This window comes from Thermogemmatispora carboxidivorans (genome assembly GCF_000702505.1).
Lineage (GTDB): Bacteria > Chloroflexota > Ktedonobacteria > Ktedonobacterales > Ktedonobacteraceae > Thermogemmatispora > Thermogemmatispora carboxidivorans.
Map to the genome: position 1 here is coordinate 1728330 of NZ_JNIM01000001.1, position 115343 is coordinate 1843672.

The following is a 115343-nucleotide window of genomic DNA, read 5'->3' on the forward strand; positions in this document are numbered from 1 at the left end:
AGCAGACGGCCTCGCTTGAGCAGGAGAGGAGTGTTGCTCAGGCTAGACACTGGCCTCCCGGACGGACTCTACGCCATCGAAGGCCGTCCCGCAGCCAGGTTCTGGAGTGGGTGGCGTATGGGGTGGTGTTGGTGGTGGCGGCTGTGCTGCGCTTCTGGGACCTGGGAGTCCGTCCGTTGCACCACGATGAGAGTCTCCACGCCTACTTCTCCCTTCAGCTGTCGCTCAATATTTTGAGCTACCATTACGATCCGCTGTTGCATGGGCCATTTCAGTTTCATGCGATGGCGTTGGTCTACAAGCTGGCGCAGCTGGTGGGAGTGCCCGATCATGGGGTGAATACGACGACGGTCCGCTTGCTGGCGGCGACGCTGGGAACGGTGCTGGTAGGGCTGCCGTATCTGCTGAGGCGCTCGCTAGGGCGGGTGGCGGCCTGGCTGGCGACGGTACTGCTGGCGGTGTCGCCGAGCCTGGTGTACTACTCGCGGTTTGCGCGCGAGGATATCTACATGGCCTGCTTCACGCTGCTGCTGGTGGTGGGACTGGTGAGGTATGTGCAGGAGAGAAAGCTGGGCTGGCTGTTAGTAGGGGTGCTGGGTCTGGCGTTGTCGTATGCGACGAAGGAGGCGACGTTTTTGACCATCGCGGTGATGGGCAGTTATGGAGTGGGAGTGCTGATGTGGGAGCTGGGGAGTCGCTGGAAGCTGAGGGAGAGGGTCAAGGGAGAGCCGGGCTGGCTGCCGAGGACGTGGGCGCCGTTCCTGCTGCTCGCCTACGCCCTTGTCGGGGCTGTTCTGGCCAGATGGCTTCTGGGCTGGCTGCATAATCTTTCGCTCTATATTACTGCTCACCAGCAGGCTTCAGATGAATTTGTAGCTGTGCTGAAGGATGATACGGCGCTGGTGGTCCCCTGGCTGGGGGTGGCTTTGGGCCTGGTGGTGCTGGGGATCTTGCTGCGGGAGATCTTCCAGGGAGAGGCAGCAGTGAAGGCAGTCCGAGGGGGATGGCGTTTGCGGCTGGCGCAGTGGGTGGATGAGGAGAGGCAGCCGGTGCTGGCGACGCTGGTGAAGATGCCCTGGACGCACTGGTTTTTTGCGCTCCTGCTCTTCTGGGCCATCTTCCTGGTCCTCTTTACGGTCCTCTTCACCAATGTGCGGGCCGGCATTGGCGATGGCATCTGGGGAGGACTGTACTATTGGATCGAGCAGATTGCTGTCGCGCGAGGAGGGCAGCCGTGGTACTACTATCTGCTGCTGATCCCGCTCTATGAGCAGGTGGGGGTGATCTTTGGGATAGTGGGGCTGGTGCGTTGTGTGTTGAGGCCGACGCGGCTGCGGTTGTGGCTGGTGTACTGGTGTGTGGGGAACCTGGTATTGTATTCGTGGGCGGCGGAGAAGATGCCGTGGCTGACGATCCATATCACCTTGCCGTTGATGGTGCTGGCGGGGCTCGGTCTGGAGCCGGGGGTGAGCGTGGTGCTGAGCTGGCTGCAGGAGGGCTGGAGGCGCTGGCAGGTGGGGAGGGAGGCAGGAGGAGCACCCGAAGAGAGAGAGAGGGAGTGGAAGCCGAGGGAGGAGCTGGGGGGAAGGAAGCTGGGTTGGGGGCTGCTGACGGTGCTGGTGGGGTTCGTGTTGCTGGTGCCGACGGTGCACAATATGTACGAGGTGACATATGTTCACGAGGCGGATGCGCCGCATGAGATGCTGATTTATGTGCAGACGACGACGGATGTGGACAGGGTGATGGCCAAGATTGACGAGCTGGATCGCAAGCTGGATGGGGGGCGCCATCAGCTCGCCATCGGCGTCATGAACGATGCAATCTGGCCTTTTATCTGGTACCTGCGCGACTATCCCCATGCCTGCTATAATTACCCTGCAGATTGCCCTAATCCCAGTAGCTACCCGGTCATTATTGCCGGCGGTGATAATCTCTATCTGGCTGAGACCCAGTATGCTGATACGGCCACGCATACGGGTGACTATCTTTTCCATCAGTACCACATGCGCTCGTGGTGGGATGAAGGCTATAAACCGCCCCCATGTCTGCCGAGCAAGGCTAACAATAACTGTGCAGGACAGCAAACCTGGGGAGGAGTAGGGCCGCTACTGTGGCTCAGCTATGGAGACAATCCGCCGCCGGGGGCGCAATTCAATCCAGTACTGGCCGCTGAACGCATCTGGGCCTGGTGGTGGCAGCGTCAGCCCTTTGGGGCGACCGATGGTGCTTACGATATGGGCCTCTTTATTAAGAAGGGTTTGGGGGTTACTCCATAAGTGGCTATCACCCAGCAAGGGCCTTGAGTAGCGGGAGACAACGAGGCCTGACGCGGGAAAGGCTGAAATAGGCAGTACTAACTTTGACTCTACGCTGGAAGGAGACCTCACTTGGACTTGAAAGGAGAGCATGCGCGATCTCCTGCAGAGGAATACGCTGAGGCAACGTTATCTGAGCCTCAGCAGGTGCCCGTTGAGACTCAAGAGCAGGAGAATACGCCTGTGAGCACGCAAGAAGCTGTGCAGCCTGTCGAAGCAGGTCAGGATGACCAGCCTCTCTCTCAGGCTCATGGTGGTGCTGGCCGGGCAAAAGCCGTTAGCCGTGGGCAGATCCTGGAATGGGTAGCCTATGGGGTGGTGTTGGTGGTGGCGGCTGTGCTGCGCTTCTGGGACCTGGGAGTCCGTCCGTTGCACCACGATGAGAGTCTCCACGCCTACTTCTCCCTTCAGCTGATGAATCAGCTCGCGAACTGGGAGCATTGTTTCGCCTTCGGTGATTGCTACCACTACGATCCGCTGTTGCATGGGCCATTTCAGTTTCATGCGATGGCGTTGGTCTACAAGCTGGCGCAGCTGGTGGGAGTGCCCGATCATGGGGTGAATACGACGACGGTCCGCTTGCTGGCGGCGACGCTGGGAACGGTGCTGGTAGGGCTGCCGTATCTGCTGAGGCGCTCGCTAGGGCGGGTGGCGGCCTGGCTGGCGACGGTGCTGCTGGCGGTGTCGCCGAGCCTGGTGTACTACTCGCGGTTTGCGCGCGAGGATATCTACATGGCCTGCTTCACGCTGCTGCTGGTGGTGGGACTGGTGAGGTATGTGCAGGAGAGAAAGCTGGGCTGGCTGTTAGTAGGGGTGCTGGGTCTGGCGTTGTCGTATGCGACGAAGGAGGCGACGTTTTTGACCATCGCGGTGATGGGCAGTTATGGAGTGGGGATGCTGATGTGGGAGCTGGGGAGTCGCTGGAAGCTGAGGGAGAGGGTCAAGGGAGAGCCGGGCTGGCTGCCGAGGACGTGGGCGCCGTTCCTGCTGCTCGCCTACGCCCTTGTCGGTGGAGGGATGGCGCTCCTGCTCTTCCGCTGGCTGCATAATCTCTCGATCTACATTACAGCCCATCAACAGGTATCCGACGCCTTCGTGGCAGCGTTGAAGGATCGCACCGTGCAGGCGATTCCCTGGCTGGGCATCGCTTTGGGCCTGGTGGTGCTGGGGATCTTGCTGCGGGAGATCTTCCAGGGAGAGGCGGCAGTGGAGGCAGCTCGTCAACGGCAGCGGCGTGGTCTCGCGCGCTGGGTAGATGAGGAGAGGCAGCCGGTGCTGGCGACGCTGGTGAAGATGCCCTGGACGCACTGGTTTTTTGCGCTCCTGCTCTTCTGGGCCATCTTCCTGGTCCTCTTTACGGTCCTCTTCACCAATATCAGGGGCGGCATTGGCGATGGCATCTGGGCTGGTATCTACTACTGGCTTGAGCAACAGCAGGTCGCGCGAGGAGGGCAGCCGTGGTACTACTATCTGCTGCTGATCCCGCTCTATGAGCAGGTGGGGGTGATCTTTGGGATAGTGGGGCTGGTGCGTTGTGTGTTGAGGCCGACGCGGCTGCGGTTGTGGCTGGTGTACTGGTGTGTGGGGAACCTGGTATTGTATTCGTGGGCGGCGGAGAAGATGCCGTGGCTGACGATCCATATCACCTTGCCGTTGATGGTGCTGGCGGGGCTCGGTCTGGAGCCGGGGGTGAGCGTGGTGCTGAGCTGGCTGCAGGAGGGCTGGAGGCGCTGGCAGGTGGGGAGGGAGGCAGGAGGAGCACCCGAAGAGAGAGAGAGGGAGTGGAAGCCGAGGGAGGAGCTGGGGGGAAGGAAGCTGGGTTGGGGGCTGCTGACGGTGCTGGTGGGGTTCGTGTTGCTGGTGCCGACGGTGCACAATATGTACGAGGTGACATATGTTCACGAGGCGGATGCGCCGCATGAGATGCTGATTTATGTGCAGACGACGACGGATGTGGACAGGGTGATGGCCAAGATTGACGAGCTGGATCGCAAGCTGGATGGGGGGCGCCATCAGCTCGCCATCGGACTCACCGATGATGCGACCTGGCCGCTGATCTGGTACCTGCGTGACTATCCCAACGTCTGCCTGGAGTATCCCAATGGCTGCCCGGCCACAGCTAAAAACATTCCCGTGATCATTGCGGGGGGCGATAGTATCGCCAACGGCTTCCCACAGCAATACGCTGGTCCCAGTGGCGATTATCTCTATCATCAGTACCAGATGCGCTCGTGGTGGGATCAAGGTTACATGCCGCCCCCCTGCATTCCCAGCGCGAAGCAGCAATGTGGGCCGCCAGCTCCCTATGTTGGAGTAGGGCCGCTACTGTGGCTCAGCTATGGAGACAATCCGCCGCCGGGGGCGCAATTCAATCCAGTACTGGCCGCTGAACGCATCTGGGCCTGGTGGTGGCAGCGTCAGCCCATAGGGGAGGGCGCTGGCTCTTATCCGATGGCGCTTCTCATTCGTAAAGACCTGGGGGTCGCACCCTGAGCTGGCCCAAGTCCTGAGAATGAAGACAGACAACCCTCACTCCTGGCGGAGCACGTGCTCCGCCAGAACAGGGGGGTGATTCTGGTCACAGCTTGCTCGCTCTCTGCTCTAGATGAACAGGCAGTAGACAGCTTCTTCAGACAAAGCCTCGTTCCTTCAGAAAGCGCACCAATTCATGGGCCAGCTCTTCTGGCGGCCCCTCGAGCAGACGAGTCTGCCGTCGGGACGTGCCACCCGAGACAATCTCGCCAATGCGCTCAAAAGGACTTAACTGACTATCGGGAATAGCCAGGCGATGTGGACGCGGACGCGGTATACGCACCTCAATGATCGTTGCCTCCTCGGCCTCTACATCAGGGGCAAACTGAGGCAGACTCAGCGGGTCGCACACAGCGATCGTAGCCTGCAATGCCGCCAGATGCGCAGGCAACGAGGGATAGCGTGGCTCGTTAAGCGTCTCATGAACCGTCAGCAACAGGGGGGGCCTGGTCAGCAGCCGCTCGCGATAGCCACGTTCGAGACGGCGAGTGACTCGTAGAAGGAGCTGGCCTGAAGGGTCTGGCAGTGCTTCCAGCCCGATCACACCTGTAATTTGGGGCAAACCCAGGTAGGCGGCCAGCGCTGGCCCCACTGTTCCAGAGGCCCAGTCGCTGCTCTGTTCCCCGCAGAAGATCAGGTCAGGCAAGGAAGAAGAGTCAGCGTGCAAGCGGGCTGCCAGGGCGGCTGCAATCGTCAACGGGCCCCAATCGACGGCGCTCGGGTGCCAGAGGCGTTCGACGGTATCGGCCCCCATCGCTAAAGCGACGCGCAGCACCTCATCGCTCTCGTCTGGTCCCAGCGTGAGCGCGAAAAGCGAGCCGCCTCGTTGCTCTTTCAAACGCAGAGCTGCCTCCAGCGCACAAGCATCAGCGGCATTCAACGTCTGAACGAAGCGCTCCCTATCCACCTCGCCGCTGACGGGATCAACATAGACAGAACTACAGTCAGGAGCCTGCTTCAAGCAGACAGCGATGCGCATGGCCTCTCCTTTATTTGTGACCCTTTCCGCCGAAAAAGCCTGAACCAGAGAGCCTCTTATGAGGCGCGAAAACTCACGCCCCAGCCTCCGCGGGGATAATCCCACTCGATAGCTTTACGTTCGCAGGCCACATAGCATGTCCCACACTCCAGGCAATGCTCGTAGGAAAAATGCATCTCACCCCCAAGAATCTCGAACAGCCCAGCCGGACAGACATAAACACAGGGAGTCAGATCACAGCCCCGGCAGGCCTCCGTATGAACGCGAATGTGTGGCCGCTTATCGACCTTGAAACGCACCAGTTCCAGCCGCTCTTCGATAGGCTGTGTCGCCACTGGCTCAGATGCTAGCTCTTGCATAGTTGCATCTACTCCATGCACTCCTCAAGCGCACTCGCAAAAAAAGCAGGACGGGCAAAGCGCACCTGACTGCTCGCTCAAAAGAAGAGCGCGCGGCCTGCCTGCCACCCATCGCGCAGGAGCGTCCACAGAGAGACCTTGCTGCGCAGCGTTGTCAGAATCGTGGACCCCAGCTTCTTGCGCGGCCTGCCCTCCGAGCGAAAGACCTGTTCAGCTGCCTGACATAGTAATTCAGGATAAATATTCTGCAAGCGTTCGTTATTGACAAAGGCGGGAGTCAGGCGAAAGCGTTGCAGATCCTGCAACACAAAAGACTGCTCCAGGCGTTTCCGATAGCCTGCAAGAGTCGCTGCAGAAAAGTCGCCCTTCTGGTGAGCCTCCAGGGCCGTTTCTGCGGCGGCCAGGCCGGAAGCCACAGCGAAATTCATACCTTCCAGAAAGATGCCGGCGGCAAAGACCAAAGCTGCGGCATCGCCAGCCACCAGCAGGCCGGCACGTGCCAGGCGAGGGACAAGCTGCCAGCCTCCTTCGGGAATCATATGGGCCGAGTACTCCAGTGTTAAGCCATCGCGCACCAGAGGGGCGACTGCTGGATGCTGCTTGAAGCGATCGAGCAGCTCATAGGGTCTGATCCGCTGTTGGGCCAGAGAGGCGATCTGGACGATGATCCCGAGCGAGAGCGTTTCACGATTGGTATAGAGAAAGGCCCCGCCTTTGATGGGGCCTGTGGCCTCGCCCACGTACTCGCTGGCCATTCCCTCATCGCCCGTCAGATGAAAACGCTCCTCGATGGTCCGTGTTCCCAGACGGAGCACCTCCTTAACGCCCAGGCTCATCTCTTCAGCGGAGAACTCCCGTTGCAAGCCAGCTTTTTTGGCCAGGAAGGAATTGGCGCCGTCAGCTGCAATGACCACAGGAGCATAGAGGGCACCGTTGTCGCGTCGGCATTGAACCCCGATGACGCGCGCTCCCTCGTAGAGCAAATCATCGACCACTGTCGAAGTAATGAGCAGCGCGCCAGCCTCGACAGCCTTGCCGGCCAACCAGCGGTCAAACTTGGGGCGCAGGACTGTCACCCCATTGTAAGGGGGAAGCGCGAAATGACGAGTGTGGAAGTCGAGCGAAAAGGCGGATTCCTTCCCCAGGAAAGTCAAGACTCGGCGCGTGATATAGCGCTCGAAAGGAGCCTCATCCCAGAAAGAGGGGAGTAGTTCGGCCAGCAGGCCAGGCGCATAGAAGACTGCCCCAGAGACATTCTTAGCGCCGGGATACTCGCCACGCTCGATCAGGGCCACGCGCAAACCGGCGCGTGCCAGCACCAGCGCTGCACTGCTGCCCGCCGGCCCGGCCCCTACAACAATCGCATCAAACTGCTGCTGCGCATGCATCGCTTCGTCTCAGCTTTCGTTGTCACACTGTACTGCTGTACTGCCTGTACCGCTGCTTCGCGATCAGCGTGTGCCAGCCTGGCCGGGCGGGTCTGGCATCAGAGCGTGCTCCTCTGCCGCCTTCGCTGCCGATAGCCACAATGCTAGCCGCTGTCCCAAAGGCTCTGAGCTGAGATCCTGGAGGGAGGGCCGATCTGGTCCAGACCGGCTTCCCTCCGCGCCTTTTTCCCGGCTACGGATAACAGCTCAGGCATGCAGAAGGACAATCTTGCCTGTGACCTCGCCTGTTGCCAACAACCGATGGGCTTCGGCCACCTCGGTGATCGGCATGACACGCGCTATGATCGGTGAGACTGCCTTCTCTGCAATCAGTTGCAGAATGCGCTGCTCATTGGCAGGAGAGGTGCGCAAAGTGCCGCCGCCAATGACCTTCACTCGCTTGAGGCGCCAGGACTGCGTGTCAACGGTCGAGTGCTGGCCGCCCAGGTTACCGATGAGCACGACACGCCCATCGTTCACACAGGCATCGATGCTGTCCTGTAGAGTAGTACCGACTAATTCAATGACCAGGTTGACGCCGTGGGCGTTGCGCACAACTTGACCGACCTTTTCCTCACGATAGTTGACAATCATGTCGGCCCCAAGGCGGCGCAGCGTCTCAGACTTCTCCGTGTTACTGGCTGTCGTGGTGACCCAGGCGCCAACGTGCCTGGCAAACTGGATGGCCCAGGTTCCAACTCCACTGGCGCCCGCCCAGACGAGCACGCGCTCACCTGCCTTGAGATTGCCCAGATCAAACAGCGCAGCCCAGGCCGTCGAAGCTGCCAGACCAGCCGCTGCCGCCTGCTCGAAAGAAACATTATCGGGAATACGTACCAGGTGAGAGGCAGGCACCGCGATCCGGCTGGCATAACCGCCCCCACCACGTGCCTCCGGCGCCCGCGTGGTGAGCACGCGCTCGCCTGCCTTGAAGCCATTGCTCTCCTCAACCACGACACCCGCCGCCTCTAGACCTGGCGTGTAAGGCAAGCCAGGCACCGGCCTGCTGCCAGCCCGCTGAAAGAGATCCAGACGATTGACGGTCGTCACTTTTACGTCAACGAGCACTTCGTCTGCTGCGGGAACAGGCTCCGGGACCTCGCGCAGTTCCAAAACTTCGGGCCCGCCGTAACGAGCAAACTGCACAGCTTTCATGGCGATGTCTTTTGCTCCTCGCTTCTCATGAATTGTCAGGATGTGTTGCTCCTGGCTTGATATATTGTATCCATTCCGTCTGGCGGCTGGCAAAGCCAGGAAGAAGACTATTGCCATCGATCAAGCAGCCAGCCCAATCGCCATAGATCCAAGTAGCAGGACGGAGGAAGCGCTTAGACCCCTACCGACTCTTCCTGCAGGAGCTGCATGGCGTGGCGCAAAATCTCTCTGGCATCGCCCAAAAGCCCGAGATCGGCCAGGGCAAAGATCGGCGCATTGCGATCGGGATTGATGGCCACAACGGTCTGAGCCTCCCGAATGCCGCTGGTGTGTTGGGCTGCACCCGAAATACCGCAGGCGATGTACAGCCTTGGACTGACACTTTTGCCGGTCGCGCCGATCTGGCGCTCTGGCTCAACCCAACCACGATCGGTGGCCACGCGACTGGCCCCCACGGCGGCACCTAGCAGACGGGCAAAGGCGGCCAGCTCGGCAAAGCCCTCGCGACCAACACCCCGACCGCCAGCGACAATCTTCTCGGCAGCTTCTAGCTCTACTTCCTCCGCTGAGGGGGCCTCGATCCCAAGGTGCTGCAGAGACGGGTTCCGCTCCTCGAAGGCAAGCGAAGGCTGGTAGGTGATCACCTCTGGCATGGGCAGCCCTACTGCTGGAGAGCCGGTCATCGGCGGTGTCCCTCGCGTGCCTGGCGCGAAGGTCACCAGAGCCGGCTGTCTCCCCAGCCGAGTACGCGTCTGGACGTACGCCCGCCCTCCATACAGGGCTCGCAGTGCCAGCAAGGCCTCCTGCTCCAGAGCAAAACGCAGGCAGCGCGCCACAAAAGGCAGCCCAAGCTGCGCTGCCAGGCGCGGGGCCCAGTCCTGGCCATTGACAGTGGCGCTGGTCACGATCAACGCCGGCGTGCGCTCCCGGATCAGCCAGCTCAGCGCTGCAACATAGCCCTCGGTTGTGTAACGTCCCAGTGCTGGATGCTCCAGCACATACAAGCGTTCGGGCACAACAGCCTTGAAAAATGGCACTGTGCTCTTCTCTACAGGGGAAGAAAGAGGAGCGCGTAGCTGCACCGCACAAAGCTGCAGTTGGCCAGGATATTGCGCGGCAACCTCCTTTGCCTCTGCCAGCACCTCCTGATTGTACTCAGGAGGCAGGCCCTCTTGTTCCTGTAGCACGACCCAAAGTTCGGCCACACTCTCACCTCGCATGAACACCGCATCGTCTGCAGCGTTGTTGATGAGACTCACTCGTTCTCTCAAGCCTCTCCAGGCGCAGGAGCCTGGAGCCGGCCCCTGGCTCTCAGCACCTGAGTGACCAGCACAAACATAGCATGGGACCAACCAAGGGGCATAATCCAGCAAGGCTGGCCATCCTGGCGACTGACTTGCTCGGCGAGCAGATCGAGGGGCGTGCGATGTTCAACGGCCCAACGATAGAGCTGCTCGGCTTCGGCAAGGTTTCCCGTCAGAGCCTCATACCAGGCCAGCCAGAGGGTGCAAAGTATCCAGGGGTTGCCCCCGCGATAGCTATCTCCCTGGTAACGTAGGATGCCACCGACAGGACTGCGCAGCCGCTCGGCAATAGCTCTGGCTGTGGCCTGCAGCCGGGGGTCAGTCGGACCAAAGACACCGCAGGGAACCGCCAGCCCCAGGATCGAGATATCGAGCGTTGGATCGCTACGGCGTGCGCGCCAGCGTCGACCCCGGATCGTAATCGCGACCTCATCGGCTGTCAGGGCTGTTGTTTCGTGGCCTTCCAGCGGAGCCACTTTCAAGCGCCCGCCGCGTAGGAAGTGTCCTGCGGCTTCGCTCCACAGATGCTGCTCAATGGCCTGCTTTAAGCGCGCAGCAGCTTCCTGCCACTGCTGCGCCTCGGCCTCTGTGCCTAAGAGCCTGGCAAGACGGGCCAGGGCGGCAAAACCGGCCCAGGTCGTGGCACAGGCATAGGTGCTGATACCGTCGAACTCCTCCCAGAGATCCTTCGTGATCGGCGCCAGACCCGTCTCCGGGTCCAGCTCGCGCAGCATATAGCTGCCGGCCTGTTTCAGTGCCGGCCAGACTGAGCGAGCGTACTCTACATCCCCAGTCAGATCTACATGCTGGCCCAGGGCCCAGACAAAGATACCGATCTCATCAAACTGAATCAGGCCCCAGGTTGGTGCCAGGTTCCCCTGGGTATCATAGCGCTGGTACCAGCAGCCAGAGGCCTCCTGCGTCCGTAAGGCCCAGTCAAAGAAGGCCCGGGCGCGCTCGTGCTCACCGGCCACATCGAGGGCATGGGCATTATAGGCCCCATCGCGTAGCCAGCACATCCCGTAGCCTCCACTAGAACGAAAAGTTGGGTCCATCTCTGGAGCTGCAAGAATAGCTCCCGTATCCCGATCGCTCAGCAAGTGCAGCACCATCAGCGAACGCTCGTAGAGTCGACTAATCTCATCGTTCACACTACTGAGCGTAAACCGCGCGCAGCGCTGTTGCCAATAGGTGAGCGTCTCCTCAAGCAACTGGCTGCTGTGGCCTCGCTGCTGGATCAGAGTGGTGCGCACTGCCTCCAAGGTACGACCGAAAGAGAGGAGCAGGGCACCGCTGCGGCTGGCCCCGGGAGGCAGCTCACCGAGATGATGCTGCAGAGCCGCTGCCACCTGACCGACGGCAAACTCCTGGCGGCTGTAGCGCTGCTCAGCGGCCATCTGGAAGGCCACATCGACGACTCCGGGGCGGCTCTGCTCGCAGGCAAAACCTGTCACGGGCCAATCGCTGCCCAGGGCCAGATAGCGATCAGCATGGAAGAACGTGAGCAGCTCCGTCTCAGGATCGTACCAGGCGCAGTTACCTGCCGGGCGCAGGTCGATGTCAATAGCAGCGTAGGTGACCAGGCCGCAGCGAAGCGTCTCCTGACCCTGATTAACCAGGCGCAGCTCAATTACCAGGAGATCGCGCTCAGGATGGACGGCGAGGCGTCGCTCAAGGGCCAGCCCAAGGTGGGGCTGCATCGAGCGAACGCTCACCACTGCGCTGGCTGGCAGATACCGCAGCTCGTGCGACCAACCTTCTTCAGCGAACCAGCTCACCTGCGGCGCTTGGCCTTCGCGCTCGACCTGTACTCCCTGGAGCAGAGAACGCACATGAGGGCCACCATCGATATGCGGATAAAAACATTGCACGGGGGTCGCGCTCTCATCCAGACAAACGAGCAAGTGGCCATTGCCAAGGAGCGCGCTATAGAGCCAGGCCAGGCTCAAGGCCCATTCTGGGGGAAGAGGAGGAACGCTTGCACGCCGGGTGGGCGGCTCCATCAGGTAGCTAGCATTGATGCCAGCGCTCAACTGAGCGGCCAGATCAGACGGAGATGACCCGGCAGCCTGGGTCTGCCTTCCCTGTTCTTCTAATGAAAAGGAAGAGCGCTCAACAGACATACCTACTCCACAAACAGCGTTTGGCCTTGGACCCACCGCTGGCTGAAGGCCAGGCTACTCGCCAGCAGGAGCCAGGAGGACGCTGAGTTCCTGGCGCCGCGCCCTCGCTTCAGCACGGCGGGTTTCCTTGTATTGTAGCATCTAAGGCGAAATCGGCAAGCCTCTGAACCTACTCCGAGCCAAGAGAAACCAACGCCGTCCTCACTCACCATCGACAGGAGCCAGACCCTCCAGCCTCAATGCCCGCCCAAGGCGCTCCCCATCGAGGATAGCGTGCTCCACACGCCGTGGTGCTAGACAGTCTCCCACACGGTACAGATGAGCAACGCGCCCCTTGAGGTCCTGATAGAGGGCCTCATCGGCGACCTGGGGAGCAACCACGACCACCAGCGCCAGCTCATCAATGGTGCGAGCCTGACCAGTATAGTTATTGACAATGGTCGCTCCTCCGGGGTGCAGGGACGCCAGATAGTGATGTGGGGTGAAGAGCGCCCCGTGGGCCAGCATACGCCGATACCATAGCTCGATATCCAGGGTCACGCTCAGATCGCCGCCTACATAGAACTGCGGCGTCACCACCTCAACCTGACAACCGCGCTCTGCTAACAGCTCTGCCACGCTGGTCGCCTGATGGAAGCCGACCTGATCGTAGACCAGAACGCGCTGGCCGGCAGCCGCCGTCTTCTCTCCCAGAAGCACCTGCCAGGGATTGGCCACGTGAGGCAGATCGCCGCCCGGCACTGGAACTGGCCCCGGGCGCGAGCCGGTGGCAATGATCACCGCGTCCGCCTGCTCTCTCAGAACAGAGTCGACGTCAACCTCGGTGCCTGTGATCACCTCAACACCCACCTCGGCCAGCTCGCGCTGGAGATTCCGAGCCGCATCGCCGAACTCAACGCGGCCCGGCACTCGCACGATAAGATTGATCTGGCCCCCCGTCTCTGGCTGGCGCTCATACAAACGTACCTGGCCTCCGCGTTGCGCAATCACTTTGGCCGCCTGCATGCCTGCTGGTCCACCGCCCACGACAAGCACTCGCGGGCGACGAACCCTGCTCCGCAGAGGGGGCCGTGAGGGTAGGGGCCGGAAACGTAGCTCGTTCCCAGTGGCTGGCGTCTGGATACAGCCCAGGCTGAGATTCAGCCCCATCCGTCCGATGCAATACTGGTTACAAGAGATGCAAAGGCGGATACTCTCACTATGTCCCTCGCGCGCCTTGCGGGCAAAAGCGGGATCGCAAATCTGACCACGCACCACATCGACCATGTCGGCCAGCCCTTCACGCAGAATGCGCTCCGCCTGGACGGGGTCCTTGATGCGTCCGGTACAAAAGACAGGGAGCTGCACGACCTCGCGCAGGCCCGCCGAGACGAAGAGCTGGTAGCCGGGCGGCGTATGCATCGACCCCTCAACCATATAGAGGTTATGGAATTCGCCGATGCTCGTATTAATGAAGTCGAGCTGTCCGGTAGCCTCCAGGCGCAGGGCGATCTCGCGCACATCGGTGAAAGTCAGACCGCTGGGAATCAGCTCGTCGCCGCAGAGGCGAATCCCCAGGGGAAAATCGCGACCGACCTCGGCGCGGATGGCCTCAATGACCTCCAGTACGAAGCGCAGGCGATTCTCCAGCGAGCCACCGTAAGCATCCTGGCGGCGATTGTAGTAAGGAGAGAGAAATTGGCGGATGAGGGAGCTATGCGAGGCTTGCAATTCGGCCCCATCGAAGCCGCCCTCCCGCACATGGCGAGCCACCAGAGCGTAGCCACGCACGATCTCGGCGATCTCCTCGGCCTCGATCTCCTTACACATCTCGCGGTGGATCGGATCGACCAGCGGCGACGGGCCGAGCACGGGGCGGCGCGAGTAGATACTGCTCGCCTGCATTCCATTGTGATTCAATTGGGCAAAGATGCGTGTCCCATAGTCGTGAACGGCGCGCGTTAGACGGCGATAGGCGGGAACGACCTGCGGATCGAAGCCGTGGATCAATTTCTGATAGGCCCAGTCGCTGGGATGGACCGATTGCTCCTCGGTAATGATCAAGCCGCAGCCGCCGCGGGCGCGCTCAACGTAATAAGCGGTCAAGCGCGGGCCGGGCTGATTCTCCTCGGCCAGATTCGTCAAATGGGCAGCGAAGACGATGCGGTTGGGGATCACCACTGTGCCAATGCGCAGCGGCGTAAATAAATACTGAAACTGGCCAGCCATCGGCGGAGCCTCCTGTGCTGCTCAGGCGCATGCTTGCCTGCTCTCTGCTACACTTGTGCGCGAGTGGGCTGCTGACGCTCAGGCCCAGAAGCCGGCCTGGCGCCCCTCAGCGATTGCCTGCTCGATGCGGCGGGGCGCAACGCAGTCGCCGGCGCGGCGCAGGCGGGCGAGGCGCCCTTTCAAGGCAAAGTAGAGATCCTGGTCGGGCTGCTCATAGACCCCCAGCACGACCATATCGGCGGGCAGGGCGCGCTCTGCCAGAGCGAAGCGCTCGCGCACGACCACCTGTCCGGGCTCAATGCGCACTGCGCTGGTATGGGGGGTCATGACCACCCCATGAGGAAGCACCCGTCCCAGCCAGGCTGGCAGATCGTGGGTAGCGACCAGATCGCGCCCGACGTACCAGTCTTCGGTCACGATCTCAATCTGCCATCCCTCATTGGCCAGCAGCTCCACCGTTGAGAGCACGCCATGTGAGGCCGTCTCATCGATCACGACGGCTCGCTGGCCAGGCCCAGGCACTCGTTCACCCTGCAGGATACGGCGCACATCCAGCACGTGGGGGAGATCATGGCCAGGAATCGGCAGCAGCCCCTGGCCCGCTTTCGCACCTGTGGCCACGAGCACTGCGCCAGGGCGCTGCTCCAGGAGCCAGTTGGCGTTTACGGTGATGCCGGTGCGCAGCTCGACCCCTAGACGCTCGCATTCGCTCACCAGATAATCGATGATGCGGCGCAGTGAGGTGCGTCCTGGCGCTCGTGCAGCCAGAGCGACCGCCCCGCCTGGCTCCGGCTCGCGCTCAAAGATTACAACCCGTCGCCCGCGTAGGGCGGCGGTGCGCGCCGCTTCCAAGCCTGCCGGACCAGCCCCCACGACAACAAAGGCTTCGCTTAGCGAGGGCGTCTTGCTTGGAGAAAGTTGGCTCTGGCTCTGGCGGCCTGCTGCAGGCGGCTCGCTGCCCGGGGAGAGAGAAGCAGGCCAGGGATGCAGAACATCGGGGTTAACATTGCAGCTGAGAGCCGCATTGAGCAGGCCACGTACCTGGCAGCCCTGGTTACAGGCCAGGCAAGGTCGCACACGCTCCGCCTGGCCCTCTTGAGCCAGACGCGGCAAGGTGGGATCGGCGATCAGGGGCCGAATCATCTCGACTCCATCAGCCTGGCCTGCCGCAATAATTGCCTCCGCCTGCTCGGCGTCCATAATGCGGCCAGCGGCAAACACAGGAATAGCGACCGCCTCCTTCACGGCTGCCGCTAGCGCGACTGTATAACCGGGGGCGACATGCATTGAAGCGTGGAAAGGAAACAGGTGGGTGCTCAAGATGCTACCCATCGTCACCGTCAGATAGTGCACCCGACCTGTCTCAGCTAAACGGCGCGCAATCTCGACCCCCTGCTCCGGGGTAAGCCCGGCCCACGGTGCCAGCTCATCGACACAGAGACGCACCCCAAGAACAAAGCGTCCCTGCAGGACGGCGGCCACGGCTTCGATGGTCTCCTGCAGGAAGCGCAGACGGTTTTCCAGCGATCCCCCATAAGCGTCACTGCGCTGATTAGTCAGTGGCGACAGGAACTGACGCAGCAGCGAGCGATCGGCGACTTGCAGCTCTATCCCGTCGGCCTCGCCGCGCGCAGCGTGCTGGGCAACCAGAGCGAAGCCGGCGATCACTGCGCGAATATCCTCCAGCTCCATTGCCTTGGGCACCTCGCGCGTAGCCACATCGGGCACGGCAGAGGGGGCCCACAGCTCGCGCTGATGATGATCACTTACTCCCTGCTGACCATTATGGTTCAGCTGCACCAGAGTCAACGCTCCAGCGGCGCGCACACGAGCACTCACCCTGGCCAGAGCCGCTGGCGTTTCGGGCAAGTAACCAAGGAGGGCAGCCTCGTAGGGCTGATCGGAGGGATGCACGATGTGCTCCTCCAGCACGATGCTACCAACACCTCCTTCGGCCCGACTGGCGTAGTAGTCGCTGTGCTGCTCACTCAGCAAATGCTGGCGGGCGAAGTTGGTCGTGTGGCTCCCAAAAATCAGGCGATTGCGCGCCTCGCGCGGCCCAATGCTAAGGGGTTGAAACAGTTGAGCGTACATGCTTCTCATGGCGTAGGGCGGATTCTCCTCTAGCGGCACTGCCAGCGCCGCCCGTTTTCATTGACCAAAGAGACCAGGCAGATTGACGACTCAGGCCCCAAGCCTCAAGCCCAACGCACCAGACCCATATCGTGCTTGTCCGCCAGCAGCGGATGGTTGGGTAGCACGCGCACCCCGTAGACCAGACTACCGCTCTCCTCCGGCTGGAAACGAGCTTCGTAACGATACGAGCCATCTTGTTCCTGATGCTGATACTGCATAGGGATGGCCCGCTGATTAGAGACCTGCTCGCCGTCACCGCTCTCACCGTAGACCAGCTCGACCAGCAGATCATCCGGCGTAATCTCTTGCGCGCGTACCCAGGCTCGCACCTCGATGTATTCGCCCAGGCTCAGCTGACCCTCGCGTCGGCCCTCGACGTAGAGAGCCAGACTCTCCCAGCGCTGTTGAATGCGCTCTTTCCACTGGGCCAGGGCGCGGGCCAACTCGTAGGCGTTCTGCTCGACTCGCTGGCCCTGCTGAATCTGGGGCACATAAAAGCGCGTCGTATATTCCTTGACCATCCGTCGCGTGCTGAAGTGGGGAGCGCAGGATCGAATAGCTTCTTTCATATAGCTGATCCAGCGATGAGGCAGACCGCTATTGGTCAGGTCGCGTTCGTAGTAGGTAGGGATGATCTCCCCTTCCAGGAGAGCGTAGAGCGACAGGCTATCGGCCTCATCCTGAATCTCGGGATTATGATACTCGCGCTCCTCGCCGATGGCCCAGCCGTTGCGCCCGTTATAAGCTTCGGCCCACCAGCCATCGAGGACGCTACAGTTAGGTTGCCCGTTCAAAGCTGCCTTCTGGCCGCTGGTACCGCTGGCCTCATGAGGACGAATCGGATTATTCAGCCAGAGATCTGTTCCTGCCACCAGATAGCGTGCCATATCGATATCATAGTTTTCCAGAAAGATGACCTTGCCGCGGAAGTCATCGCTACGGGAGATGCGATAGACCTGCTCGATCAGCGCCTTGCCGGGTTCATCGGCTGGATGGGCCTTGCCCGCAAAGATAATTTGCACCGGACGCTCGGGATTATTCATAATGCGTTTCAGACGCTCCAGATTGCGGAAGAGCAACGTGGCCCGCTTATAGGTGGCAAAGCGGCGGGCAAAACCAATCAGCAGGGCCTCGGGATCAAGCATACGCTCGAACTCGGCCATCTGCAGCGGTCCCTCGCCCAGGCGCAGGTGCTGCTGTTTTAAGTGGCGGCGCACGTAGTCGACCAGCAGGCGTTTACGCTGCAGATGGACCTGCCATAGCTCCTCGTCGGGGATCTCCAGCACGCGATTCCACAGATCCGGCTCATCGACGTGCTCCGCCCAATCCGGTCCCAGGTAGCGCTGGAAAAGGGCATTCATCTCGGGAGCCACCCAGGAAAGGGTATGGATACCGTTGGTAATCGAATCGATGGGCACCTCATCGGGGTCGACGCCTGGCCAGAGAAACTGCCACATCCGGCGCGAGACCGCGCCATGCAGCTTGCTCACTCCATTGTGCTGTCCAGTCAGGCGCATCGCCAGCACCGTCATCCCGTAGGTTGGCCCCCAGCCATGATCTTCGCGGGCTACCTCCAGAAACTGCTCGCGCGAAAGGCCGAGCTGACCCCAGTAGGTATTGAAATACTTGTCGATCAGATCGTAGCTAAACGTATCATTGCCCGCTGGTACCGGTGTGTGGGTAGTGAAGAGCGAGCTGGAGGCCACGACCTCGCGCGCCTCGCGGAAAGTCAGCCCGCAGGCGACTAGCTCGCGGCAGCGCTCCAAATTAAGGAAAGCGGCATGTCCCTCGTTGATATGCCAGACAGCCGGAGCAATGCCCAAAGCTCGCAGAGCGCGTACACCTCCAATGCCCAGGACAATCTCTTGAGAAATGCGCATCTCGCGGTCGCCCCCGTAGAGGCGGGCCGCCAGCTCACGATCGGCGGGAGCGTTTGGTTCAACATCGGTATCCAACAGATAGAGCGGAATACGACCCACCTGGACGCGCCAGACCTTGGCATGGATGCGGCGTCCTGGCAGATCAACGCTGACCAGCACCTCATTGCCATCGGGGCCGCAGGCTGGAGTTGCTGGAACCTGGGAGAAGATCAACTTATCGTAGAAGGCTTCCTGGATACCCTCGCGCGTGATGCTCTGCCGGAAATAGCCCTGGGGGTAGAGGAAGCCCACGCCCACCAGCGGCAGGCCCAGGTCACTAGCCTCCTTACAATGGTCCCCAGCCAGAATGCCCAGGCCGCCGGAATAGATAGGCAGAGCCTCATGCAGGCCAAACTCAGCTGAGAAGTAAGCGATCACGCGCTGCTCCAGCTCTGGATATGTGCGGGCGAACCAGGTGCTGCCCGGGGCCGGATGCATATAGCGATCGAATTCCTCCAGCACACGATCATAGACCTGCAAATACTGAGGATTATGTGCGGCCTTCTCTAAATACTGTGGTCGCACCTCGCTCAGAAAGTGGACAGGATTGTGACCAACCGCCTCCCATAGCTCGGGGTCGAGCGAGCCATAGAGCGCGCTGGCTTCGGGGTGCCAGCTCCACCACAGATTGTAAGCAAGCTCATAGAGGCGGCTAATCCGGGCGGGCATGATGGGGAAAACGGTCATGCGTCCGAATACTTTCACGGAAATCAAGCTCCCTTTCTTCGCTTACTGGACTGGCCTTTGGGCTGTGTCGTTGTCTTATTCCCTGTGGCCGGTGGCCCGGCGAGTGATCAAAGGCCACCGGGACTGATCTCTCGCCGCCAGGCGAGACTTGTTTCAGGGTACCACAGCCGGCAAGAGGAGATTCCCCAGCTTGCTCCTTGGGTTCCCGCTCTGCTCGTCAGCTCCTGCACATACAGGTCCGGAGACGCAGGCAGGGCCTGTCAGCCCGAGACAGGCTCAACCTGGCTTCTTGCTCCTCTTCTTCTCATTCTCATTATGGCATATTGCGTGAGGGGTACGCTCCCTTCTGCTATGAAAGGCTTGTTTTTGCCAGGCTTCTTCGACTATACTTGGCAATGCGAGGCAGACTGAAAGCCTGAGCCTGGCGGCGACGGCACGGGCGAGCGCCAGACCCATCAGTCCCTCTGCGAACCTGCTTGTCAGCGAGCGAGTCGTAGCCGACCAGCTCGCCAGTGCTCTCCAGGCAGGGCAGAGCTGCCCAGATACACCTCTTGAGAGGAAGGAGAAAAGATGTCGGCATGAAGCGACGACAGCGCATCCGATCGGGTACCTGGAAGATCAGCGGCCTCGTTGGAGCGCTGCTGCTGGTGATCGGTCTGGGCGGCTTTATTCTCCTGCTCAGGCACCCCCAGGGAGGGCTGAGGCTGCTCGTTCCTCACCTGGCTCAGACAAATCAAGCTTCGGCTGTTCAGCTACCCGCCCTCTACACCGCGGGCGTCATTCTGGGCACACCCTCCCAGCCAGCCAGCCTGAGTCAAGAGGAGGCCCTCTTGCTGGCAAGCCAGTGGGAGCCCGAGGTGGCCAGCAAAGCCAAGAAGGTGCTTGCCCGCTATGTCCTCCTTACCTACATTCCTCGCGCGAGCAACCGGGCCCAGATTGAAAATGTCCCCGCCTGGATGATCCTCTATGAGCAGGTACCGCTGCAGCCCGCCGATGCCTCCGTTGATCCCACGCCCTTCCCACGCTCAAGTTATGACTTTTACCTGTTTCTTGACGCCAAGAGCGGGAAAGTGCTTCTGAGCCTATGGACCTGACTGGCCTGGCTCAAAGCTGCCTGCAGCCTTTTCTCCTCTCACCTGGCCTTACGTATCCTGGATCTTGATCCAGCCGTGGCGGAGAGCATGCACCACAGCGGCGGTGCGATCGTTAACCGCGAGCTTCTTAAGAATCGATGTAATATGGTTTTTCACTGTCTGATCGCTAATCTTCAAAGATTTAGCGATCTCCTTATTACTATTCCCACGGGCGATGTAGTCCAGAATCTCGATTTCTCGGCTAGAGAGCGGGGAATAGCTCTCTTGTCCGTCGCTCTCCTCGGCGCCATTATGAGGAGCCACTGGCAGCTCGCGCAGCGACTGCAAAACACGGCTGGCGATCTGAGGGCGAGCCAACACCTCATCGTTGATCAGATACTCACCACGATTCACACGTTGCACAGCCTCGATCAGCTCCTCGGGCGAAATATTGCGGGTATAGTAGGCTGCGGCGCCCACCTTAATCGATTGAAAGAGGCGCTCCTCGTCCTCGGAAGGAGTAAGGATCATGATAGCCAGCTGGGGAGCCAGCTGGCGGAGTTGGCGAGCGAGCTCGAGGGCGTCAGTGCTCTTAAGGCCGGCATCCAGCAGAATTACCTCGGCTCCTGGATCGCGTGCCAGTGCCAGAATTTCGGCGGGCTGAGTCGACTCGCCCACGACAGTGCACTGGCCCAGGCGCTCAAGCGTATAGCGAATTCCTTCGCGGAACAGCGGCTGCTCATCAACGATGATGACACGGATAGTCTCCATAAGAACCTCGCAGCGGGACAATCGATCGATCGAGCGAGCGGGCAGCCCGACGTTTTTATCCGGGCTGCCACGCAGTGAAGGCCTTTCATCCACAAAGGGAAGAGAAGACCAAATTCCCCTTCGTAGGGAAGGGGAAAGCGACCAAACCAGGTTTTGCCGTATTATACACAGAGAACTGTCGATGAACAACGAGTAAGACAGGAACAAAGTTGCTCTACATAGGCGGTGGAAGAGGCACAGGGAGAAAGAGTTGCTGAAAAAAGGTCGGGCCATCCTGCCAGCCAGAAGAGGAGCAGCGACTCTTTACCACAAGAGGAGGGCGAAGCGAGCGAGCGCGTGGCCTAGAGAAGCGCCGTTGGCAGGCTGGGCTAGATACGTTCGAGGCGGCGAAGGGTCGCGTTGATGGCGACGCGCAGGCATTCGATCACGCCGTAGCCGGTGACAGCGACGGCCTCGAAGCTAGGGACGCGGTACGGGTTCAGGTACTGTTCCAGCACCGACACTGGCAGAATATCCTGCAAGTCGCGCTTATTCCACTGCATCACCAGCGGGAACTCGGTGATATTCTTATTCATGCGGCGGAGCTGTTCCTGAAGCTCGTTCCAGCTTTCGATATTTTCCTGCAATTTACTGGCCTGAGAATCGGCCACAAAGATTACGCAGTCGGCCCCTTTCAGCACCGAGATCCGCGTCTGCTGGTAGAGCACCTGACCGGGCACGGTGTAAAGCTGAAAACGGATTGAGAAGCCATTGACCTTGCCCAGCTCCAATGGCAGCAGATCGAAGTAGAGGGTACGCTCTGTCTCAGTATCGATTGAGACCATCTCACCTACATCGCGGGGATCGACTGCCTGATAGATATAGTGCAGGTTGGTTGTCTTGCCAGACAGACCAATGCCATAGTAGACGAGCTTACAAATGATCTCGCGTTTGGCCATATTAATCAGGGACATAGGTGGTCATTCTCCTCATCCGCTCGCTGGTGTGCCTTGTCGTGGTAGCGCATCGTCTCCTCTTCTCTGCCAGAGGAGGGCACCGTGCCTTTGAATCTCAGCAACAGTTCTCTCGTGCGAAGCAATACAAAAGGTATTTCCTGGATTTCTCAAGGGAAGCTTGCGTTTCGGCGCAAGACGTCCCACGATGTTGGTGCCTTCAGTATACCAGAGTCATCCGTATCTGGCAAGGACTCCGGCGTCTCTTTCCGGCCTGTTTATCCCAAAGCAACGGCCTGACGGCCTGTCCGGGCGGTGTCGCGTTGTGACTGGGCCTGTCACGGCTACCCAGTTGACGAATTCAGGGGAAAGGGCTAGACTAACGGGTGACAGTGACGCTGAAGAAGCTTTCAGGAAGGTTGGGAAAGATGGCTGTACCTGCTCATACCGAGGTTACCACCGAATTCGAGGTTGTCATCGGTCTCGAGGTTCACGCTCAGCTCACCACGCGGAGCAAGATGTTCTGCTCCTGCAGCACTGACTACGCCAACGCCGCTCCCAACACCCATGTCTGTCCCATCTGCATGGGGATGCCGGGGGTGTTGCCGGTCATCAATCGGCAGGCTGTGGCCTATACCATTATGACGGCGCTGGCCCTCAACTGCAGTATTCCCGAGTATTCCAAATTCGACCGCAAGAACTATCCCTACCCCGATCTGATGAAGGGGTACCAGATTTCCCAGTACGATCTTCCGCTCAGTCGCAATGGCTATCTTCTGATTGAGCACGATGGGCAGGTGCGGCGCATCGGTATTACGCGCGTTCATCTGGAGGAAGATACTGCCAAGCTGCTGCATCGGGACGGCTACAGCCTCGTCGATATCAACCGTGCCGGTACCCCGCTCATCGAAATCGTCAGCGAGCCGGACATGCGCAGCCCCGAAGAAGCGCGGCTCTATATGCAGAAGCTGCGCGAGATTCTTGTTTACCTGGGAGTCTCTTCGGGGCGCATGGAAGAGGGGAGCCTGCGCTGCGATGCCAATATCTCGGTTCGTCCCCGCGGACAGCAGGCGCTCGGGGTTAAGACCGAGATCAAGAATATGAATAGCTTCAAGGCCCTGCAGCAGGCCCTTGAATATGAGGCTCGTCGTCAGATCGAGGTGCTGCGGGCCGGCGGAGCGATTCAGCAGGAGACTCGTGGCTGGGACGACAGCCGGGGGATGACAGTGCCGCAGCGCAGCAAAGAATATGCTCATGACTATCGTTACTTCCCTGAGCCAGACCTGCCGCCGCTGGTGATCAGCCGTGAATGGGTTGAGGAATTGCATGCCCGCCTGCCTGAGCTACCCGATGCTCGCCGGCTGCGCTACCAGCGCGACTATGGCCTCTCGGCTCAGGATGCCGATATTCTCACGGAAGAGAAAGCCCTCGGCGACTACTTCGATCAGGTCATGATCCTTTCCCCTCATGTCCAGGATCGCCAGGCCCGAGCGCGCGCAGCCAGCAACTGGCTCCTGAGCGAGGTGGTTCGCCTGCTCCATGCGCATGATATCGCCCCGGCGGCTTGTCCGCTGAAGCCGGAGGCGCTGGTGAATCTATTAGATCTGCTTGATCGCCAGCGTATCACCGGCAAGCAGGCGAAGGAGGTCCTCGATGAGGCCTTTGCCAGTGGTGAGCTGCCGGAAACCATCGTGGTGCGCAGGGGCATCCAGCCGCCGATTACCGACCCGCAGGCACTGGAGCGCATCATCGTTGAGGTCATTGAGGCCAACCCCAAGATCGTGGCCGATTACCGCTCGGGTAAGACCAACGCCGCTCAGTATCTGGTCGGCCAGATCATGAAGCGCACTCGTGGTCAAGCCAAAGCCGATCTTGTCCAGCAACTCTTGCGCGCCAAGCTTGACGAGACGCCCACGGCCTGAGCGAGCTTGACCGGCCCTGGCAGTCAGGCCAGACTGTCGGGTTGCAAAAGACGGGTGGGGTGAATCCAGCGATCTTGGCTGCATCAGCTGCTCTCAGCTGCAACATACGGAAAAAGGAGCAAGAACGTGGACCTACACAACGACGTGAAGTCCTCTCGCGAGACCCGTATTAACCCCTATGAAATGGCTGTGCAGCAATTTGAGGAGGCTGCCGATCGGCTCAATCTCTCGGAGGATATGCGAGAGATTCTGCGCAAGCCCAAGCGCGAGCTGACAGTCAACTTTCCTGTACGCCTGGATGATGGCCGGATCAAGACCTTTACCGGCTATCGCGTGCAGCACAACGTGAATCGCGGGCCCGCCAAAGGTGGCATTCGCTACAGTCCTGATGTGACCCTGGACGAGGTCAAAGCGCTGGCCATGTGGATGACCTGGAAGTGTGCGGTGGTTGGCATTCCCTATGGTGGAGCCAAAGGCGGAGTCATCTGCGATCCCAAGACCATGAGTCCGGGCGAGCTGGAGCGGCTGACGCGCCGCTATGCGACCGAGATCTCGATCATCATTGGCCCTCACAGCGACATCCCGGCCCCCGATGTCAACACCAATCCCCAGGTCATGGCCTGGATTATGGATACCTACTCGATGCACGAGGGCTTTTCTATTCCTGCCGTTGTCACAGGCAAGCCGCTCTCCATTGGAGGCAGTGAGGGGCGCAACGATGCTACGGCGATGGGCGTGCTCTTTGTCACCCGCCAGGCAGCGCACCGCATTGGCATGCCCTTACGCGGAGCGCGGGTCAGCATTCAGGGATTCGGCAATGCTGGCTCCATTGCGGCCCGTCTCTTCCACCACGAGGGCTGCAAAATCGTGGCCGTCAGCGATACCCGGGGCGGCATCTACAACGAGGCCGGGCTCGACCCCGCTGCCGTGCTCCGACACAAGCAGGAGAGGGGCAGCGTCGTTGGATTCCCGATGGCTCAGCCGATCAGCCCCCAGCAGGTTTTGGAAGTGCCTTGTGATATCCTCATCCCGGCGGCAACCGAAGGCGTCATCACCGAAGCCAATGCCAGTCGTATCCAGGCGCGCATCATTGCTGAGGCCGCCAACGGCCCGACAACCCCTCAGGCGGACAGGATTCTCGGACGCAAGGGCGTCATTGTCATTCCGGATATTCTGGCCAATGCCGGCGGCGTCACGGTCAGCTACTTCGAGTGGGTGCAAGACCTCCAGAGCTTTTTCTGGGGTGTTGAAGAAATCACTCAGAAGCTGGAGATCATTATGAAGCGGGCCTTTGCGGCAGTGGTCGAGAAAGCTGAACAATATCATTGCGATCTGCGGCTGGCGGCCAACATGCTGGCCATTTCACGGGTGGCTGAGGCCACCCAGATTCGCGGCATTTACCCCTGATCTGACGTGGCGATCAGCCGAAGAACGGGTAGGTGACAGCCCGAGAGGCCCGCAGCGAGTATGCATCAACAAAAGGGCCAGGGGCCGAAAGAAAAACTGGCCCCTGACCCTTCCTGGCTGGGATCGGACTGAGATGGCAAGAGCAAGTTCACCCACATGCGAGGAGCCTTAAGGGGAGCCTCTCCTCTTACTTGCTATTCCAGTCCGGCCAGCATCCAGTTCAGCGCAACGTATCGTAGCAATTTGGTCTAATAGCCGCGGCGTGTCTCGCGTTTTGGACGTTTGGCGGGTTTAGACTGACGACCGGGTTTGGGCTGCTTCTTCTTACCTTTACCGCCGGGCCAGAGGTCCTCGTCCTCCTCCTCCTCTTCCTCGTCGAAAAACTCCTCGTCCTCCTCCTCTTCCTCTTCCTCGAAGTCCGGCTCTAGCTCCTCCTCTTCCGCGTATTCCTCCTCCTCTGGAGGAGTATCCAGAGGCTCTTCCTCTAGCAGCTCCTCGTCCTCTTCATCGGCCTCCACGCTCTCCTCATCCTCTTCGACGGTTGGAAGCTCCTCTTCGGGGGCGATGGTTTCCTCGGAGGAGGCTGCCGCAGAAGAAGCTGCGGGTGCTGTGACCTCGGACTGATGGGCCTGAGCTGTTAGCGTTTCCGCCTGAGAAGCGCGAGGCTCCTCACGCTCGCGGCTTTCGCTACTGGGTATGTGGCTGCCGCGAGCCGGCTTTCGTGCTGCCCCTGACTCCTGGGAGTCGCGTTCACCCCGCTCACCCGTCTCGCTCTCCTCGGTGGTCTTGGAGCTGCCGATCACCCGGCGTCCGGCGGCGACATCGAGCCAGAACTGAGAATAGTAGTGCGGACGTTCGGTGTCCTTTTCGCTCTCTTTCCTCGTCATTGGACCTGCGGCGCAGCAACCCCCGCCAGGAATCTGGGGAGAAGCGCCGCCTCCTTTCCCTCAAACAGTATCAGAAGATGACGACAAAAGCGCCGTAATGTCCGTGCTTTCAGACGGCAAGCCGTCTGGGCGCTGCTGCCGGTGCCTCTCTCCCCGGACCGGGTGTGCTGATCGTCTCCCTCCCTCCCTTTCTCCCTCGGTCCTGTTGGCGTGTTGGGCTGCGGGGTTACTTCAGCCCTGATGCTTGCCGGCCTCATGACTGCTTAGCTGGTTTGACTCTGGTCGACTGGCTTTCTCACGAGCTGAAGGGGGACATTCCCACGCACGGACAGGGTTGATGGGAGACGAAGAGCTGAAGGGAAGCAGGAGAGCCGCCTCCACCCCAATGCGATCAGTATACCGGCAGGAAAAGGCAACGTCAAGCGGTCCATCGGGTCACGCCTGCCATCATTTCAGCGCGTAAACGGACCTCCCCTTGCGGGGGAGCGTTGATCTCTCGGGAACGCTCCAACCCACCCGGATGTCCCAAATGTTTTCCGAAAGGCCATGATAAGAAGAAAGTGGAACCCTGTCAAGAGTCTTCCGGCTCCATCCTGGCCGATCGGTACCATGAGCGACTCTGGCATACAAGCAACCGCCAGGAAGCTTCCCGGCCTCTCTGCCTTCCCCTCCTTTCGCATGAGCAGCTGTCCTGTCAAGGCTTCAGGTGCATTCGTCTGTCGCATCGCGACCTTTCTTTCACTGTTGGCGGCGTCCTATAATACGAGGTAAGCTTTCCTGTGGGAGGACTGCCTTGGCAAGGATACTGGATCGCATTGATAGCCCGACTCAGCTCCGCTCGCTCAGCGTGGCGGAGATGCAGGCGCTGGCCGACGAGATTCGGCAGGAAATCATCGAGACGGTCGCAACGAGAGGAGGACACCTTGCTCCCAACCTGGGTGTTGTCGAGCTGACGCTCGCCTTGCATACCGTCTTCAATACCCCCCGTGATCTCCTTGTCTGGGATATCGGCCATCAGGCCTATGTGCATAAATTGCTGACTGGACGCCGCGATCGTTTCCGCACAATCCGCCAGTTTGGAGGCCTGTCGGGCTATCTTCGCCGCGAAGAGAGTCCTTATGATGTCTTCGGCGCTAGCCATGCCAGCACCTCCATCTCTGCCGCCCTCGGTCTGGCAGTGGCACGTGACCTGCAGGGCCAGGACTTCAAGGTCGTGGCCGTCATCGGTGATGGCGCCCTGACTGGTGGTATGGCGTTGGAAGCGCTCAACAACGCTGGCAGCCTGAAGAAGAATCTGATTATTATTCTCAACGACAACGAGAAATCCATCTCGGATAATGTAGGCGCCATAGCCGCCGTCCTGGCCAAAGCGCGACGGGTGCAGACCTCGCCGGGCTACCAGCGCTTACGGGAGATGACCAAAGGCTCGATTGAACGCCTGCCTGTAGTGGGTGATGTTGCCCTGGAGGCTGCCGCACGTGCTGAAACCAGCTTTAAGCAGTTTGTCTTGCATAGCAAAAGCGGGACCATCTTCGAAGAGCTGGGTTTTAAATTCTTTGGACCATTCGATGGCCATGATCTCGCCCTTCTCATCGATGTCCTGGAAAATATCAAGCGTATTGAAGGGCCGATCGTCGTCCAGGTTGTGACCAAGAAGGGCAAAGGTTGGTCCTTTGCCGAAGAAGATGCCACCAAGTGGCATGGACCTGGGGCCTTCGACTATCGCACCGGCGTCATTAAAAAGAATCCTAATGATCCCCCGACCTATACCGAGGTCTTTGCGAACACGCTGGTCGAGCTGGCCGAGCGCGACCAGGCCATCGTTGGCATCACGGCGGCGATGGCCGAAGGCACAGGCTTGAAGAAGTTGCACCAGCGTTTCCCCGAGCGCTACTTCGACGTTGGCATTGCCGAGCAGCATGCCGTAACTTTTGCCGGCGGGCTGGCCGTCGGCGGACTGCGTCCGGTAGTTGCCATTTATTCCACCTTTATGCAGCGGGCCTTTGACCAGGTCATCCACGATATCTGCGTGCAGAACCTGCATGTTGTCTTTGCGATGGACCGCGCTGGGATTGTCGGCGAGGACGGTCCCACACAGCACGGCCTCTTTGATATCGCCTTTATGCGGATGATCCCCAATATGAGGGTCATGGCTCCTCGCGATGAAAACGAGCTGCGCCACATGCTCTATACGGCCCTGTACATGGAGGGACCAGTCTGCCTGCGTTATCCACGTGGTAAGGCACGTGGGGTAGCCCTGGACAAAGAGCTACGCCTCCTGGAGGTTGGCAAGGCTGAGCTGCTCAGGCCAGCGACCCTGGCAGAGGCCCAGCGCTGCCAGTGCACCTTGCTTGCCTATGGCACCACCGTCGAGCTTGCCGAGCAGGCGGCCACCGAGCTGCGAGAAGAAGGACTGAGCGTAGCAGTTGTCAATGCACGCTGGGCCAAGCCGCTAGACGAGGACCTCATTCTGTCCCTGGCCCGCGCAACGCGGCACCTGGTCACCATTGAAGACCACATGGTAGCGGGCGGCTTCGGCAGCGCTGTCCTTGAACTCCTGGCCCGTGAGGGTTGCCACGACGTCCGCGTCAAGCTCATCGGCTTCCCTGACCGCCTGGTCGAGCACGGAGCGCCCTCCATCCTCAAAGAACTGTATGGCCTCTCCAGCGCTCATATTAAAGAAGTCGTTCGCGAACTGCTCGGCGTCCCGGCACACAGCAGCCCAGCCTCGGCCTGAGTGAGCGGTGGTGAGCCGTGCCTCTGGGCTGAGGGCAGTACGAGTCTTCCCTGCCGGTCAGGTTGAACCCTGCCCTCAGCCACAGCATCATCCCTCAGTTGCGCGAACTGAGGAGATAAATGGCCTCAGTGCGGCTACGAGCGTGAAGCTTCTCAAAAATATTCTGAATGTGCTTATGTACCGTTGATTCCGCTATATTGAGTTCCTGAGCAATTTCTCGGTTCTTGCGGCCTTTACGGATCAGATCTAGGACCTCGATTTCGCGCTCCGTCAGGGGGCGCGAGAGGTTAGGCTGGTTCAGCGCTGAGCCGTGGAGCCGCTCCTGAAGCTTATAATAGAAAGTGCGACTGGCCGCGCCCTGAGAGAAATCAGCCGGAGGAACTTCGCGGATCTTGCCGCTGAGAGTCAGTGTGCGCAAGTGTGCCAGCACGCGCGTGGCCAGGGGACCAGGGATCGAGATCTCATTACGCGCGGCGGAGCGGATGGCAGCCACCAGCATCTCTGGCTCGATATCCTTGGTCAAGTAGCCGATGGCTCCGCGCTGGATGGCGAGCAGGGCCAGCTGTTCCTGCTGGGAGGCCGTCAGAATAACCACACGTGTCTCCGGAGAGCAGGTGAGCACCCGCTCCGTTGCCTCGAAACCATCGCATTCTGGCATGTCCAGGTCCATCAATGCAACATCCGGGTGAGTTTCACCGGCCTGGGCCTCGGCCTCGCGACCAGTGCAGGCCTCGGCCACCACTTCGATATCACCGGCTCGCTCCAGAATCTCACGCACGACACGTCGAATCAAAGTATGATCATCTGCCAGTAGGACTCTAATCATCGTGTAACCCTTTCTGCCTCCTGTACAGTCTTAAGTCCTATCAGTATATAAGCAGATATGCACGTGTGCCAGATAGGAAAGCACACATAAGCGAATATGTGTACACATTACACTGTACTGTGGCCTCCAAGAAGCAGGGGCTAAAAGCGTGGTTGGGTGGGAAGGTCCTGGGAAGGGAGGGAGGAGATAAGCCGGGAAATCTTGCTTGCGTCCATCTGCAACCTATGCTATACTTGCAAGTTAGCAGGAACGAGGGTTCCTGCGGGTCGAGGCACGTGTAGCGTTCTCTTATTCATCAAGTACACACGCTCTCTGATCGGCGTTTCCCTGGTGCCCCGATACCCTCGTACCTCGAACCCTGAACAGCCCTGGCACCAGCGTGGCGAGGGGAGGGGCGCGAGCGAACGAGCGAACCAGCAGACCAAGCAACCAGGAAGCTGTGCGGCGCAAGGAGCGAGCAAGGGGAACCCTATCGCCGATAGGAGGAGAGCGGAGGTAAAAAGGGAGGATCTGTTTTTTGGCCAACATTATCTCGATGAAACAGCTTCTGGAAGCTGGCGTTCATTTTGGGCACCAGACGCGGCGCTGGAATCCCAAGATGAAGCCCTTCATCTTCATGGAGCGCAATGGCATCCATATCATTGACCTTCAGCAAACGGTGGCGCGTCTCAACGAGGCCTACAAGTTTGTGAAGGAACTGGCTGCCAGCGGTGAAACTCTGTTGTTCGTCGGGACGAAAAAGCAGGCTCAGGAGGCGGTGGCGGAAGAAGCCAAGCGCTGTGGGATGTTCTATGTCAACCAGCGCTGGCTGGGTGGAATGCTCACCAATTTCCAGACCATTCAAGGGCGCATCCGTTATCTCCGCGAGCTGGAGGCACGGCGCGAGCGGGGTGAACTCGAGCGGCTGCCCAAAAAAGAGGCCCAGCGCCTGCAGGATGATTTAGAGCGTCTGGAGCGTATCCTGGGAGGCATCAAGGACATGCGGCGTCTGCCTGGGGCGGTCTTCATCATCGATACCCGCAAAGAGCATACCGCTGTGCTGGAGGCCCGCCGTCTGGAGATCCCCATTGTGGCCCTGGCCGATACGAACTGTGATCCCGACGAGATCGACTATCCAATTCCGGCTAACGATGATGCCATTCGCGCTGTCCGCCTCCTCTGCTCCAAGATCGCTGATGCGGTGATTGAAGGACGCCGCGAGCTGGAGGCGCAGCAGAAGGATAGCGAGGCGCCTGTCGAGGGCGCGGCAGCTTCAGGGGAAGAAGGAGCTGTCCAGATAGAGGCGGCGGAGAGCTCGGCCTCTGGTGCTGGCTCGTCTCAGCGTGAGCGTGAAGCCACGGCCCCTGCCAGTGAGGCCGAGAGTTCATCGAACGCCTCTGAGCCTGAGCTAGTGGCCAGAGAATCCTAGTGCCATCTCGCTCCCCTACGAGTTTATCCCATCCTGCCGCTTGTCGTTCGTTCGTGATCTGGTTGCACTGCTGTGCTGCTTATCCTGCTCTCGCCCAGCAGCTGATCTCCAGCTGGCGAGAGTGGCTATCTGCGCTTGTCCCTGCAAGGCCTTTGCTGACCTCCTTTCTCGGTCCAGGCTCTCCGAGAAGGAGCATGTGAGGGCCTGGATGGCCTGAAGAACTGCAACGCTGGACCAGGCCAGGCAGAACAGCCTCCCCAGCTGCTTCGCCGATGGGGACTGGCTGGCTGGTTAGCCGGCTGGCCGAGTGAGGCGTGACAATGCCCTAGGCAGGTTGTCGGGAGTGGGCAGCAGGCAGTTCCCAACAGCCAGGAAGAAAGGCGGGTGGCAAGGCAAGTGGCCCGGCGGGCTGGATTCATTATTAACGAACCTGTTCTTCTCTTCTCTCTGTTATCCCGCGTGCTCCAGGTCTATCGGGACCTGGCACGGACAGCCTGCGTGCGCCAGATGTCGATTGTCGGCTGCGCCCTGTGAGCTGCCATGAGACTTGGTTGGGATATGGACCTGGTGACCACACGTGTGCCAGACCGGAAAAACTGCAAGGTTTCTCGCCTCCTGGAGCTGGCCGTGGTGGATGCCAGGTCCTCTCTATGCCGTCTGGCCTGGCGGTGTGGGCTGGTGGGGGACACTTCAAGGGGGATTCTTGGGGCGGAGGAGGCTGACAGGCTGTACACGGGCCGCACAAGGCCCAGAATCCTACTGTACCGCAGCTGTCAAGCACTCGAAACCGTCTACGAGTGACCGAGAGTCATTGTCAGTCAGACTGAAACCTGAGTATGCTATCAGAGTACGCTGAAGGAGAAGCACCCTTATGAATTATGCTGCTGCCGATGTGAAGAGGTTGCGTGAGGAGACTGGGGCGACCTTTGCCGATTGCAAGAGCGCGCTGGAAGAGGCGCAGTCGTGGGAGGAGGCCATCAAGATCCTCAATGCGAAGGCCAGCCGCAAGGCGGAGAAGATGATTGCCGCCGGTCGCGAGACCAAGCAGGGCGGCGTCTTCTCCTATGTCCACCACAACAACAGCGTGGGGGTTCTGCTGGAGCTGAACTGCAGCACGGACTTCGTTGCGCGCAGCGAGAGCTTTCGCCAGTTGGCCAATGAGCTGGCTCTGCAGATTGCTGGCACCAATCCAAAGTATGTGAGTTACGAGGATGTGCCCGCCGAGGTGATCGACCAGGCCCGTCAGCAACTGCTTGAGGACCCCTCGATGGCTCGTGTGCCAGAACAAAAGCGCGAGGAGGTCATTCAGGGCAAGCTCAAGAAGCTCTTCGGCGAGCAGGTGCTGATGATGCAGCCCTGGATTCGAGATGAGAGCCAGGTGGTGGGCGACCTGGTACGCAAAGCCATCGCGGAAACTGGGGAGAACATCGTGATTCGCCGCTTCTGTCGCTTTGCCTTGGGCGAATAGGCTAGGGAAGGAAGCGGCTCTTCCTGGCTAGTCTTGTGGCGTGCTATGCTATGTGTGGAATTGGAGGCGAGCGGGATGCGCTCCGGGCAACCACCTGGCCTGGGTGGCCGGCGTGGCATCCGCTCCCACTCCGGCCTTGCCTGCCGGGGGGCGGCCTCTCTTCTCCCCCTGTCTGCCTGCTCTGGTCGCTGGCCGAAAGCGTCACGCGCCAGCCTCGGGCAGTACAGGGCCGGGGCTGTTCCCCCACGAAAAGCGCATGGGAGTAGAAGAGAAGATGGCTGAATCTCAGATGGCTGCGTCCTTGCGATATCGGCGTATCCTGCTCAAGCTGGGTGGTGAAGCGCTGGGCCCCCGCCATACCTCGGAAGCCGGCGAGCCGCGCATTGGAATCGATCCGGTGGCGGTCCGCCGAATCGCGGCTGAGGTCAAGCGCGTCCACGATCTGGGGGTCGAAGTTGCGATGGTCATCGGTGGCGGCAACATTTGGCGTGGGGCAGATGCCGCTGCCGCGGGCATGGATCGCGCGACCGCCGACTATGTTGGTATGCTGGCCACAGTGATGAATTCTCTGGCCATGCAGGATGCTATGGAGAAGCTCGGCCTGGTCACGCGCGTGCAAACTGCGATAGAGATGCCTCCGGTAGCGGAGCCATTTATCCGTCGCCGCGCTGTGCGTCACCTCGAAAAGGGCCGCGTGGTCATTCTGGCGGCGGGAAGTGGCAATCCCTTCTTCACGACCGATACGGCGGCGGCCCTGCGCGCCATTGAGCTGAATGCCCAGGTGCTGCTGAAGGCCACGAAGGTCGACGGCGTCTACGACGATGATCCCATGCGCAATGCGAACGCTCGTAAGTTCGAGGAATTAAGCTATATGCGCGCCCTCAATATGGGCCTCAAGGTGATGGATAGTACTGCGATCTCTCTCTGCAAGGATAATCGCTTGCCGATCGTGGTCTTCAACCTCGATCAGCCTGGTGCGCTGGAGGCGATTATGCGTGGCGAGAAGCGTGGGACACTCGTTCATGACCTTGAAGAGAGCGCTATTGGTGAGCGCGCCTGAACACGGGCTGGCTGCTTGCCTGCCTGCCTCTCAGCCGACCAGTCAGCCAAGGCCCAGGCTCCTGGCTTCCTGGCTGCTGTCTGGCTTGCTCGCCAGTGGCTCTACCCTGCTTTGTCGCTGGCTCTGCGTGCGTATCCAAGGTACCTTACGATGGGAGCATTGCTATGGTAGATGATATTTTCGGAGATGCCGAGCGCCGGATGCAGAAAGCTGTGGAGGCGCTCCGCCATGATTTGGGGAGCATCCGCACTGGCCGCGCCAGTTCTGCCCTCGTGGAACGGATTCAGGTCGATTACTACGGCGTCCCCACGCCGATTAACCAGCTCGCTTCGATCTCTGCGCCAGAACCACGCTTGCTGGTGATCCAGCCCTGGGACCGCAGGCTGCTCCCTGATATTGAGCGGGCGATTCAGAAGTCCGATCTGGGGATCAATCCCAGTAGCGATGGCCAGGTGATCCGTCTGGCAATCCCCCCTCTCAATGAGGAGCGGCGCCGTGAGATGGTGAAACTCCTTCATAAGAAGTTGGATGAGCACAAGGTCGCGGTCCGCAATATCCGTCGCGATGTCCAGGACAAGTTGCGTGACCGCGAGAAGAAGAAGGAGATCTCCGAAGATGAGCTGAAGCGCGGTCAGGACCGCCTGCAGAAGCTGACCGACCGCTACATCGAGGAGATGGATAAGATCGGCAAGCTCAAGGAACACGAGATTTTGGAGGTCTGACGTTGACCAGGATACGTGATCTTTTTCCCTCTTCCGTAGGGAAAAAGAGTGAGCAGTCGCAACCAGCGGTAGAGGTGCGCTCTCGGGGGCAGGAGCCAGGACTGCGGGCAGCAGGCCCGCAGACTCGGGGGCAGGAGCAGGCACAGAAGCAGGAGCAGAGCTGTCCGCTGCGTCACCTGGCCATCATCATGGATGGCAATGGACGCTGGGCCGCTCAGCGCCATTTGCCACGCCTGGCCGGCCATAAGGCCGGCGTGGCTGCGCTCCGCCGCGTGGTGGAGGCTGCCGTCGATGAGCATATCGAGTATTTGAGCGTTTATGCTTTCTCGACCGAGAACTGGGGACGCCCCAGGGAAGAGGTCGAGGGCCTCATGCGCCTTTTCTGGGAAACCATCCGCTCTGACCTGGAGAAGTTGCATCGTGACGGGGTGCGGCTGCGCCATCTTGGTCGCTTACAAGATCTCCCCCCTGCGATTCAGCGCGCCGTCCAGGAGTCGGTGGAGCTGACGCGCTATAATAATCGTATCCATCTCAGTGTGTGCTTTAACTACGGCGGTCGCGCTGAGCTGGTCGACGCCGTCCGGCGTATTATTGCCGATGGCTTGCCACCCGAAGCGATCACCGAGGAGGTGCTGAGCTCCTATCTTTATACTCACGATCTACCCGATCCCGATCTCGTCGTCCGCACTGCTGGCGAGATGCGCGTCAGTAATTTTTTGATCTGGCAGTCGGCCTATAGCGAGTATTATTCCACACCAACACTCTGGCCCGATTTCGGGCGCGAAGATCTACGCGCGGCCCTGGAGAGCTATCGACAGCGCCAGCGACGTTTTGGGCGGCTGACGGCTTCTCCCAGTGGCCGCTAAGCAGGTGGAAGGATCGCGTGGAGCGCGCAACTGAGAAACAGGTACAATCAGGGAAGAAAGCTGCTGACAGCGGCGGGCCGTGGATGAATACTTTGGCCCTGCGAGTGCTGACCGCTGTTGTAGCCATCCCTATTGTCTTGCTCGTCGTCTGGCTGGGTGGTTGGGTGGCTTTTGGGGCGGCGCTCTTTGTACTGGCCTGGGGCAGCTACGAGTTGCATCAAATGATGGCGCACTCGGGTAGCCGCCCCTTGCTCTGGGTGAGCTTCGGCCTGGGGACGCTCCTGCTGCTTTCTGCCATGTTCCCCCAGTGGCGCCTGCTCTTGCTGGAGATCAGCCTGAGCGCCGCTTTGCTGGTGGCCTTCCCGCTCCTCTTTTGGCGGGAGCGTCTCGATGGCTCGCTTGTCGATTGGGCGCTGACGGTCGTCTTTGCTCTCTATCTTGGCTGGCCGCTCAGCCTCTTGCTGTTGTTGCGCGGCTCTCAGTTCGGCTGGCCTCCTCCTCGTGGTCTCTGGTGGCTGCTCTTGCTCTTTGCCGCTGTCTGGACGTTCGATTCGGCAGCCTTTTTCACTGGCCATTTTCTGGGACGCCATAAGCTGGCGCCCCAGATCAGCCCTGGCAAGACCTGGGAGGGGGTCTTCGGCGGCCTGCTCTGCACGCTGATCCTCTGCCTGCTCCTGGCTAACTCGCTGCTCCAGGTCCCCTGGTACCTGGCTCTGATCCTCGGCCTGGCTCTCTCGCTGGCTGCTACCCTGGGCGACCTGGCGGAGTCGCTCATGAAGCGCCAGGCTCAGGTGAAGGATAGCGGTCAGCTCATGCCCGGTCATGGCGGCTTGCTCGATCGCATCGACAGCTTGCTTTTTGCCGCCGTTGTTCTCTATTTTTTCGCTCAGCTGGCCCTGGTAGTCCCTCGCTGATCTGCTGCAGCTGGCCGGCTCGCTTCCGGGCTGGCTCTCCTGGCGCTGGCGCGAGGTCGGTGGCAGCCAATCAGGGAGATCGGCCCGGGGTATCATGCAGAGTTTCCCTTAAGGAATGCAATCCTGACTATAGCTAGGAAAAGAGCAGAAACGTCTCCTGCTGCATGCGCTCTGCCGTGCTACAATATTCCCTGGGTAGAGCCAGCAAGGGAACAGCAAGAAAACAATGGAACCGAATGAGGAGAAAGACGCTGGCCGGCAGGCTGCGGGCCAGATGACTGCGAGGCTGCCTTTTCCCAGGCGTATTGCCTTGCTGGGAAGCACTGGCTCGATTGGACAGCAGACGCTGGACGTGGTGCGTTGCTTCCCTGAGTACTTCGAGGTCGTGGCCCTGGCCGCCCATAGCAATCTATCCCTGCTGGCCCAGCAGGTTGAAGAGTTTGCTCCGGATCTCGTGGCCTGCTTCGCGGAGACCCCGGCGCTGCGGGAGGAGGCCCAGCGCTCGCTGGTCGAGGCCCGTCGGCGTGAGCGAAAATCTGCGCCCCGGCTGGCCTTTGGTCTCGCGGGCTTGCTGGAGGCGGCCTCGCTGCCACAGGTGGATCTGGTGGTTGTGGCTACTTCCGGCCTGGTAGCCTTGGAGCCGGTGATGGCGGCGATCCAGACTGGCAAGACCATCGCTCTGGCTAATAAGGAGACGCTGGTGATGGCCGGTCACCTGGTGATGGAGGCAGCGCAGCGGGCCGGGGTGGCTATTCTGCCGATCGATAGTGAGCACAGTGCGCTGTGGCAGTGCCTACGAGGTGAGGAGGGGGCCGAGGTGCGTCGCCTGATCTTGACGGCTTCGGGCGGACCGTTCCGTCGCACTCCCCTCTCAGAGTTGCCGTCGGTGACGGTGGCTCAGGCGCTGGCTCACCCAACCTGGCGCATGGGGCCGAAGGTTACTGTGGATTCGGCTACCTTGATGAATAAGGGTCTCGAGGTCATTGAAGCTCACTGGCTCTTCGCGGCCCCGTATGAGCGCATCGAGGTGGTAATCCATCCTGAAAGCGTTATCCATTCGATGGTTGAGTTCGTTGACGGTTCGACCAAGTTGCAGGCGAGTCTGCCCAGTATGCATCTGCCGATCCTCGATGCGCTGAGTTATCCCCTGCGCCTGGAGGCGCAGGCTCGCGGTCTGATCCGCCCCCTGGACTGGGCACAGGTGGCGCAGCTGCATTTTGAGACCCTCGATGTGGCACGCTTCCCTTGCTACCGTCTGGCCCGTGAGGCTGCCGAGCGCGGTGGTACCTACCCTTGCGCTCTAGTGGGAGCCGATGAGGAGGCGGTCGCACTCTTTCTGGCGGGACAGATTAGTCTAACCGATATCGCTCGCCTGATTGAGGAGGTGCTGGAACGCCACGCCGCGGTAGCTCAGGAGCAGCCGGATATCCCGGTCATTCTCCAGACGCGCGATTGGGCGCGGCAGACGACTCGGGAGCTGGCCACCTCGCTGGGGGTTGTGCGCCAGGCCACAGGTTAGTCTTTGCTTGCAAAGCTGTCTGAGGGAAGTGGGAATGAATTACTGGTACTTGTTAGCTGCCATACCGGTCTTTGGTCTGCTCGTCTTTGTCCATGAGTTGGGCCACTTTCTGACTGCCAAGTGGGCAGGAATTCGCGTTGAGGAGTTTGGTCTCGGTCTGCCTCCGCGGATTGTGGGCATTCGTCGCCGCCCTGGAGGGGGATGGGAGGTGATCTGGTTTAATGGGGGTACTCAACTCTACCAGCCGGCTGCTGCCCGTCCTGCCGACGAGACCTGGACTCCAAACGCTCCCGGTTCTGGTACCGCGGTCGAGGAGCGTGAGGGCAGCGTTACGGCGGTGGCTCCTCCTTCCTCGACGATCTACTCGCTCAACCTGCTTCCTATCGGTGGCTTTGTGCGGATGCCCGGCGAGAACGGGGAGATGTACGATGAGTACGGGCGCTACGACCCGCAGAGCTTTGCCTCGAAGTCTGCTGGCAAGCGCCTCATCGTGCTGGTGGCCGGTGTGACGATGAATTTCTTGCTGGCGATCGTGCTCTTCTCGATCGCTTACAGTGTTGGGGAGCCGGTGATCCCGCCGGTTATTGCCAAAGTGGCAGCGGGTTCTCCGGCGGCAGCGGCGGGCCTGCGCCCGGGCGATACCTTTCTCTCTGTCAATGGTCAGTCAGTCCAGCAGTTCTCTGATGTCCAAAATATTGTCCAACAGGCCATTGCCCAGGCGCATGGTCAGGCTACGGTGCCAGTGCGCGTTGTGGTCAGGCATGTCGATGATCCGCAACCGGTGGCGCTGACCATTAATGTGCGGGTGAACCCGCCCCCTGGTCAGGGACCGATGGGGATCGAGCGCGGCAATGAGGTCCGCTATGTGACCTATCCGCTCTGGCAGGCTCCACTCAAGGGCATCTCTCAGACCTTTTCTGTGACTGGCCAGTTTATCTCTAGCATTGTGCAGATGGTGACGGGGGCCGTGAAACCGGAGATTGCTGGTCCGGTGGGTATTGTGCAGATGACGGGCGAGGTCGCTCAGACGGTGCCCACCATTGGCTGGTGGCCCATTTTGACCCTGACGGGTATTCTGAGCTTGAATCTGGCCATTATCAATATCTTGCCGTTCCCGGCGCTCGATGGCGGGCGAGTACTCTTGATTCTCATCGAACTGCTGCGCGGTGGCAAGCGTTTGCGCCCTGAGCGCGAGGGCCTGATTAATCTGGTGGGCATGGCCATTCTCTTGATGCTGATCGTGGTCGTTACCATCAGCGATGTCATGAATTGGAGTGCCCGCTGAGCGCCAGGGCCGCGTTGCCTGGTGAGACCGTTTGCTCTGCTCGTCTTGCCAGGCACGTACCTGCCCGCCTGCCGGCAGGCGGGTCTGGGTTGATCTACCATCAGGCCCTGTGGCTGGCAGCTAGGATTCGGCCCCGCTCATTGAGTCGTGGACTCCTGCTCAGCAGCGCCCTTGCCGGCAAGACGCTGCTGTTACGATAGATGGATCGGGTTTATGGAGTGCTTATGCGAAGAAAGACACGACAGATTCATGTCGGAGATGTGCTTATTGGTGGTGATGCGCCCATTGCGGTGCAGTCGATGTGCACCACCTACACCCGCGATGTTGAGAGCACCGTGGCCCAGATCATGCGCCTCGAAGAGGTAGGCTGCGAGTTGGTGCGCGTGGCCGTGCCAGAGATGGAAGATGCTCTTGCTCTGGGCGAAATCAAGAAGCGTATCCACATCCCGCTGATCGCCGATATTCATTATAATCATCAGCTTGCCCTGGAGGCTATTCGCCAGGGGGTCGATTGTGTGCGCATTAATCCTGGCAACTTGATTCATGGGCGCAAGGCGCTGGAGGAGATCGTCAAGGCTTGCAAGGAGCGCGGTGTGGCGATGCGCATCGGGGTCAATTCCGGCTCCATTGATGCATTGGACAAGCAGGCCCAGATGCAGCGCATCCAGATTCGTCGCCGCGCCGATGGCGTGGTGGAGCGCAGCGATCCGGCTGAAGAGCGGCGTCGTGAGCGTGAGCAGCTGGCCGAGCGCATGGTAAATAAGGCCCTGGAGTACATTGGCTGGTGCGAGGAGCTGGACTTCCACGAAATCAAGGTCTCGCTGAAGTCCTCTGCGCCATTGACGGCTATTGAAGCCTATCGACGCTTCTCGCAGCGCTCCGACTATCCGCTTCATTTAGGGATCACCGAAGCTGGGACCTTGGTGCCAGGAGCGGTGAAGTCGGCGGTTGGTCTGGGCATCTTGCTGGCTGAGGGGATCGGCGATACTATTCGCGTCAGCTTGAGCGCTGAACCAGAGCAAGAGATTCCTGTGGCGTATGAGATCCTGCGCTCACTGGAGCTGCGCAACCGGGGCGTGACCTTTGTTTCCTGTCCTTCTTGTGGGCGCGTCGAGATCGATGTTATCGAAGTCGCCAATGAAGTGGAGCGCCGCCTGGCCAAGGTACAGACTCCCATTCATGTGGCGGTGATGGGCTGTGTCGTGAATGGGCCGGGTGAAGCGCGGGATGCCGATGTCGGCCTGGCCGGCGGACGCGGCAAAGGGGTCATTTTCCGCAAAGGGCAGGTTGTACGCACGGTGCCCGAAGAGGAGTTCCTCGACGCCGTCTTAAAAGAAGTGGCCTCGCTTCTCCCCGAACATGAGGCGCGCCTGGTCTATCCCGAAGGAGGAATTAAGGAAAGCGCCGGGCGTCATCGCACACGCGATGAGGGCATCACTGAGATCCCTGTGCTGAAGAAGTAGAGAGGGTACGGAGTGAAAAGCGAGGGCCATCATGTTTCCCCCTTTCCCCCGGCCTCCTCGCTAGGATCTTTTCCCTGTTCTTCTCGTTCAAGAGGAAAGAGAGAGGCAACCCTGCTTGTGCAGGGTTGCCTCGCAGAGTGGGCAATACAGGACTCGAACCTGTGACCTCTGCCATGTCAAGGCAGCGCTCTAACCGGACTGAGCTAATTGCCCATGCCTTACTCTTCTTTCGGGACGCTCCTATGATAGCATTGCTTCCACACCCTGTCAAGCCCTTTTTTGGCCGGAGCGGGAAAAGGAGAGAGCGCTAGCTTGCTATCTGCCCTGCTGGTTAGCTGAGTTACCAACCGCATGCTCGGGGCAAGCCCTGTCCATCGAGGGGAAAGGGTACAATAGAACTGGAAAGCGACTGCGGCGGTACTGGCTCGTGGCGAGTGCTCTGGCCGAAGGAGGAAAGGAACCGACAAGGCAGGCAGGCCACCTTGCGCGCATGAACTCACAATGATATACTCTCCAGGAAATCGCAGAATGGCAGAAAGACCGCGAGCGTGTTTTCAGGCAAATCGGCCAGCCGTGGCTGCATACAGGTCTTATTTTAGGGAGGAAGAGACCAGATGCATCCTTTGGCCCTCCTGCGGAGGCTCCTGCAAGGCGATGACAGACGTGGACCCATTGGGCGCACAAAGCGACGCCGTTTCCTCGCTGCTCTCCTCGTTGCTGTTCTCTGTCTGCTGCTCTCGCAGCCGCTCTCATTAGTGAACCTGCTTCAGGCCAATGCCCAGGGCTTAGGGTATACCGCTCCAACGCTCGATTCCAGCTGTGATCAGCTCAGCTTCAGCGCCGATGGCAATCCTTTTGCTCTCTGCCCTGGTCCCTTCCCACGAGGTGGAAACTGTGTGTGGTGGGCCTGGGAACAGTGGCACTGGCTGCATTACGATCTGCCCCTCAATTGGGGCAATGCGGCAGATTGGATCAGCGCCGCTCAGCGAGCTGGCCTGGCTGTGGGAACGCAGCCCCGCGTCGGCTCTATTGCTGTCTTCCCCGTCGCTGACGGCGTCTGGGCCTACAGCTCTGCTGGCCACGTGGCTTTTGTTACCTGGGTCAGCCCCGATGGCGATACCTTCAATGTAACTTATCAGAATTACGGCGACCCTACCCCTGTGCACCTTGGCTTTGGTTATCAGGTCTCAGTCATCAATCAGCCACGCTATCAGCATGGTCAGCTTCGCTTCATCTATTTCCCGGGCCAGATAGACCTGCAGCTCTTTGCCCGTCTACCAGGCGTCGACAGCGAGGCTCTGGCGGAGGTGATGGCTGCCAATCAGCAGCAGCAGCGTGATCCGGCTACGCTGACCTCAGCGCGTCTGGCCCTTGGTCTGCCCCCCACGTCCTCAGAGCAGAAATTTGACGCCGACTTCACGGGGGACGGTCAAAGTGCTCTCTTGCTCTATAACCGCCAGCAGGGCACGTTGAAGGTTCTGCAACTGCTGGATGCCGAGCAGCTCAGCAGGCGCCCAGGGGGACGCCTTTGGCCCTATCCCGATTCGCCTGCAACCTCCTCTGGCACGATTGCCGGAGCACGGTTGGTGACCCTGGCTGATGGCCAGGTCGGACCGCATGGTTGGGGCTCCGATCTCGATATTCGTATCGGCGATTTTGCTGGCCTCGGACACGCTCAGATACTACTCTATAGCCGCTCTTCAGGCAAAATACAGATTTTGAGCCTTGGCCCTGATCTGCAAATCAGCCAGCATATTACGCTCACTGGTTGGGGACCTGGGTGGGAAGTGTACACAGGTCGCTTCGATGGTCAGACAACGGGCTTGCTGCTCTACAATCGCTTTGCCAACACGCCGGCCCCGACCATTCCAACGCCAAGCCTGACACCCACTCCTTTCCCAACTGTGCCCGGCGGGCCAGGCGTCTCGCCTGTACCCAGCCTGGTACCGACAAAGACACCTACGCCTTCTTCCACGCCGAAGCCGACAGCGACACCCAGTCCGACGCCGAAGCCGACAGCGACGCCCAGTCCGACGCCGAAGCCGACAGTGACGCCCAGTCCGACAGCGAAGCCGACAGCGACACCTAGTCCGACGCCGAAGCCGACAGCGACGCCCAGTCCGACAGCGAAGCCGACAGCGACACCTAGTCCGACGCCGAAGCCGACAGCGACGCCCAGTCCGACAGCGACGCCCAGTCCGACGCCGAAGCCGACAGCGACGCCCAGTCCGACGCCGAAGCCGACAGTGACGCCCAGTCCGACGGTCAGGCCCACGGCTACGGCTGGCGTGACGCCCTCGCCTACTGCGGGAACCATCACCCGGACCCTGGCGTCTGGCCAGGCGGGACCTCTGGCCATGCCGAATGGTTTGGCTTTGAGCTTGAATCCCAGCGATGGTGGAGGCAAGGACCTTGGCGGCGCCCAAAGCAGTCAGTCCCAGTTGATGCCCAACGTGCTCCTGGTCGACTTCACGAGTAAGTTTGGAATCAAGCATCTCCAGCGCTATCTGCTCTCGCAAGACTCGTGGGAGATCTATGTCGGAAGCTTTGTAAGCGCACAGCAGGACGGTCTTTTCCTCTACGATCGCCTGAATGGCCAGGGACGCCTGATCAGTTTTGATGCCCGCTTGCAGGTAGCCCATAATCAGGCTGTGACCGACCTCGAGGGCAACTGGCAAGTCTACAGTGGAGACTTTTGTGGGGTGGGTCAGGCTCAACTCTTACTCTATGATCCCATTGCTGGCGAGGCTCAGCTCTTGATCCTGAAGCCCAACCTGGAGCTTCAGGCACGCCAGAACTACAGCCAGTGGGGGAGTGGGGCGATTCTCTACACCGGCCACTTTGGTGGTGCTGCGGAGGGCATTATGCTCTATAATCCCCTACAGGCTCAGAGCACCTTCATCGCCCTCGATCGTCAGGGGCAAGTGACCCACCAATATACCGTAGCGAGCTGGGATCAGAGTCGGCAGGTCCTGATCGGCTCTTTCACTGATCATACGCACTGTGGGTCCGAGGCCAGCTGTGTGCCTGGAGATGACATCCTGGTACTCAATCGCCAGACGGGGCGTCTTGAACAATACGCCTTTCGTTTCCAGTCCACCTTTAGGCTCTACGATAACCGCATCCAGGCTTTTGTGCGTCAGGGTCTGGCGCAGGAGCAGGACAACTATCTGCAGATAGTTGATACCTCGACCTTCAGCCTGCTAGCAGTCCTGAATACGCCAGTGCACAACGAAGAGCTGTACTGAGCCAGGTGAGAAGGAGTATAAGAGGAGGGAGGAAGGAGCCGCGGCAGCTACTGGGCTGACCGCCAGGCTCATGGTAGAATAATGCGCATGCGTAACGTCTTCTTGATTGGGCTATCTGGGAGTGGCAAGACAACTGTTGGGCGCCTGCTGGCGGAGCGCCTGGGAAGGCCCTTCATTGATACCGATCTGCTGGTAGAGCAAAGCTGTGGAAAGCGCATTGCCACCATCTTTGCAGAGGAGGGCGAGAGCGCTTTCCGGTCCCGTGAAAAACAAGCCTTGCAAGAAGCAGCTGCCTGCGCGGGGGCCATTGTTGCTACTGGTGGAGGGATTGTCCTGGAGGCTGACAATCGCCGGCTCATGGCTGAGCGGGGAGTAAGGATTTTCCTGAGCGTTGAGCCAGAGACGGCTCTTGAACGGCTGCGCCAGCAAGACGCGGCGGCCCGGAGAGAGGGCTTTTCTCCCGAAGTGCGTCCGCTGCTGGCTGGAGATGATCCACTAGCAGCCCTGCGTCGCTTGCAGGCCGAGCGGCAGGCACTCTATGAGGAGGCAGAGGCCAGCTGCTCGACCGACGGAAAAAGCGCCGAGCAGGTCGTACGCGCCGTTGTGGCGGCCCTCATTGCTCTGGGGGTGCTGGAAGGAGAGGCGCCGCTGGAGCGCCAGATTCGCGCCGGCGAGGGCTATCTGGCGGTCGTCGATTGGGGTGGGCTAGGACGCCTACCAGCGTATCTGGCGCGCCTGGAGCTACCGCGGCGCGTTTTTCTCCTCAGCGACCAGCATGTTTATGATCTCTACGGACCGCCTTTGCTGCGAACACTGCAACAAGCGGGTTGGAGCGTCAGCAGCTATGTCCTCCCTGCGGGCGAAGCCAGCAAGTCGCTGCAGCAGCTCAGCGCCATCTACGACTGGCTCATCGAGCAGCGAGCAGAGCGGCGAGAGGCCCTGCTGGCCCTCGGCGGGGGCGTCGTTGGCGACCTGGTTGGCTTTGCCGCCGCTACCTATCTCCGCGGCGTCCCCCTGGTCCAGCTGCCGACCTCGTTACTGGCCCAGGTTGATGCGGCTATTGGCGGTAAAACAGGAATCAACCACCCGCGTGGCAAAAACCTGATTGGCGCCTTCTATCAGCCTCGCCTGGTGTTGGCCGATCCAGCAACGCTGCTGACGCTGCCTCTACGCGAGCGCACTGAGGGCTGGGCAGAGGTTGTCAAGTATGGTATGATACTCGACGCAGAACTCTTTACTTTGCTAGAAACCCATGCAGCAGCGCTGCGCGACTTCTCTTTGCCCCCAGCCTCTCTGTTGGCGCAGATCATTGCGCGCTGCATTGCCCTCAAGGCCGCAGTAATTGAGGAGGATGAACGCGAGCAGGGGCGGAGGGCGATCCTCAACTACGGGCATACGCTAGGTCATGCCCTGGAAAATGTGAGCGGCTATGGCGAATGGCTGCATGGGGAAGCGGTAGCGCTGGGTATGGTGGCCGCGGCTGAACTGGCTTGCCAGGCTGGCCTTCTGGCACGTGAGGAGGCTGAGCGCCAGCGAGCGTTACTGGCAGCCTTGGGCCTGCCTACCACCTATCAGGGAAAGCCACAGGCCGAAGCTTTGCTGGCGGCCATTCAGCTTGATAAGAAAGTGGCTCAGAAGCAGGTGCGCTGGATCATGCCCCGCCGGATCGGCGAGGTCTTCCAGACAACGTTACCAGATGGGCTGGTCAGCAAGCTAGTGCACGCCCTCTTTGGAGGCGAGAGCACCACCCGCGCCAGGGTGAGGCAGGAAGAAGCATGACACGCACGATCCTGGTGGTCAATGGGCCAAACCTGAATCGCTTGGGAAAACGGGAACCGGCTATCTATGGCACGGTCACCTTGCCCTGGATTATCGAGCGCTTGCGCCACCTGGCCGCCGAGCACGGGGTCACACTGCGCGATTTTCAGTCGAATCACGAGGGGGCGCTCATCGATTTTCTCCAAGAACATGGCGAGCAGGCTGCCGGAGTAATCATTAACCCAGGGGCCTTGACTCACTACTCACTGGCTCTCCGCGATGCTCTGGCTGCCCTCGCAGCGCCGGTCATCGAGGTCCATCTGAGCAATATTTATGCGCGGGAGCCGTTCCGCCATCAGTCGGTGACAGCAGCGGTCTGCCGAGGCCAGATCTCAGGTCTCGGCTGGCATGGCTACGAGCTGGCCCTGCGCGCCTTGCTCGCTATGCTGAGCGAGGAAGATTTTCGCGCAAAAGAGGAGAATGCATGAAAGAAGAGAGCGTCGCTGCTGTTCGTGCATGGCTGCGCGAGCAGGGACTCGATGCCTGTTTGATTACGCAGCCGTACAATCGCTCATATCTCAGCGGCTGGCTGGAGAGTGACCCCGAGGCGGCCTGGCTACTCATCGCTCAGGAGCTGTGTCTACTCATTACGACCGCCCTCTGCCGTGAGGTGGCAGAGAAGGAGGCGGCGGGCTGTCAAGTGCTGGTGCCGGAGCGGCGCGACTTTGCCGAAGCGGTCGCGGCTCAGGCGCGTCAGTATGGTTGGCAGCGCCTTGGCTTCGAAGCGGGGGCCCTCAGCTACAGCTCTTATGCCCGACTCTGTCGAGCTGGGGAGGGGTGCTACAGCTTGCAGCCACTGGAGAGCACGATCGTCGACCGTCTCCGTCAGGTCAAATCTGCGCAGGAGCTTGAACGGCTGCGGAAGGCTGCGGCGATCACTGATGAGACCTTTGCCCATCTGCGCAGCTGGCTGCGTCCCGGGCTAACCGAGCGAGAAGTACAATGGGAGATTATTCGGACCATGATCGCCTTGGGGGCGGATGGGCCAGCCTTTGAGCCGATCGTGGCTGCTGGTCCTCATGGTTCTATGCCCCATGCGCGGGCCAGCGAGCGCCCTATCGAGGCCGGTGAGCTGATTACGATCGATATGGGGGCGCGCTACCAGGGCTATTGTGCCGATATGACGCGCACCGTCTGTCTGGGGGAACCGCGCGAGGAGCGGATGCGTACCCTCTACCAGGCCGTGCTAGAGGCCATGCGTACCTGTGAGCAGGGTCTGCGGGCGGGCCTCGCCGGACGTCAGGCCGACGCCCTGGCGCGCAATGTGCTGGCGCGCTATGGCCTCGCTGACTACTACATCCACAGTACCGGTCACGGCGTTGGCCTGGAGGTCCACGAAGATCCCTTGTTATCTCAGCGGGCGCCCGAGGAGGCCCTCTTACCTGCTGGGGCTGTGGTGACCGTAGAACCGGGGGTCTATATCCCAGGCTGGAGCGGCTTGCGCATTGAGGATAGTGTGCTGGTGTTGGAAGATGGGGCGGAGGTGCTGACGCACTCACCGCTCGATCTGATCATTCCGCAATAGGGAGTGTGTGGCGATGATTTCGACTGGCGACCTAAAAAAGGGCCTTTCTATAGAGCTAGATGGACAGCTCTATACCATTCTCGACTGGCAGCATATTAAACTTGGCCGCGGTGGTGCCACAGTTCGTCTCAAGCTGCGCAATCTGCGCACGGGCGCCATCGTTGAGCGAACCTTTGACGCCGGCGAGAAATTCAGGCGCGTCTTCCTGGATCGGGTGCATGTGATGTACCAGTACCGGGATGGCGATCAGTACCATTTTATGGATACGACCACCTATGAGGATATTGTCCTGACTGAGGATCAGCTTGGCGATGCCCAGCTCTATCTGACCGATAATATGGAGCTGGATATCATCATGTACGAAGGCCAGCCGATCTCGGTGGAGCTGCCTGAAAAAGTCGTGCTCCGGGTCACCTATACGGAGCCGGGCGTCAAGGGCGATACCGCGACTGGTGGGTCGAAGCCTGCTACGACAGAGACGGGTCTGGTGGTGCAGGTGCCGCTCTTTGTCAACATTGGGGACCTGATCCGCATCAATACCACCACGGGTGAGTACGTTGAGCGCGCATAGCCTACCAGCGCAGAGGAGGACCAGAACGATGGAGACCAAGGGATCGCGCCGGGGGGGCAACCGCTCTGCTCTGGAAAACGGTTCCTATAGTAGTGAAGAGCTAACAGTTGAGCAGATTAAGCGTCTGGTGCAGCTGCTCGACTCGAGCGATGTGAGCGAGCTAGAGCTACGCGCGCCGACAGCGGGCCTGCGCCTGGCGCTGCGCAAGGCCCGCCTCAGCAGCGCCGATGGACTGGCGACTGCAGAACTGATTGATGAAGTGGAGGTGGCGGCAGAGGAGCAGCCGGCGACTGCCGCCGAGACTCGCCACACGATTGTCTCTCCCTGGGTCGGGATCTTCCACCGCTGGGCCAGGCCCAAGGAGCAGCGTCCCGCCGTCCAGGTGGGTGATCAGGTGAAGGTAGGCCAGCTGGTGGCCACCGTCGAGGCGCTCAATGTCATCAATGAGGTCGAGTCGCCAGTAGCGGGCCGCGTCGCTGAGATCCTGGTAGAAGAAGGGCAGCCAGTTGAGTATGGCCAGCCGCTGATGGTGATCGATAGCGCTGGCGAAGCCTAGTCAGGGCGAGGATCAGGAGGGCGCTGATGCTGGCGACACTCAACGAGCCGCCGCTGACGGTCTCCGAGGCGGTTCATTACCTGAAGAAATTGCTGGAGCAGGATGAGCTGCTGCACAGTCTCTGGGTGCAGGGAGAAATCTCTGATTATAAGGTTCATCTTGCTTCAGGCCACTGCTATTTCACCTTGAAAGACGAAACTGCCCAGCTGTTGTGCGTCTTTTTCAAGCATGCTCGCCAGCGGGCTGGTTTGCCTGAGCTGCGCAATGGCATGGCAGTGTTGGCCGCCGGCTATGTCTCGTTCTATGAGCAGCATGGTCGACTACAACTCTATGTCGAGTATGTCGAGCCTCTAGGCGAGGGCGCTCTCTATCGCCGCTTTGAGCAACTCAAGGAGCGGCTGGCTGCCGAGGGTCTCTTTGCCGAGGCGCGCAAGCGTCCGCTCCCTTCAGCGCCAGCAGTAATTGGTGTAGTGACCTCGCTGCAAGCGGCAGCCCTCCGCGACATGCTGCGCGTGCTCCGCACACGCTATCCGCTGGCGGAGGTCCTGATCGCGCCGGCTCTGGTCCAGGGAGAGGAGGCGCCAGCTTCGATCGCCGCCGCTCTTGATCTCTTGAATGAGCATGGAGAAGCGGAAGTGATCATTGTAGCGCGGGGCGGCGGCTCGCGTGAAGAGCTGTGGGCCTTCAACGACGAGCTGGTGGCGCGTGCCATCGCTCGCTCACGCATTCCCGTCATTAGCGGCGTCGGCCATGAAACCGATGTGACCATCGCTGACCTGGTGGCCGACTATCGGGCTTCAACGCCGACTGCCGCTGCGACCATCGCTGTGCCCGACGTGGCTCGTTGGCGCCAGGACTTGCTTGAGTGGCAGCAGCGCTTGCAGGGGTCTATGCTAACGTATCTGGCCGAGCAGCGTGAGCGCTTGTTGCGTCTGGAGCGCGACCTCCGGCGCGCTAGCCCTCGCGGCCAATTGGATCAACGACGCCAGCAGCTGGATGACCTGAGTGAGCGCTTGCTTGTCAGCATGCAGACGCTGCTCACGCTGCAACGCGAACGCCTCCGCGGAATCACCCGTCATCTGGAAACGCTCTCTCCGCTGGAGACGCTCGCGCGGGGCTATGCCATTGTGCGACGCGCCGAAGACCAGGCCCTGGTGACCGCTGTCGAGCAGGTCCATCCGGGAGATCGCCTGCTGCTCCAGCTCGCAAATGGCTCCGTGACCGTTCAGGTGCTCCCCTAAGTGAGTCGTCCCTGCCGCATGACCTGACTTGAGGGGATCTGCGTTCCCTTGCTGCTCTCTCTGGCTATCAGCTCCCTCAAGGTCAACGGCCTGCATGCAGTCAGTGGCCAACGTTTCGATGCTGTTCGCTTGGCTGGTAACGAGACTGATTCTGTCTTCGTCATTGGTTTTCCTTGGAGAACTGGCAAAATGGTATCCACAATGGACGAGTTGACTTTTGAAGAGGCATTTCAACAGCTAGAGGAGGCAGTGCTCACTCTGCAAAATGGACAACTTCCTCTAGCAAAAGCTATTGAGCAGTTCGAGCTTGGTATGCGTCTGGTGCATTACTGCGACGACCTCTTACAGCGAGCGGAGCTGCGCGTCCGACAGCTGACGGTAGATGGCGAGGGTCTGCCGGTGGCGCAGCCGCTGGAGCTGAGCCAGCTCTCGGGCGAGATCGAGTAGAAGGCAAGGCGCGAATAGTTGCAGGTGTCGATGGCATCGTTGCTAGAGAATCGTGCCTTGTTGGCAGCCTTACTGGCCTGGGCCCTGGCCCAGGTGAGCAAGACCCTCATCGAGGTTGTTACCCAGCGGCGACTGAACCTGCGCCGGCTAGTCTCAGCGGGAGGAATGCCCAGTGCCCACTCAGCCCTGGTCATGGGACTGGCAACGGCAGTAGGCCGTCTGGCGGGCCTCTCCTCGACCAGTTTCGCCATCAGTATTGTGCTGGCAGGCGTCGTCATGTACGATGCGGCGGGCGTAAGGCGTGCTGTCAGTATCCAGGCCCGGATGTTGAATCAGATGCTGGAGGAAGCCTTTAAGGGCCATCCCATTGGAGAGCAGCGTCTGCGTGAACTGATTGGCCATACCCCTGTACAGGTTCTGGTGGGGGGACTGTTGGGTATTGCAATCGGCCTGCTCATGACGGCCTGAGCGCGCTGTCGGTTGCTCCGACAGCGTCTGCTCTTCCCTGAAGAAGTGCGGGCGGCAGCTCAAGAGATGGTATCCCGAGAGGAGCGCAGTCATGGAGCACACGAGTGAGAAGGGCATCTTTATTCACCCGACGGCGGAGGTCTCGCCGGAGGCGCAGATCGGCGCGGGAACGCGCATCTGGGGCCTGGCCCAGGTGCGTGAAGGGGCCGTGATTGGTGAAGAGTGCATTCTAGGGCGAGGGGTCTATATTGATGCGCGGGTACGGATCGGGGCGCGGGTCAAGATTCAAAACTATGTTTCGGTCTTTGAGGGCGTGACCATCGAGGACGGGGTCTTTGTTGGCCCGCACGTCTGCTTTACAAACGACCTGCTACCGCGAGCGATCACGCCCGATGGGCGTCTGAAGGGAGTCCAGGACTGGCAGGTCACGCCCACGGTGGTACGTTCTGGGGCTTCGCTGGGGGCGCGGACGGTGGTAGTCTGTGGGGTAACCATTGGTGAGTTTGCCCTTGTGGGCGCTGGTTCTGTGGTCACGCACGATGTGCCTCCTCATGCTCTGGTATACGGTAATCCGGCGCGCCAGCATGGCTATGTCTGTCACTGTGCCCGGCGCCTGAGCGAGCTGCGCGAAGAGGGGGGGCAGCTTGTTGGCTGGTGTTCGGCCTGCCAGCGCCTTTGCCTGCTGCCTGCTCACTCCGAAGGGTGGAGGTGAACAGGGAGAGGCAACGGGGTAGTGCGCTGCGCTTCCCTGCTCACCCCGCACGGTCAAGTGGCAGCCGTGGACGTCACGGCGCCGGGGGAAGGGGGGGATAGTAGTGGGGGTCCTGGCTAAAGTCGAAGACCTCATAGAGGTCACCGATCTGGGCCAACCCGTCGCGTGGCGGGGCTGGCGGTCCCGCGCTTCGCCCGGCGGCGGCGTCGTTATGAGTGGCTGGCGTCTCGCTGTCAAATTGATGGTTGAGGCTCGCCAGGGCTGGCAGCCCAAAGGTACGCTCAATGAATTTGAGGACGGAGCTGTGTTCGTAGAGCTGGCCGGCGACATGGCCGCGCTTAACCCAGGGCGAGATGATCAGGGTGGGCACGCGCATACCGAGACCATAGGCGTCCAGCTGTGGCGGCGCGATGTGGTCGAAGTAGCCGCCGTTCTCGTCGTAGGTCAGAATGAAGGCCGCCTGGCTCCAGTAGCGCGAAGCAATGAGCGCGTTGATGATTTCTGCGACCTTTTTCTCCCCAGTGCGCACATTGCTGGGGGGGTGCTCGCTGACCTCGCCGCTGGTAATGAGAAAGGCCACGTGGGGAAGGGTCCCGTCGGCCAGGGCCTGGTAATAATCGTCTTCGCTGCCATAGAGCCGCGCATCCTTGATCCAGCGTTTGAAGTAGGCCAGGCCGTTGAAGCCGTTGGGACTGCCGATGTGCTGTCGGCTGTGGCTGTTGAGATTATAGCTTTGCCAGCTAATGCCGTGCTGGTCAAGCAGGTCGGCGATGGTTAGCCAGTCAAGCGAGCCTGGCCCTGGCCGGTTGTTCGTGATGCCGCCGCAGGTACCGCTCCAGAGAGCGAGACGATTCGGCAGGGTTGGCCCAAGCTGGTAACAGAAGTAGTTGCCGCAGAGGGTGAAGGCATCGGCCAGGGCGTAATAGTAAGGCAGGTCGCTCCGTGTGTAGTAGCCGAGAGCTTCGAGGCCATCTGTGGTGACAAAGCCGTCCATCTTGCCACCGTTCCATTCGGCGTGGAGGGCCTGCCAGCTGTGGGGAATGTCGCGGTTGGTGTAGCTGCTGAAGTGGTAGGGCTTGACGGCTGGCTTACCGGCTCCGCCCGGCTGGCTGTAGTTGGCCGGTACGGCGAAGCGCCCAGCCCGCTCATAGTAGCCAAAATAGGTATCAAAAGAGCGGTTTTCCTGGCAGAGAATGAGAATATGTTTGAGCGGGTTCTCTGTCGGCGCAGGAGCCGGCGCACTGGCCGCGGCTCGTCCGGTGGCGGTCAGCGCGACCCTTCCCAGACCCGCGCTGGCGCTCAGACCCAGGGTCAAGGCCCCAAGCCGCTTGAGAGCGCGGCGCCTGCTCTGGCGGTGGAGAAATTGCTGTGAAAAGTTCATGTAGCCTCCTTTGCTCTACTAAACCATCCTGTTGTTATTATAGCGGTATGAGTAGCAAAAGTGAACGCAATGTCTATGAATATAGAGGGAGAAAGGTGGGAAGTGGTACCGACGGGCAAAAGCGCGCATAGCTTGACCAGTAGTCCAGTATACGTTAGAATAGGTCTGGCACTCAGCGACCTTGCGCTGACGGAGCCATCGCCCAGAGTGGGGGCGGGCCTGTTGCGCTGGCGAGCTATCTTATGGCCGCGCATGTTTGGCTGTAGCTAATCCCGACGAAGCCTGGCGGCTCTGGAGCTGGCCCATCCTGTTGAGCTGACAGACAGGCGGGATTGCTGGACTGCGCTAGGAAGGGAAAGTGCTGGAGTGGAGGGGAGGAGGGTCAGATGGGCGAGCGAGAAGGGGGGCGAGGAGTGGGAGGAGTGGGTGAGTAACCCGCACGTGGCACTGTCTCACGGTCACGGGAGACAGCACCCGAACACTGATGATGGCCTGTCCATCGTTAGGGCAGTTTCGGAGAACGGCGTTGTACAATGTCTTCCAATGCACAGTGGCAGGGTTCGCTAGCTGACCTGCCCAGTATTATTAGCAGTATTAAGCGCCTGCGTGCCTTTGGGCGGCTGACCGTGCGGAACAATACGCGCCTGGGGCTGGCTCATCTCTATTTCCGGAATGGCCGATTGGTGCATGTGATTGGAACGCGGGGCGCAGTCGATGCTGTGCTGGCAGATTTACAGAGCTGGACACGCGCGACGCTGCGTTTTGAGCGAGGCGTGACGGTCCAGAATGAGAATGTGACGCCGGCCCATGAGCAGCGTTTTGAGCGCTGGCTCTCGCATCTGCAGGCTCGCTATAGCTCTGGGGCGGCGTCGCGCTCAGGGCCGGCTCCGTCCGTGTCGCCGTCGCCGCCTCCTGCAGCCCAGCCACGTCCACAGATTGTGGAGGGCCAGGTGGTGGCTCGTACCAAGGTCAATCAGCTGATCTCGCCCTGGGAGTGGCAATTGCTGGTTGAGGCCACCAGGCGGGTCTCCCTGGCCGTGGCCCAGCTGGTCGGGCCGAAGGAGGCCATGAACGTTCTGCGCGACATCATCGATGATTGTTCCGCCGCTTTCCCGGCCTTCTCTGGTCTGAGAATCTCCCCCAACGGCTACCTTTATGTGATGGATAAGTCCCACCTTGACCGGATGCCGCGTGAAGACTTGCTCGAGGGGTTCTCTGCTCTCATTGCCATCTGTCAGTATTTCTGCTCTCCCATTGTCGGCGAGGTGGAGGCTCATAAGCTGATTATTCGTGCTTTGGGGGACATCGCTCCGGCTCTCGTCAGCCTGGGGGTCTTTCAGGTCGACAATCGCCTGCTTCTGAATGGGGGCTGAGTCTGGTAGGTGGAGGTGCGAGCGAGCGAGCCAGCCAGCCAGCCAGCCACGCCCCAGCAGGCCAGCTCACCTCGGCTCGGACTGGCGGCGTGGTCTGGTGCTGGTCTCTTGTTTTCTTTCTTCCTCTTGCCTCTTGCCTAGCTACGTGGGCTTTCCCGGAGCCGCTCGGGGTGTATCTTCTGCCAGTAGCGCATGTAACCCTGGACCGTCATCGGGTAGTTGGTAGCAAGGTCGTAGCGCTTGATGGCCTGGGGATCGCGGGCGACGCGCTCCAGCTCCGGCTGGGTCTCGGCGATGAGGCGCTCGCGGATCTCCTCTTCGCTTTTGCCTTCGCGCATGGCCTGCAGAACAATCTCGCCCCAGGCGATGAGACGCTCGCGCAGATTGGCGATGTGGCGTGTGACGTTGTATGTTGGCCCGAAGTGTCCCAGGTAGAGCACGTCAGGTCGCAGACGGCTGATGCGGCTCAGGCTCTCTGACCAGGCTTCCAGATCGAGGTCGGGGGGTGGCGTGGGAGGGCGCACATAATCGACGTCCTGAAGGCGCACGCCGGCGGCATCCCCGGCGAAGAGTTCCCCCGAGTGAACATCGAAGAAGACGATATGATGAACGGCGTGTCCCGGTGTATAGTGCACCTCCAGCCGACGCCCAGCGACTGTGAGCACATTGCCATTTTCAAGGCTATGAACGCGCTCGGCGGGCACGGCTTCGACCTCACCCCACAGCGTCGGCATCTGCTCGCCGTAGATGCGGCTGGCGCTGGCGATGACTTTCGACGGGTCGACCAGGTGAGGGGCACCCCGGCTGTGGACATAGACCTGAGCTTGCGGCAGCAGGCGGGCCAGGGTGCCTGTGGCCCCAGCATGGTCCAGGTGAATGTGGGTGAGCAGGATATGCGTAATGGTCTCGGGATCGAAGCCCGCCTCACGCAGCTCGCTCAGCAGGGCTGTCACTGTGCTGGTTGGCCCGGGATCAATGAGGGCTGTCTGGCGCTCATCTGTGATGAGGTAACTGCCAATGACCCCGTGCTCGCCGAGGAAGGGCAACGAGATTTGCCATGTCCCCGGCCTTTCTTTCCGTAGGCGAACAACAGGTTGAAAGTTTGCAGACACGTAATACACCTCTCTCGTGCCGCGACGCTGGCACTGCCTTGCGACACAAGCTGCTCTTATTTTTCTCTCGTGCACTCACTCGCTCATGGACTTGGCGGGCGGGCTAGAGCTTCTTGACCGAGATTGCCTTAGCCTGCGTAAACAGCAGGAGATAGTCGCGGCCCCCGGCTTTGGAGTCCGTGCCTGACATGTTGAAGCCTCCGAAGGGATGCACGCCGACCAGGGCTCCCGTGCACTTGCGATTAAAGTAGAGGTTGCCGACGTGGAACTCCTCTTTGGCTTGCTGGATGCGCTCGGGATCGCCTGTATAGACGGAACCCGTGAGGCCGTACTCGGTATCGTTAGCGATACGCAAGGCATCACTAAAGTCCTTCGCCCGGATGAAGGCCAGCACTGGGCCGAAAATCTCTTCCTGGGCAATGCGGGCGTGGGGATCGACGTCGGCGAAGATTGTTGGCTCGACGTAGTAGCCCGGGCCATGATGGCCGCCTCCCAGGACAAGGCGCCCCTCGCCTTTGCCGATCTCGATGTAGTCGGTGATCTTCTTGAAGGCGTTGGCGTCGATCACTGGTCCCATGAAGGTCTCAGGATGCGTGACGTCACCAATGCTGAGCTGTTTGGCCTTCTCTACCACCTTCTCCAGGACCTGATCGTAGACGCTCTCGACGAGAATGGCGCGCGAGCAGGCTGAGCATTTCTGGCCCTGGAAGCCAAAGGCAGAGGCAACAATGCCATTGGCGGCGGCCTCCAGATCGGCGGTCTCATCGACGACGATCGCGTCTTTGCCGCCCATCTCCAGGATCGTGCGCTTGATCCAGCGCTGGCCCGGCTGGGTTTTGGCTGCCAACTCGTGAATGCGCAGGCCGACGTCACGCGAGCCGGTGAAGGCGATGAAGCGCGTCAGGGGATGGGAGACCAGGGCGTCGCCGATGCTGGAGCCAGCACCGGGCAAGAAGTTGACGACCCCTGCTGGCAGGCCAATTTCTTCCAGAATGTGTACGAACTGAGCGGCGATGGTGGGCGAGGCACTCGATGGTTTGAGAACCACAGTATTGCCTGCCACGAAGGAGGCGCTGGTCATGCCAACCATGATGGCGCCTGGGAAATTCCAGGGTGGGATGACAGCGCCGACGCCCAGCGGGATGTAGACGAGTTCGTTGTCTTCATCTGGAATGCGGACGAGCGGCTGCTCTTCGGCCAGGCGCAACATCTCTCGGGCGTAGAATTCCAGGAAGTCGATGGCCTCGGCGGTATCGGCATCGGCCTCGATCCAGCTCTTGCCCACTTCGTAGATCATCCAGGCGTTGAAGAGGAAGCGACGCTCGCGCAGGCGGTCGGCGGCGGCGAAGAGGTAGTTGGCGCGCTCATGGGCTGGAATGCGCTTCCACTGCTCGAAAGTCTCAGCAGCGGCACGCACGGCCTGATCAACCTGGTCCAGGGTGGCGCGCGAGAAATAGCCGATAACCTGGTCGGGCTGGGCAGGGTTGATAGAAGCGAAGGTCTCAGGGTTCTCGATATGCTGGCCACCAATGATAAGCGGATAGGTGCGGCCTAGTTCGCTGCGCACCTGGGCCAGAGCCTCTTCTTGGGCCCGGCGATTCTCAGGGCGCGAGAAGTCTGTGAGCGGCTCGTTTCTAAAAGGAGTCCGCGCACGCTCTAGAACGTGCTCTGCGGTTATGGTCATGATTGGTCACACTCCTTCGTGTTCTCAACGGGAACTTTCCCCTTTATTGTATCCCACAGAGTGCCCCACCTGGTAGGGAAAGGGCCAGCGCTGCTCGAAGGGAGACCAGTGCAGTGGCTGCCTGGCTAAATCACGACTGCTTGCCAGTCCTGCTTAGCAGAGGAGAAGGTCACTGGCGATTGCAATGAGCATGGTGCCAAGACAGAGCAGCGCGACACCGGGCCAGCCTCCGTGTAGGAGGGCAATGCCGGGCAGAACTGCCCCCAGGCTGCCACCGAAGTAGTAGCAGGAGAGGTAAAGGGAGGCGGCTGTCCCTTTGGCTTTATGGGCCTGTTCGCCAAGATAGAGGTTGACAGCGGGAATGGTACAGAACATGCCCAGGGCTAGCAGCCCCAGGCCCAGGATGACAAGGGGAAGCGAGGGGATCAGCGTGACCAGGAGGCCGCAGCCTGCCAGGCTCATGCTGACAGCAATGGCGCGCCGCGAGCCGACACGCCCCGCCAGACTGCCCGCAATGGGCGAACAGAGGCCGGTCAGCCAGAGCAGGTAGACCAGACCAAGCTGGACCGTTGAGAGGCCGAAGTGCGGTCCGCTAAGGTAGTAGGGTAAATAGGTGAAGGTGCCAACGAAACCGAAGAAGAGGGTGAAGCCGATCATGAAGGCCCCTATCAGGTGCCGATTGTGCAGGTGAAGCCAGATATCGCTGAGCGACTGGCGTAAGACGTTGCCACCTGCCTGGTCGCTGGGGCTGTCGAGCATAGTGGTTCGCTGGCGCCAGTTGGGTAGGAGGCGAGCGCGCTGGCTCTGGCTGTCGGGCAGGAAGCGCCACATAGCCAGGGCAGCAATCAGGGTCGGCAGGCTGAAGGAGAAGAGGGCGACCTGCCAGTTGGTGGCGGCGGTCAAAGCGGCGCTCCCGAGGCGAGCGAAGAGGCCGCCGAGCGTCTGCCCGCTGACATAGACACCCATTGCCAGACCACGCTCGGACCCTTTAAACTCGTCGTTGACGTAGGAGATGGCCACGCTGGTCAGTCCCGGCATGAGCAAACCCTGCAGGGCACGCAGGCAGAGTAAGATCGTGAAGTTGGGTGCAAAGGCGCATAGCAGCGTCGGCAGGGTAATGAGGAGGCTGCTGCCTACCATGACAATTTTGCGCCCGATGCGGTCGGAGAGTGGTCCGTAGAACAGCGAGCCGATGGCGACCGCCAGGACGATAGTGGAAATAGTCAGGCCCGCGGTGGGCGCATCGACTTTGAAAGCCCGGCTCAGGACAGGCAGGATGGCCTGCGTGGTATACATATTAGCAAAGACAAAGGCTGGACCTAGGAAAAGGGCTATCAATGCTCCAATGCGGATACCTTGCTGCTCCGGGCGCGAAGAGAAGGAAGTCGTGCTAGACATGGACGGGAAGACCTTTCCAGACGCGAGAGACTGCCAGAAAAGAGATGGATGTCTCTATTATAGCCCCGTGAGGGCTATCTGGCCAACCAGGCCCGCCTGTCTGGATGGGCCGCTGACCGCGGTAGAGGCGCCCGGTGCCGCCTTGCTGGTGTAGGTCAGGACGCTGCCGGTGTTGGTTGCTCTTGCCTGTGTCGACTATGATAGGGAAAAGCGAGGAAACCGTATGGACGTCTATCGCGCCCTCGGGCTGGATCTGCCAGTCCTCCATCTCTGCGTCCGCCTGCTGGCTCGGGATGGAGAGGCTGAACTGGTCCCGTTACTGGCAACGCTCCGTGAACGCTGTCTGGCGATCGCTACACGCTTACAGGAGTGGAGCGAGGAGCAGTGTGCGCGCTACGCGGAGGAGGCCGCGCTGCGCCTTCAGCGTCTGGGCCTCCTTGCTGACGCTGCTCAGCCGTCCCAGGTTGCTGCTGCCGTACAGCGTGAGCTGCGTCACCTGGCCACACGCTTAGGTTCGGCTGGCCTTTTGCCTCTGGAAGGCCCAGCGCTCGTCGTCTGTACTGTTCCAGAGCTGGGACCGGAGTTAGCCGCCAGTGTGCTGGCACCAGCGCTGGAGGCCGCCAGAACCAGGCTGGAGGGCTGGCGCGCTGAGCAGCAACTCTATGAGCTGTGGTTTCTCTTGCGCGGCTCCTTAGCCTTCGATTTGCTCAATCAACTCGTGGCGGGGTGGCCAGCCTCCTTGCGCGGCGATCGAGAGCTGGCGGGAGGTGAAGGGCTGGCTGCCGTCTCCGAGTTGCCCTTCGTGGCCAGAGGCGCGCACACCTATCATCTCGTCTACCAGCTCGGCGATGAGCTGCTCGGTGGCGCGACGCCTGAGCTGGGAACGCAAACGCTCTCGCTCTTCTTCTCTGCGGGCGATCTTTCCTATAGTATGCTGAGGTATGAGGTGATGGCCTTGCTGGAGCGGCTAGCCGAGCAGCCTTTCCTGCGCCATGCCTCGTTTTGGCAGCGTGATCCCTGGCCGGGAGAGCCAGGCGCTGCTTTTATGCTCCGCCTGCGCCTCCCGGCGGGAGAGGTACCGCTGCGGCAGATTGGTGAGGCACTGGCGGCAGCCAGCCCTCTTGGGCGCGAGCGCCTGTTACGCCAGGGCCAGCTCTTCACTGGTCGGCGCCTCTTCTGAGTGACTGGGCTGGCCTGGCGCTGGATAATGCCAGGGTGCTGTTTTCTGATGCGCGACCTGGCAGTCCTCCTTGCCCGACTCGACAGAACTGGCGCCAAAGGCTATACTGAGGATCGCTCACGGAATTGCTGAGAGTATAGGAGGAATGTGTAACATGGCGCAAACGCGCGAAGAGTTTCCTATCGAGAAACAGCTGCGAAAGGATATTCAGGAAGCCCAAAGAGCGCGGGATCAGCTCAAAGTTGACACGCTCCGGATGGTGCTGGGAGCCATTCACAACCTCGAAGTTGCGCGCACCGACCGCAAGCATGCTGAGTATGGAAAGCCCCTGACCGAAGCCGACTGCTATCAGGTGCTGGAGCGCGAGATCAAGATGCGCGACCAGGCCATTCCCCTCTACGAAAAGGGAGGTCGCAGCGATCTGGTTGAGAAGGCCCAGCGCGAAAAGGCCATCCTGCAATCTTATCTGCAGGCGGCCCAGCTCAGTGATGAGGAAATTCGCGCTGTGGTGGCGCGTCTCATCGAGGAGCAGGGGCGCGACTTTCGCAAAGTCATGCCGCTGGCGGCTCGCGAATTGAAAGGGAAGGCCCCAGGTGCCAAGGTCCAACAGATCGTGAAAGAGATGACAGCCTGAGCTGAGGGCCTTCCTGAGCACGAGCGTTGCTGGCGAGGAGAGAGGCGAGACTACACGCCAATACGCTGGCGGGACTGCCCTATCTCCTCGCCTGGCCGTAGTCGCCGGGCCGGGAGTATAATTCCGTGTAGGGAAAAACGGGCAGAGTGCTGTCGGTGTCAGCCAGCGCACGTGCGGCGGTTGGATCGAGCCGGACGGGCGCGTAGCGAGTGGCTGGCAGAGGGAAGGAAATCAGGGCCGTTCATCGTCGTACTGTTTGATGCATGCTGGGAGCGTGAAGAGGCGATGAGAATCTATAACACACTCACGCGGCGCGTCGAGGAAATCGTACCGTTGGAGCCTGGCAAGATCAAAATGTACTCCTGTGGCCCGACCGTCTACCGCTATATCCACATCGGTAACCTGCGTACCTTCACGATGGCCGACTGGCTACGTCGCACTCTGGAGTATCTCGGCTACCAGGTCTTTCATGTCAAAAACATCACTGATGTCGGGCATATGCGCCATGAGCTGTTGGACCGCGGCGAGGACAAAATTCAGGCCCAGGCCCGCAGGGAAGGAAAAACCTCTGCTGAGATCGCGCGCTTTTATACCGAAGCCTTTCATCGCGACGAGGCCAGACTCAATATTCTACCTGCCCATGTCTTCCCACGGGCCAGCGAGCATATCCCCGAAATGATCCAGATCATTGAGGAGCTGCTGCGCAAAGGTTTCGCCTACGAGGTTCGCGGTTACATCTATTTCGACATCCAGCGCTTCCCCGACTATGGCAAGCTCTCGCGCAATCTGCTGGAGTATATGCGAATTGGCATTCATGAGGGGAGCGACGCTGACCGGCGCCATCCCGAAGATTTCCCATTGTGGAAGCCTGCGGAGCCGGGGCGTGACATGGCCTGGGACAGCCCGTGGGGGCGTGGCTTCCCTGGCTGGCATATCGAGTGCTCGGCCATGTCCATGAAGTATCTGGGACCCCGTTTCGACATTCACACAGGGGGCGTAGATAACATCTTTCCCCATCACGAGGATGAGATCGCTCAAAGCGAAGCCTACAGCGGTCAGCCTTTTGTCAACTACTGGGTCCATGCCCAGCATCTGCTTGCTGACGGCCAGAAGATGGCCAAGTCGGTCAGCAACGACTATACCTGCGCTGAAATTGAGGCGCGCGGCTTCGATCCGCTGGCCCTGCGCTATCTCTACACGACCGCCCTCTACCGGAGCCGGCTCAACTTCACCTTTCGCGCTCTCGAAGCGGCCCAGATCGCTCTCGAGCGCCTGCGCGAGCGCGCCTATGATCTCTGGCTGCGAGCCGATCAAGAGTCTGCGCTCAGGCCGCTAGAGGATCAAGAGCAACCGTGGCGTCTGGCCTTCCGCCGTGAGCTTGAGAATGATCTTCATATTCCTCGGGCTATGGCGGTGCTCTCTGCCATGCTGCGTGCTCCTGGGCTGGATGCTACCATGAAGCTGCGGCTGCTGCTCGACTTCGACCGTGTGCTTGGCTTCGATCTCAAATCTTATCTCTTGAGTGAGCAACCGCGTCAGCGCCGGATGCCACAGCACTCACAGCGGTTCTTGCCGGCAGAGCTGGCAACGGTTGTGCGCGAACGGCAAGCCCTGCGCCAGCAGCAGGACTACGAGCGGGCCGATGCCTTGCGGCTCCACCTACTCCGACGAGGCTGGAAAGTGAGCGATCTGCCCGAGGGGACGCTGGTCCGGCCTCGGCGCCTCGGCGAAGAGTTCCCTGTCCTCTCGCGCTGGCAGGACGCGCCTGACGCTACGCAGCAGCCGGCACGCTATGCCTTCTCGCTCAATCTACTGGCGCGCAATAACCGCCCGGACCTTGAGCGCTGCCTCAACAGTATCTGTCGCCATAGCAGTGGGCGCCGCCTGGAAGTCGTCGTGATCGAGAATGGCTCAACCGATGAGACCCTCCCCTATCTACGGGAACTGGCCCGGCGCTCGGCGCTGATCGGAGCCAATGGCGAGCGGATTGGCCTGCGTGTCCTCTTCGCCGACCATAACCTGGGCTTTGCCGCGGGGCGCAATGCTACCATGCGTGCCAGCCAGGGAGCAATTGTTGTCTGGCTGGACACCTCGGTTGAGATCGAAGGCGATATCTGGACGCCTCTGGAGCAAACGCTGAGCGATCCGCAGGTGGGAGTGACTGGCCCCTTTGGTCTGGTCAGCGAGGATCTGCGCGAGTTTCGCGAAGAGAGTGGACCCGAGGTCGATGCCATTGAAGGATATCTGTTTGCCTTTCGCCGGGCTTTGCTCCACGAGGTTGGCTGGCTCGATGAAAAGTTCCGTTTCTATCGTCTGGCCGACGTCCACTACAGCTTCTTCTTCAAAGCTGCTGGCTATCGTGTGGTAGTCTGTCCCGAGGTCGCGGCTCGCCTCATCAGGCATCCTCATCGTGAGTGGTACAGTCTGACAGAGGAAGAGCGGCGTACGAAAAGTAAGAAGAACTACGATGTCTTTCGCGCACGCTGGCATCACGGGCAGAGCCTGCTGGTGGCGCACTGCAATCCGACCCATCGCTGGTACGGGCATGATCATCCCTATCATCTCGAGGGCACCCATAGCCACACACCAGAAGAGCTGCCACCGCCGGGAGTCATGCATAGCCACGAGCATCAGCACTGGCCCGATCATGCTCACTGCCATCCCCATCTCCATGCTGCTCAAGCGGTCTGAAGGAGGTCATCGCCAGCGAAGCAGGCCGACCTCTGATCTCGCCTGGCCTCGTCTCAGAGGAGAGGACAGTGTCGCCAAGCGGCATCGATGTGCTCAGGGCCTACCTTCGATGCCGAAGCGTAGGGCACTCAGGCGGGCAAGCCAGGTTTGTGCTGGCTATGGCGGGGACAAGACCCCAGCGCAAGCTGTGCCGCTGAACCTGCCACGGCCCGCTCTGTCTCACCAGGCAGATACGAGAGCGTCGGCGCAAGCGAGCGAACACGCCACGATCCTGCGGAAAAGCCCGTGTGCTAAGGAGAAGATCCCGTGGAGAGAATCATTGAGGTCCCACTCTTCCCGTTGCAGCTGGTCCTCTTCCCGACTGCAGTGGTACCGCTGCATATCTTTGAACGGCGCTATCGCCTGATGATCGCTCGCTGTCTTGAAGAGCAGTCTCCCTTTGGCATTGTCCTGACGCGCCCTGAGAGTCATTATCTTCAAGAAATACCTTACAGTGTAGGAACCCTGGCCGCGATTCAGCAGATCGAGCGTCTAGATGACGGGCGCTACAATCTCATCGCCTTTGGCACTGAGCGCTTTCGCATCATCCAGCTCAAGCATCAACAGCCCTACCTCTCAGCTGTAGTTGAGCGCTATCGCGACGCACACGAAGCAGTCAACCTGGTCAGGCCCTACGTCGAGCGGGCCCTTGACCTCTTCAGCAGCTATTTGGAAATCCTGCTAGAGGCGCGCAGCCAGCAGGAGATCAAGGAGCATCTGCCGACCGATCCCGAGGAACTTTCCTATCTCATTGCCTATCTGCTCGATTTGCGAGATGAGCAGAAGCAACACTTGCTGGAACTGACCTCGACGCGGCAGCGTCTGGCGGAGGAGAACGAGATTTTGAGACGAGAAGTGCCTTTTGTCCAACAGGTGCTAAGACGTAATGCTCACTTAAAAATTCATCCTGATCGAAGCTTTTTGAATTAGCGTGATGAAGAGGAAGAAGGAGTGTGCCCGTTAGTAGGCGGAAGCGTTAGCTGGATCAGTCCCTGTTCCTGCAAACGCTGAAGGGAGGCATAGACCTCGGCGGACGTGCGCCGGGTCAGCTGTGCCAGATCACCGAGCGTGCGCCGACCGTTGATGAGGAGAAAGACGATGCGGTCGTAGCGCGGAACGGCGGTGGCGGCATATTCCTTGCCGAGGGCGGTCAAGCTGGGTACGACGGTTTCCGGTGGCAGTGGGCCCGACGGCTGGGTGGGCTTGACGGCTGGCAGCACCAGCGAGTCGCCGAAGCGCGGGGTCAGGCGACCATTTTGAGGCCGGGCCTGAGCTGGGCTTTGCGGGCGTGTCTGGGAGGATGGGCTAGCCGTGCTGCCGTGCTGTCCCTGGAGTGAGATTGTCTGGCGGCCACCGTTCCGCCCTCCGACGGCGGGCAAAGGTCCGCTCTGGAGCGAGAGCGGCGGCCAGGTTGGCCTCCGCGCGCTCTCAGTGGTGGGGCCCTCCTGGGGCTCCGACTGGCCAGGGGCGGGGAGCTGCAGAAGCGGCTCAGCGGATTGAAAAGTAAAACGAATTTCACCCCATGAATTTAGCCAGGCCAGCACAGCCTCGCTGGCCTCCTGCTGCTGGCGGTTCCAGACGACCAGCGTTGGTTGGCCCCGCTCAACCGTGATATACACTTCCTCGGGTGACGCTCCCCGGGCTCGTTGAATAGTTAGCAGACCGCTGGGCCGGTAGATCCTGAGCTGCTTAAGCACCTCTGCGAGCGAAGGTGCAGAAAAAACCGGTCTGGAAGGCATACGGCCACCTCACTGAGCTCTGGTGCAGGCCCCCTGCTCTCGTCCTTAAGAAGGAACACGATCTGTTCGTTGTCTCTGGAATTGTACGTACCCTGGTGTCCGCTGTCAAGTCCGCAGAGCTGCCTCCTTCGCTAGAAAGCCGCTCAGGCCAAAACCTCGCCTTCTACTGCCTTGCTTTACCGATAAAAAATGATATTGCGTATAAATTTATATTAAAAGAGAGTGAGATTCAGTAAAGGATCGGTGAAGCGCAGGGTATTGACGCTGGACGTCCAGCGTTGTCGGCTACCTGATCTGGTCCAGCCAGCCCCGGTGGTGCTAGTCTTGGCTGCTACTTTGGGGCTGGAGGGACGTAGTGTGCCAGGAGCGTGGGCAACTCTTCGGCGAAGCTCGGAGGGAAGGCATGACCCAGGCCGGGATACTGTCTCACCTCGCAGGTCAGCCCGGCGGCGCGCAGGCGCTCGACGGTGGCCAGGGTAGTGGGAGCGCCCTGATCATGCTCACCGAGCAGCACGAAACCCAGTTGCACCTGGCAGGTATCGTAAGGAAGGAGGGTCTGGCTGGCATCCAGGGCTGGGCAGATCGCAATGAAGCCGATGGCGGGGATACGTCCCTCCAGTGCCAGACGCAAAGCGATGCGCGCGCCACGCGAGAAGCCGGCCAGGACCACATGCTGGAGATCAATGCGCTTCCAGCGCTGCTGTCGTTCCCAATGGGTGCAGATCTCATCTATTGCGCGGGCCTCATCATTCCAGCTAGCCAGGCCATAACCGACCAGCTGCGAAGAACAAGGCAGGGCCACCTGCCAGCGATGCGCCGTGATTGGCTGCCAGTACTCGAGCTCGGCCAGTGGGCTACTCTGATTCCCGTGGAGCACGAACAGTGTTGGATAGGGGGGCGGGACCAGGTTGTCAGGCTCCAGCACCAGAATCCCCGGATGTGAGCGGGTCTGGGCCTCGGCGTAGCGTTCCTGACAGATCTTTTCCAGGGTAGCAAAAGCTGGCAGTGAACGTAGAGGAGCGAGATCCTCATCCTCCAACTGCGCTGGTCCAAACCACAGTCCCTGGCCAATGGCCTCCTCCAGAATCGCCAGGGCCTCCTCGGGGCTTCCCAGGCGCAGCGTGAGGATGGCACGCCATAGTACCAGGGTAGACCTGTGTTCGGGGAAAAAGGGGAGCGCTTCCTCAACCAGTGCTCGTGCGCGGGCATACTCTTGCTGGCGGTCCAGCTCCGATACCTGGGATCGCAGCCATCCGAAAGACCCATCGTGCAGAGACATTGCAACTCCTTTCACCAGGCCCAGCTACTCAAACTCAACCGTAACAGAAAGGAAAGCGGGGCACGGTCCTATCCTGATGGATCAGCCAACCACTGGCCTCAGAGGCGGCGGCTTTCCGCTCATCTGAGAAAGACGGTGCCCCGTGCTGCAGTTGAACGACGGAGATGATGAGAAGATCGCCTTCCTCACTCACTCACACATTCGCTCGCCTTGCCTGTAAGGCAGAGAGGATCAGGCAGACTCTCCCTTCTCCTTCTTGTAGCGAGCGATCAGCTCCTGCTGGATCTGAGGAGGGACCTCCTCGTACTGATAGAACTCCATTGTAAAGGTCCCGCGGCCCTGTGTGAGGGAGCGCAGATCTGTCGCGTAGTGGAGCATTTCCGCCTGGGGGACCTGAGCGATAATCTTCTGCATACCATTGCCGAGGCGTTCCATACCCAGCACACGCCCGCGCTTCGTATTGATATCGCTCATCACATCGCCCATCGTCTGCTCGGGTACGATCACCGTCACATTCATCACCGGCTCCAGGATCGTGGGGCCAGCCTGGGGTACGGCCTCCTGCATACAGATCGAAGCGGCGATCTCGAACGACTGGGCGGAGGAATCGACCGGGTGGTATTTGCCATCAACCAGGGCCACTTTGACGTAGACCATCGGATTGCCAGAGATAAAGCCTCGCTTCAAGGACTCGCGTACGCCCTTCTCGACGCCGGGGATGAACTGGCTCGGCACCACGCCACCCACAATACGGTCTTCAAAAATGAAGGTGTCGGAACCACCGACGGGCAGCGGCTCAATCTCCAGCCAGACATCGCCAAACTGGCCGTGGCCGCCGGTCTGGCGCTTATGGCGTCCATTAGCGCGCGCCTTCCTACGGATCGTCTCTCGATAGGCGATGTGGATATCGCGCACCTCCAGGTCGATGCCAAAGCGTCGCTTAATCATATCGACGGCGACCTGGATGTGTGTCTCGCCCATGCCCGAGATCCGGGTTTCGCCCGTCTCTGGATCGCGGGTGACCCGCAGCGTGTGATCCTCCTCGACCAGGCGCGTCAGGGCGTTGCTCATCTTATCGAGATCGGCCTTGCTCTTGGGGAGGACCGCCACCGTAAAGCACGGCTCGGGGAATTGAATTGGCTCCAGCGCGATGGTGACCTCTTTGCTTCCCACGAGCGTATCGCCCGTATGGGTATTGGTGAGCTTGGCCACGCCACCAATATCGCCAGCGGCGATCTCCGTCGTACTCTCCTGAGCCTTACCGCGAGGAATGATTAACTGACCGATGCGCTCCTCGGCATGCGTTTGCACATTGAAGACATGGCTGTCGGCCTTCAGCGTGCCGCTATAGACGCGGAAGAGCGAGATCGTGCCGACCTGAGCGGCAGCGGTCTTAAAGATAAAGAGAGCCGGCGTCTCACCGAGGTTCCGAACTTCTTCTGGTAGGGCCTCGGCGGCGCTCGGCAGATAGTCGAGAAGCGCATCAAGTGCGGTCTGCACCCCAATATTCCTTAGCGCGGACGCGCACACCACGGGCACCAACTCGCCGCTTGCCGTTCCCTGGCGCACCAACGTACGCAGCTCCTCCTCGCTCAGCTCCTCACCTTCGAGGAACTTATCCATCAGAGCTTCATCGTTCTCAACTGCTGATTCGATCAGCTGCTCACGGAAAGCGGTGACCTGATCCTGAAGGTCAGGGGGAATAGCAACCTCCTGAACCTTGTTGCCGCCCTCGAACGTGAAGCCGCGACGGGAGACGAGATCGACCACTCCTTTGAAGTTCGATTGGCTTCCGATGGGGATCTGCAGAGGAACCACCTTAAGACCGAAGCGCGCTCGCAGTGCCTCCAGCGTCTGCTCGAATGAGGTGTTCTCGCGGTCCAGCTTGTTGACCAGGACCAGGCGCGGCAGCCGACGCTCGTCGGCGTACTGCCAGGTGAGTTCGGTGCCGACTTCGACCCCTTTCTCCGCCGTCGCTACGATTAAGGCTGCATCGGCCACGCGCAGCGCTGCTTTCACTTCGCCTACGAAGTCAGGGTAACCCGGCGTGTCGATCAGATTCAGCTTCTGGCCGCGCCATTCCACTGGCACCGGCTTGGCGTGGAGGGACATGCCTCGCTTCAACTCCTCCGGGTCGTAATCGACCGCCGACGTCCGCTCATCCACTTTCCCCTGTCTGGTCACGGCTCCGCTGTCGTAGAGCGCGGCATCCACCAACGACGTCTTGCCCGCTCCTACATGCGAGATCAGCGCTACATTGCGAATCTGTTCTGCCGTGTAGACCTTCATGAAAACGTTGCGGCAGAACCCCTACCAGGATCGCTCCTGGCTGCGAGGTGCAGAATGCCGCCCCTCCTTTCCATGCGTATTACGTTCTTTTGCAAGCGCAGACGCGACGCTTCTCCTTTCTATGGTGGTAGTATAACAGGATCGCCATCTTTGTTCAATGCTGTTTGAAGACGATCGGGGTTCACTTTCTCTCATCTTTTGTTCAGCTTATTGTTGCAATGCGCGCTCAGGGTCGCATCTGAATGACTGAGCAAGCCCCGTGCAGCCTGGCCAGAGGCCACGGCCATTTACAGATGTCGGAGGCCATGCTACACTAAACCCGCCAGCGTTGCGCACGATTAGCTCAGGTCGGTCTGCCAGTCAGTCACTGTTGCACTTGCCCGCTTGCCTGCTTGCTCCCTGGAGGCACAGGTCTGCTAGGCTCAAACGGGCTGGACGTGATAGACGGGTACCCTATGACAGGTAGGGGTCTGGTGGTTTGGCTCCGGTCAGCCGCTGGTCTTCGTTACCCCTCCTTCGCCCCTGGCTCTCTGCCGTGGACCTCCTGCTGATCCGCTGCGTCGCCGCTTGCCCCGTCTGGCTCTCTGGCTGGCGCTGCCCCGGCCTGCGGTCGCTCTGCTGATCGCCACGGCTCCGGCAGGCCAAACCCAAGGAGCCGAGCCACGGCGCTCTTTCTATCGCACTAGCCGTATTTCTTTTGATGCTTGCTTGATCGCTCGGCGCGTCTGCTCTTCGTCGGTCAGTCGATCAGTCAGATTGGCTGGCTGCCAGACGCTAAACTGCCTGCCTGTGCGGGAGGAGGAATACTGATGACGGTTGATATCAGTGATATTGAGGCTATTCTTGCCAAGCAAGAGCACTGGCGCCAGAGGCAGTGCATCAATCTGATCGCCAGTGAGAATACCCCCAGCCCTGCGGTGCGCCGTGTCCAGAATTCTGATTTCATGGGACGCTATGCGGAAGGCCATCCTAATGAGGGCGAGCGCATCAATCGCTACTATCAGGGAACGCGCTATATCGATGAGATCGAGCGCATGACGCGAGATGAGATTTGTGATCTTTTCGGGGCTAAACAGGCGGATGTCCGCCCAATCAGTGGCAATGCGGCCAATACAGCCATCGCTCTTGGTTTCCTGCGCGGCGGCGATACGATTGTGGTGAACTCGACCGATGCCGGGGGCCATATCAGCCACGGTGCTGTGGGGGTCTTCGGGCGGCGCATTCAGACGCGCGGGCAATCGCTGAAGGTAGGTGGGTCTCAAGCCATCAATCTCCACTATCTTCCCCTTACTGAGGATCGCTATCATGTCGATGCTCAGAAGACGATCGAGTTGATCGACCGTGTGAAGCCGCAGATCGTTGTGATGGGCAAGAGCCTCTTCCTCTTCCCCGAGCCAGTGGCGGAGGTAGCGGCCTTTTGCAGGACCAGTGATATCCCGGTGCTCTACGATGGTGCTCATGTCCTCGGTCTGATCGCTGGGGGCCAGTTCCAGTCGCCGCTGCAGGAGGGGGCCACCTGGATGACCGGTAGCACGCACAAGACCTTTCCTGGTCCGCAGCGTGGGGTGATTCTGGGGAACATGGACGAGGAGACCGCAAAGAAGTACTGGCCGCCCGCGGATCGTGGGGTTTTCCCTGGCTCTTCGAGTAACCATCATCTCTTCTCGCTCCCGGCCCTGCTCGTGGCGACCCGCGAGATGAAACGCTATGGGCGCGAGTATGCGGCCCAGATTGTGCGCAACGCGCAGGCCCTGGGTCAGGCTCTTGATGAGCTGGGCACGCCGGTGGAGGCGCGCGAGTTTGGCTACACGCGCAGTCACATGATTGCGGTCAATGTCGCAGCCTGGGGAGGTGGTGTCGAGGTAGCCAGGCGGCTGGAGGCCAACGATATCATCGTGAACTATAATATGCTGCCTGGCGATGCTGACCCGCGCAATCCTTCGGGCCTGCGCATTGGAGTGCAGGAGATGACCCGGTTTGGCATGGATGAGCGGGCGATGGGAGAGCTAGCCCAGTTGATGCACGATGCGATCCGCGGCAAACAGGTGCGTGAGGCCGTGCATCAGCTGCGCGCTCGCTATCTGGAAATGCGCTACGTCTGAGTCCGGGCCACAGCGGGTGCCTGACGGTTGAGCGGCTGAGCTGGAAGAAAAGAGAAGCGGGAGTGGCTCGCGAGGCAGGCGCATTCCGAGCCGCTCCCAGTGTACTTGTCTGGCCTGGCGGGAGCGGTCTGCTGATCTCCCTTCCCGGCAGGCTGGTCCTCTGGCTTCTGGATTCCAGCTCAATGGGCTAGACCTGGACGCCATGCTGGCGCAGCAGGTCGAGGAACCACTGTTCATCGTGAATCTGGACGCCGGCGCGCCGGGCCTTCTCAAGCTTGGAACCGGGATCTTCGCCCACAACCAGATGAGTCAACGAACGGGTGACGCCGCTGGCGACGGTCCCGCCGAGCTGGCGTACAGCCTCCTCGGCCTGCGGGCGTGTCAGATGGCTCAGTTTGCCGGTGAACAGGAAGGACTGGCCGGCCAGCGGTCCGCTGGGCCGTTCTTCAATGGCCATGTTGACGCCGGCCTGGCGCAGGCGTTCTATGAGCTGACGATTCTTCTCCTGCTGGAGCCAGGTATAGAGGCTGTGAGCGCTCTTCGGTCCCACGCCGGGGATGGCCATAATCTCCTCCTCGCTGGCCGTCTGCAGGCGATCCATTGAACCGAAGTGCTCGGCGATAAGCTGGGCTGTCTTTTCGCCAATGTAGCGAATGTTGAGGCCGAAGAGCAGGCGCCAGAAAGGACGTTTCTTGCTCGCCTCGATGGCTTTGAGCATATTGTCGGCGCTCTTCTCCTTGATGCCCTCCAGCTTGAGCAGCTGCTCGCGCGTCAGATCGTAGAAGTCTGCGACCGTTGTAATATAGGTCGTTTTGACCAATTGCTCACACTGCTTCTCGCCAATGGTCTCCAGGTCCATTGCCCCCTTCGAGGCAAAGTGAATGACGCTCTCCAGCAGGCGCGCCGGGCAGTCTGTATTTGGGCAATAGGCGATCGCTTCGTCTGGCAGACGCATGATGGGCGTCTCACAGACAGGGCAGCGTTCGATCGGGGTGTAGGGGCGTTCTTCGCCGGTGCGCCGCTCGACGATGGGCTTGACTACCTGGGGAATGACCTCGCCAGCGCGCTGTACAATGACCCAGTCGCCGATGCGCAGGTCTTTGCGCTGGATGTCTTGTTCGTTGTGCAGGGTGGCCCGCGAGACTGTCACGCCGCGGATGTTGACCGGCTCCAGCATGGCCCAGGGATTGACCGAGCCAGTGCGCCCGATGTTGATGCGGATGTCTAGCAGGCGTGTAGCGACCTGGATGGGAGGATATTTGAAGGCGATGGCCCAGCGCGGCTCTCGTCCAACATAACCCAGCTCCTGCTGTTGAGCAAGGTCGTTGATCTTGATGACCACCCCGTCAATTTCGTAGGGCAGCTCGAAGCGCTTCTGCTCCCATTCACGACAATACTGCAGCACTTCGTCGAGGTCGCGGGCCCGCCGATTGTGGGGGTTAACCGGGAAGCCCCATTCGGCGATGAGTTGCAGGGCCTCCCAGTGCGTGCTCAGATTGTGACCCTCGATATAGCCGATCTGGTAGCCGAAGAAGTCGAGGTTGCGCTCGGCGGTGATGCGCGGATCTTTCTGACGGAGCGAACCGGCGGCGGCGTTGCGCGGATTGGCAAAGAGTTTCTCGCGGGTAAGCGAGGCGTTGAGCTTCTCAAAGCTCTCGATGGTCATGTAGATCTCGCCACGTACCTCGACCCGCGGCGGCGGATTGGCGTCACGCAGGCGCTGAGGAATGCTGCGAATGGTGCGCACGTTGGGGGTCCAATCCTCGCCGACGAGACCGTCGCCTCGGGTGGCACCCACGGTCAGCCTCCCCTGTTCGTAGGTCAGAGCCATTGCCAGCCCGTCGATTTTCAGCTCGCAGACGTACTCAAAGGTGGCGTTAGGCAGGATATTCTGCGCGCGCCGATGCCAGGCCATTAGCTCTTCTTCGCTGCGGGCGTTGGCCAGGCTGAGCATGGGAACAGGATGGCGATGCTGCCGCACTTCAGGGAGCGGCGCCGCCCCAACACGCTGCGTCGGCGAGTCTGGCGTCTGCAGCTCAGGATGCTCCTCCTCGATGCGTCGCAGCTCCTGCATCAAATGATCATATTCTGCGTCGGTCAGCGTGGGGTTGTCGAGAACGTAATACTGATAGTTAGCCTCTTCTATGCGACGGCGCAGTTCTGCCACGCGCGCGGCTAGCTTCTCACTCTCGCTCGCTCTGCTCGTTGCCTCCTGGCTCGGCTCGACGCCGGTCTGTCCGTTCTGGCGCTCGATCTGATCGGCCATCAAGTTGCCTCCCCGGAAAAGAATCTCACTGATTGGAGTGCCTCCCCACTTGCCTTATTCTTTTGAGAAGGGCCAGGAAAGGAAGGGTCTGGTCTGCCTGTCTGCCTGCTACTGAGTGCCCTGGGCCAGAGAGAGATGTTCTCTGCCAGGAGCGATCGGGTCGGTTGTGAAGCTGGTGCGTGCTGAGCTGGGCGGGTGCGGGTACATGCTTACCCGTCTACCCTGTTGGTCCTGTTGATTGCTCAAGCCCGGCTGTTCCGCCAGCTCTGCAGAAGGACAGTAGGGAGCGACAGGACAGGCTTTCCTATCGTATCACATGACAGCAACGGGGAGAGAGAGGCGAGAGGATCGTTGGCCTGGCGGGCCTGCTAGCTGTTGAGTCGGGCCGAGCAGCGTGAGAAGCTGCCTGACAGACCGTCTGCGCTGCTGCAAGTCTGTCAGGCATGCTATGGGAGGTGGCGGAAACTCTTCTCGGCCCGGCTGCTTTCACGGTCGCGCTCGTGTCCGCCTGCAGGGAGCAAATCGAAGCGCGGCCTGGCTCAAGGGATTTTCAGACGCTGCGTGAGCTGTTCCAGTCCTTAGCAAAGGTCTGTTGGAGCACGCTGAGAATGTGTTGATCGGAGAGCACGATGCCCAGCTCGCGATTGCGATCAAGCGATTGGCTTGAGAAGTTCTCGGAGCCAACAAATGCCTTCTCTCCATCGACGATGATTATTTTGGCGTGCATATAGAGCTGCTTGTCCTCACGCACCTGGGCACCGCCGCGTTTGATAGCCATGATACCGCTGTGGTTGCTATCGGAGGAACTGCTCTGGTAAGGCAGGATCACCTGCACTGTGACGCCGCGTTGAGCCGCGGCGGCCAGGTCCCGCTCGATGGAGTCATCGATCAGCTCCTCTGCCTCGATGAGCAGCGATTTATGGGCGCCTTTGATGAGCGATTCAAAGACGCTGCGTGAGTTGATGGGACTGACGACGAGATTCGGGTTCGTGAGGGAGACCTGTGTGCGGTTCCAGTCGGCTTCAAAGATATCGCTGACCGCTTTGACATCGGCAGGATTGGTATCGATGATCCCGTATTCGCGGTTTTTAGTGCTACCAACGCCCAGGGCGGCGTTTGTCAGGTTGCAGGTCATGATATAGGCCGTGGTGCCATCGATAACCATGCCTTTCTCATGGGTCAAAGCAAAGGCCGGGCTGGTCGCTTTGACTTGGACCCCTGCCGCGCGCAGGCGATCCATCGTTTCCGTCGGCGAGAGTGATCCGCCGCCATAGGGATGAGTCTCCAGCATCACGCGCACATCGAGGCCACGGTTGGCCGCCTCCTCAAGAGCGTTGATGACATTGCGATTGGTTAACAGATAGAGTTCCAGCCAGACCGAGCGATGGGCCCCGTTGATGGCATTGGTGATGACCCCTTCGCCGGCATCCGGCTCGACGAAAACTTGCAGCCCTTGCTGGACCCCGTTAGTGAGGGCAGCGGTCGGCGAGGCCAGCAGCGTACTCCCGCCGGCAGTAATATCAATGTTACAGGCACTCAGGAGCAAGCAGAGACAGAAGAACGCGAGGAAAAGGCTCTTCTGCCAGAGAGAAGCGGTGCGTTCGGCGTACCTTTTCATCCTCATCGAAGCGACTCCGTGATCATTAGAATGGAGACTGTAAATAGCCTCTCCAGCCTCATCATATCCTGTGCAGACTACAGGCGAGCAGTGCAAGAGCAGTCCTCTCTAGATAAGCACGTCTTGGGGGCCGCAGGGGCGTCAGGAGCAGTCTTGTCAGTCGAGGGCTGGCCTGAGCAGGCAATGGCAGAGCGTTTCCCCAGGACCAATGTGGGGCCATTGTGGTTGCAGGGTAGTGAACCGGGGCGTTCGTGAGCAGTTCTGGCTCTGGACAGGTGCAGACAAGGTGAGACCAGACCGGAGAGCCTGGGCTGCCGGTCTGGTCTGTGAAAGGGGAGCATCCTCTCGCTGGCTGGGCCGGCGCTACGAGCGAACACGCTCCTGAAGCAAGTTCCGAATGCGACCCAGCAGGGGAACCAGTTGTTTTTTGCGTGAAACCAGTCCTTCGACCTCAAGCGAGTGCCCATCGTCTCCGAGCGGTGCCCCCAGTACGCCGGCCACTGCCTGCTCACCGCCGTGGACCAACAGCCGGCAGCGCATGTTGATGATGTCAACAATCATAAAGAGGAAGACGCTATAGTTGCGCTCCTGAGAGAGCTGGCGCATAGCCTCCAGCAGCTCAGCGCTGCGCTGCTCAATGACCGAGGGAGTGGCTGTCTCGACTGTGCCGATGGCGAAGCGCAGGCCACTCACTGTGTACTCCTTGAAATCGGCGGTGAGCAGAGCCTCGGGACTGCGCTCGTTGAGGTCGGAGGCTGCCGCAGCAAAGATGGCCTGGCCGTAAGTTTCGAGGTCCTCGCCCGTAAGCTCGGCCAGCTCGGCGGCTACCTGCTCATCGCGCTCCGTCGTCGTGGGAGAGCGTAGAATCAGGGTATCGTAGAGCAGGCCGGCGAGCAGCAGACCGGCGGCCTCACGCGAGATGGGTACCCCGGCCTCGTGATAGAGGCTGACAATAATGGTGCCGGTGCAGCCAACCGGCTCGGCGCGGAACATGATGGGCTTGCTCGTATGAACATCGGCAATGCGATGGTGGTCGATAATGGCCAGCAGCTCTGCCTCCTCGATGCCATCCACAGCCTGGGCCCGTTCGTTATGGTCGACAAGGACGATGCGGCGAGGACGCGCGTTGAGCATGTCGGTCCGTGAGAGGTAGCCGACCAAACGCCCTTCATCGTCCAGCACCGGCAGCGATCGATGGCGTGCCAATAACGGCTGTACTTCGCTCATCAGGTCTTCCGGCCTGCAGGAGTCGAAGTCGCGATTCATGATCTCGCTGGTCTTCATACTCAGATTGATGAGGCGGACGGCGGTGAAGGTGTGATAGGCCGTGCTGATGACAAGTACCCCCTGTTTGCGTGCCGCAGCCAGGGTGCGCTCGGAGACGAGCAAATCGCCCGTGATGACCAGGGCTGCGGCTCCCGCCTCGATGGCGGCCAGTTGGGCATCCTCGCGGTCTCCCAGGACGACCAGACAGCCCGGTTCAAGATATTCACGCATGGTGGCCGCCTGCATAGCGCCCACTAGGATGCGATTGCCCAGCTTGCGGCGCCCCTCGACAAGCACGCGCCCATGTAAGACGCGCACCAGATTATCGCGCTCCAGCGGAACGCGATTGACCGCCTGGGGATCGAGGTCTTTGAAAAAGAGCTTGGCCAGGTCTTCAATCGCGATAATCCCCCGAACGCGGCCCTCATCGTCGATCACAGGCATGGCGCGCCGGTTATGCTCCTGTAGCAGACGCCCGGCTTCCAGCAAGGGCTGATCAACATGGATGCTGATAACGCCACGCCTCATGACGTCGCGTACTTGCAGATAGACGTCCTCCAGTGCCTCGGGCGGTTCAACTCCGTAGCGTTCTAAAACAAAGCGCACCTCGGGCTTGATGACTCCATGTCGCGCGGGGACAGCCTCTTCTCCCTGAGCTTGTAGCAGGCGCGCGTAAGCGTAGGCCGAGGCGATCGAGTCGAGATCTGACTGTTTATGTCCAATGACGTAGATTGGCTGTGCCATGCTAGCTGCTTCCTCCAGGCCCGTGCTCCCTCGTGGCGTGAGCACTGGCGTTCTGCCGGTCGTTGCGTTGGCGGCGAGAGATGAACAGTAGTACGCCTATCAGTATAACAAAAAGCAGTGCCAGGCTGATAGCCACGCCGAAGACGAGCGCCACGGGATGTATTGTGATGGCTGAGGGGGCTTCGGTGAAGGCAGTAGCCTGGGCAACGGTAGTGACGCCGTCGCTGAGCCGGTTGTTTGGTTTGGGCAGTGCGATGCCGAGATTCCTGCTGATGAGGCGTTGGGCGCCGGTGGATGCCGTCGCCGTGGGTCTGGGCTGGTACTCTCCCACCCGGCGATGGACATGGCTGACGCGCTGGCCCAGAGCGCTCTGACCATCGCCGAAATCCCAACGGTAGCTGAAGTCTATGACTGGCGAGCGAGAGCCAGGGCGAAGGAAGGGCGGCCCGGGCTGCGAAGGCGAAGGGGGTGGCCTGCTAGTGCCCTTTAGCACAGCAGTGACGCCAGCCCTGGCCTTCCCTCGCGTCATTTCCGCCTGTCCACTTCCTCCGCTGTAGCGCTGTGGGAGGTGGCAGAGAAGAGCGCCTGACTCTTGCATCTCCTTGCTCAAAAGGACGTTTGGCTGCTTCTTTCCTGGTAGTGGCCATTTTGGGGGGGGAACGCACGCTGTAAAAAATAGCCCGCTTGATCGTTCGTGGATTCCTCCCAGAGAGATGCCGTGGATACACTGCAAAGCGAGAGCCACGAGAGAGGGGAGACAAGCATGCTAGAGGTCATCATTGAAGATCGCCTCTCTGGACTGAGGTATCCAGTGGAGGTCTCGGGCGATGCACCGCTCTGGTCGCTGGTGCCGGCTCTGGTCAAGGTTTTAAAGTTGCCGCAGGAGGATAGCGCTGGCAACCGACTGGGCTACCGTTTAAGTCTGGCGGAGAGCGGGCGGGAACTACCGCGCGAGCTGAGCCTGGAAGCAGCTGGAGTCAAAGCGGGGGAAACCTTACAGCTGCGGCCCTACGTGGTTGGGCTGGCAGCCAGCGGGCGGCCATCGGCAGAGGATGGGCTGCATGATGCGGTGACGCTGGCCGATGGCATGGCCTTGCCGGTCGTAGGAGCACCAGGCTCTCCGGCTGCAGAACTTGACCAGCCGACAGGCGGAGGCAAGCGCTCACGGCGTCTGGTTCTCAGCTTGCTCGGCCTGACAGTGCTGGGAGCGGCGGGAGCGAGCGCGGGCTATGCGGCCTACCGCTCTGGTTTCCTGGGAAGGTGGCTGGCAACGCTGCCACCCCAGACCAGGCCGGCGGCCACCGTCGTGTCGAAGCAGATGCCGACAGCGACCGCTGCTACACTCCCCACTACTGCCCGGGCCAGTCTGGTTTTCACCCAGCACCGGCAGACGGTGCGTGCGTTGGCCTGGTCGCCTGATGGGAAATTGCTGGCCAGTGGCTCGCTTGATGGGCGACTGCTTATCTGGAATACACAAGGTCAGGTGCAACATGCCTTTACCATCAATGGGGCCGTGCGCACCCTGGCCTGGTCGCCCGATGGAACACAGCTGGCTTTGGGAGCTGGCTCGGCGGTGCAGTTTCTCGATCCCTACAACGGCGCGCCGCTAACGCAGCCGCTCCAGCGACATACTGCTACCGTCACCGCCGTAGCCTGGGCGCCTCATGGTCAGGCGCGCCTCGTCTCGGCCAGTCTTGATAAGCTGGCCATTGTCTGGGATGGCAAACTCTGGCGCCCCCTGCAGATCTTCAGGCGCCATACAAGTCCGCTGGAAGCCGCGTCATGGGCTGCCGATGGCCAGACCATCGCTACGGCCTCCACCGGGGGGCTGGTGCGCGTCTGGCGGGCTGACGGCGGCCAGGAAGTGCATGGCTACTATCAAGATGGCCAGCTGACCCTGCGTACACTGGCGTTCGCTCCCACAGGCGCACAGCTTGCCGTTGGCGGGGACGACGGCCAGATCCGTCTTTGGAACGGCCTGACCTGCCAGCGCCAGCAGACAGCAACCTTCGGAACCCAATGCGTCGACGGACCCCAGCGCCTCCGCCTGGACGCACAACCGCTACGTACACTGGCCTGGTCACCCGATGGAAGGCTGCTGGCCAGTGCTGGTAACGATGGCGTTCTCGCCGTCTGGTATCCGGCGCGCAGTCAGACGCCGCTTCTCACTGTCCGCCTGGGAACCCCAGTGCTCTCCCTGCATTGGTCTGCTGATGGACGCACCATAGCCACAGCGGCAGGTAATCGGGTGACGCTCTGGCAGCTCAGTTAAGCGCTGGTCGGGGCACGACCGGGCTGATCTGACGCACTCCTGCTAGAGAAGCGGCTTTAGTAGCAGCGGCGCTGACCGGGCCTGAGACTGAGGCCAATGGCTCTGAAGAATCCTGCGCTGCCGGACTCTAGCTCTGGCTGGCTGCTTCGATGAAGTCTACAAAGGCTTCTAAGTCGTTTCGGGCACGCCTGGCGAGTGGAGTGGATGAGGCTGGGACAGCTTCCAGGGTGGCACGCGCCCGGCGGCATTGTTCGGCCAGGAAAGCCTGGCAGTAGGAACGTGTCTCCGTGCGTGCAAAGATTGCCAGGATCTCGTCTACCTGCTCTCGACTCAAGGGAGCACTTTGCTGATACAGAGTCTGCAGCCGCTCGCGGTCAGCCGGTTGGGCATGGGCCAGGGCGTGTAGAATCGGCAGACTCTTTTTGCGCCGGTAGAGATCGCCAGCGGGATTCTTGCCCAGCTCATCCAGACTGGCCCAGACGCCCAGCAGGTCGTCGCGTACCTGGAAAGCCAGGCCCAGAGCCTCGCCAAAGTGACGTAGCCGCTCTACCGTCTCTCTCTCCTGGGTGCCCAGTAAAGCCCCCATCTCTGCCGCGCAGGCCATCAAGGCAGCGGTTTTACGTCGAATCATTTCGATGTAGACCTCGACCGAGACATCCATGCGTGTCTCGAAGAGCATATCGAGATACTGGCCCTCTGCAATCGTCAGACAGGTACGGTCGAGCAGGGCGGCCAGGCGAGCGGCGAGCGCTGGATCGACGCCGACCTCCAGGACACCCCACAGGGCCAGACGGCTGAGCGCGAACATGCCGTCGCCAGCATTGAGCGCATGGGGCACGCCCCACAGCTTCCAGACCGTCGGGCGGTGGTGGCGCTCGCTATCCTCGTCCACGATATCGTCATGGATCAGTGTGAAATTATGGGTCAGTTCGATCGCTGCCGCCGCGGGCAAGGCCCGCTGAAGGTAGCGACGTGACTCATCCTCGGAAGGCAGCTGGCCCCAGGCCCCGGCAGCTTCGTAAGAGAGGAGCAGCAAGGTAGGACGCAGAAGCTTGCCCGTCTGAACGCTGATGGGACGCAGCTGGGCGTCGACCCACCCCAGATGATAGCGCATCTGACCATAGTAATCCTGCAGAAGCCAGAACGCCTCTGCTCCCGTAGAGGCTGTGGCGTGCGCCACAGCCTCCCTGAGTGCGGCCTGGATCTCCTCGCGGTAGCGCTGGAGCGTTGTTTGAACAGTACGTGAGCTGGCCATGCTTCTCCACAGAAAGCTTTTTCCCTATCTTAGGGGTGAAAGTGAAAAAAGACAAGTGCTGCCAGGGTGCCTGCCAGCGTCACCCAGCGTGCCAGCCCCTTGAGGCCACCCACGTAGGAGAGCGGAGCACAGAGATCACAGTAGCGGATCGTGTACTGGTAGCGATGACCGCGCAGGCCCTCGCGAACGATAACGACATCTTCGTCTTTCTTCCTGGTATGTAGCTCTTCGCAAACGTAGCGCCCACAGCCTTTACAGCGGTATTGATCGATAAAATGGGAAGTACGGGAGATCGACCACTGATCTGGATAAACCGGGACGCCGCAGACGTAGCAGACCTGGATCTCGGCCAGGCGTAGCTGCCGCTCAGCACAGGGTGAATGTTGCTGCTTCGGAAAATGCTCCTGGCAAAAGCTACGGTGGCAGTCGGGACAGCGTCCCAGGGCCTCCTGGTCGCATTCTCGGCAGCGGCGAGACAAACTCAGCGTCTGTTGGCGCCGGCGCGTCGTAATGGGATCTTCCATTGTTTCTGCTTCCTCTGCTCTTTCTTATAGTTGATTAAGCGCTGCGGCCAATGAGTTGCTGACAAAATCACGGGTAGATCGTCTGACTGGCCAGCTGGCCTGATGGGAGAGCAATATCTCTATCTCTCTGTGTAGTATAGCATGAGAGGCATACCTGTGCCGCATGGTAACCGGGATAGCCTAACAAGCCGGGCGAAGAGGGTGGGTGAGTGAGGGCAGCGGGGCCCGTCACCTGGCTACGGTGGCTCATGCCGGTGAGGTGGGTCTGGCTGGAGAGACGGACAAGCGAAATCATGTTTGCAGTCTTGTGCTGCTAGACGATAAGATAATAGAAGCACCAGGCATCTGAGCAAAGCAAGCGGAGGACGGCCAGCCTCAACCCGAGAGCCGCCATGCACCTGTGGCGGCGTGAAGATTCTGAACTTCCAGAATTGGCCAGCGTTCCGGCCCTTGACAGCCGGGGGGACGGGGCCAGAGACAAGAACTCTATCTTCGTGAGGGCAGCCAGCCATGTCTGTAGCAGCAGCGGCAACTGTACCGCTACCGCCGACAATCTGGGATCGCTATCACCTCGAATGGGGTCGACGTACCTACGTCATGGGTATTGTCAACGTTACTCCCGACTCCTTTGCCGGCGACGGCCTGCTTCCCACGGGGGCAGGCGCCTTAAGCGATCCCGCCGTGCGCGACCAGGTAGTGCAGCGTGCTGTCGCGCAGGCTCAGCAGTTTGTCGCCGAAGGAGCGACCTTCATCGATGTGGGAGGGGAGTCGACACGTCCGGGCGCCGCGCCGATTTCGCCCGCTGAAGAGCAAGAGCGAGTCCTGCCGGTAATTCGGGCCTTGCGGGCGGCCTTGCCCGAGGACATTATTATTTCCATCGACACCTATCGGGCCGAGGTTGCGCGCCAGGCGCTGGAAGCCGGGGCCAACCTGATCAACGATATCTGGGGTCTGCGTGCTGACCCTGAAATGGCGGCTCTGGCTGCCGAGCGCGGCGTCCCTGTCGTCCTCATGGCAAACATGCGCGGCTTTCGGAAGCGCGACATTGTTAGCGACGTCCTGCGCTTCCTGGCGGGCAGCATCGAGAGCGCGCTCGCAGCGGGAGTAGCCTGGGAGCGCATCATCATTGACCCGGGCATCGGGTTTGGTACCACGCCTGAAGAGAATCTGACCCTGCTCCGGCGCCTGAGCGAGCTACGCAGCCTTGGGCGTCCTCTGCTGCTGGGGACGTCACGCAAATCGACCATCGGCCTGGTGCTGGGCGGTCTCCCGCCCCAGGAGCGTGTCGAAGGCACTGCCGCTACAGTAGCGCTCGGCATCGCCCAGGGAGCCGATATTGTCCGGGTTCACGATGTACGTGAAATAATGCGTGTTGTCAAAATGAGCGATGCCATTGTGCGTGGTGCCTTTTCTCTTCCGAATCCCTGAGAGAAAGGCGTAGCAATTGAAGTGAACTATCAGGAAGCTCTTGCCTATCTCTACAGCCTCAGCGACTATGAGCGCGGCGGCGGTTACGCGCGCGATCGTAACGAGAATCTACCTCGCGAGCGTTGTCTGCTAGAGGCTGTAGGCAATCCACACCAGGCTTACAGCTGCACCCTCATCGCGGGCACCAAAGGGAAAGGCTCAACGGCGGCCATCATTGAGCGTGTCTTGCGTGAGGCGGGCCTGCGGACTGGCCTTTATACGCAGCCGGACCTGCACACCTTTCGCGAGCGCATTCGTATCAATGGTCAGCTCATTGGCGAAGAAGATGTAGCCAGGCTCGTGCCCGAGCTGCGCGCCGCCGTCGAGCGCATTGAGCGAGCGGGGCGTTTTGGCCCCTACATCACCTTTGAAGTAGCGACCGCCCTGGCCTTCCTCTATTTCGCGCGCCAGGGAGTCGAGCATGCCGTAATCGAAGTTGGCCTCGGGGGGCGACTCGATGCCACCAATGTTACCATGCCGCTGGTCTCGGTCATCACCTCCATTGGCTTTGATCACATGGAGGTTCTGGGCGATACGCTGACGAAGATTGCCACTGAGAAGGCTGGCATCATCAAGCCGCAGGGGACAGTGATCACCTCGGCCCAGGCCCCAGAAGCTTTGCTGGCCATTGCTGCAGTCAGCAAGCGGCAGCAGGCCGAACTTATCCGCGTCGGGCCGGCGGAAGGCGATCCGGCGCAGGAAGAGGTCCGGGCAGCTCTCCTGCCGCCGCTGCGTTACCGCTATGCCCTGGAGGCGCGTACTCCCGAGAGCCAGCGCTTTACCGTCGAGACTCCCTCGCAGGTCTATCGTGGGCTGGAGCTATCCCTGCTGGGCCAGCACCAGCTTGAGAATGCCACGGCGGCCATAGCTACCCTGGAGTCCCTGCGCCACAAAGGCATTCAGTGGACCGAGGAGGCCCTGCGAGCAGGCTTGCGCTCGGTCTACTGGTCGGCGCGTCTGGAAGTCATTGGACGGGAGCCGCTGGTCGTAGTAGATGGCGCTCATACTGCCGAATCGATGCAGCGCCTTATCGAAGCACTGCGGACCACCTTCCGTTTCCGGCGGCTCATTGTGGTTCTCTCGACCCTGCGCAACAAGGACGTGGCGGGCATGGTCCAGGCCCTGGCTGGTGTCGATGCTGTTGTCATCACAGCCGTTGCCAATCCGCGCACGCTGGGCATCGAGGAAATTGCCGACCAGTTCAGGACTCATGCTCCTCATGTCCCCCTCTATCGCGCAGAGACCAGCCGTCAGGCAATGGATCTGGCGGTGCAGCTGGCTGAAGTCGACGACGCCGTCTGTGCCGCCGGCTCGCTCTATCTGGCTGGTGAAGTGCTGCGCTGGGCTGCGGCCCGAGGCAACCAGCAGGTAGCGGCCACCATCGAAGGTGTTGATCACTCAGGTTAGCTGGCTTTGCAGCTCGGCGCGCCTTCGCGCGTAGCGGGCGCTACCTTTCTTGCCCGCTGCTGAAGCCTCCTCTGCTGTCCACTGGTGGGCCGTGCCACGCGATTGCGAGGTGCGGCCCCCTTTGCTGGCGATCTCGCGTCGACGCTCGGGGCTGAGCGCGGCCAGCCCACGCGGACGCCCTGTCTTGCCTATCATCATAGTCGGCTCCTCTGCTCGATCTAGACTAGCCCGTGTCTTTCCTGGTTGTCGCTGGTTGCTGGAGCCGGCTCCTCTGCTCCCCTTGTCTTCACTGCCACTGTGCCGGGTGGTGACAGCAGCCAGGCGTGTTCTATTGGCTCTTCTGTATTCAGAATAACAGAAGCGCAAATCCTCGGGCAAGCAAAACTACAAAAATCGCCAGAATTCTCAGCAGTCTCTAAGACTGTGACGTTTCGTTAGAGGGTGGACCTGACGCTGTGCCTGCTGGTTGTGAAAAAAGCCGCTGGCTCTCTGGAAGAGGGCGGCTGTTGCAACGTACAATACTGTAGAGCAGGGCGTTGCGGTCCCGGCCCATGCCCCGCCACGGTACGACGTCGTAACGCTTGATCCACGACAGGAGATGCGCACATGCAAGGCTTAATGATGAACTACCCGCTGACGCTGCAACATGCCTTCAATCGGGCCACGCGCCTATTCTATCGCAAGGAGGTCGTGACGCAGACGGAGGATGGACTCCACCGTTATACCTACGCCGATTGGGGCAAGCGCACCATGCAGCTGGCCAATGCCCTCAAAGAGGCGGGCGTTGCCCAGGGCGACCGCGTTGCAACTTTCGCCTGGAATACCTATCGCCATCTGGAGCTCTATTTTGCCATCCCTTGTTATGGGGCCGTCCTGCACACGCTCAACATCCGCCTGTTCCCCGAGCAGCTGGTCTACATTGTCAACGACGCTGAAGATCGTGTGATCTTTGTCGATGGTGATCTGGTACCGGCTTTGGAGCAAATTGCGGATCGTCTGCCGACGGTCAAGCTCTACGTGGTGATGGGACAGCCGCCCTATCAGCCTCAGAAGCTGCATCCCGTGGTGGACTACGAGGATTTCATTGCCACGCAGCCGACAACCTATGCGTGGCCCGAGCTAGATGAGAATACGGCGGCTGCCATGTGCTATACCTCCGGTACCACGGGTAACCCCAAAGGTGTGGTCTATAGCCATCGCTCGATCTTCCTGCACTCGATGGGGGTGGGCCTGGCCGATGGCCCCGGTCTCTGTGAACAGGATCGCGTCTTACCGGTTGTGCCGATGTTCCACGCCAATGCCTGGGGCTTTCCGCATGCGGGTGTCATGATGGGATCAAGCATTGTGATGCCGGGACGCTTCCTTGATCCCCTGCGCATTGCCCAACTGATGGAGAAGGAGCGCGTGACGCTCGCCGCTGGCGTGCCCACGATCTGGATCGGCCTGCTCAACGTTTTGGAGAAGGAGCAGTTTGATTTTTCTGCTCTGCGTGCCATTGTCAGCGGCGGCTCGGCGGTACCCCAGTCGCTGATCGAGGGCCTGGCGCGCAAGAACATAACCATTATTCACGCCTGGGGCATGACCGAGACCTCGCCGCTGGCTTCCGTTGCGCGCCTGCGCAGCTATCAGCGTGATCTGCCTGCCGAAGAGCAGTTCCGCACTCGCGCTAAGCAAGGGACAGTTGTGCCTGGCGTTGACTTCCGCGTGGTCAACATTGAAAGTGGCGAAGAAGTGCCTTGGGATGGTCAGACCTTCGGTGAGCTGCAGGTGCGCGGCCCCTGGGTGGCGCGAGCGTACTATAAAGATGCGGCTTCCGGCGAGAAGTTTGTCGATGGCTGGCTGCGCACAGGCGATGTGGCCGTCGTTGATGCTGATGGCATGATCCAACTCGTCGACCGTACCAAGGACCTGGTCAAGTCCGGTGGCGAGTGGATCTCTTCGGTGGAGCTAGAGAATCTGATTATGGGCCATCCCAAGGTACTCGAAGCCTGCGTGGTAGGAGTGCCCCATCCGAAGTGGTCAGAGCGCCCGATTGCCTGTGTTGTCCCCAAGCCGGAGTTTGCCGGCCAGGTGAGGGCCGAGGAGATTCTGGAGTTCCTGCGCCCCAAGGTCGCCAAGTGGTGGCTGCCGGACGAGGTGATCTTTGTGGAAGCCATTCCCAAGACCAGTGTGGGCAAGTTCGATAAGAAGGTGTTGCGTGCTCAGTACGAGTCACGCCTGGCTGGCCAGGCCTAGTCAGCGCTGGCCCAATCCTGGCCGCTTGTCTGCCTGCCCGATCGCTGGCTGAGCCGCCTCTGGACCTGCTGCTAGGGCGTGGCTCCGAAGAGCTTGCAGAGCAGCTGCGTTGTGAAAGTCAGCACCAGTTCCCGTGGCACACTGCCGCCACGGGAACGCCTTTTGAGGGCCTCTACGCTCTCGGGGGAGAAGATGCCAGTCTGTGCTAAAGCCGTCGGCGCCAGGGTCTCAGCAAGGAGATCACGGCCAATGCTGCTCAGGGTTGTTTTGCTGGTCAGCGCGGCTGCCAGGGAGCGGGCCGGCGCGCTGAGAAGGGTTGTTACCGGCCAGGCTTCCTGCTCTGGCGCTCTGCGGTAGCGCTGGGCCAGGGCGGCCAGCAAGGGCGAGCTGGACAGACTCTCGGAGCTGGCCAGCTCCTCATTACCGGGTGGCAGGGCGGCCAGCATGTCCGCCAGCTCCGGCAAGGTAAAGGGAGCCACCAGGATTAGACGGTCAAAGGCGGCTAGCTGCTGGGCCGTCTGCAGAAGCAGGTCGGGCAGACGTAGATGCAGGTCAAGATAGCGCCAGCGTTGCCAGACCTGGGGCAGCGCCAGCGTCTTGCGGGCCAGACGCCGTGCATAGCGGGTCTCCTCCCAGCTTGGACCCTCAGCCAGGCAACGCGCAGCTTCCGGCGTCCATAGCTGGTGCTCCTCCGCGACAGGCGGCCTCTGCCCGGTTGGCCTGCCGTGCAGGAGCGCACTGTAGCTGTGGAGCAGCTCTAGACTCTCCTGACCAGTAAGGGGGGAGCCAGGAGGAGGGGCCAGCAAAGAGCGTGCCCCCAGTCCCATCAATGCCAGGCGCGCGCCACTTTCGACGCCAGCCGTGTGCAGTGCCTGATGCAAAGCCAACGGCCAGGTGAGAGCGCAGGGAGCTTCGAGGGCGCTCAACGTTGCCAGCCAATACTCGGGCGCATCAACACCCTGAATAGCGAGAAAACCTGAATGGAGGCGCTCCGCCAGCGCTTCTGCTCTTGTGTAGGCGCGACGCTGACCGGCAAAGGCCAGGGTGGCGATCTGCAGCAATGGCCTGCTCTCCTCTGCTCGCTGCTGCGCCATCTCGGCCACCAGCTCCGCGCTCAGGGCTGCTGCCCCTGTTCCATCGGTCAGCACCAGCAGGGGAACGGCTGGCAGCGGTAGCAGGCGTTGGCACTGCGCACGGAGGATCTCATCCAGCGCGCTCAGGACTGTCTGGTCTGCCTCTAGAGCTGCTTCCCTTTTTTCCCCTGCTGAATGGGAAGTTGCCAGACGGTAGTCGTACAGCTCGCTGACGAGCGTACGCCCCTGCTGCCAACGCAGCAAGGAACCGGCAGGAACCACCTCAATGCCAGCGAAGGCTGTCCAGGGCGCTGGCAGGAAACCGTAGCGCCGAACGGCCTCCAGCGCTGGGAGGAATAAGCGAGAGGGAACACCTGCGGCCAACAGCGCCTTGATCTCACTTGCGAAGAGCAGATCGCCGGGCTCCGGCCAGTCTCGCACATAGTAGAGCGGGTGCCAGCCGGTCAGGGGACGGCGGTAGACAAAGGTCTGCTGGCCTGGCAGCCAGTCCAAAAGCGCCGTCTTCTGTGGCATTGCCGCAGCCGCGAGAGGATCTGCGAAGGTCACCAGACCCGCGCCAGGTTGCAGCACCAGCGCTCGCTCACCACCATGCTGCTCTAGCACCGCAGCCATGCGCAGGAGCCGTTCCTCAATCATTGCCTCGGGTATGGCTTGCTTGCTTAACCAGCCTGCCAATGTTGCCATTGTCAAAAGCATTCCTGCCAGAGGCACGCTCTCCGCAAGAGCAGCGCCCTGGTCTGCCTGCTTCCTGCTCGTTGCTCGCTGCGCGGCCTGATGGCATACTACAGGTGCGCGCACACTCGCTCACTTTTGGCTCATCATAACATAGGGTGCCTGTCGACGAGAGCGAGGAGGGAAAGAAGGGGAAGATCTGGCTAGCGGAGGGGACTAGACCTCTCTTAGAGGCAGGCTCTTGCTCTGTCCCTATCCACAAAGGCACCAGTCTAGAAAAGACCTGAAACCTGTCTCCTGCTCAGGATACGCCTTGCCCGACTGGCGTGAGCTATGCTATACTTCCTTCTAGCCAGACTGTTGGCTAGATCATACTCACTGCCAGGAAAAAGGCGCGCTCCGCTGCGCGAGAGCCGGCCAGAGACGTGGCAGCCTGGCGATGCTGAGGAGCCTGTATCGATGCCTGTGCTCGTGCTCATGCTCTTTGCGGTCGCCTTGACCGTCTTGCTGTTCGGCCTTTACCTATCCGCGCGCCCGTCCCTGACAGGGAAGAGACGCCGTCCTGCTCCCGCAGGGCGCCTACTGCGTAGCCCTTCTCCGAGCACGCCCCGCTTACGCGCCCGCCAGAGCCAGATCGCAACCGTGGCGCAGCCGCGAAGGCGCAGTGCCAGCGCGCTCTCCCTCTCAGTTGCTCCTGAGCGAGTTTATGGCCCCGGCTCCTTTTCCTGGCGTGAGATCCCCTGGAAGATCCTCCTGATCGGCCTGGTCTCACTATTGATTGTCATCTTCCTCGGCTCGCAGCTCTTCCTCTCCCGAGGCGTGGGCTTTGTCCTTCCCTATCTGTGGACTGCCGAGCCGGCGGCAACGATGACCTCGAACGCGCCAGCCTCCACAGCCCACTACGATGCCACAAGTCACCTCGTGCGCATCAATCAGCTCGACCCTGCCCAATATGAATCGCAGGCCCAGTATCAGACCTGGGCTTATTCGGCCTGCTCCGCCGCTGCCATGACGGTAGTCATCAACGCCTATGGCCATAACTACCGCATCGCCGACATCCTCAAAGTCGAGTCTGCCATCCACGAAATCACCCCTGACCAGGGCCTGCTAGAGGAGGTAGGCATCGCTCGCACCGCTGCGCGCTTCCGCTTCAACACATTGTGGGGACATAACCTCTCGCTCGACCAAATGCTGGCCATTGCTAACAGCGGGCGCCCAGTGATTGTCAGCTTCCCGCCAGATCGCTTTCCTGGCGGTCACCTGCTGGTCGTGCGTGGTGGCAATGGGAGCGCGGTCTACCTGGTTGACTCCTCCCGCCTCAACTACACCTCGATGGCGCGCTCGCGCTTTCTGCAGCTCTGGGGCGGCTTCTACGCCGTGCTGACGCCACAAGCCTCCTGACCATCTCAAGCGCCAGCGCTCTCCCACTCATTCCTCGCTGGGCTATCTGCTTGTCTCCGTGGCGGACTGTTCTCCCCAGAGATGGCAATTGCCGGCTTAGTGAGTAGCCTGCTCCTGTTGGGCTTCCGAGGGGCCTTCCTGGTCACCTTTCTCCTTGCCGGGAATATAGAGCTTGATGCGCCGGAAGCTCTCGGCGTACTGCATCTGCAGACCCTTTTTCTGCTGAGCCTCCCGTGCCGTCTCAGCCGCCCAACGCTTCACACCGTCGAGCAGATTCGCCTGGGGACCAAACTGACTGACATGGCACTGCAGCCCCCGGGCCTTCAGCTCGATCGTCTCGCTGATGTCAATATAGGTGTTATCGTGCTCGCTGTTAAAAAGATACAGCTCATGAACCTGATAGGGAAGGAAGCCTTCGACCAGCAGCTCGCGGTAAGCATGGGGATTGACCGCTGCCGGGAAGACGGCATCGAGCACAATGTTACCGGTGGCGCGATGATCAGGATGATTCAGATAGGCCGTCTCATCTGGCTCCTCATCAGGGTCGGGCGCGAAAATGTGCTGTGTCGGATCGTGCGTGATCACAATACGAGGACGGTACTTGCGGATCAGGCGGACCACGGCCTGGCGCGTCTCGTCGTTATTTACCAGGTGGCCATCTCGGAAACCCAGAAACTCCACTGCCTGAACCCCAAGAACCTCACAGGCCAGACGCTGCTCCTGCTCGCGAATCACCCTTAGCTCGCTATCCACCATGCCTGGCACTTCGGTCCCTTCTGTGCCATCGGTCATAATGACCCAGACAATCTTCTTCCCCTGGCGGGCCCAGAGGGCGCTGATGCCCGCGGCGGCAAAATCGGCGTCATCGGGATGTGCCCCAATGACCATAGCCTCGTAATCGGGAACCTTGATAACGTCAATTGCTCCTGGTGCATTCCTGTCTGCCATAGTAGAGAACCTCTGCTACTATACTCATGGAGTTTGCCTAGTATAGGCACGAGAGCAACATCTCGTCAAGTCTCCGCAGGAGAAGTGGAGCGCTTTCCCGGAAGCTGAGGAGAGGCGGATCGCGCCAGCAAAGCCTGTTCGAAAGCGCTGATCACCTCAGCGGCAGTAATCGCCCGACTGGCCAGCGTCTCCAATCCCACAGCCCGCTGTGGCAGCTCGCTGCGCAGCAGGGCCTGCTCCTCTGCCGTCTGAGCCAGAACCAGGGCCAGCGGCTCCACCTCCCAGCGCAGCAGCAGCCCGGACTGTAGCAAACTGCCTGTACGACGGCGGATCATGGTTAATCCCACCACCTTGCGCTGATCAGGTCCTACCACCTCATAAGGAGAGAGTGATCCATAGCAAGCGCGGCGCAGCACGGCCTCGCGCGGGGCCGTTGCCGGCTGCTTCAGCAGAGCCTGCTGAGCGCGGGCCTCTGCCGGTAAGACAAGGCGTGCTGCCACCCCCAGGCGGGCCAGAGCTGCCACCCAGGTCTCTCCCAGCCAGCGGTAGGACTCTACCACGTCCGTCAGAATCAAAGGATGCCCAGGAGGCAGAAAGACATCCAGAGCCAATAAATCGGGGCCAACCAGGACAGCCGTACCGCCGGCCTGGCGCTGATAGAGGGGTAAGGCCAGCCGCTGCAGCGCCTCGGCATTTACCTGCGTAATCTTCTGGGAGAAGCCCAGCACCAGCCCCCGTCTATTGGCCTGCGACCAATAGAGAGTCGGCGGAGGTGGCACAGCAGCGGTGAGCAACCGCTGACCATAGTCCAGGTGCACCTGCTGATCAGCGACCGTCAGCGGCAGAACGTGCCAGGCGAGGCCATCGGTATCAATCATAAACGTGTCGCAACTCCAACAAATCTTTCCCTGCTGGTCCGCGCTGAAACCAACCGAACGAACTGCCGAGGGCGGCATACAGACTGGTCAAGGCATTCGCCAGCATCGTCGCCGCCGCTCTGAACAGAGCGGCGAACGCCCGCGTGCAGCTGATCTGGCGTCAGGGTCTGCAGGGTGATAGCGGCCCAAGCGATCAAGACCAGGTCAGTGACGGCTGGAACCAGAGCGAAAGCGCAGGCCCTGCTTCTTTCCAGTATACCGCCAGCGCTGCCGCTGGCAAGAAGGCGGCCAAGAGATGGGCTGTACTGTGCAGGAAGGACCGACCTATCAGCAGGCCCACTGCTGGACCGGACCCGTCCGCGACCACAAGAGAATCGGCGGCGCAGCATGACCTGCGCCGCCAGGCAGGACTATGAACCGAAAAATGATCGAGACTCCAACAAATCCTTCTCGGCTGGCTCTCGCAGGAACCAACCGGCCAAAGCAGCGATCAGGCTCGGGACCGCTCCGGCCAGCACCGCCACGGGGGCCCCGAACAGGTCGGCCAGGGCACCCGTGTACAGATTGCCAATTGGCGAGCTACCGGCGAAGACCATCATATAGACGCTCATCACCCGTCCGCGCAGATGATCCGGCGTCACTGCCTGCAAGGTGGTATTGGCCAGAGCCGAGAAAGCGATTTGAGTAAAGCCCGTCAAAGCGATCAAGACCAGTGACAGCGGATACCAGGGCGAGAGGGCGAACCCTGCTTCCAGCGCACTGAAAGCAATACCGCTCACAAGGAGGCTACGAATAGTAGGCCGCTTATTGGCCCAGGCCAGCCAGAGAGCGGAGAGCAGCGAACCGATGCCGAAGGCGGAAGAGATAAAGCCAAAGCCTTCCGGACCGGCGTGTAGCACATCCGTGGCAAAGAGCGGCAGCGACACATTGAAATTAATGCCGAAGAGCGAGACCAGACCCACCACCACGATCACCAGCAGGACAGACGGCGTATGCGCCACATAAGCCAGGCCCTCGCGCAGGCTCTGCAGAGGACTGGGCTGCCCCTGCTTGCCCACGGACAGACGAGCCTGAGCGTAGAGACGCTGAGAATCGATCATCGCGATGCCCACGATGACCGGCACGAAGCTCAGCGCATTGAGCAGAAAAAGCGGCGCTACTCCGAGACGGGCGATCAACAGGCCACCAATCGCAGGACCAAGCACGCGGGCCATATTGAACAGCGACGAGTTTAGAGCCACCGCGTTTGGCAGATCCTCACGTCCCACCATCTCCACCACAAAAGCCTGGCGGGTTGGCATATCGAGCGCATTCGTAATCCCCAGCAGCAGTGCCAGAATCAGCACGTGCCAGATCTGCACAGTGCCACTGGCTACCAGGCCCCACAGCAAGAAAGCTTGCACCGCGGCTGAAGATTGCGTCAGCACCAAAATCCGCTTCTTCGGCAGGCGGTCAGCGATAATGCCCCCGAAAAGAGCAAAGAAGAGCACAGGCAAGAACTGCAGGGCCCCAACGACACCGAGTAACCAGGCGTCATGGGCCAACTCCAATACCAGCCAGGCTTGAGCCGTGGTCTGCATCCAGGTCCCGATCAACGAAATAAGCTGACCGAACCAGAAAAGACGAAAATTACGATGGCGCAAAGCCCGAAAGGCTCGAACAATCCCGCTTTGCGCCGGCGCGGGCTGGAGAGCAGCGGTCGTCGTAGGAGCCACGGAAGCTTCCCTTGCCGCGGCGGGGGGAGATAAGGTCACCTCTTCTTCTGAAGAAACGCGCATCTTGCTAACACATCCCTTCTCGCAAGAAAATCAACTGGGCTTACAGCCAATAATTGCCTTTAAAGGAAAAAGAGCAGAACAGACCAATGACCACAGAATCGAGCGAGAGGCATGGGAGAGGAAGAGCGTGGCCAGTGCTTGAGTGCTGCGGACAGAGGACAGAGGGTCGCTCAGCAAAGGGCCAGTGAGACCCAGTGAGACAAGGCAATCTCAGCTACGAAAGGAGAAGATGTGGACCGGGACGCCAGTGGAAGGCGCGGGCCACACCGGGCGGCATGGCCTTATCGCTGTCTCCGGTCCACATCTCCTTCGGGAAGGAAACACTATGCCGGGGACCTCATGTGCCCCTGCACCTGCAAGCATCTGTCAGGTGGCCGTGCCCCTGACCTGCCTACGCTCAGGGATTGGTCTGCTCCCCTGAGACATCAGCTATTGAATATTAATAGTTGGAAATATAGCTATATATGAAACAACAATCATAAAATGAGCAATAGCTCACTGATCAAGAGAAGGCAGTTGCTGGAGCAACTCCGTGCGGCGTTGGGCATGGCGGGTCAGCCTTGCCTGCAGGCTGGCGCGTAACTGCTCCAGGCCGGCGATCTTCTGCTCGATCAACTGCAACTGGCGCTGAATCAAGGCGTCGCAGCGCTCAAGCTGAGCGAGGCGGGCCTCGGCGTCGCTTTCTTGGCGGAAGGCCTCGCGGAGCTGCTCGCGCTCATCGTCGGCCTCCAAGAAAGCGCGGATCTCGGCCAGCGAGAAGCCCAGCAGGTCGCGCAGCTCCTTAATGCGCTCCACGCGCGCCACATCGTCCTCGCTGTAGAGGCGATAATTCCCATCGCTGCGTCCAGTGGGTCGCAGCAAGCCCAGCTCCTCATAGTAGCGCAGCGTCCGCTTCGTCAGGCCGGTACGAGAGGCCACCTGCTCGATTGTCAGGAGCGGAGAGAAGCGTCGTCTGCCAGTGCCAGCCTGGTCGGAGCATGCCACATCTGCCATAGCCATCGCTGACGCGACCTCCCGGAGAGCGAATCCAGCAAAGAGACGAGGGGCTATCTGGCCAGGGCTGCCGACCGTTGCAGCTGGGCCAATCTACGTCGACGCCACTTGAGCCAAGTGCCATCAGTATTATAGCATAAGCTTACCGTTTACGTCAAGGTTAAGGGAGCCGGAGACCTGATTGCCTGCGAGGGGTGAGGAAGTGGCGCTGCCAGCAATAGCTAACCTGGCGGGATAGGAGCGAACGACCGTGAGAACTGGTGAAGAGCAACTGGAGACAGTGGTGGCTCTGTGCTACAATCAGGGCAACGACTCTGACAGCGTAGACAAAGGAACTGAAACAGCATGCAAGATACACTAGAACCGCTCATTGACAAAGCTCTGTGTGGGAGGCCGCGGCTTCTGGAGTTCTATCTGCGGGAGCAGAGCCATCTGCCGGGGCCGCGAGCCAACCTGGCCTTGGCCTATGATCTGGCGCATCTGCTTGCCTTGCGCGTCCCCAACGACCCGCCAGCTGCCGAAGCGCTCCTGATCTATCTGCTGAGCACAGAACGTGAAGACATCCAGAGCAACACTCCTGCCGAATTCACCGTTCTGTGTGGCCTCATTGCCCTGGGGGCCTGCGCTGCGGCCTGGCCGGATTGGAGAGCGTGGGCCTGGGCGCTCTTAGAAGAGCGGGCACTCTCTCCTTGCTGGCGCATTCGCGAGGGGGTAGTCATGGCCTACCAGCAGCTGCTTCCTGTGTCCAGCACAGAGACCCTGGAGCAGCTCAGCCGTCTCGCTGCTGAGGGCGACCTGCTTCACCAGCGGGCGGCGGTAGCAGCCCTGGCTGAGCCGTCGCTGCTCCAGGAGCGTCGCGTGAGCGCAGTAGCCCTTCGCATTCATCGCCTGGTGCTGGAGCGACTCCATCAGCTGGCGCCAGCGGAGCGCCACCAGGCGGCTTTTCGCTCCCTACGTCAGACTCTTGGCTACAGCCTCAGCGTCGTCACTGCTGCTGCCCCGGAGGAGGGCTTTGCCCTGATGCAGACCTGTGCCTGCTGGAACGACAAAGATGTCGCCTGGATTCTGCGCGAGAACCTCAAGAAAAAGCGCCTGGCCAGGTTCAGCGACCAGACGGAGGCGCTGGCGCGTTTGCTCCAGTCCTAGGCCTGCAGCGACCTCTCTGAGCCTTACCCCGGGCCTTACCCCGGCCTGGTCACAACTCCTTTGATTTTTGGGTAAATCACTTGACAGAAATTGTTAAAAAGTATATCCTATGGATAGGTCCCGGGAACGGGGAGCAGGTGAGCGCACCCTCCGTGGCGTTGGTTAGGAGAAGGGGAGGGAATGAAGGAGGGGGGGCGTGGTGCTGAGAGCACAGCGTGGCACAGCGGGCCAGGTCAGAGGTCGTTGAGGAAGGAGGCTTGGCATGAAGCGACGATCCAGGCCATCTGCGAGAGTCCCAGGGGAGCCGAGGGACACGATTCACAAGTACACCATAGGGGTTGTCTCGGAGCTACTGGGGCTGCCTCCGCACATGTTGCGACGCTATGGAGGAGAGCTGGAAAAAGCGGGCCTCCTGGAGCCGGCGCGTCAAAGCGGCAAGAATCGCCTTTACTCCGATAGCGATCTGGCCATCCTCGAAGAGGTGGCCGAATTATATGAGCAAGGAGTCAACGCGGTCGGCATCCGCTATATCATGCAGATTCGCAGGCATGTCCGTGTTCTCCAGCAAGAGATTCAGGAGGCGCGAGAGGCGCAAATACGTGCTGAAAATGCGCTGCGTGAGATGCGTCGGCTCTTCGATGTGCTGGGGCTAGGTGAGGTCGGAGAGGGCTCCGGAGTACGTATCGAGGTGCGTCGGGCGGTGAGCGAGCAGGCCGGCGTCGGCGAGCAGCGCAGCTTGCAGGAGACGGCGGCTGGGCAGGCGGACACGGAAGGCCAGTCGTCGCAGCCCCTCGCTCGCATCAGGCTATCACAGGCAGGCCAGCACGCTGCTGAGACCGACTCTACCGGGCGAACGGTCGGCTCTGAGTCGGCGCGAGAGTGAGCGGAGTGGAAGGGAGAGAGGCAGATGGGGAAGGAGAGACAACAGGCGGTCCGACTGTGCGCACGCTGTGCCGGCCTGGCTCCAACGGCACTCGCCCCCGGTGGGGAAGTCCGAGGGAGCAACCGGCTGGCTGCCTCGCCAGGGGAGTTCACCGTCTCGGAAGGCAGAAGAGAGATGGCGGGATGAGAGCAGAAAAGGCTCGTATTTCCCCGAGCTTCTGCTCAAGAAATGCCCGTCAGTTCAACGATCGTTTGACAAACTATGATAAAGTTAAAAGTTACAGGTCAGACATGGCGCGAGGCGGTTGGTCGGAGGCAGCCGGAGGGTGCCGGGGCACTGCCGGCCTCGTCTTCGCGCTAGAGGAGGCAGGAAATGTGGCATCAAGGGCAGGAGCGACAGCAGGAAGCCAGGCCACAGCAGGCCGTGGAGGATGATAAAGCGCAACTGGTCAGTCGCCTGGAGCGTGAGCTGGCCGCGGAGCAGCGGCGCTCGGAAGAATACCTGGATATGCTGCGTCGCTCACAGGCCGATTTTATCAACTACCGGCGTCGTGTGGGGCAGGAGCAGGAGGAGGCCGGCCTCAGTGCCCAGATTGCCCTCCTGCGGCGCCTGCTGCCCGTGCTCGATGATCTGGGGCGTGCTCTGAGCGCCACGCCCCCTGAACTGGCCCATCAGCCCTGGGTTCAGGGGCTTCATCTGGTGGCCCGGCGTCTCGCCAGCACCCTGGCCGAGTTGGGTATCCGTCAGATCGGGCGCCAGGGCGAGCAGTTCGACCCGCGCTTGCATGAGGCCGTTGCCCTCGATACTCAGGCGAGTGCCCCCGAAGGCACCGTCCTGCAGATCGTTCGCCCCGGCTATATGCTCGGCGAGCGCATTGTCCGTCCGGCTCAGGTTGTTGTGGCCGGCTCGCCGCCTACTCCTTCCTCGTCGGCTGCTCCATGACGATTTGGTCCATATCTGACGGTTTAGGTAAATTGACTTGACAGTTTTTGTGATATGTGATACAAGTACTGACAGAGACCTACCTGCCCTGCTCTGGCTGGAGACGTGGCTATGATGGCGCTGGAGTGACGAGACAGGACAAGACGACGAAAGAGCTTGAAGGAACGAAGTGAGTGAAAGCATGAGTAGTGGGAGGGGAGAGCCTCATCGGGAGAGGGCCTTCTCCTCCACGAAGGAGGGATTGTAGCGATGGCTAAAGTGATCGGCATCGACCTTGGGACAACCAACTCGGTGGTGGCGGTGATGGAGGCAGGCGAGCCGGTGGTCCTGGAGAATAGTGAAGGCTCGCGCCTGACCCCATCGGTGGTGGCGGTAACCAAAACTGGTGAGCGGCTGGTGGGACAGCTTGCCAAGCGCCAGGCGATCACCAACCCGGAGAACACGATTTATTCGGTCAAGCGTTTGATGGGGCGCCGCTATGACGACCCCGAGGTCCAGCGCTCAATGAAGCTGGTGCCCTACAAGATCACCCGGGCGCCCAACGGTGATGCACGGGTCGTGATGGGAGGTCGTGAGTACAGCCCGCCGGAGATCTCGGCCATGATCCTGCAGAAGCTGAAGCTGGATGCCGAGGCCAAGCTGGGCGAAAAGATTACGCAGGCCGTGATTACCGTGCCGGCCTACTTTAACGACTCGCAGCGCCAGGCAACCAAGGATGCCGGTAAGATCGCCGGTCTGGAAGTGCTGCGCATTATCAATGAGCCGACGGCGGCCTCACTGGCCTACGGTCTGGACAAGAAGAAGGATGAGATCATCGCCGTCTACGATCTGGGGGGCGGTACCTTCGATATCTCGATTCTGCAGCTCGGTGAGGGCGTCTTCGAGGTGAAGGCCACCAATGGTGATACGCATCTGGGTGGCGATGACTTTGACCAGCGCATTATCGACTGGATGGCCGATGAGTTCCGCAAGGAGCATGGCATCGATCTGCGCCAGGATCGCATGGCCTTGCAGCGTCTGAAGGAGGCCGCTGAGCGGGCGAAGATTGAGCTGTCCAGCTCGCTGCAGACGGAGATCAATCTGCCCTTCATTAGCGCCGATGCCAGTGGCCCCAAGCATCTGATGATGACCTTAACGCGCGCCAAGCTGGAGCAGCTGGTGAGCGATCTGATCGAGCGCACGCGCGGGCCGGTGATGCAGGCCCTGGCTGATGCTGGTATTCGCCCCAGCGATGTCAATGAGGTGGTGCTGGTCGGCGGCCAGACGCGCATGCCGGCGGTCATCGAGATGGTGCGCCGCCTCTTCGGCAAGGAGCCGCATAAGGGGGTCAACCCGGATGAGGTGGTGGCGATTGGTGCAGCGATCCAGGCCGGTGTGCTCAAGGGTGAGGTGCGCGATGTCCTGCTGCTCGATGTGACGCCCCTCTCGCTGGGTGTTGAGACGCTGGGCGGCGTGATGACGAAGCTCATCGAACGCAATACGACGATCCCGACGCGCAAGACGGAGCTGTTCAGTACGGCTGAGGATAATCAGACGGCGGTTGAGATCCATGTGCTGCAGGGCGAGCGCGAGCTGGCTCGCGATAATAAGAGTCTGGGCCGCTTCCGCTTGGAGGGTATCCCGCCCGCTCCTCGTGGCGTGCCGCAGATCGAGGTGACCTTCGATATCGACGCCAACGGTATCCTGAATGTCTCGGCGCGCGATAAGGCCACCGGTCGCGAGCAGAAGATCACGATCACTGCCTCTAGCGGCCTCAGCAAGGAGGAAGTGAAGCGTATGGTGCGCGAAGCCGAGCAGTACGCGGAAGATGATCGGCGCCGCCGTGAGGAGATCGAGCTGCGCAACCGCGCCGATAGCGCGGCCTACCAGGCTGAGCGAACCCTGCGCGATTTGGGCGATAAGGTCTCGGCCAGCCTGCGCAGCGAGGTGGAGAGCAAGATTGCTGCGGTGCGTGAAGCCCTCAAAGACAGCGATGTCGCTCGTGTGCGCAGCACACTCGATGAACTAGAGCGCTCGCTGTCGCGCATCGGCCAGGAGATCTACAGCCAGGCTGGTGCCGGCGCTGCTCCGAGTGGCGGCTCGCCCTCCAGCTCGAACCCCTCGGAGGGCGGCGATGCCGGCCCCATCGAGGGTGAGTATCGCGAGATCTGAGCCGCTTCTCGGCGATCCCCCGGTACCTCGTATCTGGCTGGCTCTTGCTCTGCACCAGGCGGCCTCGTCCCGCCTGCTTCGACTGAGCGAGACCGCTGACCGATCTGTGCAGTAGTGCCGGCCAGCTCGCCTGCGACCTGGGCTGCACGAAGAGGAAAAGAGCACGCTCTCTGCTCGCTTGTCGCCTGGCGAGCTGGCTGGCCTGCGCTACGGAACTGCCTATCAAGCAGACTGTCTCCTCTCAGCAGCGGGCTGGGGCTGATTGCTGCCGGCCTTCTTCTATTGCCACCTCGTGCGATTGGTGCTGGTGCCTGGTCCGTTGTGTGAGGTGCTGATATGTTTGCTTGCCAGCTTGTTCGCCCGTGCCTGTAAAGGCTCCTTCCCTGCGCATGCAGCTTCCTTGCCTTACGGGAAGGCAAGGAAGAAGTGCATGCTTGTGTCGGAAGTGGTTGATCCCACCATTATTCTGCAGGCGGTCGTTCTTATTCCACGAAGGTATGGGACCTGTCTGGCCCGTGGAAGGCTGAATGGCTGGGTGGTACGGTAGGTAGATCGTTAGTTGCTTACTTGCTTGAAGGGCCTGTAGTTCACTTCTTCCTGGGGGGAGGCACCTATGGCTGTCGATTATAAAGATTATTATAAGATCCTGGGTGTGGATCGTAACGCCGACGATAAGACTATCCGGCAGGCTTACCGCAAGCTGGCGCGTCAGTATCACCCCGACGTCAATCCAGGTGATAAGACGGCGGAAGAACGCTTCAAAGATATTAACGAGGCTTATGAGGTCCTTTCTGATCCCGAGAAGCGTAAGAAGTATGACGAGCTGAGCAGCTACTATCAGCGCTATGGACGCTGGCCGGGTGCCTCTGGCTCTGGCGGATATCGTTATCAGACGATCACTGAAGAGGATCTGGAGGATCTCCTCGGTGGCGCTTCTCCCTTCTCCGATTTCTTCGAGATGTTCTTCGGCACTCCCTTTGGGGGGCGGGCGCGGACAGACCGCCCTGCCGGGCGCCAGGCTCCATTTGGGCGCGCTGTGGAGTCAGTGCTGGAGATCTCGCTGGCGGAGGCTTATGATGGTGCCACTCGTATGATCGAGTTGGAGGATATCGATGGTAGCCGCCGCCGCCTGGAGGTGAAGATCCCCGCTGGCGTCGAAGATGGCGCACGTATCCGTATCCCAGGTCAAGGACTGCCGGGCGCTGCTGGAAGGGGCGATCTCTATCTGCGTATCCATGTCCGGCCTGATCCGCGCTTTACTCGCGAGGGCACAACGTTGCGCACGCGGGTCGATGTCCCCCTGGTAACAGCTATGCTGGGTGGCGAGGTGGAGGTGCCAACACCGTCGGGCCGGCGCCTGTTGCTGAAGATCCCGCCGGAGACCCCCAATGGCAAGTCTTTCCGCCTGCGTGGCCAGGGCATGCCGGTTCTGAGTCAGCCGGATCAGCGTGGCGATCTCTATGCTGAGGTAAATGTGGTTCTGCCAACTCACCTGACCGAGGAACAGCGTCGCCTCTTCGAGGCCTTCGCTCGCTCGCTGCGCTGACAACCGGTGACTGCCGGGCAAAGATGAGAGAGGACGCGGGTAGGATGGCGCGCCTCTCTTTCGGTCCGCGGTTCTGGCCGCGGTCTATCTGCGAGCAGGGACGTGCCACTTTCTTATAGTACATCGTCAGGGAAATGAGCAGGATACAGACAAAAACCGGGCGCGCTCTCATCCACTCGCTGGCAAGAGCGTGCCCGGTTTTGGGACTCGTTTCAGATCGATTCGCTCGCTTCATTCGTGCTCCTGCCTGGCTGGCCAGGAGCAGAGCTTGCAGCTGCTCTCAGACCTTGACGGCCTCGATTTGCTGAATCAGCTTCTCCAGCTCCGGCGTCAGGCCCGGGGCAAATTCCTCGGGACGGGCCTCGCCAAGCTTGATGGGTGCTCCCTCGGGGGGCTTCTGGGTGGTGGTCAAGGTGCCGTCCTGTGCCGGTGAGGGGCCATGGAAGATCTTGCTCATCTCCGAGCCGTCGAGACGCCAGTGGTGAAGCTGGTTATGAAGGCCCATGTCCATCAGGCGCTTGACTTCAGGCATCTTGCTGGCGTCAAACTTGGGAATGGGCAGGATCTTGCCCCATTGGACTCCAAGCGTCTCAAGCGCTTTGGCGTAGGCTTTCTCGTGCACTTCGTCACGCACGATCAGATAGGCGATGGTCGAACGTGCGGTCTTGTTGTTCGTCATCTCGTAAAGACGACATTTCTGTAGCCGCCCGGTGGCTTCAAGAACCAGGTTGTTGAGCAGGTCAAGTACCAGGTTGCCGCTGTTGTAGACGTAAGAGCCTGACCAGGGATTGCCGGCGGCATCGATGGGCAGCGCTCCCTGGGCCCCAACCAGAAAGTGGTGAATGTTGCCCTCCTTGAGCGCAATGTTGAGCGGGGTGGCTCCATTGGCCGGGATCTCTCCCCGATAGCGCGGCGAGCCGTCCAGGAGATGGTTGATGGTGGTGGCAATCAGCTCGACGTGGCTGATCTCTTCAACTCCAATGCCCTGGATCAAGTCGAGATAGGGCTTGGCCTTGCCGCGGAAGTTGAAGCTCTGGAACAAATATTGCATCATTGTGCGCATTTCGCCAAATTGTCCACCTAACCCCTCTTGCAGCGCATTGGCCGCTGCCGGATCAGGTTCGTCTGGTACAATCTCGTTGATGAGCTTCTGTACGTGAAAGAACATCTCGTTCTTCCTCCTTATTGTTGATCATTTTCATGGGGAAACCTGGTTGAGTACACCGCTGAGCTTTTGTTTGATGGTCTCAGGTTTCCCATCCCTTACTTATTTTAAAACACTAATGCAAGCTAGCAGTATATCAAGTTGTTATAAACTGTAGAGATTATTTAACACTATATACCTCTACAATAGAGAATTGATCGGCTTGCTGAAACGTCGGGGCTATGCGCTGGCCGGGGGAAGAGGCTATACTTCTCCCTAACGTGGGCAGGCACAGGAGAGTGATCAGGAGAAGAAGGGAAAAGAGTATGTCTGAACAGGCAGAGGTCGTCATTATCGGTGCTGGTGTCATTGGCTGGTCGATTGCCTACTATCTGCGTCAGGCTGGGGTTGACGTCTGTCTTCTGGAGCGGGCCAGAGTAGGAGCTGGGGCCTCCGCTGTAGCGGCGGGCCTGCTTGCTCCGCTTGGCCCGCTGAATGGGCCAGGTCCCTTGGCCTCGTTATTGCTCGCCGGTTGCTCGGCCTTACCAGAGCTGGTGGCCGAGTTGGAGGAGCGCAGCGGTCTTCAGATCGAGCTTGAGCAATCTGGGGCCTTGCGTCTGGCCTGTGAGCGGCGGGCAGTAGGGCGTCTGCAGCGGCGGTTAGAACGCTGGCAACCGTTGGGTTTACAGCTAAGCTGGCTCAGTGGGGAGGAGGCGCGACAGCGGGAGCCGCTGCTCACTGCTGAGGTTGAGGGAGCCGTCTACGCTCCCCAAGAGGGGCAACTGAGAGCTAGGAAGCTGCTCGAAGTGCTGGCCTGGGCTGCTCGTCAAGCTGGGGCTCGTTGCTACGAAGACTGCGAAGTGTGTGGCCTGCGCCAGCGTGCTGGGCGGGTGCTGGCGGTCCAGACAAAGACTGGTGAAGAGATTGGCTGTGGCTCTCTGGTGATTGCGGCGGGCGCCTGGAGTGCCCAGTGTTGCACTTGGCTGAACTGCAAGGTACCGGTGAGGCCAGTGCGGGGGCAGCTTGTGAGTCTGCGTCCGCCGGAAGGGCTGCCAGCGCTCCATCATCTTCTTTTTGGCCGGGCCATCTACCTTATTCCGCGGCGAGATGGCTCGCTGACGGTTGGGGCGACACGCGAAGAGGCTGGCTTCGAGGTCGGTGTGACTGCCGAGGGGATAACCTGGCTGCTCGCGCAGGCGCGGCGCCTGGTGCCGGTCCTGGCCGAGGCCACTCTTGAAGGCAGTTGGGCTGGACTGCGACCGGCCACGCCTGATGGCTTGCCAATTGTGGGCCTTCTCCCCGGCTGGCAGAATGTCATTCTGGCCACGGGGCATGGCAGCGTCGGAGTGATGCTGAGCGCTCTCACCGGTCAGCTGGTCAGCGACTTGCTTTGCTCAGGACGGCGCTCTCCCCTGCTATTGGCCTGTGATCCCGAGCGCTTCATCTCCCCTGCTCCTGGGGCATAGCTGTGCCTGGCACGGTGGTGGATAGCTGAGGCGAGGAACCTGAGAGTGAGAGTGAGATGAGAGTGTGATGGCTGCCTCGATTCCAGTCGAGGCGGCCATCACTGACCTGTCAGGGCTATCCTCGTCCTATGGCTCTTGCTCCAGCTCCTGCCGACCGCGTGCTAGTGGCTGATTCTCAATGGGGGGAGAGATAGACCTGTGACCAATCCTCCACGTAGAGACCGCGGGCATTGAGGCTAATCCCATGTACCCAAGGGGGGATAATGGCGTTGATGGTCTCGTGGTCCAGGGGCAACACGGCTGCCTCTTCGATGGCTAGCTGCTCTGCTTGCTGGTAGAGGGCGAAGCGTGCCTCGCCGCTCGTTTGATCAGCCTGTGCGATCAGTTGATCGAAGGTTGAGTTTTGCCAGCGCGACTCATTATGGAGAGCGCTCGAAAGCAAGTTGGGGGCCAGCCAGTTATGGGGGTCGGGGTAGAGCGCATACCATTGAATGAAGCCAAGCTGGACCTGGTGCTGGCTTAGCTCATCGGTATAGGCATTCAGCTCGACTGGTAGGGGTTTCACAGGAATGTTGAAAACGCTTGACCACATGCTGCAGAGGGCATTGGCCTCGCTGCGTGAGAGCAGCGCGGTCGGATAGGTCAACACAATGGGTGGTATCAGAGCCGTATCGGGATAGACCGAATGGAGCAATTCGCGCGCCTTCTCGGCGTCGAACGGCAGCCCCTGGTAGTCCGTTTGATAGCCGGGCAGGCCGGGCGGAATCAGCGTCGGGGCTGAGATGGCCGCGCCCTTGAGGAGCGTCTGCACCAGCGTGGTTCTATCCAGCGCATAAGCGAAGGCCTGGCGCACCGTAGCGTTATCAAAGGGGGGCATATCTGTGTTGAAGAAGAGCATGTCCGTTTCCTGCTGAGGATTGGAAACAAAGCCGGCCAGGCCCCGAGCGGCTGCAAGATCGCTCTGAGGGATGTTCCAGATCAGACTGAACTGCCCGGCCCGGTACTGCTGATAAGCGGTGGCCGGGTCATTGACAAAAATCATGTCGACCTCGCTCAGGCGCGGGCGGGCCCCATAGTAGTGCGGGTTGGGCACCAGGATCATTTTAACATTATGCTCCCAGGCTTTCACCATAAATGGCCCGCAGCCAAGGCCGTTGCCTGCAGCGTGCTCGGTCCAGCCACTCTGGCCATAGCGCTCGATCAGCTGTTGATTCACAGGGAAAAAGAGTTCATTAGTGAGCGAAGCCAGGAAATAGGGAGTTGGTTGTGTCAGGGTAATGCGCAGCGTATAGCGGTCGAGCGCCTGGATGCCGGTCAGGACCCGACTCTTGCCGCTGCTGACAGCACTCGCACCCTGGATAGGTTTCTCCAGGACCGCGGCCAGAGGAGATTTCACCTCTGGCAACAGCGCGCGTGTCAGAGAATAGACATAGGTAGCTGCTGTGACCGGGGTGCCGTCCGAAAAAGCAATGTTCGATTTCAGGTGAAAGGTATAGATGCGTCCATCGGGGGAGATTTCCCAGGTGGCCTGGTCGGGGATGACATTCAGATCCTTGTCGATCCGTACCAGGCCGCTGTAGAGCATGCTCAGCGCAAGTGCCGAGTTTGGATCGGGTCCTTGGGCTGGATCGTTGGCATCCGGCTCCTGGGCGGGGTCAAGATAATTGAGGTCCTGGGTCCCCACGTTGGGCAGAATGAGTACCTGCCGGGGGGTTGGCGCTGGTGAATTACTCATCGCCGTTGATGAGTTGCCTGTGCTGCAGCCAGTGACTACAAAGATGATGGCGGCTATCAGCTCGACGAGCAGACCAAAGCGCAACCATCCGGACGCAGGGCATCTGGAGCATGGATCGCAATGCACAGATTATCTCCCTTCGCGGGAATGGGATAGCTGACCAGACCAAAGACACAGAGAGAAGCAGCATCGGCACGAGATGAAGATGCTGCTGACCAGATAGATCTCTCCGTCCTCTGTTCCAGGCGCTCGCCTCAGCGTGTCGTCAACCGGGCGCCGGGTCGCAAAGGTCTCACTCAGGTCGGCGGAGGTGCACACTGTTTTTCCCTTCGCTAACTATAGGGGCAGATACTCAAGAAACTGTCAGGAAACTGTAAAAAAATTTCCCTGACTGCCTCCTTCGCTTCAGGGATTAGCTCCGCCGGTAAGGAAAAAAGGAGAGGAGAAGACCGGCTGGCCTCTAAGCCAGTTGAGATCTGTTCCCTCTCCTTTATGTGGCAGACGAAGCGCGCCCGGCAGGACTCGAACCTGCGACAGGCGACTTAGAAGGTCGCTGTTCTATCCAACTGAACTACGGGCGCAGGATCGACGCAGGCCACCAACTACGGAGGTAAGAGGGTGGTCTGCACCTTCATCTTTGATGATAGCAATCTCTCTTGCGATCTGTCAAGTATCTCAAGCCTCTGCTCTGCTGGATCTGCCGTGACCAGCAGGAGAAGCCAGGGAGCGAAGAGGGTGAGCGCCTCCTCCAGGGTAAGAGAACGGAGCGGAAACAGCACGAGCGAGCAGGAGTGGCAAGGGCCCCTTGGCTTAATGTCGCAGGCTCAGCCACCAGGTCCAGAGGTGTGGTCCGAAGACGCAGATCCCAATTGCCACAGCGAGCAAGGCGCTCAGTAAGACGGCCCCAGCGGCCACGTCCTTGGCGGCCCTTGCCAGAGGATGGTATTCGGGATGCAGCAGGTCAAGGCACAGCTCGATACTTGTGTTCACCAACTCGCTCGTGAACACACTGCCGATTGCCACCGCCACCAGTGCCAACTCGATGAGAGAGAGGCGCAGAAGCAAAGCGGCAACGATCACCAGCAAGGCCACGCCCGTGTGGACGCGAAAGTTGCGCTGAGTGCGTAAGGCGTACCAGAGACCCCTGAAAGCGTAGGTGAAACCGGCCAGGAAACGGCCCCAGGCGCTGCGGGCCAGGAGCCTGGGATCGCTCAACTCGCTCATAAGCCGCCAACACGTTCCCCTGTGGCCGCCAGGATTGCCTCCTGCTTGCGAACCATTGTCTCATAGCCTGCCTGGGTCTGATCATCGTAGCCGACCAGATGGAGGATGCCGTGAGCCAACAAATAGAGGAACTCCTGTCGGGGACTATGGCCGGCGGCGGCGGCCTGACGGAGCACGGTGGGCCAGGAAATAGCGATATCGCCCAGGTTGGTCGGCTGGCCTGGGGGGGTGACGAAGGGTGGAGGGGTGGGGGCTGCGGCCTCGGGCGCGAGATCGGCAGGCTGCTCCGGTGGCTGCCAGAGCAGCTCAGCAGGGGCCTCGACCAGCGGCTGATCAAGGAGCGGGAAAGAGAGCACATCGGTTGGCTTATTCTGCTGGCGGTACTGGTTATTCATCTCCTGGATCGTAGCGTCGTCGGTGACCATCAGCGTAAACATCACAGGCTGGTGTACCCCGGCCTCCAGCAGGGCGCGGCGGGCGAAGGCATCCAGGTCGACCGAGGCCAGTGCCTCGTCGAACGAGCGCTTCAGTGCCATATCTTCCAGCGTGACATACAGGTCAACAACTTGCGACAGCTGTTCGTCCATAAGGCCCCTCATTATGGCAGGAACTTTGTAGTAATCCAGGTAGCAGCTTGCCTTTGCGGCCTGGCTTGCCTGGCGCTCTCGCTGGTGTGTGCTTTCTTCTGGCTGGTTGGCTGGCTCACCCGCTTGAGACGGCCACAAGGAGTTGTTTTGCAGAGACGGAAGCAGATGGCCTGAGTAAAGCAGAACGAGCCGAGCTTGCACTGGTGCAGAGAATAGGCTACCGTTGGAGCCAGCGGCGTGCCAAAAGGAAACCCCTGTCGGAAAAGCACCTGTCTTTCGCGTGCATTTTCTGCTCTGTCTGTCTTTCTGCTAAGCCCTGTAGGCTGTTCCGGTACCTGCAACTCTATCGCTGCTCTGCAGGGTATCAAGCGCTCAAGTGTAATCCGACAGGGGTTACGGACTACTTATTTTTACGGGCCGTCTTGCGACGCTTGGCTGCTTCCTTCTTCTTGCGCCTCACGCTTGGCTTCTCGTAGTGCTCTCGGCGTCTCGCCTCGGCGAGAATGCCGTCTTGCTGGATCTTACGATTGAAGCGTTTCAGCGCAGCCTCAAACGGTTCATTTTCGCTAACCTTGACTTCCGACAGCAGGACTCCCCCCCCTCTCGGCCTGGTTTCGAGATGGTGTTAGCCATTGTGTCTGCGTCGGCCTGTTTACCTGGACGCAGCCCCAAACGGATTGTGGGGGTGAGGGCTCCACTGCCTTGCTATTTGGCTGAAGATGGCTAGAGCGGAGCCCTTGCAGTCTTGATGTCCGTTTAAGCCATCCCGCGGGCCTACGGGGAGATTATAAGACTGGCGAGATGGCTCTGTCAAGCATCTAAGGACTGCTTTGCTGTTTGTCTCCCGAAGGCGATGAAGAAGACGAGAAAGCCGATTACCAGAATGCTGAGCAGGCTGATAGTGCGATCGAGCACAATGGCTGCCAGGGCCAGGCTGGTAGCATGGGGGCGGAAGAGGGCGATCATCGCGATCATTCCCCCTTCGACCAGGCCCACGCCGCCCCCTGTGAAGGGAATTACCGTCAACAGGGCTTCGACCAGGGCGATCACGATCGCCACCGCCAACAGGTGCAGCAAAGGGCCTTGCAGCAGCTGCAAGGCCAGGACCACGAAGAAGAAGCGCAGCGCCTCGCAACTCCAGATGGCCAGGGTCAACAGGCCCAGGGTTGGCAGATGGCGGAAGGAGCCAAGAATGCCCCCCTGGAGGTGCTCGTAGTAGCCGCGCAAGCGCGTCGGGATGCGCTTCCCAATTGGCTCATGGAGCCATCGTAGCAGTCCCAGGGCGGCGATGCCCACCAGCACAGCTGCCAGGGTCACGATCAGCCCGAAACGCACCTGCCAGGGCATACGCTCATGGAGGCTGATCATCACTGCGGGGATGCACAGACAGAGCAGCACGACCAGATCGAGCAGCCGCTCCGCCAACACCGTGCCGAAGGTGCGCGTAGCCGAAAAACCGCTCTCTTGGCGCAGCAGATAGGCCCGGTAGAGGTCGCCGAGCTTGGCTGGCACCAGGGCATTGGCAAACCAGGAGATATAGACAATCTCGACCAGCTTCCAGAAAGGCGGCAGGCGTCTATCAATCTTTGCCTCCTGGCCCTGGCTGGCGTTCCGCAGCAGAACGCGCCAGCGCCAGGCTCGCAGGGGGAAAGAGAGATAGTAGATCGCGAAGGCCAGGGCGAAAAAGAGAGGATTCGCCGCCTGAATAGCCAGCCAGGTCTGCTGGAGGTTGATCTTCTCTTGTTTCAAGAAGATCAGCAAGGCCAGCAGCACAACGACCAGAGGCACGATGGTCCGCCAATTCAGCAGACGCTTGCCTAGCGAGAGCTGCTCTGCTGTAATGGGCTGCTCGTCTTGTCCTCCCATCGTCAGAGGGGCCTCGCTGACCGCCCCTTCCTGAAAGAGCGCCGCCTGTTCTAGAGCGCGGCCTGGGCCCTCTTTCTCGGCCTCATCCTTGCCATGCTGAAACCACTGACTCATCAGTGCAGACTCCTTCGGAGATCCTTCTCCTCTATGTACTTATGATTGGCCACCAATGCCCTACGTTGCGGCTCGCTCGTTGGCTGGCTCGCCTGCTCTGCTCCTTCTCTGGCAGGCAAATGCCCCTTATGTGTAGCGAGCGAGCCTGTCTGGAAAGGAGCAGACGAGCGCTGAAGCGCAGAGCGTTCTCGGACTTCGGGCGTTGGAGCCTGGCAAAAACTGCCCTTATCTGCCCAAGCAAGAGCTTCCCGCCGTGCTCTCTCAATGCAGAAACGCGCCTCTCCCAATGGGCGGGCTGCCTGGTTTGGCCTCCTCTCTCTAGCCGCCCGGCCTGGGGGCCAGCTTGGCTTACTGCCAGCGAGCCTACCTACTCGAGCGTTGGTCCTTACTCCATCTTCGCGACGGCGGGCCTCTCTTCTGCCTTCCCTGACCAGACGCTTCCTTCTCTGCTAAACGCAGAGACGGCTAGCCAGGTCACGTACGCGTGGCCAGTATTGGCGCACTCTGGATATCTGCCCGTCTAGGGCTACTTTCCTTCGGCCCCGGCTGCTGGTTCTCAGCCAACGCCAGGCGCTCCAAACGAAGCAGAACAATCAGCAGCAGCGCCATGAGATTGGCCATTCCTTGCACGTAGAGATTATCGACCATGTTATGCACGAGGACCGTCAGGAGCGCGGCCACGATCCCCAGGGCCAGGGCCTGGTCATCGCCAAGGCGGGCTAGCCGTTGCCGCCAACGAAGTGAGGAGGCGCTCAGTCTCCTCTTGGCTGTCAGGCAGGCAGCCAGCTCGCGGTAGGCACAATGCAGGCGATGATAGGCACGAGCGCTTAGCCCGGCAATGACAAGGACAAAGAAAGTGTAGGCGATCAGACCCACCAGGCCCATCTCGGCAGCGACATTGATGAAATAGTTGTGGGCGTGACCGAGGGGGATGACGAAAATGCCAATCGTGTAGTGCGGATAGGCATCGCCATAGTTCCCGATGCCTACTCCTAGCCACGGATGATCAAGAAACATGTGAATCCCAGCCAGCCAATGAGCCAGTCGCTCCGCTGTTGCATACTGCTGAGCGGTCGGATGGGTGAAGGAGATATCATTGACTCCAATGAAATTTAATAACGGATTAAAGAGATGCTGTGGAATAATGCCAATCAAAATGCTCTCGACCAGTACCCAGAAGCCGACAATGAGCATGCGCCAAAACGGGCGCAGGTTGGGCAGGCCCACAAGCAAGATGAAGAGGCTGGCGGTGAGAAGGGCCAGCCAACCTCCGCGTGACTGGCTGAAGAACTCGGCCAACGCCAGCAGAACACTCGCGCCGGCGGCCAACCAGCGAGTTTGTTTCTTCCTGCTGGCAATGGCCAGGGCCAGAGCGATAGTCAACGAGAGATTGATGTAGCCAGCATAGGGATTGGGCTGATTAAAGGTACCATAAACGCGCAGGCTCTCACCGCGCACGAAGCTGCTAGGGCCGATGCTGAACAGTTCCTGATAGTAGCCAAGGGCTGCCTGCGAAAGCGCTGCCAGCAGGCTGAAGATCACGATTGTCCAGGCCTGACGGCGTGTTCGAATATAACCACTGCCTGCTACAACAACAATCAGGACCTCGATCCATTTAAAGATCTCTTTCAAGCTTGACTTCACGCTCATGGCCACAGTCAGTGAAACAAGCATGCTGATCAGCAGCACTGCCAATCCCACCAGCAGCAGAGGTGGGATTGCTTGCCGCTCGCGGCGACCGGGTCCACCGGTTTGGTGGCCACTGCGCAAGACATGGCCCGCTAGCCAGGCGGTGGCCAGGAGAATCACGAGGATATCGGTGCTATTGAGGCGTAGCGAACCCAGGCCGATATAGTCAAGCGCTCCCCAGGAGACACTCAGCGGGAGCAGATAGAGAGCGACCTGCGGGCGGAGCAGAACCCAGATACTGAGGATCAGATAGAGCGGAAGACGGATATTCCACGGAGCGGGCAGGGTGAACAGGCAGCCGAGAGCCAAGGCTCCCCCTAGCACGCCAACGGTGTTGGCTGCTGTCAAGGAGGAGCGCAAAGCTGCTCCCAAACGGGCAGGGGAAGAAACAGCAGCCCCAGCTTCTCTTGTCAAGATGCTAAAGCTTCTCATGATGCGCCAAATGCTGTCATAGTTGCAGTGGCTCCTCTCCTGGCGAGCGCTGGTCAAGGGATCGCCGAGAGAGAACTTTGTTCCTTACTAAACCATTCTATCGTTCGTCGCAATCCCTCCTCCATTGGAACAGTAATGCGCCAGCCCAGCAGGCGACAGGCCTTGGAGATATCAGGACGGCGTCGTTCGGGGTCATCGACGCGGGCTGGTTCAAACACAATGGGTGACGAGGAATGGCAGAGTCGGATAATGGTCTGAGCAAACTCCAGAACAGTATGCTCTTCTGGATTGCCCAGGTTGAAAACCTCGCCGGTCGTCTGTGGGTGGAACATTGCCAGGATCAGCCCCTCGACCAGGTCGCTAACATAACAGATGCTACGGGTCTTGCTTCCGTCGCCGTAGATAGTCAGCGGCTCATGCTTGAGCGCCTGGGTGATGAAGTTGGGAATCATGCGTCCATCGTTCGGCTGACTGTTGGGGCCATAGGTGTTAAAGATGCGCACGATGCGGACATCCGTCTGGTATTGGCGATAAAATTCCATTGTCAGTGTTTCGCCCAGCCGTTTGCTTTCATCGTAGCAAGCGCGTGGTCCAATTGGATTGACGTGGCCCCAGTAGTCTTCACGCTGGGGGTGCTCCAGCGGATCGCCATAGACCTCCGAGGTTGAGGCAAGCAGAAAGCGGGCCTGCTGGCGCCGGGCCTCTTCTAGCAGCAAGTACGTGCTGTGGCTATTGGCCAGGATGGTCTCGATCGGATGCTCCATATAGCCCACGGGACTAGCCGGGCTGGCCAAATGAAAGATTGCGTCAGCCTCAAAAGCAAAGGGCTGAGTAACATCATGATAGAGGAAGGTGAAGGAAGGATGATGGCGCAATTCGGCTATATTTCGCTCTGATCCAGTGATCAGGTTATCCACGCAGAGTACATGATGGCCGGCCTCTAGCAGACGTTTACACAGATGGGAGCCGATAAAACCCGCTCCACCAGTGACAACGACTCTCAACGAATGAACCTCCAAACCGATAGGGTAGGGACTAGCTTGATTGGCGAGTCAAGGATATCATACTTTCTCCCCGCAAGGGAAGCCACCGGCTGTAGGGGCGGCCCATTCGGGGGAGAAAGCGCTATTCCTTCGAGTGAATGGGCCGGCAGCGACTGGTTCCGTCCATAAGGGGGCCAGCCTGGCGCTCGCAGCCTGTTTCCTTCTTCCCCAGGTAGGGGAGGGCAGGGGCGGTCAGAGAGGCTGGGGTTAACAGATCTGAACGACCTCCCAGCGCAAAGAAAGAGAGAGGTCGAAAAGGAGACGCTGGTCAGACCTCGGGCCGGTTCAGCGAGCTTGCTGTGGCCGGGCACGAGTCTTGTCTTGCTCTATGTCAGTCATTGGCCGTAGGGAGATTCTGGCTGTGGCGGCGACGCCAGCGCTGATAAAGGAACTCATCGCCCCAGCTCAGAAAGCCGCAGGTGGTGAGACCGTGCACGATGACCACAGACAGTAGCGATGGAGGGGTGGGCTGGAGTACGTAGAGGGTGCTAAAGACCATGCCAGCCAGGCCTACCCCTGCAATGCTGCGCCAGTTCCAGCCCCCCAGGCGGTGGTACAGCGTGTAGACGAGAGTACTGATTAGCCAGCCCCAGCCGACCCAGCCCGTCCATTGCCAGACCAGACGCAGCAGAAAGCCGCGGAAGAAGACCTCTTCTGCTGGAGCATTAATGAAGAGGTAGTAGCAAGCCTGCAGGAGATGGTCGCCTGGCGTTGGACGCTGAAAGCGCGGTCCCACGATCAGGCTGCGGTAGAGCATGGCCAGCAGGGCCATCAGACTACCCAGCCCCAGCCCGAGGGCCAGCTGGGCCCCCAGCGCCACTGGCAAACTCAGGCCCAGCTCCGCGGCTGGCAGGTGAGAGAAAACCAGCCAGAGCAGGGGAACCCCGCTCAGAGGAACAATGCGGATCAGCACATCAGGCCAGAGCCAGCGCCAGGTTGTGGCCACCGTCGAACGGGGATAGGTGGCGGGAGCAAACGACTGCCTGGGCGTCTCTACTAACGACATTTTCTCACCTCACGGATAGCGCTGAGGGCCAGCTGACGCAAGAGCGGGCCGCAGCAGCCAACTGCTCTGCCTCCTTTACTCTGCTGAGGGGGGGGAACGGCGAGCTGCCTGCAAACGATGGAGATCTGCCAGTCCTTCCTTGATCTCCTCGGGCGAGAAATTGCCTGCTCGCAGCTCGGCATCGCTCTTCCCCTGTAGGCGAGCGTAGAAAGCCTGCCCCTGCTCAAACAGCTCGTCGCTGCTATCGGGAGCCTCCAGGGCCTCGAAGAGGGCGTCCTCTGCCTGGGCATAGCGCCCCGTCTTCTCATAGTAGAGCATGATCCGCGTCAGCAGTGGGGCGGGCAGCGCATAGCGACTCAGCAGCGTCAGCAGCTCCTCAATCTCGGCAAAGAAGTCGGAATGGCGCGGATTCTTCTCCAGCAGAACGGCCTCCAGAAAGAGGCGTAGCGAGCGCTGATAGCGAGGAAAACTCTCCTCATAGCGCTGCAGATCCTGATAGGTATCGCCTTCCAGCTTGAACAGAAGAGCTATCCAGAGGCACTTCCCGACATCGAGCAGGTCGATACGCTTCACCAGGGCCAGGAGCATCTCCTCGGGGATCGTCAGCAAGAACTCGGAGTTCAAGCCTAGCGTCTGCCGGAAAAGCTCATCAATGAGTATGAGCGCTTCCTGATGCTGGTTAGCCCGGCGTAGGAAGAGCACACGTGCTAGAAGGCGGCTGAACTGCTCGATCAATCTCAGAATATAATCGCGATTAATCACGGGACTAACCTGCCTCCCTGGCCCGACGCTCAAAAAGAATCGTCGGCTGGCCTGCTGGCGGACGTATGAACATATCCCCGAGGCAAGGACAGCTGGCGAAGCGTCGACCTACTCCAAAGACCGGACGTTTCCAGACCTGCCTGCCTTGCGGCCAGGTCAAGATAGGCGGGAGATGGCCTGATCGAGACGTTGCACTGTGCGCTGGCGGCCCAGAACTTCCATAGTCTGGAAGAGCGGAGGTGAGACCGTGCGCCCACTGATAGCCACACGAATGGCCCCGAAGAGCTGGCCTGTTTTCAGTCCGAGCGTCGCAGCCAGGGCGCGCAACGGCTCTTCGAGGGCGCTGTGCTCCCAGCGATCAAGAGAGATCAGGATCTCGCGCGTGCGTTCGAGGGCGGCGCGAGTATTGGCTGCGTCCATCTGCTTCTGTACCAGCAGAGCTGTATCGTAGTGCAGCTCATCGACATAGAAAAAGTCGACCATCTGGGCCGCCTCTCCCAGGGTCTTCATCCGCTCCTGCTCCAGCTGAAGGACACGCTGCGTATAAGCGAAGTCCAGTGGGCGGGGCACACTGGCGGGCAGGCCACCCTCGGTAGCCGGGCGCTCAAGATAAGGCAAGGTGCGTCGCGTCAATTCCTCCAAGGGCAGCTGACGGATATAGACGCCATTCATCCAGGTCAGCTTATCGGGATCGAGGATTCCCCCCGAGACACCGATGCGGTCCAGCGTAAAGGCGCGGATCAACTCCTCGCGGCTGAAAATCTCCGTCTTATCGTCGTAGGCCCAGCCGAGGAGCGCCAGAAAATTAAAAACCGCCTCGGGGAGATACCCCTGTTTCTGGAGCGTATCCCAGGAGGGGGCATTATGGCGCTTGCTCAGCTTCTTCTTGTCTTTCCCCAAAACATTGGGAAGATGGTAGAAGAGGGGAGGCTCCCAGCCCAGCGCCTGATAAATCTGCACGTGGCGTGGGGCACTGGCGATCCACTCTTCGCCGCGTAAGACGTGCGTAATCCCCATCAGATGGTCGTCGATGACATTCGCCAGATGGTAGGTCGGATAACCATCCGATTTCAGGAGGACGGCATCGTCGAGATCAGCGTTTTTGAAAACAATATCGCCGTGCAGCTCATCATGGACCACGGTCTCGCCTTCTAAGGGCATCGCAAAGCGCACCGTCCAGCTATGGCCAGCGGTCTCGAGGGCAGCGCGCTCCTCAGCGCTCAAAAAGCGGCAGTGGCGATCATAGCGGGGAGGAAGCTTTTGGGCCTCTTGACTCTTGCGCATCTGTTCCAGACGTTCGGGCGTACAATAACAGCGGTACGCATGGCCGCTGGCGATCAGCTGATGGGCGTACTGCTGATAGAGGGCCTTGCGCTGTGTCTGATAATAAGGACCATACGGGCCGCCGACAACCGGACCCTCGTCGTAATTCAGCCCGAGCCACTTGAGGCCCTCGATCAGATAGCTTACAGCCCCCTCAACCGTGCGGCTTAGATCAGTGTCCTCGATGCGCAGAATAAAAGTGCCGCCGCTGTGGCGGGCAAATAACCAGCTGAAGAGGGCGGTCCGATAACCGCCGATATGCTGAAAGCCCGTTGGGCTTGGGGCAAAGCGTAACCGTGGAGCAGTGGTAGCGTGCTTTTGTCGCTGCTCCTCCTGCATAGGCACGTCGGACTGTGTCATAGGCGACGATAGGCTCTCCTCTTTCTCGGCTAAGAACGGCCCCATTGTACCATACCTGGCAACAGAGCGTAAGAGCCTGATCAACTTGACCAGAGCAGGACAACGATCCTGCTGGCAAAACGCTGGCTGACTAACCCGTTGTTGCGCAGAAGAGGTCATTGCCTCGAGCGGAAGAGCAAGAAAGACCTGGGAACGCAGCAGGGAAACTGCCCAGAGAGCATCTCAGCAGTGGGCGCAAGCCGGAGCAATATGGGGGACTTCGCCGTCAAGGCTGCCAGGAAGGGGAGCTGCGACCGCAGCCAGACTCTCTACCGATCCTGCTCGTCCCCAAAAGCTGCTGAGCGGATCGCAGAGACCATTGTAGGGCAGTGGGAAAGCTGAGGTCTCAGCCCTGCGAGCGTCACGGGAGGATCACAGGCATCCTCTCGCGACGCTGATCAGGATCATGTCCTTTGTGCTCCTTTTGTGCTATATTATTAAAATATGCAAACGAGTCTGATCGCTTCGGGAAGGAGCGATCATCAGGATACTGATAGAGGCGAGCCCAACCTTGGCGCTTTCAAAGGAAGGCAAGTCCGCGGGGAGAGAGGAATAGCTGCCTTACCGGAGCAGCGTGTCTGGTGCTCGGCTGTCGGCAGAGGAAAGCAAAACGCCAGATTGCTCTCCTCGCAGCATTGCCTGGTCACAGTAGTGGCTTTAAGCGAGCAGAGAGCGAGGCCCAGTGCAGCACGGAGAGCCGGAAGAAGCTGCGGCGGGGCGGCAGGTGAGATCAATCCTTACCGAACTCATCCAGCACATCCAGGCTATTGATAAAGTCGCGATAGGCCTCCAGATTATCCGGCTCCGGCTCCTTCTTCGGAGGGGTCTTGGGCAGGCTCTGCTCCTCACTCGTCTCAGGCGTGACACCGGCGCGCTCCAGCACACTCTCCTCGACGTAAATCGGAGCCTTGGCGCGAATAGCCAGCGCGATCGCGTCGCTTGGGCGGGCGTCGATCTCCACGTGCCTGCCATCGGCGTCCAGGATAATGCGGGCGTAGAAGATATCGTCGATCAGGTCAGAGATCACGACGCTCATAATCTTCGCGCCCAGCTCGGTGATCACATTCTTGAGCAGGTCGTGGGTCAAAGGCCGTGGGGAGCTGGCTCCCTGGAGTTCGATCGCAATCGCGTAGGCTTCCGCATGCGCTATCCAGATGAAGAGATAGCGCTCCTGCC

The 115343-nt window shown here is 60.3% G+C and carries 85 protein-coding genes, 2 tRNA genes and 1 pseudogene (2 of these 88 cut by a window edge); 42 read left to right on the forward strand and 46 right to left on the reverse strand.

Going from position 1 to position 115343, the window contains the following annotated elements; translation table 11 throughout:
• Both N688_RS06855 and N688_RS23730 read left to right on the forward strand, forming a co-directional pair.
• On the forward strand, window positions 1-2276 hold the 3' portion of the coding sequence (locus N688_RS06855) for a flippase activity-associated protein Agl23 (protein WP_052888588.1). It extends 79 nt beyond the left edge of the window; 2276 of the gene's 2355 nt are visible here — the last part of the coding sequence; the start codon falls outside the window, past its left edge; its stop codon occupies window positions 2274-2276.
• A gap of 222 nt (window positions 2277-2498) precedes the next feature.
• Window positions 2499-4808 (forward strand): flippase activity-associated protein Agl23, encoded by a 2310-nt coding sequence (locus N688_RS23730; RefSeq protein ID WP_162179509.1) that lies wholly within the window; start codon window positions 2499-2501, stop codon window positions 4806-4808.
• Window positions 4809-4944: 136 nt separating this feature from the next.
• On the opposite strand, the gene N688_RS06865 is transcribed toward N688_RS23730, so the two are convergent.
• The 9 genes from N688_RS06865 to glgP form a co-directional block, all read right to left on the reverse strand.
• The gene (locus tag N688_RS06865; RefSeq protein WP_052888590.1) at window positions 4945-5826 is read right to left on the reverse strand and encodes an electron transfer flavoprotein subunit beta/FixA family protein; all 882 of its coding nucleotides are present in this window, start codon (window positions 5824-5826) and stop codon (window positions 4945-4947) included.
• 56 nt (window positions 5827-5882) lie between these two features.
• Entirely contained in the window at window positions 5883-6185 is a 303-nt protein-coding gene (locus N688_RS06870; protein WP_052888591.1) for a ferredoxin family protein, read from the reverse strand.
• A gap of 77 nt (window positions 6186-6262) precedes the next feature.
• The gene (locus N688_RS06875) at window positions 6263-7573 is read right to left on the reverse strand and encodes an FAD-dependent oxidoreductase (protein ID WP_052888592.1); all 1311 of its coding nucleotides are present in this window, start codon (window positions 7571-7573) and stop codon (window positions 6263-6265) included.
• Between the two features lie 246 nt (window positions 7574-7819).
• Entirely contained in the window at window positions 7820-8767 is a 948-nt protein-coding gene (locus N688_RS06880; protein ID WP_052888593.1) for a quinone oxidoreductase family protein, read from the reverse strand.
• A 173-nt stretch (window positions 8768-8940) separates the two neighbouring features.
• The gene (locus tag N688_RS06885) at window positions 8941-9972 is read right to left on the reverse strand and encodes an electron transfer flavoprotein subunit alpha/FixB family protein (protein WP_162179510.1); all 1032 of its coding nucleotides are present in this window, start codon (window positions 9970-9972) and stop codon (window positions 8941-8943) included.
• Window positions 9973-10034: 62 nt separating this feature from the next.
• Complete coding sequence (locus tag N688_RS06890) at window positions 10035-12194, reverse strand: glycoside hydrolase family 15 protein (RefSeq protein WP_052888595.1); 2160 nt, start codon at window positions 12192-12194, stop codon at window positions 10035-10037.
• A gap of 201 nt (window positions 12195-12395) precedes the next feature.
• Complete coding sequence (locus N688_RS06895; RefSeq protein ID WP_052888596.1) at window positions 12396-14402, reverse strand: mycofactocin system FadH/OYE family oxidoreductase 2; 2007 nt, start codon at window positions 14400-14402, stop codon at window positions 12396-12398.
• A gap of 78 nt (window positions 14403-14480) precedes the next feature.
• Complete coding sequence (locus N688_RS06900; protein ID WP_052888597.1) at window positions 14481-16496, reverse strand: oxidoreductase; 2016 nt, start codon at window positions 16494-16496, stop codon at window positions 14481-14483.
• 104 nt (window positions 16497-16600) lie between these two features.
• Window positions 16601-19144 carry an alpha-glucan family phosphorylase gene (gene glgP, locus N688_RS06905; RefSeq protein WP_052888598.1) on the reverse strand — a complete coding sequence of 848 codons (2544 nt, stop codon included), beginning with the start codon at window positions 19142-19144 and terminating at the stop codon, window positions 16601-16603.
• A 578-nt stretch (window positions 19145-19722) separates the two neighbouring features.
• On the opposite strand from glgP, the gene N688_RS06910 reads away from it, so the two are divergent.
• Window positions 19723-20238, forward strand: a complete 516-nt coding sequence (locus N688_RS06910; protein ID WP_052888599.1) for a hypothetical protein — start codon at window positions 19723-19725, stop codon at window positions 20236-20238.
• Window positions 20239-20286: 48 nt separating this feature from the next.
• Here the strand turns inward: N688_RS06910 and N688_RS06915 are convergent, their stop codons facing one another.
• Window positions 20287-20988, reverse strand: coding sequence for a LuxR C-terminal-related transcriptional regulator (locus tag N688_RS06915; RefSeq protein ID WP_052888600.1), 702 nt, complete (start codon window positions 20986-20988; stop codon window positions 20287-20289).
• Between the two features lie 368 nt (window positions 20989-21356).
• Entirely contained in the window at window positions 21357-21941 is a 585-nt protein-coding gene (locus N688_RS06920; protein WP_052888601.1) for a GTP-binding protein, read from the reverse strand.
• A 407-nt stretch (window positions 21942-22348) separates the two neighbouring features.
• Here N688_RS06920 and gatB point away from each other — a divergent pair, with 407 nt between their 5' ends.
• Together gatB and N688_RS06930 are read left to right on the forward strand one after the other, a co-directional pair.
• On the forward strand, window positions 22349-23842 hold the full coding sequence (gene gatB / locus N688_RS06925) for an Asp-tRNA(Asn)/Glu-tRNA(Gln) amidotransferase subunit GatB (RefSeq protein WP_052888602.1): 1494 nt from the start codon (window positions 22349-22351) through the stop codon (window positions 23840-23842).
• Between the two features lie 183 nt (window positions 23843-24025).
• Window positions 24026-25249, forward strand: coding sequence for a Glu/Leu/Phe/Val family dehydrogenase (locus tag N688_RS06930; RefSeq protein WP_052891397.1), 1224 nt, complete (start codon window positions 24026-24028; stop codon window positions 25247-25249).
• A gap of 248 nt (window positions 25250-25497) precedes the next feature.
• Here N688_RS06930 and N688_RS22705 read toward each other — a convergent pair whose 3' ends face one another.
• Window positions 25498-26136, reverse strand: a complete 639-nt coding sequence (locus tag N688_RS22705) for a hypothetical protein (protein WP_052888603.1) — start codon at window positions 26134-26136, stop codon at window positions 25498-25500.
• Between the two features lie 793 nt (window positions 26137-26929).
• On the opposite strand from N688_RS22705, the gene dxs reads away from it, so the two are divergent.
• Window positions 26930-28873, forward strand: a complete 1944-nt coding sequence (gene dxs, locus N688_RS06945) for a 1-deoxy-D-xylulose-5-phosphate synthase (protein ID WP_052888605.1) — start codon at window positions 26930-26932, stop codon at window positions 28871-28873.
• Between the two features lie 94 nt (window positions 28874-28967).
• On the opposite strand, the gene N688_RS06950 is transcribed toward dxs, so the two are convergent.
• Window positions 28968-29699, reverse strand: coding sequence for a response regulator (locus N688_RS06950; protein WP_052888606.1), 732 nt, complete (start codon window positions 29697-29699; stop codon window positions 28968-28970).
• A gap of 535 nt (window positions 29700-30234) precedes the next feature.
• Here N688_RS06950 and rpsB point away from each other — a divergent pair.
• The 9 genes and pseudogenes from rpsB to ispG form a co-directional block, all read left to right on the forward strand.
• Window positions 30235-30897: pseudogene (gene rpsB, locus N688_RS06955) on the forward strand (30S ribosomal protein S2); the annotation flags it as partial.
• A 1081-nt stretch (window positions 30898-31978) separates the two neighbouring features.
• Window positions 31979-32575 carry a hypothetical protein gene (gene tsf / locus N688_RS06965; RefSeq protein ID WP_052888608.1) on the forward strand — a complete coding sequence of 199 codons (597 nt, stop codon included), beginning with the start codon at window positions 31979-31981 and terminating at the stop codon, window positions 32573-32575.
• A gap of 274 nt (window positions 32576-32849) precedes the next feature.
• Entirely contained in the window at window positions 32850-33635 is a 786-nt protein-coding gene (gene pyrH / locus N688_RS06970; protein WP_052888609.1) for a UMP kinase, read from the forward strand.
• A 164-nt stretch (window positions 33636-33799) separates the two neighbouring features.
• Window positions 33800-34357 (forward strand): ribosome recycling factor, encoded by a 558-nt coding sequence (frr, locus tag N688_RS06975; protein WP_052888610.1) that lies wholly within the window; start codon window positions 33800-33802, stop codon window positions 34355-34357.
• Between the two features lie 167 nt (window positions 34358-34524).
• The gene (uppS, locus tag N688_RS06980) at window positions 34525-35223 is read left to right on the forward strand and encodes a polyprenyl diphosphate synthase (protein ID WP_420341012.1); all 699 of its coding nucleotides are present in this window, start codon (window positions 34525-34527) and stop codon (window positions 35221-35223) included.
• Between the two features lie 83 nt (window positions 35224-35306).
• On the forward strand, window positions 35307-36137 hold the full coding sequence (locus N688_RS06985; protein WP_052888611.1) for a phosphatidate cytidylyltransferase: 831 nt from the start codon (window positions 35307-35309) through the stop codon (window positions 36135-36137).
• A 274-nt stretch (window positions 36138-36411) separates the two neighbouring features.
• Window positions 36412-37656, forward strand: coding sequence for a 1-deoxy-D-xylulose-5-phosphate reductoisomerase (dxr, locus tag N688_RS06990; RefSeq protein ID WP_052891400.1), 1245 nt, complete (start codon window positions 36412-36414; stop codon window positions 37654-37656).
• A gap of 34 nt (window positions 37657-37690) precedes the next feature.
• Window positions 37691-38941, forward strand: coding sequence for a M50 family metallopeptidase (locus N688_RS23120; RefSeq protein WP_052888612.1), 1251 nt, complete (start codon window positions 37691-37693; stop codon window positions 38939-38941).
• A 224-nt stretch (window positions 38942-39165) separates the two neighbouring features.
• Window positions 39166-40404, forward strand: coding sequence for a flavodoxin-dependent (E)-4-hydroxy-3-methylbut-2-enyl-diphosphate synthase (ispG, locus tag N688_RS07000; protein ID WP_052888613.1), 1239 nt, complete (start codon window positions 39166-39168; stop codon window positions 40402-40404).
• Window positions 40405-40542: 138 nt separating this feature from the next.
• Here the strand turns inward: ispG and N688_RS07005 are convergent.
• Window positions 40543-40617: transfer RNA gene (locus tag N688_RS07005), tRNA-Val, on the reverse strand.
• A 401-nt stretch (window positions 40618-41018) separates the two neighbouring features.
• Between N688_RS07005 and N688_RS23735 the strand changes: the two genes are divergently transcribed.
• The 10 genes from N688_RS23735 (at window position 41019) to N688_RS07055 (ending at window position 50990) form a co-directional block, all read left to right on the forward strand.
• Window positions 41019-43652, forward strand: a complete 2634-nt coding sequence (locus N688_RS23735) for a CHAP domain-containing protein (RefSeq protein ID WP_052888614.1) — start codon at window positions 41019-41021, stop codon at window positions 43650-43652.
• 87 nt (window positions 43653-43739) lie between these two features.
• Window positions 43740-45431 carry a 3-dehydroquinate synthase gene (gene aroB, locus N688_RS07015; RefSeq protein WP_052888615.1) on the forward strand — a complete coding sequence of 564 codons (1692 nt, stop codon included), beginning with the start codon at window positions 43740-43742 and terminating at the stop codon, window positions 45429-45431.
• Window positions 45428-45898 carry a type II 3-dehydroquinate dehydratase gene (gene aroQ, locus N688_RS07020; RefSeq protein WP_052888616.1) on the forward strand — a complete coding sequence of 157 codons (471 nt, stop codon included), beginning with the start codon at window positions 45428-45430 and terminating at the stop codon, window positions 45896-45898. Before aroB ends, aroQ begins: the two co-directional genes overlap by 4 nt.
• Entirely contained in the window at window positions 45895-46995 is a 1101-nt protein-coding gene (locus tag N688_RS07025) for a M24 family metallopeptidase (RefSeq protein ID WP_052888617.1), read from the forward strand. The genes aroQ and N688_RS07025 overlap by 4 nt, the downstream gene beginning before the upstream one ends.
• Before the next feature lie 13 nt (window positions 46996-47008).
• Window positions 47009-47566 (forward strand): elongation factor P, encoded by a 558-nt coding sequence (efp, locus tag N688_RS07030; RefSeq protein WP_052888618.1) that lies wholly within the window; start codon window positions 47009-47011, stop codon window positions 47564-47566.
• 28 nt (window positions 47567-47594) lie between these two features.
• A complete protein-coding gene (locus tag N688_RS07035) occupies window positions 47595-48122 on the forward strand; it encodes an acetyl-CoA carboxylase biotin carboxyl carrier protein (RefSeq protein WP_052888619.1) in 528 nt (175 codons plus the stop codon).
• A 26-nt stretch (window positions 48123-48148) separates the two neighbouring features.
• Window positions 48149-49363 carry an exodeoxyribonuclease VII large subunit gene (xseA, locus tag N688_RS07040; protein WP_052888620.1) on the forward strand — a complete coding sequence of 405 codons (1215 nt, stop codon included), beginning with the start codon at window positions 48149-48151 and terminating at the stop codon, window positions 49361-49363.
• A gap of 189 nt (window positions 49364-49552) precedes the next feature.
• A complete protein-coding gene (gene xseB, locus N688_RS22250; protein ID WP_202901856.1) occupies window positions 49553-49810 on the forward strand; it encodes an exodeoxyribonuclease VII small subunit in 258 nt (85 codons plus the stop codon).
• Window positions 49811-49840: 30 nt separating this feature from the next.
• On the forward strand, window positions 49841-50278 hold the full coding sequence (locus N688_RS07050) for a divergent PAP2 family protein (RefSeq protein WP_052888622.1): 438 nt from the start codon (window positions 49841-49843) through the stop codon (window positions 50276-50278).
• Window positions 50279-50369: 91 nt separating this feature from the next.
• Window positions 50370-50990: an acyltransferase gene (locus tag N688_RS07055; protein WP_052888623.1), complete on the forward strand. Its 621-nt coding sequence runs from the start codon at window positions 50370-50372 to the stop codon at window positions 50988-50990.
• A 73-nt stretch (window positions 50991-51063) separates the two neighbouring features.
• Here N688_RS07055 and N688_RS07060 read toward each other — a convergent pair whose 3' ends face one another.
• The gene (locus N688_RS07060; RefSeq protein WP_052888624.1) at window positions 51064-52371 is read right to left on the reverse strand and encodes a phospholipase C; all 1308 of its coding nucleotides are present in this window, start codon (window positions 52369-52371) and stop codon (window positions 51064-51066) included.
• A 533-nt stretch (window positions 52372-52904) separates the two neighbouring features.
• Here N688_RS07060 and N688_RS07065 point away from each other — a divergent pair.
• Window positions 52905-53744 (forward strand): DUF4388 domain-containing protein, encoded by an 840-nt coding sequence (locus tag N688_RS07065; protein ID WP_052888625.1) that lies wholly within the window; start codon window positions 52905-52907, stop codon window positions 53742-53744.
• 137 nt (window positions 53745-53881) lie between these two features.
• Here the strand turns inward: N688_RS07065 and N688_RS07070 are convergent, their stop codons facing one another.
• From N688_RS07070 to N688_RS07080, 3 genes are all read right to left on the reverse strand, one after another.
• Complete coding sequence (locus N688_RS07070; RefSeq protein WP_162179511.1) at window positions 53882-54856, reverse strand: MBL fold metallo-hydrolase; 975 nt, start codon at window positions 54854-54856, stop codon at window positions 53882-53884.
• A gap of 103 nt (window positions 54857-54959) precedes the next feature.
• Window positions 54960-56540 carry an L-glutamate gamma-semialdehyde dehydrogenase gene (gene pruA / locus N688_RS07075; RefSeq protein WP_052888627.1) on the reverse strand — a complete coding sequence of 527 codons (1581 nt, stop codon included), beginning with the start codon at window positions 56538-56540 and terminating at the stop codon, window positions 54960-54962.
• Between the two features lie 153 nt (window positions 56541-56693).
• The gene (locus tag N688_RS07080) at window positions 56694-57938 is read right to left on the reverse strand and encodes an MFS transporter (RefSeq protein WP_081838605.1); all 1245 of its coding nucleotides are present in this window, start codon (window positions 57936-57938) and stop codon (window positions 56694-56696) included.
• A 223-nt stretch (window positions 57939-58161) separates the two neighbouring features.
• Between N688_RS07080 and N688_RS07085 the strand changes: the two genes are divergently transcribed.
• The 4 genes from N688_RS07085 to N688_RS07100 all read left to right on the forward strand — a co-directional run bounded on the left by N688_RS07085 (window position 58162) and on the right by N688_RS07100 (window position 63412).
• The gene (locus N688_RS07085; protein ID WP_052888628.1) at window positions 58162-59118 is read left to right on the forward strand and encodes a hypothetical protein; all 957 of its coding nucleotides are present in this window, start codon (window positions 58162-58164) and stop codon (window positions 59116-59118) included.
• Window positions 59119-59272: 154 nt separating this feature from the next.
• The gene (locus N688_RS07090; protein ID WP_052888629.1) at window positions 59273-59752 is read left to right on the forward strand and encodes a GatB/YqeY domain-containing protein; all 480 of its coding nucleotides are present in this window, start codon (window positions 59273-59275) and stop codon (window positions 59750-59752) included.
• A 285-nt stretch (window positions 59753-60037) separates the two neighbouring features.
• Window positions 60038-62443, forward strand: a complete 2406-nt coding sequence (gene cysS / locus N688_RS07095; protein ID WP_052888630.1) for a cysteine--tRNA ligase — start codon at window positions 60038-60040, stop codon at window positions 62441-62443.
• A 306-nt stretch (window positions 62444-62749) separates the two neighbouring features.
• Window positions 62750-63412, forward strand: coding sequence for an LON peptidase substrate-binding domain-containing protein (locus N688_RS07100; RefSeq protein ID WP_052888631.1), 663 nt, complete (start codon window positions 62750-62752; stop codon window positions 63410-63412).
• On the opposite strand, the gene N688_RS07105 is transcribed toward N688_RS07100, so the two are convergent.
• The 3 genes from N688_RS07105 to fusA all read right to left on the reverse strand — a co-directional run bounded on the left by N688_RS07105 (window position 63409) and on the right by fusA (window position 67789).
• Window positions 63409-64101 (reverse strand): helix-turn-helix domain-containing protein, encoded by a 693-nt coding sequence (locus tag N688_RS07105; RefSeq protein WP_052888632.1) that lies wholly within the window; start codon window positions 64099-64101, stop codon window positions 63409-63411. The two genes, N688_RS07100 and N688_RS07105, sit on opposite strands and share 4 nt — an antisense overlap.
• Window positions 64102-64552: 451 nt before the next feature.
• On the reverse strand, window positions 64553-65500 hold the full coding sequence (locus N688_RS07110) for an alpha/beta hydrolase (RefSeq protein ID WP_052888633.1): 948 nt from the start codon (window positions 65498-65500) through the stop codon (window positions 64553-64555).
• Between the two features lie 231 nt (window positions 65501-65731).
• The gene (fusA, locus tag N688_RS07115) at window positions 65732-67789 is read right to left on the reverse strand and encodes an elongation factor G (RefSeq protein WP_052888634.1); all 2058 of its coding nucleotides are present in this window, start codon (window positions 67787-67789) and stop codon (window positions 65732-65734) included.
• Between the two features lie 809 nt (window positions 67790-68598).
• Between fusA and N688_RS07120 the strand changes: the two genes are divergently transcribed.
• On the forward strand, window positions 68599-69891 hold the full coding sequence (locus tag N688_RS07120; protein ID WP_052888635.1) for a serine hydroxymethyltransferase: 1293 nt from the start codon (window positions 68599-68601) through the stop codon (window positions 69889-69891).
• Between the two features lie 187 nt (window positions 69892-70078).
• On the opposite strand, the gene ligA is transcribed toward N688_RS07120, so the two are convergent.
• From ligA to N688_RS07140, 4 genes are all read right to left on the reverse strand, one after another.
• Window positions 70079-72157, reverse strand: a complete 2079-nt coding sequence (gene ligA, locus N688_RS07125; RefSeq protein WP_081838607.1) for an NAD-dependent DNA ligase LigA — start codon at window positions 72155-72157, stop codon at window positions 70079-70081.
• Between the two features lie 550 nt (window positions 72158-72707).
• Window positions 72708-73781, reverse strand: coding sequence for a phospholipase D-like domain-containing protein (locus tag N688_RS07130; RefSeq protein ID WP_081838608.1), 1074 nt, complete (start codon window positions 73779-73781; stop codon window positions 72708-72710).
• Window positions 73782-74138: 357 nt separating this feature from the next.
• A complete protein-coding gene (locus tag N688_RS07135) occupies window positions 74139-75785 on the reverse strand; it encodes a putative manganese-dependent inorganic diphosphatase (RefSeq protein WP_052888637.1) in 1647 nt (548 codons plus the stop codon).
• Between the two features lies 1 nt (window position 75786).
• Window positions 75787-76314: a PKD domain-containing protein gene (locus tag N688_RS07140; protein ID WP_052888638.1), complete on the reverse strand. Its 528-nt coding sequence runs from the start codon at window positions 76312-76314 to the stop codon at window positions 75787-75789.
• Window positions 76315-76548: 234 nt separating this feature from the next.
• Here N688_RS07140 and N688_RS07145 point away from each other — a divergent pair, with 234 nt between their 5' ends.
• A complete protein-coding gene (locus N688_RS07145) occupies window positions 76549-78057 on the forward strand; it encodes a WD40 domain-containing protein (RefSeq protein WP_052888639.1) in 1509 nt (502 codons plus the stop codon).
• A 127-nt stretch (window positions 78058-78184) separates the two neighbouring features.
• Here the strand turns inward: N688_RS07145 and N688_RS07150 are convergent, their stop codons facing one another.
• Together N688_RS07150 and N688_RS07155 are read right to left on the reverse strand one after the other, a co-directional pair.
• Entirely contained in the window at window positions 78185-79312 is a 1128-nt protein-coding gene (locus N688_RS07150; protein WP_052888640.1) for a polyprenyl synthetase family protein, read from the reverse strand.
• 29 nt (window positions 79313-79341) lie between these two features.
• Entirely contained in the window at window positions 79342-79836 is a 495-nt protein-coding gene (locus tag N688_RS07155) for a B-box zinc finger protein (RefSeq protein ID WP_052888641.1), read from the reverse strand.
• A gap of 510 nt (window positions 79837-80346) precedes the next feature.
• On the opposite strand from N688_RS07155, the gene folP reads away from it, so the two are divergent.
• The gene (gene folP, locus N688_RS07160) at window positions 80347-81264 is read left to right on the forward strand and encodes a dihydropteroate synthase (protein WP_052888642.1); all 918 of its coding nucleotides are present in this window, start codon (window positions 80347-80349) and stop codon (window positions 81262-81264) included.
• Between the two features lie 21 nt (window positions 81265-81285).
• On the forward strand, window positions 81286-82710 hold the full coding sequence (locus N688_RS07165) for a bifunctional folylpolyglutamate synthase/dihydrofolate synthase (protein WP_052888643.1): 1425 nt from the start codon (window positions 81286-81288) through the stop codon (window positions 82708-82710).
• Here the strand turns inward: N688_RS07165 and N688_RS07170 are convergent.
• The gene (locus N688_RS07170) at window positions 82702-82908 is read right to left on the reverse strand and encodes a KGG domain-containing protein (RefSeq protein WP_202901857.1); all 207 of its coding nucleotides are present in this window, start codon (window positions 82906-82908) and stop codon (window positions 82702-82704) included. The genes N688_RS07165 and N688_RS07170 overlap by 9 nt on opposite strands.
• Before the next feature lie 408 nt (window positions 82909-83316).
• Between N688_RS07170 and N688_RS07175 the strand changes: the two genes are divergently transcribed.
• The gene (locus N688_RS07175; RefSeq protein ID WP_052888644.1) at window positions 83317-84945 is read left to right on the forward strand and encodes a long-chain fatty acid--CoA ligase; all 1629 of its coding nucleotides are present in this window, start codon (window positions 83317-83319) and stop codon (window positions 84943-84945) included.
• A 71-nt stretch (window positions 84946-85016) separates the two neighbouring features.
• Here the strand turns inward: N688_RS07175 and N688_RS07180 are convergent, their stop codons facing one another.
• A complete protein-coding gene (locus N688_RS07180) occupies window positions 85017-86723 on the reverse strand; it encodes a hypothetical protein (RefSeq protein ID WP_156025331.1) in 1707 nt (568 codons plus the stop codon).
• Window positions 86724-87170: 447 nt separating this feature from the next.
• On the opposite strand from N688_RS07180, the gene N688_RS07185 reads away from it, so the two are divergent.
• Window positions 87171-88112 (forward strand): C39 family peptidase, encoded by a 942-nt coding sequence (locus tag N688_RS07185; protein WP_052888646.1) that lies wholly within the window; start codon window positions 87171-87173, stop codon window positions 88110-88112.
• Window positions 88113-88208: 96 nt separating this feature from the next.
• Here the strand turns inward: N688_RS07185 and N688_RS07190 are convergent, their stop codons facing one another.
• From N688_RS07190 to N688_RS07205, 4 genes are all read right to left on the reverse strand, one after another.
• On the reverse strand, window positions 88209-89060 hold the full coding sequence (locus tag N688_RS07190; protein WP_052888647.1) for a PIG-L deacetylase family protein: 852 nt from the start codon (window positions 89058-89060) through the stop codon (window positions 88209-88211).
• 65 nt (window positions 89061-89125) lie between these two features.
• A complete protein-coding gene (locus tag N688_RS07195) occupies window positions 89126-89938 on the reverse strand; it encodes a lipoyl protein ligase domain-containing protein (protein WP_052888648.1) in 813 nt (270 codons plus the stop codon).
• Window positions 89939-90348: 410 nt separating this feature from the next.
• Window positions 90349-91716, reverse strand: coding sequence for an MFS transporter (locus N688_RS07200; RefSeq protein ID WP_052888649.1), 1368 nt, complete (start codon window positions 91714-91716; stop codon window positions 90349-90351).
• A gap of 495 nt (window positions 91717-92211) precedes the next feature.
• Window positions 92212-92715 (reverse strand): MerR family transcriptional regulator, encoded by a 504-nt coding sequence (locus N688_RS07205; protein WP_052888650.1) that lies wholly within the window; start codon window positions 92713-92715, stop codon window positions 92212-92214.
• 339 nt (window positions 92716-93054) lie between these two features.
• On the opposite strand from N688_RS07205, the gene N688_RS07210 reads away from it, so the two are divergent.
• The 5 genes from N688_RS07210 (at window position 93055) to N688_RS07230 (ending at window position 99377) form a co-directional block, all read left to right on the forward strand.
• The gene (locus N688_RS07210; RefSeq protein WP_052888651.1) at window positions 93055-93855 is read left to right on the forward strand and encodes a hypothetical protein; all 801 of its coding nucleotides are present in this window, start codon (window positions 93055-93057) and stop codon (window positions 93853-93855) included.
• A 262-nt stretch (window positions 93856-94117) separates the two neighbouring features.
• Complete coding sequence (locus N688_RS07215) at window positions 94118-94738, forward strand: MerR family transcriptional regulator (protein WP_081838610.1); 621 nt, start codon at window positions 94118-94120, stop codon at window positions 94736-94738.
• Between the two features lie 372 nt (window positions 94739-95110).
• Window positions 95111-95680, forward strand: a complete 570-nt coding sequence (locus N688_RS07220; RefSeq protein ID WP_052888653.1) for a nucleotide exchange factor GrpE — start codon at window positions 95111-95113, stop codon at window positions 95678-95680.
• Between the two features lie 249 nt (window positions 95681-95929).
• Window positions 95930-97831: a molecular chaperone DnaK gene (gene dnaK, locus N688_RS07225; protein WP_052888654.1), complete on the forward strand. Its 1902-nt coding sequence runs from the start codon at window positions 95930-95932 to the stop codon at window positions 97829-97831.
• 613 nt (window positions 97832-98444) lie between these two features.
• Window positions 98445-99377: a DnaJ C-terminal domain-containing protein gene (locus N688_RS07230; RefSeq protein WP_052888655.1), complete on the forward strand. Its 933-nt coding sequence runs from the start codon at window positions 98445-98447 to the stop codon at window positions 99375-99377.
• A 280-nt stretch (window positions 99378-99657) separates the two neighbouring features.
• Here N688_RS07230 and N688_RS07235 read toward each other — a convergent pair whose 3' ends face one another.
• Window positions 99658-100545: a manganese catalase family protein gene (locus N688_RS07235; protein WP_052888656.1), complete on the reverse strand. Its 888-nt coding sequence runs from the start codon at window positions 100543-100545 to the stop codon at window positions 99658-99660.
• 302 nt (window positions 100546-100847) lie between these two features.
• Here N688_RS07235 and thiO point away from each other — a divergent pair, with 302 nt between their 5' ends.
• A complete protein-coding gene (thiO, locus tag N688_RS07240; protein WP_052888657.1) occupies window positions 100848-101987 on the forward strand; it encodes a glycine oxidase ThiO in 1140 nt (379 codons plus the stop codon).
• Window positions 101988-102162: 175 nt separating this feature from the next.
• On the opposite strand, the gene N688_RS07245 is transcribed toward thiO, so the two are convergent.
• The 12 genes from N688_RS07245 to N688_RS07295 all read right to left on the reverse strand — a co-directional run.
• Window positions 102163-103722, reverse strand: coding sequence for a peptide ABC transporter substrate-binding protein (locus N688_RS07245; protein ID WP_156025333.1), 1560 nt, complete (start codon window positions 103720-103722; stop codon window positions 102163-102165).
• Window positions 103723-104229: 507 nt separating this feature from the next.
• A tRNA-Arg gene (locus tag N688_RS07250) sits at window positions 104230-104303 on the reverse strand.
• Window positions 104304-104532: 229 nt separating this feature from the next.
• Complete coding sequence (locus N688_RS07255) at window positions 104533-104946, reverse strand: diacylglycerol kinase family protein (RefSeq protein ID WP_081838612.1); 414 nt, start codon at window positions 104944-104946, stop codon at window positions 104533-104535.
• Window positions 104943-105533 carry an rRNA maturation RNase YbeY gene (ybeY, locus tag N688_RS07260; protein WP_052888659.1) on the reverse strand — a complete coding sequence of 197 codons (591 nt, stop codon included), beginning with the start codon at window positions 105531-105533 and terminating at the stop codon, window positions 104943-104945. The genes N688_RS07255 and ybeY overlap by 4 nt, the downstream gene beginning before the upstream one ends.
• A 400-nt stretch (window positions 105534-105933) precedes the next feature.
• Complete coding sequence (rpsU, locus tag N688_RS22255; protein ID WP_081839175.1) at window positions 105934-106119, reverse strand: 30S ribosomal protein S21; 186 nt, start codon at window positions 106117-106119, stop codon at window positions 105934-105936.
• Between the two features lie 224 nt (window positions 106120-106343).
• Complete coding sequence (locus N688_RS07265) at window positions 106344-107513, reverse strand: lysylphosphatidylglycerol synthase transmembrane domain-containing protein (protein ID WP_052888660.1); 1170 nt, start codon at window positions 107511-107513, stop codon at window positions 106344-106346.
• Window positions 107514-107987: 474 nt separating this feature from the next.
• Window positions 107988-109616: an O-antigen ligase family protein gene (locus N688_RS07270; RefSeq protein ID WP_162179512.1), complete on the reverse strand. Its 1629-nt coding sequence runs from the start codon at window positions 109614-109616 to the stop codon at window positions 107988-107990.
• Window positions 109617-109687: 71 nt separating this feature from the next.
• The gene (locus N688_RS07275; RefSeq protein WP_052888662.1) at window positions 109688-110638 is read right to left on the reverse strand and encodes a UDP-glucuronic acid decarboxylase family protein; all 951 of its coding nucleotides are present in this window, start codon (window positions 110636-110638) and stop codon (window positions 109688-109690) included.
• A 370-nt stretch (window positions 110639-111008) separates the two neighbouring features.
• Entirely contained in the window at window positions 111009-111683 is a 675-nt protein-coding gene (locus N688_RS07280; protein WP_052888663.1) for a CPBP family intramembrane glutamic endopeptidase, read from the reverse strand.
• A gap of 75 nt (window positions 111684-111758) precedes the next feature.
• Window positions 111759-112445, reverse strand: a complete 687-nt coding sequence (locus N688_RS07285; protein WP_052888664.1) for a DUF6483 family protein — start codon at window positions 112443-112445, stop codon at window positions 111759-111761.
• 156 nt (window positions 112446-112601) lie between these two features.
• Window positions 112602-114128: a glutamate--tRNA ligase gene (gltX, locus tag N688_RS07290; protein WP_202901858.1), complete on the reverse strand. Its 1527-nt coding sequence runs from the start codon at window positions 114126-114128 to the stop codon at window positions 112602-112604.
• 769 nt (window positions 114129-114897) lie between these two features.
• Window positions 114898-115343, reverse strand: the 3' portion of a protein-coding gene (locus tag N688_RS07295; RefSeq protein WP_052888665.1) for a bifunctional nuclease family protein. Its footprint extends 76 nt past the window's final position; only the last 446 of its 522 coding nucleotides appear in the window; the start codon falls outside the window, past its right edge — the gene reads right to left on this strand; it ends in the stop codon at window positions 114898-114900.

Excerpts from the sequence above, each read along its gene's own strand:
- N688_RS06865 (WP_052888590.1), bottom strand. The coding sequence starts at position 5,826 with ATGCGCATCGCTGTCTGCTTGAAGCAGGCTCCTGACTGTAGTTCTGTC.
- N688_RS06870 (WP_052888591.1), bottom strand. The coding sequence starts at position 6,185 with ATGCAAGAGCTAGCATCTGAGCCAGTGGCGACACAGCCTATCGAAGAG.
- N688_RS06875 (WP_052888592.1), bottom strand. The coding sequence starts at position 7,573 with ATGCATGCGCAGCAGCAGTTTGATGCGATTGTTGTAGGGGCCGGGCCG.
- N688_RS06880 (WP_052888593.1), bottom strand. The coding sequence starts at position 8,767 with ATGAAAGCTGTGCAGTTTGCTCGTTACGGCGGGCCCGAAGTTTTGGAA.
- N688_RS06890 (WP_052888595.1), bottom strand. The coding sequence starts at position 12,194 with ATGTCTGTTGAGCGCTCTTCCTTTTCATTAGAAGAACAGGGAAGGCAG.
- N688_RS06895 (WP_052888596.1), bottom strand. The coding sequence starts at position 14,402 with ATGGCTGGCCAGTTTCAGTATTTATTTACGCCGCTGCGCATTGGCACA.
- N688_RS06900 (WP_052888597.1), bottom strand. The coding sequence starts at position 16,496 with ATGTACGCTCAACTGTTTCAACCCCTTAGCATTGGGCCGCGCGAGGCG.
- glgP (WP_052888598.1), bottom strand. The coding sequence starts at position 19,144 with ATGACCGTTTTCCCCATCATGCCCGCCCGGATTAGCCGCCTCTATGAG.
- N688_RS06910 (WP_052888599.1), top strand. The coding sequence starts at position 19,723 with ATGAAGCGACGACAGCGCATCCGATCGGGTACCTGGAAGATCAGCGGC.
- N688_RS06915 (WP_052888600.1), bottom strand. The coding sequence starts at position 20,988 with ATGGAGACTATCCGTGTCATCATCGTTGATGAGCAGCCGCTGTTCCGC.
- N688_RS06920 (WP_052888601.1), bottom strand. The coding sequence starts at position 21,941 with ATGTCCCTGATTAATATGGCCAAACGCGAGATCATTTGTAAGCTCGTC.
- gatB (WP_052888602.1), top strand. The coding sequence starts at position 22,349 with ATGGCTGTACCTGCTCATACCGAGGTTACCACCGAATTCGAGGTTGTC.
- N688_RS06930 (WP_052891397.1), top strand. The coding sequence starts at position 24,026 with ATGGCTGTGCAGCAATTTGAGGAGGCTGCCGATCGGCTCAATCTCTCG.
- N688_RS22705 (WP_052888603.1), bottom strand. The coding sequence starts at position 26,136 with ATGACGAGGAAAGAGAGCGAAAAGGACACCGAACGTCCGCACTACTAT.
- N688_RS06950 (WP_052888606.1), bottom strand. The coding sequence starts at position 29,699 with ATGATTAGAGTCCTACTGGCAGATGATCATACTTTGATTCGACGTGTC.
- tsf (WP_052888608.1), top strand. The coding sequence starts at position 31,979 with ATGAATTATGCTGCTGCCGATGTGAAGAGGTTGCGTGAGGAGACTGGG.
- pyrH (WP_052888609.1), top strand. The coding sequence starts at position 32,850 with ATGGCTGAATCTCAGATGGCTGCGTCCTTGCGATATCGGCGTATCCTG.
- frr (WP_052888610.1), top strand. The coding sequence starts at position 33,800 with ATGGTAGATGATATTTTCGGAGATGCCGAGCGCCGGATGCAGAAAGCT.
- N688_RS06985 (WP_052888611.1), top strand. The coding sequence starts at position 35,307 with ATGAATACTTTGGCCCTGCGAGTGCTGACCGCTGTTGTAGCCATCCCT.
- dxr (WP_052891400.1), top strand. The coding sequence starts at position 36,412 with ATGACTGCGAGGCTGCCTTTTCCCAGGCGTATTGCCTTGCTGGGAAGC.
- N688_RS23120 (WP_052888612.1), top strand. The coding sequence starts at position 37,691 with ATGAATTACTGGTACTTGTTAGCTGCCATACCGGTCTTTGGTCTGCTC.
- ispG (WP_052888613.1), top strand. The coding sequence starts at position 39,166 with ATGCGAAGAAAGACACGACAGATTCATGTCGGAGATGTGCTTATTGGT.
- N688_RS23735 (WP_052888614.1), top strand. The coding sequence starts at position 41,019 with ATGCATCCTTTGGCCCTCCTGCGGAGGCTCCTGCAAGGCGATGACAGA.
- aroB (WP_052888615.1), top strand. The coding sequence starts at position 43,740 with ATGCGTAACGTCTTCTTGATTGGGCTATCTGGGAGTGGCAAGACAACT.
- aroQ (WP_052888616.1), top strand. The coding sequence starts at position 45,428 with ATGACACGCACGATCCTGGTGGTCAATGGGCCAAACCTGAATCGCTTG.
- N688_RS07025 (WP_052888617.1), top strand. The coding sequence starts at position 45,895 with ATGAAAGAAGAGAGCGTCGCTGCTGTTCGTGCATGGCTGCGCGAGCAG.
- efp (WP_052888618.1), top strand. The coding sequence starts at position 47,009 with ATGATTTCGACTGGCGACCTAAAAAAGGGCCTTTCTATAGAGCTAGAT.
- N688_RS07035 (WP_052888619.1), top strand. The coding sequence starts at position 47,595 with ATGGAGACCAAGGGATCGCGCCGGGGGGGCAACCGCTCTGCTCTGGAA.
- xseA (WP_052888620.1), top strand. The coding sequence starts at position 48,149 with ATGCTGGCGACACTCAACGAGCCGCCGCTGACGGTCTCCGAGGCGGTT.
- xseB (WP_202901856.1), top strand. The coding sequence starts at position 49,553 with ATGGTATCCACAATGGACGAGTTGACTTTTGAAGAGGCATTTCAACAG.
- N688_RS07050 (WP_052888622.1), top strand. The coding sequence starts at position 49,841 with ATGGCATCGTTGCTAGAGAATCGTGCCTTGTTGGCAGCCTTACTGGCC.
- N688_RS07055 (WP_052888623.1), top strand. The coding sequence starts at position 50,370 with ATGGAGCACACGAGTGAGAAGGGCATCTTTATTCACCCGACGGCGGAG.
- N688_RS07060 (WP_052888624.1), bottom strand. The coding sequence starts at position 52,371 with ATGAACTTTTCACAGCAATTTCTCCACCGCCAGAGCAGGCGCCGCGCT.
- N688_RS07065 (WP_052888625.1), top strand. The coding sequence starts at position 52,905 with ATGTCTTCCAATGCACAGTGGCAGGGTTCGCTAGCTGACCTGCCCAGT.
- pruA (WP_052888627.1), bottom strand. The coding sequence starts at position 56,540 with ATGACCATAACCGCAGAGCACGTTCTAGAGCGTGCGCGGACTCCTTTT.
- N688_RS07080 (WP_081838605.1), bottom strand. The coding sequence starts at position 57,938 with ATGTCTAGCACGACTTCCTTCTCTTCGCGCCCGGAGCAGCAAGGTATC.
- N688_RS07085 (WP_052888628.1), top strand. The coding sequence starts at position 58,162 with ATGGACGTCTATCGCGCCCTCGGGCTGGATCTGCCAGTCCTCCATCTC.
- N688_RS07090 (WP_052888629.1), top strand. The coding sequence starts at position 59,273 with ATGGCGCAAACGCGCGAAGAGTTTCCTATCGAGAAACAGCTGCGAAAG.
- cysS (WP_052888630.1), top strand. The coding sequence starts at position 60,038 with ATGAGAATCTATAACACACTCACGCGGCGCGTCGAGGAAATCGTACCG.
- N688_RS07110 (WP_052888633.1), bottom strand. The coding sequence starts at position 65,500 with ATGTCTCTGCACGATGGGTCTTTCGGATGGCTGCGATCCCAGGTATCG.
- fusA (WP_052888634.1), bottom strand. The coding sequence starts at position 67,789 with ATGAAGGTCTACACGGCAGAACAGATTCGCAATGTAGCGCTGATCTCG.
- N688_RS07120 (WP_052888635.1), top strand. The coding sequence starts at position 68,599 with ATGACGGTTGATATCAGTGATATTGAGGCTATTCTTGCCAAGCAAGAG.
- ligA (WP_081838607.1), bottom strand. The coding sequence starts at position 72,157 with ATGGCCGATCAGATCGAGCGCCAGAACGGACAGACCGGCGTCGAGCCG.
- N688_RS07130 (WP_081838608.1), bottom strand. The coding sequence starts at position 73,781 with ATGAGGATGAAAAGGTACGCCGAACGCACCGCTTCTCTCTGGCAGAAG.
- N688_RS07135 (WP_052888637.1), bottom strand. The coding sequence starts at position 75,785 with ATGGCACAGCCAATCTACGTCATTGGACATAAACAGTCAGATCTCGAC.
- N688_RS07140 (WP_052888638.1), bottom strand. The coding sequence starts at position 76,314 with ATGACGCGAGGGAAGGCCAGGGCTGGCGTCACTGCTGTGCTAAAGGGC.
- N688_RS07145 (WP_052888639.1), top strand. The coding sequence starts at position 76,549 with ATGCTAGAGGTCATCATTGAAGATCGCCTCTCTGGACTGAGGTATCCA.
- N688_RS07150 (WP_052888640.1), bottom strand. The coding sequence starts at position 79,312 with ATGGCCAGCTCACGTACTGTTCAAACAACGCTCCAGCGCTACCGCGAG.
- N688_RS07155 (WP_052888641.1), bottom strand. The coding sequence starts at position 79,836 with ATGGAAGATCCCATTACGACGCGCCGGCGCCAACAGACGCTGAGTTTG.
- folP (WP_052888642.1), top strand. The coding sequence starts at position 80,347 with ATGTCTGTAGCAGCAGCGGCAACTGTACCGCTACCGCCGACAATCTGG.
- N688_RS07170 (WP_202901857.1), bottom strand. The coding sequence starts at position 82,908 with ATGATGATAGGCAAGACAGGGCGTCCGCGTGGGCTGGCCGCGCTCAGC.
- N688_RS07175 (WP_052888644.1), top strand. The coding sequence starts at position 83,317 with ATGCAAGGCTTAATGATGAACTACCCGCTGACGCTGCAACATGCCTTC.
- N688_RS07180 (WP_156025331.1), bottom strand. The coding sequence starts at position 86,723 with ATGGCAACATTGGCAGGCTGGTTAAGCAAGCAAGCCATACCCGAGGCA.
- N688_RS07185 (WP_052888646.1), top strand. The coding sequence starts at position 87,171 with ATGCCTGTGCTCGTGCTCATGCTCTTTGCGGTCGCCTTGACCGTCTTG.
- N688_RS07190 (WP_052888647.1), bottom strand. The coding sequence starts at position 89,060 with ATGGCAGACAGGAATGCACCAGGAGCAATTGACGTTATCAAGGTTCCC.
- N688_RS07195 (WP_052888648.1), bottom strand. The coding sequence starts at position 89,938 with ATGATTGATACCGATGGCCTCGCCTGGCACGTTCTGCCGCTGACGGTC.
- N688_RS07200 (WP_052888649.1), bottom strand. The coding sequence starts at position 91,716 with ATGCGCGTTTCTTCAGAAGAAGAGGTGACCTTATCTCCCCCCGCCGCG.
- N688_RS07205 (WP_052888650.1), bottom strand. The coding sequence starts at position 92,715 with ATGGCTATGGCAGATGTGGCATGCTCCGACCAGGCTGGCACTGGCAGA.
- N688_RS07210 (WP_052888651.1), top strand. The coding sequence starts at position 93,055 with ATGCAAGATACACTAGAACCGCTCATTGACAAAGCTCTGTGTGGGAGG.
- N688_RS07215 (WP_081838610.1), top strand. The coding sequence starts at position 94,118 with ATGAAGCGACGATCCAGGCCATCTGCGAGAGTCCCAGGGGAGCCGAGG.
- N688_RS07220 (WP_052888653.1), top strand. The coding sequence starts at position 95,111 with ATGTGGCATCAAGGGCAGGAGCGACAGCAGGAAGCCAGGCCACAGCAG.
- dnaK (WP_052888654.1), top strand. The coding sequence starts at position 95,930 with ATGGCTAAAGTGATCGGCATCGACCTTGGGACAACCAACTCGGTGGTG.
- N688_RS07230 (WP_052888655.1), top strand. The coding sequence starts at position 98,445 with ATGGCTGTCGATTATAAAGATTATTATAAGATCCTGGGTGTGGATCGT.
- N688_RS07235 (WP_052888656.1), bottom strand. The coding sequence starts at position 100,545 with ATGTTCTTTCACGTACAGAAGCTCATCAACGAGATTGTACCAGACGAA.
- thiO (WP_052888657.1), top strand. The coding sequence starts at position 100,848 with ATGTCTGAACAGGCAGAGGTCGTCATTATCGGTGCTGGTGTCATTGGC.
- N688_RS07245 (WP_156025333.1), bottom strand. The coding sequence starts at position 103,722 with ATGAGTAATTCACCAGCGCCAACCCCCCGGCAGGTACTCATTCTGCCC.
- N688_RS07255 (WP_081838612.1), bottom strand. The coding sequence starts at position 104,946 with ATGAGCGAGTTGAGCGATCCCAGGCTCCTGGCCCGCAGCGCCTGGGGC.
- ybeY (WP_052888659.1), bottom strand. The coding sequence starts at position 105,533 with ATGGACGAACAGCTGTCGCAAGTTGTTGACCTGTATGTCACGCTGGAA.
- N688_RS07265 (WP_052888660.1), bottom strand. The coding sequence starts at position 107,513 with ATGAGTCAGTGGTTTCAGCATGGCAAGGATGAGGCCGAGAAAGAGGGC.
- N688_RS07280 (WP_052888663.1), bottom strand. The coding sequence starts at position 111,683 with ATGTCGTTAGTAGAGACGCCCAGGCAGTCGTTTGCTCCCGCCACCTAT.
- gltX (WP_202901858.1), bottom strand. The coding sequence starts at position 114,128 with ATGACACAGTCCGACGTGCCTATGCAGGAGGAGCAGCGACAAAAGCAC.